Origin of the sequence: Bacillus infantis (assembly GCF_008180445.1) — a bacterium.
GTDB lineage: Bacteria > Bacillota > Bacilli > Bacillales > Cytobacillaceae > Bacillus_AB > Bacillus_AB infantis_B.
The window spans coordinates 343,524-458,866 of record NZ_VTER01000003.1; the positions used below are offsets into that span (position 1 = coordinate 343,524).

The following is a 115,343-nucleotide window of genomic DNA, read 5'->3' on the forward strand; positions in this document are numbered from 1 at the left end:
TCTGCCTCAGCTGTACTTCCCGTGTGATATTGCTGAGGATCACCGTAGTACCGGCCAATTCCCCGCTGCTTTTTTTTATCGGGAAAGAATGAATCTGGATATATGTTTCTGCCTCGCTCTCAAATTTATGGATGCCGGAATAGCTGCCGCCATCAGCCCCGGTTCCTGAATATGCTGCAGCCGGCTGGAGAACCTCCTTCATATTTTCACCGATTAGGGTGGAATCCAGCCCTGGCAGCATTTCCTTTGCGGCCGGGTTATAGTCCACAAGTCCATCATCCTGGGCAAAAACGAGAACACCATCCCTCATGCTTTCAAAGACCCGTTCCTTTGCGATGGGCGCGGCTGTCAGCCTGTCCATAAAAAAGGCACGCAAATATAAAAAGGATGTCAGGCACATCACCATCGGAACAGGATCCATACCGTAAGGGGAATATCCCATTAAATAAAGGAAAGAGGCTGCCATGGGGATTGTCAGTCCCGCGAACATGGTCATCAGCTGCCTTCTGTAGGCGAATCCTGCCCTCTTCCAAAACCATACAACCATGCAAGCCCCTGCAAAAAGGCTGCCGAAGGTAAAGCTGCCATGAATCACATACCAAAAGCCAACATCCATATCTACAAGCAGGTATGACCCCTCCCGGTGAATATGATATCCGGTGTAAAAAAGAGCATGCCAATCATTTGTCAGCACCATTACCATGCTGATGAAAGGAATGGTGTAAAACAGAATAAGATTGAGGGTGGTCAAATATCTGTCCAAACCTGTGAATCTCATGACCATGACTAATGTGATAGGGGAAATGAAGGGGAGGCCCGCATATTGAAAGGCGATCCAGAACTTGATTTCTGCCAGCGAATCAGCTGTCAGTTCAAAAGCATGCCCGAATATGTAGATGGCCGAGGTAACCGCTATCCAGACAAAGGTTTTGCCGGCAGAAAAGGTTTTTCTTTTAGCAAAGGCATACATGCCCAAAATGCTTGTGAGGACTCCGGATACAGAGATCAGAACGATATAGCTGAAAATATCTGAGTTCATTATATTCACCAGGTTAATTTTTTGCTTTAATGGTACCACACCCCTGCAGGAAAAAGAATACAAACCGGAAAATGGCCATTTCTATTTTTATCCATAAAGAAGCCTGCCTGGACTTTTGTCCGGCAGGCCGTTATGTAGCGGCAGCCATCATCCAAGGCTGCCATAGTGCTTATTGAGGCTCAAAAGTTTTACAGTCGGTTTCTTCATTGGTGCTCGCTTTCTTTCCAGTGACCGCCCCGACAAAAATTTCGTCCGCCCCGCATTTCCTGCCGTTGCGGTTAAACTTGCAATTGACTACTTCACATAATACATCCTGTGCCACTCTAACCACCTCCTGTGAGATTTGTAAAGTGAGACTAGTGTTTCTGATTAAGTAGCACTTAATAGTCTATTCCCGTATACAGGCATTTTAAACGCTTTTAAACGGAACCCGCGGGGCTGACGGTCACCTGATTCAGTATACCGCTACTCTATAAGCCCTTCATTTTTCAGGAATTCCCTGGCTGTATCTTCAGCACTCATTCCATCAACATTGACTTTATAGTTCATTTCCCGCATCTGGTCGTCTGTGATTTTTCCTGCCAGTTTGTTCAAAGCATCCGCGATTTCCGGATGATCTTCAAGCGTCTCTTTCTTTAAAAGAGGAGCCCCCTGGTAAGGCGGGAACAGATTTTTATCATCTTCAAGCACCGTCAGGTTATAGGCTTCCAGCTCACTGTCCGTCGAATAGGCATCCACCATATTGATATCGCCTGTTTCAACGGCACTATAGCGGAGCTTAGGTTCCATCGTTTTCACATCGGGAAACTCTATCCCGTAAAGCTTTTGAATACCCCGGTAGCCATCTTCCCTGTCGGAAAACTCCAGCGTAAAGCCCGGGCTGATATTCTGCTGAACCGCTTTTACATCTGAAATCGTTTCAAGTCCATATTGTGCTGCCAGCTCTTCCGGTACAGCCAGTGCATATGTATTGTTATAATCCATCGGCTCCAGCATCTCCAGTTCAAACTCTTCTGACATGCCGTCCCTTGCCTGCTCATACACTTCCTGCCTGTCCGTGCTCACTGCCGTTTCTTTTAAAAATTCCGAAATGGCTGTTCCTGTGAACTCAGGGTATATATCAATATCACCTGAACGGAGCGCATTGAACACAAAAGAAGTCTTGCCAAGCCCTGGCTGCAATTCAACGCTCATATCCGTTTCCTCTTCAATGAGGAGTTTGTACATATTGATCAGGATCTCCGGTTCAGAGCCAAGCTTTCCGGCAATCACGAGATCTTTTTCTCCTTTGCCTGAAACAAACGGCAGAACCATGATGACAATGGCTGCAAGGGCGATCGCCCCCAGCGGGATCAGGGATTTTTTGAATGAAATCTTTTCGAACCTTTTCAGCAGCAGGTCAAATAATATGGCCAGCAGCGCTGCCGGGATCGCTCCCAGTACAATGAGGGATGTATTGTTCCGGTCAATCCCGAGAAGGATGATATCCCCAAGGCCTCCTGCACCTATCAAAGCTGCGAGAGTTGCTGTCCCGACGATCAGGACCATTGCCGTCCTGATCCCTGCCATGATCACTGGCATGGATAGAGGCAATTCTACTTTAACAAGCCGTTTCCAGCTGTTCATCCCCATGGCCCTTGCCGCTTCAATAAGCGAAGGCTCCACTTCTTTTATGCCTGTGTACGTATTCCTCAGGATCGGCAGAAGTGCATAGACGATCAGCGCGATGCTTGCAGGCACTTTCCCGATCCCGAACAGCGGGATAAGGAGCCCAAGCAAGGCGAGGGAAGGAATGGTCTGCAGCACCGCTGTGACGCCGATGACTGCCTCAGCTGCTCTTTTATGCCGCGTCAGATAAATTCCGAGCGGGATTGAAATCAGGACAGCGAAGAAAAGCGCAATAAATGAGATTTGTATATGTTCAATGAGTGCGCTGAAAAGCTCTGATTGCCTCTCTTTAAAAACACCGGCCAAATCATTCATTTAGAGCCCCCCTTTCCCCTAAGCTTCCTGCCACATGCCTGATGGCTTCCCTGCGGCTGATTGAACCGACGATGGTCCCATCTTTTTCAACAGGTATCTCTTCCCTGTCAGTCAGCAGTTCCAGCACTTCCTTTAAACTGGCCGAAGCTGCGACCGCTTCAGCAGAAACACTTTCGGCATATCCGGCTTTCATCATTTTTTCAGCTGTAATCTCGCGGCTAGATCCAGCCTGCGCACCGACAAATTCACGCACAAAGTCATCTGCCGGATTTGCAATGATCTCCTCAGGCGAAGCCAGCTGCACAATCTTCCCTTCCTTCATGACGCAAATTCTGTCTCCCAGTTTAAGAGCTTCCTGCATATCATGCGTCACAAACACGATCGTCTTCTTAATATTGCGCTGCAGATCGAGAAGATCATCCTGCAGCTTTTCCCTGCTTAAAGGGTCAAGTGCACTGAAGGGCTCGTCCATCAGAATGATTTCAGGGTCGGCTGCAAGGGCACGGATAACACCGATCCTCTGCTGCTGCCCGCCGGAAAGCTCGCTCGGCTTCCTCGTCAAATATACCTCCGGCTCGAGCCCGACCATAGTCAGCAGCTCTGCCGCCCGCTTGCGGATCTTCTCCCGCTCCCATTTCTTCAATTCCGGGACGATGGCGATATTTTCCTCAATCGTCATATGCGGAAAGAGCGCGATTGACTGCAGCACATAGCCGATGCTCCATCGTAATTCATGGATATCATACTCACTGATCCTTTTCCCCTCTATCCTGATCGTTCCCTTCGTGAGATCGATCAGCCGGTTGATCATCTTGAGCGTCGTTGTCTTCCCGCATCCGCTCGGCCCGATCAGCACGAAGAATTCCCCTTTCTTTATGGTAAAATCCAGGGACTCTACCGCCTTCGTTCCGCCCGGGTACTCTTTTGTCACACCCTCAAACTCTATCATGGCTTCTCTCCTTTTCATCGGTCCTGCTTACTCTTTATGTATAAACACCCTTTATATTATTGCCTTTTTTGAGCTGTCTGCGGCTCCTGTGTCCAGGAAAATTTAACCACCTCAATCCATTAACTCTATTACCTACCCTGCTGCCCATTTTTCCAAACATAGCATTTTTCACTGCCAGCTTCAATTCTCAGTTCTCTTACAAAAAGTAAAAAAGCCAGGAGCAGTCTCCCGGCCTTTATTTGTTTATTTTCTATAATACTCGCCAAGGTATTCTGATACCTGCTCCGGTGTCTTTGCATTGGCGCTGTGAAGATGCCCAAGCTTTTCATTGTTCTTGAACACCAGCAGGCTCGGAATGCCCATCACATTATATTCAGCAGCCAAATCAGGCAGTTCGTCTTTGTTCAGCTCGTATAAAGGAAACTCCTGAAATTCCTCCAGCACGCTCGGCATGAACATATCCATCCGTTTGCAGTCCGGGCACCAGCCAGCAAAGAACTTCACTGTCACTGTTTCACCGCTGCAGATTATTTCTCTGAATTCTTTTTCTGTTTTGATCATATTTGCCATTCTCATCATCCTCCTGCCCTCATTATATACAAAACGGTTCTGCTTATCCTCAAACTTGCTTTCCTTCAAAAACTGCGTATTTCCGTGTTACACTTAAGCATAAAAGAACACAAGTGAAGGAGCATGTGATGATGAAAACTTTATGCTTGCTGGGAAGCACCCGCAAAAATGGCAATTCAGAATATCTGGCAGGAAAAATCCTTGAAGGAACAGACCATACTGTTGTTCACCTGGCTGATAAGCATATTGAAGCCATCCACGACCAGCGCCATGCTGAAGGCGGGTTTGATCCGATCCACGATGACTATGACCAATTGATCGAGCTGATCTTCAGCCATGATGTCATCCTGTTTGCCACTCCTCTGTACTGGTACGGTATGAGCGGCCCGATGAAGAATTTTTTTGACAGATGGTCGCAGTATCTTCGCGACGAGCGCTTCAATTTAAAAGAAGAGCTCGCCAGGAAAAAAGCCTATGTAGCCGTAACAGGCGGCACAAGCGCAAAAATTAAGGGACTGCCGCTCATCCAGCAATTTGAATACATATTTGAATTTGTCGGCATGGAATTCGCCGACTATATCATCGGCACAGGCGTCAAGCCAGGCGAGGTGAAGGAAGACCGGATTGCGCTGGCTAAGGCAGAGGCTTGGAATAAGGGATTGCGATCATAATAGAAAGGACCTGCCGGGCAGGTCCTTTTCTGCTAAGATTTTTTCATTGACTTTTTAATATTCTCGATCTTGCCTTCAATGAACGAAACAAATCTATCATCCTTCTGCGCTTTAAAAATGCTAATCGTTATATCATAGTGCTCAATCGCCTGATTGTATTTTTTCAAACCTTCATAGCTTATGCTCAGATAATAATAGAGCTCCCCTAAATAGTCCAGCAGATTTGCCTTCACGCACCAGTCGATGCCTTTATAGCAGCAATCTATTGCCTCTTTATATTGTTGAAGGGCCCATAAACTTCTTGCTTGATTATACAGTACTTTAGTTTTCAGATCCTTATTCTGCAGCTGCGGCAGCTCTTTAATAACCTGAGACGCTTTTTTCAGCAAATCATAGCAAGGCTGGAATTCTTTAATATCATAATGGAAAATGCCCATGCTGATATAAATCTCAAGCTCGGATTCCGTCCAGATCGAAGCGTTTTTATGGGTAAGATCAATCGCTTCCTGCAGTATTGAAATACTTCTCTCAAAATCTTTTTCCAAGTAAAAGGTGTAGATTCCTTTATTCCATAACAAGATTTGGTGATATTCAGGATTCTCCAGAATCCTAGGATTCTTTTCCTCAACTTTAACAATATCCCGGACCTGGTCATACTCCAGCTTTTTCCGGGCATTATACAGCTGTGTCATTACTTCTTCAACATACTCATTACTGGCAATGCCGTTCATGCCGAAAAAATAGGAGATATCCACTCCAAGCCTTCGGGCGATAAGATAAAGAGTGGAAGAAAGCGGGATAATATCCCCCCGCTCAATCTTGCTGATCTGCGCCTGTGTGCAGATGCCTTCTGACAGTTCACTCTGCTTGAGACCTCTGGAAACTCTTAAATCTTTTATTTTTTTCCCAAGATTGCTGCCAAAAATATTCAAACTATCACGTCCTGGATTATCTTTTATTGTAGAATAGCAATAAATCCAGCAAAATAGAAATGATTTATCCGCGGGCAGCTCAAATTAAAATGGCTTCATCACCATAAGAACAATCAAAACAACTGCTGCAAAGTGTGTATATAGGGTGAATGGCTGCTGTTCTTTATTTATGCGGTGGTAAGAGTCAGGCAGGGTTTCGTCCTTGCCTTCATGATTAGCAAGAAGCTCCTGCTGTGCTCTGACTTTCTTCGGCAGGACTGCCGCTACAATAGGCTGGACCGAAATAAAGATAATAATAGAAATGATATACCAGACTTCTTTAAATAGTGCTGGATTCAAAGCGCCAAAAATCAAACCGGTAATTAATAGAGTAATGCTTCCATACTTTGCAAGTTTCTCTACCCTCTCATTGATCAAGATGCAAAGCCTGGCCTGTGAGACTGTTTTTGGCGCTTTGGAGATGATGGGCTGTGCAAAAGCAGCGCCCAGGCCGCATACCGCAGCAATGATATGCACTGTAAGCAGGATGGAATATAAAGTCAAAGATAAGTTCCCCTTTCAAACTGTTTTTTTATACCTCTTTTGTATAATAATATATTTTTGTTAAAATATGATTATTTTTTACTAATTCAATGGATAATTTTTCTATATTATTGGGTAATATACATGAATGGCCATTATTTTAAGGGCTTTATAAAAAAATTGGCATGTGTTTTGTTATGAGAAGAAGGTATGGAGGGTTTTTTAAGCAAATAAAAAAGCCTGGATCCTCCATCAGGAAAATCCAGGCTTCGTAATTTAAGATTTAATCCACCAAAGTATGTATGGTGGAGACGGTGGGAGTCGAACCCACGTCCAGAAACATCGCCACTTAAGCTTCTACGAGTGTAGTCAGCATATTTGCGTTTCGCTGCATCTTATGCCTGCTGACAGGCGTCCGTGCAGCTAGTCTGGTTATTCTCTTCCTTCATCCTCAGACGGTGGAATCCGGCGTAGTCCACTTAGAGTGAGTCCCTTACCCTACCACATGGACGATGGAGGGAGGAACCGCTTAGCGCTATTAGGCAGCTAGAGCGAAGTTGTTTTGTTGTTTGCCAGTTATAGGCGTTGACGTTTTAACGAGGCCGATCCCCTCGACTCGCAACCTAAGCTCGAACTATCCCTGTCGAATCCGTAACGTCCCCATATTGGGCAAATGAGCCTAAGCTTCATTTCCGCTGAGAGCCGGTGCGAATCTTATTCTGCCACTCGGTTTGACGCCGGGAGTGCTCGAAATAGAAGAGCGTAAGTCAGTCAGCATCGCTGCTACAATACTTATTATATCATATACAGCATGGATATCAATTGTTAAGTCTTGGCTTTACATTTTCTGCCTTTCACGGAATGCCCGCTCGATATCGCGGCCTGCTTCTTTCTTTTTCAAGGTTTCGCGTTTATCATAATTCTTTTTACCCTTAGCAAGTCCGATCAAAACTTTCGCAAAGCCATTTTTTAAATACATCTTCAGCGGTACGATAGAGTATCCTGCTTCCTTTGTGTCGCCGATCAGCTTGCTGATTTCTTTATTATGAAGCAGCAGCTTCCTGGTTCTGAGCGGATCATGGTTGTACCGGTTTCCCTGCTCATAAGGGCTGACATGCATGTTGATGAGGAATATCTCGCCATTGATGATTCTGGCATAAGAATCCTTCAGCTGCACCCTGCCTGCGCGGATGGCCTTTATTTCTGTCCCCTGCAGGACGATGCCCGCTTCATATGTTTCTTCAATGAAATAGTCGTGATTCGCTTTTTTATTCTGGGCGATAACCTTGCCCGTTCCCTTTGGCATATGAACTTCCCCCTCAATCTCTTACAATGATTTTAACAAAAATCTCTCCCTGCAACAATCGTGACCTTATATCGGAAAGGAGAGCCACTTGGATGGCTCTCCGGTTTCCAGCTTTTTAGCGTTTCTTTTTCTTCCGCTTGGCTTTGGGCGCATTTTCAAAGTGCTTTTTCTCTTTTCGGCCGGGGCCGCCGCCGCTTTTGCCTTTTGAGCTGCCGCCGCGTCCTTTCGGGCCTTCGCCGTCTTTGCCTCTGCGCGGTTTCTTTTCTGTGCTGCCTGTCTTGAACACTCGCGGCGCATCCCGGTCATCGCGCTTCCGTGGGCCTTTCATGCCGACGATTTCAAAATCTATGGAGCGCTCATCTTTGTTGACATTGATGACGCGTACTGTAATTTCGTCGCCAATCCGGAACACATTGCCGGTTTTCTCGCCGATCATCGCGAAATGGCGCTCATCATAGCGGTAATAATCATCCGTCATATAGCTGACATGGATCAGACCTTCTATCGTGTTCGGCAATTCGACGAACATGCCGAAGTTTGTAACCGAACTGATGATTCCATCATATTCTTCACCAATTTTATCAGCCATATATTCTGCTTTTTTAAGCTCATCTGTTTCCCTTTCAGCTTCGACCGCGCGGCGCTCCATATTGGAGGAATGATCGGCAATATCAGGAAGCCTTGAATTCATCCTCTCCCTTGTCGCCTGGCTTAAATCGCCTTCAATCAGATAGGTGCGGATGAGCCTGTGGACAACCAAGTCCGGATAACGGCGGATCGGTGAAGTGAAATGGGTGTAGAACTCAGTCGACAGCCCGAAGTGGCCGAGGCTCTCAGGATTATATTTCGCCTGCTGCATCGAACGCAGCATGACGGTGGAAATCACCATTTCCTCAGGCGTTCCCTGCACCTCTTCAATGATTTCCTGGAGGGCGCGCGGATGCACGGAGTTTGCCGTGCCTTTTACAATGTAACCGAAGTTTGTAATAAACTCGAAGAACCTTCTCAGCTTATCTTCCTTCGGATCTTCGTGGATACGGTAGATGAACGGCACATCCATCCAATGAAAATGCTCGGCGACCGTTTCATTTGCCGCAAGCATGAATTCCTCGATGAGGCGCTCTGCCACAGAGCGCTCGCGGAGGACGACATCGCTCGGCTTTCCTTCTTCATCGACAAGAACCTTCGACTCTTTAAAATCAAAGTCGATGGCACCGCGGCCCATCCGTTTCTTGCGGAGCACTGATGCCAGCTCTTCCATAAGCTGGAACATTGGCACAAGCGGCTCATAGCGCTTCATCAGCTCTTCGTCTTTATCGGTCAAGATCTTATTAACATCATGGTAGGTCATGCGCTCTGTCGTTTTAATGACACTTTGGAAAATTTCATGATTGACAACTTCGCCGGAGCTGTCCATTTCCATTTCACAGGAAAGGGTCAGGCGGTCAACCTGCGGATTAAGAGAACAGATCCCATTGGATAATCTGTGCGGGATCATCGGGATGACCCGGTCCACCAGGTACACACTTGTCGCACGTTCTTCTGCTTCCTGATCAATCGGCGTATTCTCGCGCACATAATACGTCACATCGGCAATATGTACTCCGAGCTTATAGTTCCCGTTTTCAAGCTTCGTAACAGTTACCGCATCATCCAGGTCCTTCGCATCAGCGCCATCAATCGTGACGATTGTCTGATCGCGCAGGTCGCGCCGGTTCTTGATTTCACTTTCATCAATGCTGTCAGGGGTATCATTCGCCTGCTCCAGCACTTCTTTCGGAAATTCCATCGGCAGACCATGTTTGTGGATGACAGACAGGATATCGACGCCAGGATCATTTTTATGGCCCAGGATCTCAAGGACTTCTCCTTCAGCGCTCTTGCGCCCTTCCGGATACGTCGTCAGCTTGACAACGACCTTATGCCCTTCTATCGCCCCTTTAGAGGCTGATTTCGGGATAAAAATATCGCTGGCGAACTTTTTGTCATCAGGGAGCACAAAACCGAAGTTTTTACTTTCAACATATGTGCCGACGATCTGCTGGACGCCTCGTTCGAGAATGCGGACGACCGTCCCTTCACGCCTCTGGCCGGAAGATTCAGAAGAAACCCTTGCAAGGACAATATCGCCATGCATAGCATTATTCGTCTCATTCGGCGGTATAAAGATATCATCAAGGCCAGGCTCTTCAGGAATGACAAAAGCAAAGCCTTTCGCATGGCCGGACAGCTTGCCTTTGATCAGGTTCATCCTGTCCGGCAGGCCGTAGCGGTTGCTCCGTGTCCGGACAACAAGGCCTTTCTGCTCCATGACCACAAGGGCCTTCACAAAGTCTTTAAAATCGGAAGAATCCTCAATTCCGAATGCCTCCTCCATCTCCTGGACGGTCAGAGGCTTGTATGCTTCATCTTTCATAAAGTGGAGAAGTTTATCCACGATTTGCTTAATATTATTTTCCATCTATGCTATCCCTCCTAAATAAAGGATTTAAACAGTCCAATCCAGCGATTCCAGGAACTGATATACATCCTCATGCAGCTGATCCTTTTCCTTGTCCAATGTGATGACATGACCGGACTCTTCATACCATTTCAGCTTTTTATTATCATTCTCCACTTCGCTGAAGATGATGTTCGCGCTGTCGGTATTGATCATGGCATCATGGCGGGCCTGCGCCACAAAGGTTGGGGAATAGATCATATCCACATGATTCCTCACATCGGCGATCAGCTCCTGCAGCGCTTTGAGTGTCTCCATCGGAGTTTTCCTGAATTCAGCCATTTCCTGTTCAATCTGCTCAGGGGATTTGCCTTCAAGCCTCTTATACTCGCTGGCATAGTGAAGGATGCCCTGATACATGACTTCCTCGCTCTTAATATACATTGGTGCACACATTGGAACGATACCCTTTATAGGAACAGTGTAACCTAATTTCAAGGAAAATACCCCGCCCAGCGAAAGCCCGGCAACCGCAATCTCTTCATAGCCCTGTCCCTTCAGCAGCTCATAGCCTTCCATAACGTCCTTCCACCAGTCCTCAGGCCCGGTATGGACCAGCTCTTCAGGCGGCACCCCGTGGCCCTTATACTGTGGCGCATGGCAGGTATACCCCTTGGTCTGCAAGAACCGTCCAAGCATCCTGACATCCGCAGTATTGCCTGTAAAGCCGTGCAAAAGCAGGACAGCCCTTTTTCCGCCTTCAAAGGTAAATGGTTTCGGTGCAACAATCTTCATTTTGAAAACTCCTTTTGCTATGTAAATGATTTCTTTGTTAACTTCGCTTCCTTATTTTTAGCAAAGCCGCGCCCAACAATCCACTAAAACGGCTTATCGGCAGCTGCAGGAAAAATATTCCGTTTAGCGGCAAATAAAAAACCTGACCTTCTGGGCCAGGCAGCAGCTTTATTATTTTACAAAATAAGCGACAGCAATTGTTAAAACAAAAAACAGTACAGATAACACAATCGTCACACGGTGGAGTATAAGATCAAGCCCGCGCGCCTTTTGCTTGCCGAAAAGCTGCTCGGCACCACCTGAAATCGCGCCGGAAAGACCCGCACTTTTTCCTGATTGAAGAAGTACAACAACTATAAGAGCAACTGAAACAATAATCAACAGCGTAATTAATAATGTGTACATGAAGTCCACCTCCTGAAACGTACAATCACATTATTCTTAATTTATCATATTTTGGCGGATTGGACAATAGCAATGTTGGGTGGCGATGGGGGATTTAGTTAGCAGCGAAGAAGGGGGACGGGGCTTAGGGGGCGAAATAAATAGATAAGACATTTTTATAAGGAGGAAGATATGATTGTTAAAGAATTAAGAGTGCCAGAGCGGATATTAGCCCTGGAAGCTCTGCTGCGCCGGCTGGAGGAAGGGAGTCCTGACTGGCACCGTGTTAAGGAAGATCTCGCGAAACGCTGGGCGGGCTACTATGGTGAGTTATCCCTTGATTATTATTTATTGATGCTGCCGGAAAAAGAAGAATATCTGGTACTGCATGATTTGCGGCTCGGCCTGTCAGGCAGCTTTTTTCAGATTGATCTACTTGTGCTGCATGCTCATTTTGCATTAATCCTGGAGGTTAAAAACATACTTGGCACCCTTGTATTCGATAAGCAATTCAGCCAGATGATTCGCACCCAGGATGAAAAAGAAGAAGGCTTCCCCGACCCGATCGCTCAGGCAGAACATCATAAAAAACAGCTGGCCCGCTGGTTTGAGGAACGCAGCATCCCTCTCCCCGTTGAAGCCCTCGTTGTTATCAGCAAACCCTCCACTGTCCTCAAAGCAAACTCTCCGGCCATCAGCCGCATGGTCATCCACAGCCACCGCCTTCTTGGGAAGGTGGAAGAACTGAGCGGGCGATATCAGCAATCGCTCATGGAATCGAGAGACCTGAGAAAAACCTCTAGATTGTTGATTAAACACCATACACCTGAAGAAATTGATATATTGTCCAGGATGAGAGTCAGCCGGGAGAATGTGAAGATGGGTGTCCATTGCGGCGGCTGCGGCCATATTCCTGCTATAAGAGTATATGGGACGTGGCTGTGCCCAAAATGCGGTTATAAAGACAAGTCTGCACATATCGCGGCCTTGAAGGATTACTTCCTTTTGTTTGGGAAGGAGATTACGAATGGGGAGTTTCGGGAGTTTGCGGGTGTGGAATCCGTCCATACAGCTTCAAATATTCTCTCAAAATCAAATTTAGTGGTCTCAGGCAGAGGAAAAGGGCGCAAATATAGTGCACCTGCAGATTGGAAGAATGGGTAAAAAGCATTTATTAGCAACTTTTCAAATTTATTAGCAACTTTTTCATTTTATTAGCAACTTTCAGGATATATTAGCAACTTTTGAGTTTTATTAGCAACTCCACCTGAATGGGACCTCTAAACTCCAACCCGGCCCCATGCATCACCCAGCAAAACCCCAAAACCAAAAAAAACACCAGCCCCCAAGGCTGGTGTCTCCCCCAAAAAGAATTACTTCTTCAGGTTATAAAAAGATTTCAAACCATCGTACACAGCGAGATCGCCAAGCTCATCTTCGATGCGAAGAAGCTGGTTGTATTTCGCGATGCGGTCTGTACGGCTCATAGAACCGGTTTTTATTTGGCCAGCGTTTGTTGCAACAGCGATGTCAGCGATTGTGGCATCTTCTGTTTCACCTGAACGGTGGGATACAACGGCAGTGTAGCCTGCGCGCTTAGCCATTTCGATTGCTTCGAAAGTTTCAGTCAGTGTACCGATCTGGTTCACTTTGATCAGGATGGAGTTGCCTACGCCCTGCTCGATGCCTTGTGCAAGCTTCTTCGTGTTTGTTACGAAAAGGTCATCTCCTACAAGCTGAACTTTTCCGCCGATGCGGTCAGTCAGAAGCTTGTGGCCCTCCCAGTCGTTTTCATCCAGTCCGTCTTCGATTGAAAGGATTGGGAATTCGTTTACCAGCTCTTCGTAGAAGTTAACCATATCTTCTGAAGATAAGCCAGTGCGGCCTTCGCCTGCAAGATCGTATTTGCCTGTTTCTTTGTTGTAGAATTCAGAAGAAGCAACGTCCATGCCAAGAAGGATGTCTTTGCCTGGCTCATAGCCGGCGCTCTTGATTGCTTCGATGATTACTTCAAGTGCTTCGCGGTTGGAACCAAGGTTTGGAGCGAATCCGCCTTCGTCTCCGACAGCTGTGTTAAGGCCTTTTCCTGAAAGTACTTTCTTAAGCGCGTGGAATATTTCAGCACCCATGCGGATCGCTTCCTTGAAAGTAGGAGCTCCTACAGGAAGGATCATGAATTCCTGGAAGTCAACGTTGTTGTCAGCATGTGATCCGCCGTTGATGATGTTCATCATTGGAGTCGGAAGCTGCTTCGCGTTGAATCCGCCAAGGTAGCGGTATAGTGGCAGGCCTACAGATTCAGCTGCAGCGTGCGCACAAGCCATGGATACGCCAAGGATTGCGTTAGCGCCCAATTTGCCTTTGTTTTCAGTACCGTCAAGCTCGATCATCGTGCGGTCGATTCCGACCTGGTCTGTTACATCCATGCCGATGATTGCTTCAGAGATCAGGTTGTTTACGTTGTCCACTGCGTTTTGAACACCTTTTCCAAGGTAGCGGGACTTGTCGCCGTCGCGAAGCTCAACTGCTTCGTGCTCGCCTGTTGATGCTCCTGAAGGAACGATTGCTCTTCCGAAGAATCCTGATTCTGTTAATACTTCTACTTCTACTGTTGGGTTACCGCGGGAATCTAATACTTCGCGGGCATATACGTGCTGGATAAATGGCATAGTAAAATCTCTCCTTAAAATTGAGTTATTTTTTTAAAATCGTTGTACCGGTCATTTCTACCGGCTTGTCAACTCCGAGCAGGTCAAGCATGGTTGGGGCAAGGTCAGCAAGGATTCCGTCCTCGCGCAGCTCATCCCCTTCTTTTGTTACGATGACAGGCACCGGATTAGTGGTGTGTGCTGTCATTGGATTGCCTTCAAGAGTGACAACTTCGTCAGCATTTCCGTGGTCAGCTGTGATGATGGCATGACCGCCTTTTTGAATGATCAGGTCAACAATGCGGCCAAGGCATTCATCCACAGTTTCGATTGCTTTCACTGTCGGCTCGAGCATTCCGGAGTGCCCGACCATATCAGGATTGGCAAAGTTCAGGATGATAGCATCAAAGTTATCGGCTTCTATTTCCTTCAAGAGGGCATCTGTCACTTCATATGCACTCATTTCAGGCTGAAGATCATAAGTTGCCACTTTTGGCGAATTGATCAGGATCCGTTCTTCGCCCGGGAATTTCTCTTCACGCCCGCCGCTCATAAAGAATGTTACGTGCGGGTATTTCTCAGTTTCAGCGATGCGCAGCTGTTTAAGATCGTTCTGGGCCAAAACCTCGCCGATCGTGTTGTCCAGGTTATTAGGCTTGAACGCTACATAGCCGTCAACAGTTTCACTGAAGTGGGTGAAGCAGACAAAGTGCAGATTCTGCGGGTGCCCAGGGCCCCTGTCAAAGGATCTGAAATCTTTGTTTGTGAATGTATTGGAAATCTGGATCGCACGGTCAGGGCGGAAGTTGTAGAAAATGACTGAGTCATTGTCTTCAATCGTTGCCACCGGCTCACCATTTTCCTTTGTGATGACGGACGGAATGACGAACTCGTCAAAAATTCCGTTTTTGTAGTTGTCCTCGACAAGATCAAGCGGATCGGAATAAGATGGTCCATCTCCGTACACCATCGCACGGTAGGATTTCTCCACACGGTCCCAGCGCTTGTCGCGGTCCATGGAATAGTAGCGCCCTGAGATGGTCGCAAATTCGCCTACTCCATATTCCTTCATTTTTTCCTGTGCTTCTTTGATATATTTCTCGGCTGTCTTCGGACCGACGTCTCGGCCGTCAAGGAAACCGTGGATATATACCTTTTTCAATCCCTCATCAGCAGCAAGCTTCAGCAGGGCGTACAGGTGATGGATATGGCTGTGGACACCGCCGTCAGACAATAGGCCAAACAGATGGAGAGCTTTATCGTTCTCCTTCGCATGGTTAATTGCGTCTAAAAAGGTTTGATTCTTTTCAAACTCGCCTTCACGGATGGCCACGTTCACCCTTGTCAGGCTCTGGTAGACGATCCTTCCGGCACCGATATTCAGGTGTCCTACTTCCGAGTTCCCCATCTGCCCTTCAGGAAGGCCGACTGCTTCTCCGCTTGCCTGCAGGGTAGAGTGGGGATATTTGTTCCAATAACGCTCAAAGTTCGGTTTGTTCGCTTGAGCAACTGCGTTTCCCATCCGTTCACCGCGCAGGGCGAATCCGTCCAGGATAATCAGTGCTACTGGGGATTTACTCATTCTTGCCTGCCTCCAGTAATTGAAGGAATGAGTTCGGCTCAAGGCTCGCCCCTCCGACCAGTGCACCATCGATATCAGGCTGGGCCATGTATTCTTTGATGTTTTCCGGCTTAACGCTTCCGCCGTACTGGATGCGGACTGCCTCAGCTGCCGCAGTTGAGAACTCCTCGCCTACCACCTGGCGGATATGGGCGCAAACTTCATTTGCATCCGCAGAAGTGGAAGATTTGCCTGTCCCGATTGCCCAGATAGGCTCATAAGCGATAACAGTCTGCTTTACCTGGTCTTCTGTCAGGCCGGCAAGGGCTTTTTTCACCTGGCTGCCGACGATTTCAGTTGTCTCGCCGTTTTCGCGCTGTTCGAGCGATTCGCCGACACAAACAATCGGTGTCAGGTTGTAGTTGAACGCAGCCAAAGTCTTTTTGTTAACAGCTTCGTCTGTTTCGTTGAACATTTCACGGCGCTCTGAGTGGCCAAGCACTACATAAGATACACCGATGTCCTGAAGGGCTTTCGGGCTGATTTCGCCTGTGAAAGCACCGCTTTCTTCAAAGTGCATATTTTGGGCGCCGATTGCAACGTCATGGCCTTCTGCACTTTCTACAAGTCGCTCTAAGAATAAAGCTGGAGCACAAACGACTGTATCAACATCTTCCTTTGAAGGTACAAGGCCGTTGATTTCCTCTAAGAAGCTTTTCGCTTCAGGCAGGGTTTTATGCATTTTCCAGTTGCCTGCAATAATTGATTTACGCATTCCGGCACATCCTTTCAAATCTTTTGCTTATTTATCATTCAAAGCCGTTACACCAGGAAGCTCTTTTCCTTCGATGAATTCGAGGGAAGCGCCGCCGCCTGTTGAGATATGGCTCATTTTATCAGCAAGATCAAACTTTTCGACTGCAGCTGCAGAATCTCCGCCGCCGATTACCGAATATGTATCCTGGGATTCAGCAAGGGCTTCGGCTACTGCTTTCGTTCCGCCTGCAAATGCATTCAGTTCAAACACACCCATAGGGCCGTTCCAGATGACAAGCTTGCTTGTTTTGATCACATCCTGATAGATGGCACGCGTCTTCGGACCGATATCAAGCGCTTCCCAGTCTGAAGGGATTTCTTCAATGGAAACTTCTTTAATATTGGCATCCTCGGAGAAATCATCCGCTACAAGCACATCAACAGGCATATAGAATTTAACGCCTTTTTCCTCTGCCATTTTCATAAATGATTTAGCAAGGTCGATTTTGTCTTCTTCAAGAAGGGATTTCCCGATTTCATGGCCTTGTGCTTTAACGAACGTATAAGCAAGACCTCCGCCGATGATCAGATTATCTACTTTATCAAGCAGGTTTTCGATGACACCGATTTTGTCCTTTACCTTCGCTCCGCCGACAATTGCCGTAAACGGACGCTCCGGATTGGACATCGCTTTACCAAGAACATCCAGTTCCTTTTCCATCAGCAGGCCGGAAACAGCCGGAAGGTGGTGTGCAATGCCTTCTGTTGAAGCATGGGCACGGTGGGCTGCGCCGAATGCGTCATTTACATACACATCCGCAAGCTCTGCAAACGATTTTGCCAGCTCAGGATCATTCTTTTCTTCACCAGGGTAGAAGCGGACGTTTTCAAGAAGGAGAACATCGCCATCAGCCATTTCGGAAACCATCCCTTGTACAGCTTCACCGTAAGCTTCGTCTGCTTTCTTTACATCCTTGCCCAGAAGCTCTGATAAGCGCTTGGCAACCGGTGTAAGGCGCAGTTCTTCTACTGCCTGGCCTTTTGGACGGCCAAGGTGGCTTGCAAGGATGACTTTAGCTCCCTGTTCAGTCAAGTACTGAATGGTAGGAAGAGCTGCAGTGATGCGAGTTTCGTCCGTAATAGAGCCGTCTTTCATCGGCACATTAAAGTCCACACGGCAAAAAACGCGTTTACCTTTTAAATCAATGTCTTTTACGCTTTTTTTGTTCACGGCAAAGGACCTCCCAGTTTCTGATAGTGTTCAAAAGAAAAGGGAGAGGGAATTGTTTCCCGCTCCCCTTTTCCCCATCATTATAGATGTTCGCTATTTTTTTATCCAATAAAACAAGGTTTTAGAGGAATGCTTCGGTACCCGGAGTTAATACAGGACCAAGCTATAGCATTTTATTGATTTAAACTTTGAATATTAAAGTCCTTGCTTTGCAATGTAGTCTACAAGGTCTACAACGCGGTTAGAGTAGCCTGACTCGTTGTCATACCAAGAGATTACTTTTACCATGCTGCCTTCCATAACCATTGTTGACAATGCATCAATAGTAGAAGAAGCAGGGCTTCCGTTGTAGTCGCTTGATACAAGCGGCTCTTCGCTGTAAGCAAGGATTCCTTTAAGGTCGCCTTCTGAAGCTGCTTTGAATGCTGCGTTGATTTCTTCAGCTGTTACGTCTTTGTCAAGCTCAGCAACAAGGTCAACAAGGGAAACGTTTGGAGTTGGAACACGCATAGCTCCGCCGTTCAGCTTGCCTTTCAGTTCAGGCAATACAAGGGAAACTGCTTTTGCAGCACCAGTTGTAGTAGGGATGATGTTTTCAGCAGCTGCACGCGCACGACGGTAGTCTTTGTGCGGAAGGTCAAGGATCTGCTGATCATTTGTGTATGAGTGGACAGTAGTCATCATACCGCGCTTGATTCCGAACTTGTCGTTCAATACTTTAGCGAATGGCGCTAAGCAGTTTGTTGTACAAGAAGCATTTGAGATTACGTGGTGGCTTCCTGCATCATATTTGTCATGGTTAACACCCATAACGATTGTGATATCTTCATCAGAAGCTGGAGCTGAGATGATAACCTTCTTCGCGCCTGCTTCTAAGTGTTTAGCTGCATCGTCGCGCTTTGTGAAGCGTCCAGTAGATTCTACTACTACTTCAACGCCAAGGTCGCCCCATCCAAGCTGAGCAGGGTCGCGCTCTGCAAGAACCTTCACTCTTTGGCCGCCCACTACCAGGAAATCTCCGTCTACAGAAACTTCTTCGTTAAGTGTGCCGTGAACTGTGTCATATTTTAAAAGGTGTGCAAGCATGTTTGCATCTGTAAGGTCGTTTACCGCTACCACTTCTACTTCTGAGTTCTTAAGTGCTGCGCGGAATACGTTGCGCCCGATTCTTCCAAATCCATTAATACCAACTTTAACTGCCATGTTAATATTTCCTCCTTTAGATAGTAGGGATATTTGTTAGTTTTATATTAAAGGGGATTACCCTTTTAACAACTGTTTTGCTGCGCCTTCATCCGTGATCAGGATGGTTGAGGACGGCGCCTGTTTCATATAGGCCCTTATTGCCTTTGCCTTCGAAGACCCTCCGGCAACTGCAATAACATGTTCGATGTCTGCCAGATCTTTGAGCTGAAGCCCTATGGTCTGCACTTTATGGACCACTTCGCCCGCTTCATCGAAATAATAGCCGAATGCTTCTCCTACTGCTTTCCGCTCCTGAATCTTCAATAAGTCCTCCGGTGTCGTTTTACGGCGCTCCGCCATTGTTATAGCGTCTCCAATTCCATGTAAAACCATTCCAGCGGATTGTATCAGATTCAATACTTCATTAATAACGGGTTCCTTCATGATTGTCTCGTACATCGTCTTGCTTACCTGATCCGGGACATGAAGGAATTTGTGGCGGGAATCTGTGTGCTCCGCCATCATGGCGCAGATGGTATTCGCCTGGTTTTTGACCTCCTCGCCGATGCCGCCCCGTGCAGGGACGAACAGCAATTCGTCGTCAAAAAGATTGGGCGTCAGCATCTCCGCCACGGCCGCCATGGTCGATCCGCCCGTTACAGCAACGGTATTCTTCCCCTTAAGCCGCTGTTTCATACTGGCCGCGCAGGCCCTGCCAAGCTCGCTTTTCACCCATGGTGATTCGTCGCTGTTGCCGGCAACCACAATTACCTGCCGGACGCCAAGCACTTCTTTCAGCCTTGCTTCCAGTATGTCTATACCCGTTATGTCTCTCATTATGCTTTCAAGTCTTTCCAGTAAATCCTTGCCTTCGGCTGTCAGGTTCATACCTGAACTTGCTACAGAGATAAGATTTTGATTCTTTAGGAAATCAACCTCGCTTCTAAGCACTCTTTCCGTCGATCCAAGGCTCACTGCCAGACTTCTTCGGCCCACCGGCTGCATAAAACCTATGTACTGAAGAATTTGGTAGCGTTTTTGCATAACAGTAAGTAAATCAGGCAATAATCTTTTTTGTATATCGATCAATGAGTCCATCGCATGCCCCTTTTTTAGAAGTATTCCACATAGGAACGCTCTAACGTGGTCAGTTTATGTCCCGCATAGACATATTATGTCCCGCTTGAACCAAAAAAAATCACCCCTGTTACAATTACATTCTAGCAGGAGTGATTTGCGAATTCAACTGATTAGAACCGGTTTTTTGCTGTAAGCGCTTCATATAGCGTAAATTGATCAATCCGCCCAAATTGGACCTCTTCTCCACCCAATTCCACGACCGGAATCATAAGCCCGTACCGTTCAGTCAGATCATCGCTGGCGCTGATATCCACTTCCTCAAGTTCAAATTCATGCTCTGCCTGAAGATCCAGGATTAATTTTTTTGCATTATCGCACAAATGGCAGCCTTCTCTTGTATATAATCGCATCTGTCGATCTTTCACTATACTTCCTTCTTTCTTCATTCATATCTTTTGCGTTTCGCTGAAGATGGGATGCCCAGCTGGTCCCTGTATTTGGCGACCGTCCGCCTGGAAATGACGATAGCATCTTCCTTCTCCAGTATGCTCATGATCTCCGAGTCAGAAAGCGGCTTTAGTTTATCCTCAGCTTCTACCATGGCAGCAATCTTCTTCTTTACACTTGCAGACGAAGCACCATCAGCTCCGGTAGTCTTTACCGTGCTTGTAAAAAAGGTCTTCAGCTCAAATGTGCCAAAAGGAGTCTGGACATACTTTTCGCGGACCGTCCGGCTTACTGTCGACTCATGGATCTCCAACTCATCCGCGATTTCTTTCATTGTCATCGGCTTCAGCTTTGCAGGCCCTTCAATGAAAAAACCCTGCTGTTTTTCTACCAGCTTCATTGTAACCTTTTTAATCGTATCTTTCCTTTGTTCCAGACTGCGGACAATCCAATTATAGTCCTGCGACCGGTCCTGGAGGTATTTCCTGACCTCTTTGTCCCCAGAGCTTTTAAAGCTTTCATAATACTGGCTGTTAAAGCTGACTTTCGGGAGCTGCTCATCCTGGACGGTTATCAGGAAAGAGCTGCCGTCCCAGCTGACAGCTACATCAGGGACAATATAGCCTGCACTTTCTTTTGAAAAAGCCGCTGCAGGCCTGGGATTGAGCGATCTGACTAAATCGGAGACACGCTGGATATCCTTCAGCTCCACACCAAGGAGCGAAGCCAGCTGCTTCCACTTTTTATCGGCGAACCATTCAAAATGCTCTTCAATGATTACTTCAGCGAGATCATCCGGGCACAAAAGCCGCTGCACCTGCAAAAGGAGGCATTCCTGCAATGTCCTCGCCCCAATGCCCGCCGGCTCCAGAAGCTGAAGCTCTGCGAGTGCTTCAGCGGCATCGTCTTCACTCACACAGAGCTCACCTGCTATTTCTGTAAGGCTATCACGAAAGTAACCGTTTTCATCTATGCTTTCTATAATCCTTCTGATGACCTTATCCATCAGAGGTGATATATATTTAATTTCAAGCTGTGAGATCAAATAATCCTCAAGCAGATTATCCTTTGCCCTGATCTGCTCGATCCACGATCTGTCATCCTTTTTCAGCTTGCTGCTTGCGCCTCTGACTCTGTCGCGGCGCGGATCCATCGCCCTTACATTTTCTGTCTCTATCTGCATAAGGGGATTTTCAAGCGCCCTGCTCTCCAGAAAGGCCGTAAGCTCAAGCGCAGAATATTGAAGGAGCGCAATCGCCTGGGACAACTCCTGTGTCATCGCCAATTTAAGCGACTGCTGCTGAAATAAACCCGCATTCATGTTCATTGCACATTCCCCCTTCTTCTATTTTACATGATGGGAGGGGAATGGTGAATGGGAATATATATAAGAAAGCAGATGCTTTTCGCATTCGGACTATGGCAGGTGATTCCATGATGTTCATTCTGCGAAGCTGTAAAGCATCTTACAAACGAAAAAAAGCCTCCAGCCCTATAACAGGCAGGAGGCTTTTGGTACGCCCTCGGCAGGAATCGAACCCACATCTCAAGAACCGGAATCTTACGTGCTATCCGTTGCACCACGAGGGCAAATCATACAGGTCTTCTATAAGACACTAGTATATAATACTAAAGCCGGCCGCTTTTTGTCAATGGTTAAACATTCATTCACTAGAGCGGCCGATTTTATTTGAAGTTTTTCTCAATATACTTTTGTTCCTCTTCCTCAGTCAGGAGTCCTTTGGCTTCACCGACAGTCCCGCCCTGGAGCTTCCAGATGCTGTTATGGTCCCTGGCTGCAGACGAGAAGTCGCCTTTACTCCACCTTTCAAGGATATCCAGGTATAAATCTGAATGCTGGTAGTTCATTTCATTGGCTTCCACCACATAGATCAGCCTGCTGATCCTGTCAGGAGTGATCTGCAGTGCGCCCCATTTATTTTCCGCTTTCACCTTTTGATGGCTCATATCATGGATGGCCTGCTGTACAGCTGATTCTTCCATATTGCCGGGGAACAGCTTTTTTAAGTCCTTTTCCCCTTTGGACGAAGCGGACCTTTCTTCCGCAGCCCGTTCTCCCTTTCCTAGTGAAGTATAATTATAGGCAGCATATCCGGCCAGTGCCAGGATGATCAGGCCCAACCCTGCAAGCCGCAGCTTATTATGAAAAAATGATTTCTTCTTTTTAGACAAAATCGCAGCCTCCAGCATTACTGATTTACACGCCCTTATCCCTGCTTCAATTTTCAGCTTCCTTTGTTTAAAAATAGAAGAGGTGGGTATGATGGTTATGGATAAGGAAATTTTTATCAATGCAATTATTATACCGCATTAAGCAGGTATATCCTGCTAAAGAGAGAATAAAATGATTGCAGCATATATTGGATTTCCATAAGCGATTTGTTTGACCTTTATTGACCATCAGTGTATCATAATGATTACATACAGAACCCATAATATTTCTTCTTATGGAAGAACATGCTTTAATCCGTTGTATGTTGGATCTTTATCTTGAAGGAGGAACTGACAAATGAATTTAATCCCTACAGTTATTGAACAGACAAACAGGGGCGAGCGCGCATACGATATTTATTCACGCCTTCTGAAAGACCGCATCATCATGCTTGGAAGTGCGATTGATGATAATGTATCAAACTCCATTGTAGCTCAGCTGCTATTCCTGGAAGCAGAAAACCCTGAAAAGGATATCACTTTGTACATCAACAGCCCAGGCGGCAGCATCACTGCCGGTATGGCGATTTATGATACGATGCAGTACATCCGTCCGAAGGTTTCCACAGTCTGCATCGGGATGGCCGCTTCCATGGGTGCATTTCTTCTTGCAGCAGGCGAGAAAGGCAAGCGTTATGCCCTTCCAAACAGTGAAGTTATGATCCATCAGCCGCTCGGCGGAGCGCAGGGCCAGGCAACAGAAATCGAAATTGCCGCAAAGCGCATCCTTTTCCTTCGCGAAAAGCTGAACCAGATCCTTTCAGAACGCACAGGCCAGCCGCTTGAAGTGATCGCAAAAGATACAGACCGCGACAATTTCATGACAGCTGAGAGAGCATTGGAATACGGGCTGATCGACCAGATCATCACCCGCAATGTCCTGGAAGAAAAGAAAGACAAGTAAAGATAGAGCAAGAGGGCTGACAGGTTCAGCCCTCTTTTTTATGATTAAAGAGATTATGGTGTTAAACAAAGAAAAAGCGCCCTGCACAAATGCTCAGGGTGCCTTTTCAGTTTTTTCAGCTTTCCTGCTGGATATATTGCGAAAGCTCTTCGAGTGCTTCCTCTTCATCACTTCCATCAGCCACCAGGTTTACAACAGATCCAGTGCTGACTGCGAGGCTCATAAGGCCCATGATGCTTTTCGCATTGACCTTCTTTCCGTCCTTCTCCAAAAAGATATCTGAAGAAAAGCGGTTTGCTTCCTGGACAAACAGGGCGGCAGGACGGGCCTGCAGGCCGGTCCGCAGCTTTACTTCCACTTGTTTTTCAACCATTTCTCTCTAACCTCCCATATTATCTTATTTCTAATTTCCTGTTATGGATTCACCTAAACGCAGTTTTTCTGCTATCTCATCTATTTTTCTAAGTCGGTGATTAATGCCTGATTTGCTGATATGGCTGCCTGACACCATCTCCCCAAGCTCCTTAAGGGTCACATCCTGATAGGCTACCCGAAGCTCTGCAATTTCCCTGAGCTTTTCCGGGAGTATATCAAGGCCGACAGTATCCTTGATATAACGGATATTCTCGACCTGCCTGAGAGCCGCGCCGATAGTTTTATTAAGATTGGCGGTCTCGCAGTTTACAAGCCTGTTCACCGAGTTCCTCATATCCCTGACAATCCGGATATCCTCAAAGCGCAGCAGCGCTCCATGGGCACCGATGATGTTCAGGAATTCAGTGATCTTCTCGGCTTCCTTCAAATACGTGATATAGCCCTTTTTTCTTTCAAGCGTCTTGCTGTTCAATCCAAATGTATTCATTAATTCACACAAAGAATCATTATGCTCTTTGTATAGTGAAAAAATTTCCAAGTGATAAGATGATGTTTCAGGGTTGTTCACCGAGCCGCCGGCAAGGAAGGCACCGCGCAGATAGGAGCGCTTGCAGCATTTCTTTTTCACAAGCTCCTCTGAAATATCATGGGTAAAATCAAATCCCTCTTTCAGGATCTTCAGGTCGGCGAGTATTTCCTGCGCCTGCTGCGCCAGTCTAACAATATAGACATTATTCTTTTTCAGGCGCATCTTTTTTCGTACAAGCAGCTCCACTTGAACGGTGTAATTCTTTTTCGTCAGTGTATAAATCCTTCTCGCTATGGCGGCATTCTCTGTCTGGATATCCACAATTAGTTTCCGGCTGGAAAAAGAGAGTGATCCGTTCATCCGAATGAGCGCTGATAATTCAGCCTTGCCGCAGCAGTCTTTAACTTCAAGGTTGGTTAATTCCTTTTTCGTTTCCGAAGCGAAAGACATACCTTCACCCCCCGCCCAGACAAACGCTTGCACATTTATATTTACGCTTTATATCGCTTGCTGGTTTCATTTATTAGTAAAGAAAATAAAATATCTGCTACTTCCTGTGTATCATGGCGGATGACGCCGCCGTCCAGGCTGACGATTTCGCCGTGGACGACTTCAAGGCCTAGCCTCTGCAGATTGGCGACATCATAATGGACAGGCTTGGCCTGCTCCTCACTGTACCGCTCCTGTATTTCTTCCGGAATATCTTCATTATTGACAAGGATCGTATTGATAAAAGAACAGTTCATATGGTCATAGATCGCTTTTACATGGTCGCTCGCCGTAAAGTCGAGCGTTTCCCCTGCCTGCGTCATCAGATTGCAGATATAGACCTTTTTGGCCTTCGCATGGCAGACCTCTTTTCCCAGATTCGGAACGAGGAGGTTCGGCAGTATGCTTGTATAAAGGCTGCCGGGCCCGATGATGATCAGGTCAGCCTGCCTGATGGCCTGGATGGTTTCCGGCAGGGCATTGACATCCTCAGGGCTCAGGAAGACTTTTTTGATTTTTTTCCCTGAGTATGGAATCTTGGATTCTCCTGAAACAATCGTTCCATCCTCCATCTCAGCATGGAGGACGACACTCTGGTCTGCGGCCGGGAGAACCTTTCCCCTAACATTGAGGACCTTGCTCATTTCCTGGATGGCATGAGTGAAATTGCCTGTGATCGAGGTCATGGCAGCAAGGATCAGGTTGCCGAGCGAATGGCCGGAAAGCTCATTCGCGGTGCTGAACCTGTGCTGGAACATTTCCTCGATGAGCGGCTCCACATCAGACAGTGCAGCTAAAACATTTCGAATATCCCCAGGGGGAGGAATCTGCAGTTCATTCCGGAGGCGGCCCGAGCTCCCGCCATCATCAGCCACCGTCACGATGGCTGTGATGTCTGCAGGATGCTTCTTCAAGCCGCGCAGGAGGACCGGGAGCCCTGTGCCTCCCCCTATGATGACGATTCTAGGCTGTTCTGTACCTGTCATGTTGTTTTATCCTTTCTCCTCTCGATATCGCGGTGAGTGATATGTGTATGGTAATCCGCTTCATAAAAGCGGGCAATATACTCAGCTAGGGCTACAGAACGGTGCTGGCCGCCTGTGCAGCCAATCGCGATCACCAGCTGGGCCTTGCCCTCGCGCTTGTAGTGAGGGAGCATGAAGCTCAGCAGATCTGTAACCTTTTCGAGAAATTTATTGGTTTCATTCCATTTCAGTACATATGTCGACACATCTTCGTCCAGGCCGGTTTTCGGCCTCATGCTCTCGATGTAATGGGGATTCGGCAGAAAGCGTACATCAAACACCAGATCTGCGTCTATCGGCAGGCCATGCTTAAAGCCAAATGACATCACATTGACGGTAAACGTTGTCTTCCGGTTGACTGAAAACTGATCAAGGATTTTTTCCCTAAGCTCCCGCGGCTTCATGTTTGATGTTTTATATATCAGCTGGGCCCTCCCCTTCAGCTCCTCCAGAAGCTCCCTTTCAAGCTTGATGCCTTCAAGAGGCAAACCTGACGGAGCAAGGGGGTGGGAACGCCGGGTCTCCTTGTAGCGCCTGACCAATGTAGAGTCGTCAGCATCCAGATACAAAATCTGCGGGGCCACCCATGAAGTTTCGGCCAAATCGTCCAGCGCCTTGAATAAGTGATCAAAGAACTCCCTGCCGCGAAGATCCATGACCAGTGCAACCTTATTCATCTTATTCCCTGATTCCTTCATCAGTTCAAGAAATTTCGGAAGCAGAGTCGGAGGCAGGTTATCCACACAGAAAAAGCCAAGATCCTCAAAACTCTGGATCGCCACTGTTTTCCCTGCTCCCGACATCCCAGTTATTATGACCATTTGTGTATCAGTCGCCGCACCGCTGCTCATTCCTATTCTCCCCCTGTAATCTATATTATTTAACTCGGGTCCAGCCGGTAGCTTAGAAGCTCGAAATTCGGCGTATACGTAAACGTCCCGTAAATAATTCCATTTCCATGAATCATATATTCAAGAATGTGATAATCGCCGGCAGCCATCGGCAGATTCTTGATATCATCAAAATCATGCCAGGCCAGCTTCCCTTCCTCCGACTCATCCAGATTGATGCCATCAGACTCCCGTGCAAGGAAAGTAAACATCATCCATTCAGAAAGCACCTTATCCCCGTCTTTCATAATGAAGGTGAAAATCCCCTTCAAGCCCGGGTTTCTTAAGTATATGCCTGTCTCCTCGCGGAATTCCCTGATGCAGGAATCCCGGACTGATTCACCCGGCTCCATCTTTCCTCCGGGCGCTACCCACCAGCCACGTCTCGGTTTTTGTAAAAGCAATACTTGATTTTCCTTCAACAGCACACAATTCGTGACCCGCTGCAACAGCCTCACCTCAGCATTTCCTTCTCATGACCGCCGCACAGGCAGTCCTGTCGAATATATTCTTTTTATTATACTATTTTTGTTATCCAGCCACAATGAAATGAAAAAATGAAATGCGGAGGCGGCTCGCCCAGAGCCGACAAGCATAAGACGCAAAAGAATAAAAGGCGTTCTTTGCCTTTAATTCTTTTGTGGCTTATGACTCGAGGCTCTAGCCGCCGGAGCTGGACAAAATCGAAATGCGGAGGGCGCTTGCTCAGCCCCGACAAACATAAGACGCTTTGGAATTGAAGGCGTTCTTTGCCTTCGGTTTCAAAGTGGCTTATGACTCTAGGGGCTAGCGCCCGCAGCTGGACAACATAAATAGGGAGGGCGTCTTGCCTTCGCCCAAAAAAAAGAGCACAGGCTATGTATGCCTGTGCTGCACAAAGGATTATATCTTAAAAGGGGGTCAATTTCTATTCCTATATTACCCGATGTTTATTGCACTACTGTTACAGTACGATTAAAACAAAATGACTTTTTATTTCTTTAGTAAAAAGTCGGCCGAAAGCCTTGTACAATGCGGCTTTCGACCTATTGCTGCCGGTGGATGGAAGCGGCATCTTTTTTGAATTTTCTCTTGCGGAAACCGCAGCTGCTGCAGCCAGATTATGAATAAAAAACGCCCATTTCATTAATGAGCGTTTTTTCAAATAATATTAAGCTTTCGCCTTTAAAGATTCCATCAATTCTTCAACATAGTGCTGGGCACTTTGGGCGGCGATGCTGCCGTCGCCTGTTGCTGTCACGATCTGGCGAAGCATTTTCTCACGGATGTCACCGGCAGCAAATATGCCAGGAACCTTTGTTTCCATGCGTTCGTTTGTTTCGATATAGCCGTTCTCATTGGTGATGCCTAGGCTTTGGAAAGGCTTAGACAGCGGAACCATGCCAATGTAGATGAATACGCCATCTGCCTTGAATTCGCGCTCTTCCCCGTTTTCAGTAGAAACAAGCGTGACGCTTCCTACCTTGCCTTCACTCTCGTTGATTTCTTTTACTGTAGAGTTCCAGATGAAATCAACCTTCTCGTTGTCAAACGCGCGCTGCTGAAGGATCGCCTGTGCGCGCAGCTCGTCGCGGCGGTGGACGATGGTCACTTTTTCCGCGAAACGGGTCAGGTAGACGCCCTCCTCGACAGCAGAATCTCCTCCGCCGACAACAACAAGCTCTTTGCCTTTGAAGAACGCGCCATCACAGACGGCACAATAAGATACACCGCGGCCGCCGAGTTCTTTTTCACCCGGAACACCGATTTTTTTATATTCAGCACCCGTTGTAATGATTACAGCACGGGCTTTATATTGTTTTGATCCTGCAACAACGGTTTTGTATTCTTCACCGTCGATGATTTCTTTGATATCGCCATATGCATATTCGGCGCCGAATTTCTTGGCGTGGTCGAACATTTTAGTAGACAGGTCAGGGCCCAGGATATGATCGAAACCAGGATAGTTTTCGACTTCTTCTGTGTTGGCCATTTGCCCTCCCGGCACGCCCCGTTCAATCATCAATGTAGACAGGTTGGCACGGGATGTATACACAGCAGCTGTCATTCCGGCCGGTCCTGCGCCAGCGATGATGACATCATAAATTTTTTCTTCTGCCATCTTGCTCCACTCCTTCACTAGGACTTTGCTGATTCCCCCTGAGAAATGCTTTTTTATACTTAGTTATTGCTCTGCAAAATTGACTTTCCCAGCCTTGACAGGCAGAAGGAGCTGTAAGAGCAAGTGCGTTTATTCCCAAGAAAAACAGCGGTTGTTTCAGTAGTATTTCCTTACTAACCATATCCTATAAAACAATAAGGATACAGTCCAAGAATCTGCTCATTTCAGAATGCTGCTGACTGATTTTACATACTTCTGCAGTGTGGAAGCAGAAAGTCCGTACTGAGCTGCCACGCTTTGCTGCGAGACTTTTTCGCTGCGCTGCTTTCTCCAGACATATTCCACGGCACCGGCCCATGCTTTTGCATTCCTGGCAAGAAGCCCCTGACCATCAGCTTCCTTGAAGACAGTAAACCATGCCAGATATAACCCGGCTTCAACTGTCCCGATCGGTTTATGGTGTCTGTATAAGAGCTCTGCCGTTTCATGGGCGATTCTTGCGCTGGTTTTTTCTCCGGCGCCAGTTTCAATCAATGCTGCGTATTCACGGTCAGCGCCAGTGAATCTTGGATTCTGCTTAACATCCTTGCTTGCAAGAATCTCGTCTTTTCTGCCTGATTTTGAAGCCAGGAAAAGAGCAAATAAGCGTTCCTCACCATATTCACTGTTCATTTTTTTATAGATGGAATCCAGATGGTCCTCGAAACCTGCCGTTTCCGGCTTATCTTCGTTCCAAGGTTCAAGGCCCGCCTTCTCAGGGCTGTATTCCAGCACCCGTTTCCAGAAGTTCCTGGCCTGGTCTTCTTTCCCCGTAAAATAAGAGGAATAAGAAAGCCAGTAATAAAAGGCGCCATCTCCCTCATAGCCTGACTTGTTGAGCTTGCGCAGCCACTTGTAAGCCGGCTCATATTCACCGACAAGCGCAAATGTTGCCCCCAGCTTGAACTGATGATCAATCAGAAGAGGCTGGATTTTTTTCAGCGTTGCGACTAAAGCCTTTACCTCTTCAAGATCATGCTGATAATAGGCAAACACGAGCTTATTGCAGAGTGCATGCAGATTGCCCTGGTTGCGTACAAGCACCTCATCAAGGATATCGTTCGCTTTGTTCACTTCTCCCAGGTAAAAATGGGCAAGCGCCAGATTATTGTACGCTGACCAATATTCCGGGTAATCCTCAATCACCGTGCTCAGAATTTCCACTGCTTTCGGGAAATGCCCTGATTCAAGAAGCTCCCTTGCCTGCTCCTGCTTGGTGATCAGGTCGTCCTGCTCATACAGCTCTTCATCCAGATCTTCTGCTTCCAGTGTCAAAAGTTCCAAAAGATCTTCCGTATCCTCAATGAACTCTCCATCAGGCTCAAGCTCCAAATACGTATTGGCATGCTGATAAGCATCCTTAAAGAATCCCAGGTGGGCATAATTATTGGCAAGGAAGTAATGGCATTCAGCCATTTCCTCATCTAGCTCCTCCAGGACAAGATGCAGCAGCTTATTCGACTTCTGGTATTCATTCAATTCTGTATACACGATCGCCAGCTGGCAGGCGATCATCGGCTCGCCCGGCTCCAGCTGCATCGCACGCTGCAGATATTTGCTTGCTTTATGAAAATCCCGGCGGTGAAAGGATTTGATCCCTTTTGAAAAATAATACTCGCCAGTCGGGATGAATGTAAGTAGTTTCCCCATCGGTTGTCTTGCTTTTGAGTCTTTGCTCATGTAATCCCTCATCTCTAGGCAGCAGGCCAATCACTCGCACACCTGCGCCAGCCTTAACTACAGTAGTATATCACATGTGCAAGCCGCCGGAGAAGAGCAGAATGAGATTAGTATTTTTCGGAGAACAGAATTGTGGCCATGAGTTTAAAAGCGTATCTGCAGGTGGAGTTTTCCTGCCCATCATGGCATTCAGTTGGTTTGCCCAAGGCACTTCCGGCGGTTCTTAAGTAAATTTCCTGGATTTTTTCACAATATCTGCTGAACTTTTGCACTGTTCTGCTTAACCTAAGCATGTACAGCATAATTCTGCCGTCATTCTACCTAGAACAGCAGTTATGCAACCCTGATTCCGCATGATTCACCCTAGTTTTTTGGTTATTCACCCCAATTTCTGCATTATTCACCCTAGTTTTTTGGTTATTCGCCCCAGTTTCCGCATGATTCACCCCTTCTTACATTTTTTACCAAAATCCACCAAAAAAGGCCAGCTCAAGTGAGCTGCCCTCCTCAAAAATCAACCTTTTTCATGCCGCTCTTTCAGCACACCAAGCACTTCCTCGAATGGCAGCTTCTGCTCCCGCAAAAGGACGAGCAGGTGGTAAAGCAGATCGGCAGTTTCCCATTTGAGCTCTTCCTGGTCGCGGTTTTTAGCTGCGATGATGACCTCGGCGGATTCCTCGCCGACCTTTTTGAGAATTTTATCCACGCCTTTTTCAAACAGATAGGTTGTGTAGGCCCCTTCCGGACGCTCTTTTTCCCGCTGCCCGATTACCTGCTCCAGCTCGGCAAGGATGCTGTAGCTTTCCTCTCCGGCATCTGACAGGCCTTCTGCCTTATAAACAGTCTCATTAAAGCAGCTGACGGCGCCTGTATGGCATGCAGGCCCGGCTGGCTCAACCAGCACAACTAGGGCATCCTGGTCGCAGTCATATTTGATTTCTGCAATCTTCTGCGTATTTCCGCTGGTTGCGCCCTTATGCCAGAGCTCCTGGCGTGATCTGCTGTAAAACCAGGTTTCGCCGCTTTCAATGGAAAGAGACAGTGATTCACGGTTCATATAGGCCAGAGTCAATACTTCCTTCGTTTTCCGGTCCTGGACCACCGCCGGAATCAGACCGTTTTCATCAAATTTCAGTTCTTCCAGATTCATCGGACCGTCACCCCTTTTTCTTTTAAAAATTGCTTTACTTCACTGACTGATGTTTCTTTATAATGGAAAATCGACGCAGCAAGGGCCGCATCAGCCTTCCCTTCTGTAAAGGCATCAGCGAAATGGGCGCTGTTGCCGGCGCCTCCGGATGCGATGACCGGAACGCTGACAGCCTCGCTCACTGCTTTCGTTAATGACAGGTCAAACCCGTTTTTCCCGCCGTCGGCATCCATGCTGGTCAGCAGGATTTCCCCGGCGCCAAGCTCAACCGCCTGCCTTGCCCATTCAATCACTTCAAGGTCCGTCTCTTTGCGGCCTCCATGAGTATAGACTCTCCAGGATCCAAGCTCAGGATCATACTTCGCATCAATTGCGACAACGATGCACTGTGACCCGAAGAAGCTTGCTCCTTCCCTGATCAGGTCCGGATTATTTACAGCTGCCGTGTTCAAGGAAACTTTGTCAGCTCCAGCCCTGAGGATTCTTTTCATATCTTCAAGTGCATTGATTCCGCCGCCGACCGTGAATGGGATGGCCAGCTCTGAAGCGACCGCCTTCACCACTTCGGTCATCGTTTTTCTGCCTTCATGTGATGCAGAGATATCAAGGAACACAAGCTCGTCAGCCCCCTGCTGGTCATAAAAGCGGGCCAGTTCGACCGGATCGCCGGCATCTCGGAGCTGTACAAACTGAATTCCTTTTACAACCCGCCCTTCCTTTACATCAAGGCATGGGATGATCCGTTTTGTCAGCATCAGCGGGCCACCTCTTTCAGCGCCTGTTCAACCGTGAACCTGCCTTCATAGATGGCTTTCCCGACAATCGCGCCGGAAACGCCTTCAGCCTCATACGCCTGCAATGCCGTCAAATCTGCAAGGCTGCTTACTCCCCCTGAAGCAATGACGCTTTTTCCGGTTGCTGCCGCTAGCTCCCTGACCGCCTCCGCATTTGGCCCGGACAGCATCCCGTCTGTCGCGATATCGGTAAAAATAAAGGTCTCTGCTCCAGCATCAGCAAACCGCTTCCCAAGCTCAACCGCTTTTACCTCGGAAGTATTGAGCCAGCCATGTGTCGCAACATAGCCATCCTTTGCATCAAGTCCAACCGCAATTTTTCCGCCGTACTTGCGGATCATTTCTATAGCAAACTCAGGATTGGAAACAGCGATGCTGCCGATGATCACACGGGAAACGCCATTATCGAGATAGTGGGCGATATCCTCCTCTGTCCGGATTCCCCCGCCTATCTGGACCTTTGCACCAAGCTCCTGCGCAGCCTTAATGACAAAAGAGTCATTCACACGCTTTCCATCTTTAGCGCCATCAAGGTCCACCATATGAATCCATTCTGCACCTGCATCTGCGAATGATTTGGCCATATCGAACGGAGAATCGCCGTACACCGTTTCTTTTTCATAATCCCCCTGCAGCAGGCGGACACATTTGCCTGCTCTCATATCAATGGCCGGATAGATTGTAAAGCTCATTGGGACTCTCCTCCTTTGCTGGCTATCAGCGTAAAATTCCTCAGCAGCTCCATGCCAAGGGAACTGCTTTTTTCCGGATGGAACTGCATCCCGAATACATTGTCCCTGCCGACCACAGCAGGAACTTCCTTATCATAATAGCTTCTTGCAATGACAACATCATGATCGCCGGGCTCCACATAATAGGAATGGACAAAATAGACATGGCCTTCTTCTACGTCCTTTAAAATGGGTGAAGGGTTTATGAACTCAAGCCTGTTCCAGCCCATATGCGGGACCTTGTACTTTCCACCCTGCTCATCGGTTCCCGGAAAACGGACAACCTTGCCAGGCAAAAGTTTAAGGCCCTCTGAATAGCCATTTTCCTGACTATTTTCAAACAAAAGCTGCATGCCGAGGCAGATGCCTGCCAAAGGCTTGCCGGAAGCTGTATACTCCCGGATAAATCCTGTCAGCCCTGTACTGTTCAGCCGGTCCATCGCATCCTTGAAGCTGCCTACCCCAGGGAGGATCAGCCCATCCGCTTTTTTCAGCTCTTCCTGGTCCTCTGATAGAAAGTAAGGGACTTCAAGCCGCTCAAGCGCTTTGCTGACGCTGAACAGATTACCCATTCCATAATCAATGATGCCGATCATTTTATAACAGCCCTTTCGTTGACGGTACTCCTTTAATTCTTGGATCGATTGTCGTCGCTTCATCAAGCGCCCTTGCAAGCGCCTTGAAAATAGCTTCGATAATATGATGTGTATTTTGGCCATAGTGGACGATCACATGCAGATTCATACGTGCTTCAAGGGCCAGCTTCCACAGGAATTCATGGACAAGCTCTGTATCGAAGGTGCCGACCTTCTGGCTCGGGAAGTCTGCCCTGATTTCCAGGTGCGGACGGTTGCTCAAATCGACAACAACTTGCGCTAATGCCTCATCCATCGGCACAAATGCATTTCCGTAGCGTTTGATGCCTTTTTTATCCCCTAGCGCTTCCTTTAAAACCTGGCCGAGGCAGATGCCGATATCCTCTGTTGTATGGTGGTCATCCACCTCTGTGTCACCCTTCGCATCAACTGTCAGATTGAATTGCCCGTGCTTGGCAAAAAGGTCAAGCATATGCGTCATGAATGGGACAGGCGTTTCCAGCTTGGATTTTCCTTCTCCATCGATATCGAGGGATAGAGCTATTTGTGTTTCATTTGTATTCCGTTCAACAGATGCCGTTCTTGCCATTTACTTTTCCTCCTTGTTGTTCAGGCGCTCCTCGATTGCCCGCGCATGGGCTTCCAGGCCTTCAAGCCTGGCAAAGGAAGCAATTTTTGCTCCATTTTCCTGAAGCGACTTTTCACTATAATAAACGATGCTCGATTTTTTCTGAAAATCCTCCACATTGAGCGGACTGGAGAAACGGGCTGTCCCGTTCGTCGGCAATACATGATTCGGGCCGGCAAAATAGTCGCCGACAGGCTCAGGGCTGTATCTCCCCAGGAAGATGGCCCCCGCATGCCTGATCTGGCCGAGAAGCTCCATCGGGTTTTCCGTCAGCACTTCGAGGTGCTCAGGTGCCAGACGGTTCACCGTTTCAACGGCTTCTTCCATATTTTCCGCCACGTAAATCATACCGAAGTCTTCAATCGATTTCCCGGCAATTTCCCGGCGGGGGAGATCTGCAAGCTGCCGTTCCACCTCTTCTGCTACCTTTTCAGCGAGAATTGAGGAGGTTGTAACCAGAACACTGCAGGCCATCGGATCATGTTCTGCCTGTGACAGCAGATCGGCAGCGACTTCGTTTGCTCTCGCCGTTTCGTCAGCCAGCACCGCGATTTCGCTCGGACCGGCAATCATGTCGATATCAACATCTCCGAAGACTTCCCTTTTGGCAAGCGCTACAAAGATATTGCCCGGGCCAGTGATTTTGTCTACAGGCTTGACGGATTCTGTTCCATAAGCCAATGCAGCAATGGCCTGTGCACCGCCGATTTTATAGATCTCTTCTGCTCCTGCTTCCTTAGCCGCTACAAGTACTGCAGCCGGGAGCTTTCCGTCCCGGCCTGGCGGGGAGGTGATAACAATCCTTCTGACTCCAGCCACTTTTGCCGGAATTACATTCATCAGGACAGAGGATGGATACGCTGCCGTGCCGCCCGGAACATACAAGCCTGCTGAGTCAAGGGGGGTAACCTTCTGTCCGAGCATCGTCCCATTTTCATCTGTCGTCATCCAGGATGGGCGAAGCTGCTTCTCGTGAAAGCTGTGGATATTGGCTGCCGCCTCCTTGATCACCTGCAGGATGGAAGGGTCAACTTTGCTGTAAGCTTCTTCTACTTCAGCAGGAGTGGCCGCAAAGGATGAAAGCTGGATACCGTCAAATTTTTCCGTGAAGCTGCGGACGGCCTTGTCTCCGTTTTTGCGCACCTCGGCAATGATGCTTTTAACAGCATTCCTCTGCTCTTCCGTACCGCTGTCAACCGATCTTTTGATTGAAATTTCTTCTGATACTTTAATGATTTTCATCCTGTTTTCCCTCCCTGAAGCAGCAAGCTATTGAGCTGCCTGTTCATTCACGACCCTGCTCAGCTTGCCGACAATTTCGCTGATGCGCTTGTCCTTGATCCGGTAGCTGACCGGATTGACAATCAGCCTGGATGTGATGCCGACGATCTGCTCGTACTCGACCAGTCCATTTTCTTTCAGTGTCCTGCCTGTTGACACGATATCGACGATCCTGTCGGACAGTCCGATCAGCGGGGCAAGTTCAATGGAGCCGTTCAGCTTGATGATTTCAACCTGCTCCCCCTGCTCGCGGAAATATGCCGCGGCCACATTCGGATATTTAGTTGCCACTTTTGGCGCCACTTCATTCATCTTTGTACCAGGAATTCCTGCTACAGCAAGATAGCAGGCACTGATTTGCAGATCGAGAAGCTCATATACATCACGCTCTTCCTCGAGCATAACGTCTTTCCCTGCTATCCCGAGGTCCGCCACCCCATGCTCCACATAGGTCGGTACATCCATCGGCTTTGCAAGGATAAATTGAAATCTTTCTTCTTCCACATCGATGATCAGCTTGCGCGAATCATCAAATTCGGGCGGCAGATCGAAGCCGGCCTGGCGCAGGAGCTCTGCAGCCTCCTCGAATATCCGCCCTTTCGGCATCGCAATTGTCAGCAGGTCCTTCATTGCTGCTCCTCCTTCCCGGCTTTTCCAACTAAAAAGGTAATATCATCATATTGGCTTGTGCACGCATCCAGATTTTTGACGCCGCTGATGTCCTGAAGCACAGCCTTGATCCCTGATTTCCGCATATCCTTCGCTTTTTCATAAGCCTCGCGCCTTCGCTCCGAGCTGAAGATGATGCAATGGAGCGGCTCTTTTTCCCCTGCTCCGCCAAGCGCTTCAAGCAGGCGGTCAAGCCGGATGGCAAAGCCGGTCGCCCCTGAAGATTTGCCGAATTTTTTCAGCAGGAGATCATAGCGGCCCCCATTGCCGATCGGAAAGCCGACATTCCCGGCGTATACTTCAAATAAAATCCCGGTGTAATAGCTCATATGGCTGACGAGCGTCAGATCGAGCTTGATTTTTTCACCTTCGCCAAAATCGGCCATGGTGTCCCACAGACGTTCAAGCTGGACGATCGCTTCCCTGCCTTTATCATTTTCAATCAGGCTGAACGCCTGCTCAATCGCTTCGCGGCCGCCCCTGAGCTGAAGGAAATCAAGGAGGCGCTGCTTATCTATAGAAGATAGCGGGAGATTCTTCACATGCTCCCGGTACCCGACATAATTTTTTTCATAAAGAAATCTCGTTAATTCATTGGCCCTTTCTTCTGTCCCAAGAACCTGCCGGAAAAATTCCTGTACAAAGCCGATATGTCCGACAGATAGCTGGAAGTCCTCCAGGCCCGCTTTTTTCAGCGAGCTGATTAGAAGTGCCAGGCCTTCGCCATCTGCGCTGATTGAATCGTCGCCGATCAGCTCGACGCCGATCTGCTCAAACTCAGCCGGGCGTCCGCCTTCTCTCTGCTGGGCCCGGTATACATTGGCTGAATAAGCAAGCCTTAATGGAAGGTCTTCCTTCAGGAGCCTTGATGCAGCCACCCGGGCAATCGGGGCTGTCATATCCGGCCGCAGCACAAGTGTATGGCCCTGCTGGTCCAGGAGCTTGAACAGCTGCTGATCAACTGTTGCCGAAGCCGAACCGACGGTTTCATAATATTCAAGCGCCGGTGTTTCCATAAACTGATAGCCCCAGCTCTTCATCTCATCTTCAATGGAAGAGCGGACCCTGCTTTTTGTTTCATATATTTCAGGCAATGTATCACGCATGCCTAATGGCTTTTCAAACATAAATAAACGGCTCATCGTATTCCACCTCTAAATCAAAAGTTCAGAATCCTTTAGTTCGCTAATATGTTATCGAATTGAAGTTAATAGTAGTTTATCGCTGTTTCCAGCAGGCGTCAACCATTAATGCTTATTTTCTGAAAATCGGGGGATGTATTCGCGGAAAAGCTTTTGAGGCAGGCGGTTACTGGGATTCGAACCGGTATACGCAGGGACTCAGCGGTGTTTATTGGCGGGATTTTTGTTTTATTTGCGGGAATCTGTATATATTTGCGGGTTTTGAGTTTTATTTGCGGGTGTCCAATTTTATTTGCGGCTTTCCCGATATATTTGCAAGTTACCATTTTTGCAGCTTTCACGATTTACCTGCCCCCTCCTCCAATTAAAAAAGCTCCATCAACCGAAGTCAATGAAGCTTTCTCTCACTCAGCCTGGCCGTAGATCGGATCATCCTGCCAGCGCTTTTGCAGTTCTTCTTTTGTATAAATGACGCGCATCGGGTTTCCGCCGACGAAACTGCCGGGCGGGACGTCCTTGTGGACAAGGGTCCCGGCGGAGACGATTGCCCCGTCTCCGATCGTGATGCCGGGCAGCAGGGTTGAATTGGCGCCGATCATGACTTCGCTGCCGATCTTCACCTCACCGAGGCGGTATTCACGGATTAAATATTCGTGTGCCAGGATGGTTGTGTTATAGCCGATGACCGTGTTGCGTCCGACGCTTATTTTTTCCGGGAACATTACATCCAGCATGACCATAAGCGCAAAAGATGTCTGATCGCCGACCTTCATTTTCAGGAATGTACGGTACAGCCAGTTTTTCAATCCGAGAAAAGGGGTGTACCGGGCCAGCTGTATGACGATGAAATTTTTTACAACCTTCGCGAACGGGACCGTTTTGTACACATGCCAGAGGGAATTGGCGCCCTCAACCGGATGCCTGACTGTCTTCCTCATCCTTTATAATCCTCCAGGATATCAAGGAGGTCAGCCATATTCTCCAGCATAAAATCAGGCTTGTACTGCATCAGATGCTCCCTGCCCTTAGCAGACCAGGCGACAGCGGCTGACTTGGTGCCTGCATTATGCCCGGCAAGGATGTCATGGTGGTTATCCCCCACCATGATAGCTTCTTCCGGACGGGAGCCGAGGAGTTCAAGCGCCTTGTAAATCGGCTCCGGATCGGGCTTTGGTTTTTCAACATGGTCCAGTGCCACTACAACTTCAAAGAACTGGTCCAGATTCGTCAGCTTCAGCCCTTTTTCCACGACAGGCATCACCTTCGTCGTTACGATGCCAAGCTTGTAGCCTGATTCCTTCAGTGTCCTGACTGTATCAAACACACCCTCAAACTCTTTGACAAGCACATCATGGTTCGCAAGATTGAACTCGCGGTATTTGCCGATCATCTCTTCAACCCGGCTTTCATCAATGCCGGCAAAAGTCTCATGCAGGGTCGGACCCATGAACGGAAGCACATCCTCCCGCTTGTATTTGTTCGGATAATACTCTTCAAGCGTGTGGAGGAATGAGCTGATGATCAGTTCATTTGTATCAATCAATGTTCCGTCCAGATCAAATAAAATCGTGTTTATGTTTTCGTTCACAAAGCAGCTTCCTTTCTATTGCTGGCCACTTGGGAGCGGCGGTTCCAGAAAAAGGCGACCGCCAATGTCAGTACAATGGCTGTGCCAAGGCGTATCAGGAGCAGCGGCAGCACCGGAATGCCGAGCGGGAGGAAAATAAGTGTATCTTCGATTACCGCGTGGCAAGCGACCAGGAAGATGAACGCGATGGTCACATCCTTCCTGCTGACTCCGTCCTCCTTGACAGCCTGTATCATGACTCCCGCCCCGTATGCCAGGCCAAAGATCAGGCCGGCAGCCAAAGTGGTCGAGGTATTCTCTTTCATTCCCAGCGCCCTTGTTGCAGGCGCCATCCATTTTGAAAAAATATCCAGCCATTTCAAGTCTTTCAGCAGCTGTATCCCAATCATCAGCGGAATGACGATGATGGCGAGCTGCAGAATCCCGAGACCCGCCTTGGTTACCGCTTCTAAAAGAATGGCAGCAACACCTGCTGACTGTTCTTCCTTCGCCGGGATCAGGCCGTACTGTGCAAGCTCAGAGCCGCCGCGCCATACCAGATTGATCACCACGGCAGACAGGATGGCCAGGCCGAAACGTACCAGCAGGATAATCCAGAGCTTAACGCCCACCTTGAGCGCCACACCGGATTCAATCAGGATATTATGCGAAAAGGACAGCATGACCGCAATGATGAATACTTCCTTCACCGAAAGATCCAATGTCAGGATGGCCCCGATGGCTGCGTACAGATTCAGGAAGTTCCCCAGCACAAGCGGAATGGCGGCATCGCCGGACAGTCCAAGCAGTCCCATCAGCGGTGTTATCATCTTGATTACCCAGGGAAGCACAGGCGTATATTGAAGCAGCGCAACGATCAGCGTGACAGGGAAAATGATTTTCCCCAGTGACCATGTCGTTTTAAGCCCTGCAGCTAAGCCTCGTTTGAGCGTGCCGAACAGCATGTTTCTCCCTCCCCTTTGTTTTTATGCTATAGAGCTTAAGCACTCTTATCCAAATACCTTTTGTCTGCATAGCCCTTCGTTCTTCTGATAACGATGAGCACTATGGCCCCGATGACCAGGACAATGGAAATAAACTGCGCCATCCTCAGGCTCTCAGTCAGCATCAGGCTGTCCGTCCTCATCCCTTCAACGAAGAAGCGGCCGAGGCTGTACCAGATGACATACGTAAGGAAAAGCTCGCCCCTGCGCAGATTCACTCTTCTTAAAGACAGCAGGATAACAAATCCGGCTATATTCCATAATGATTCATACAGGAAGGTCGGGTGGTAATATGTTCCGTTTATGTACATCTGATCTATGATGAACTGCGGAAGATGAAGATTTTCCAAAAACGCACGTGTCACTTCACGGCCATGTGCTTCCTGATTCATAAAGTTGCCCCAGCGGCCGATGGCCTGGCCAAGGATGATGCTCGGTGCGGTGATGTCAGCCAGCTGCCAGAAAGAAATGCCTTTTTTCTTCGCAAAAACATACGCAGTGATGACAGAGCCGATCAGTGCCCCGTGTATGGCGATGCCGCCATGCCAGATTTTAATGATCTCGGCAGGGTTTTGTGCATAATAATCCCATTCAAAAATGACATAATACAGCCTTGCAGACAAAATCGCGATCGGAATCGCCCACAGCATCAGATCGGCAAACAATTCCTTCTGCAGCCCGCGCTTTTCCCCTTCGCGCATGGCCAGCCATAAAGCAAGCGCAATCCCCGTACCGATGATCAGCCCGTACCAGTGAACCTGGATGGGACCGAGCGAAAAAGCAATCGGATCAAGCGGCTGAATATTTTCTTCCATAATCATTCTCCTTTTTTGCAGAATCCCCTTACAGAAACTCTCTATTTATATAGGTATACTAATCGTTGTCTCCGTCCTCAATCACATCAGAAAGACGGCTTGTGAATTGTTCGGCAGCATTGACGCCCATTCGCTTCAAACGGAAGTTCATTGCGGCCACTTCAATGATGACAGCGAGGTTCCGCCCCGGGCGGACCGGGATGGTCAGCCTTGTGATATCTGTGTCAATGATCTTCATTTTCTCTTCATCCAGGCCAAGGCGGTCATATTGTTTTTTCTGATCCCACAGCTCAAGATTCATAACGAGGGAAATGCGCTTATTGCTCCGGACAGCACCAGCACCGAATAAGGTCATCACATTGATGATGCCAAGCCCCCTGATTTCAAGCAAATGCTCAATCAGTTCCGGCGAGGTACCGACAAGATAATCTTCATCTTCCTGGCGGATTTCCACGCAGTCGTCGGCAACAAGGCGGTGTCCCCTTTTCACGAGCTCAAGGGCTGTTTCACTTTTACCGACGCCGCTCTTGCCCGTAATGAGCACGCCCACTCCGTATATATCAACAAGAACGCCATGCACCGCGGTCGTCGGGGCCAGCTTGCTTTCAAGGAAATTCGTCAAAAGGCCGGAGAACCTCGTCGTTTTCTGCTTGGAACGCATAACAGGCACCGCTTCCCTTTCCGAAGCCTCGATCAGCCCTTCCGGCACTTCCATATCCCTTGTAATGATGATGCCTGGCGTGATATCAGTGCAGAGGGATTCCATCCTGTTCTGCCTGTCTGCATCACTCAGCTTTTCCGCAAAGCTCATCTCAGTCTTCCCTATAAGCTGGATGCGCTCTGCAGGGTAATAGTCGAAAAAGCCAGCCATCTCAAGCCCGGGTCTGGAAATATCACTGGTTGTAATCGGCCGGCTGATCCCTTCCTCCCCGCTGATCAGCTCTAAATTAAATTTCTCGATGATGTCTTTTGTTCGCACTTTTGCCACGCTGTTGTCCTCCTTTTGCGGAATGCGCCTGATAAGGTCTATTATAAGTAATCGTTTCTTTCAATTGGAGAAACTAGACAATAAAGTTTCATCTTATTGTAGCATTTTTCCCCGCAGAACCAAATTGTGCTATCTGATTTTTTCAAAAACCTTTACATAAGGGATGCAAAATTGGTATAGACAACTATATCTGTTTATTTTATCATGGAAATATAAAATATCAGGATTCAGAACGGAGATGTGAGGCATGAGTTCCCTACTTTTAAAAAACAGCAGAGTGCTGACAGAGGATGGAATAATTGATAAAGGATATGTACTGGTTGAAGACGGCAAGATTAAAAGCTTCGGCCCAGCGGATGACCTTGGCGGCCAGTCTGCGGACCAAACGATAGAGCTGAATGCCGGTGCAACCCTGGCGCCGGGCTTTATCGACCTTCATATCCACGGAGCAGGCGGGGCCGATACGATGGACAGCACACCTGAAGCAATACAGACGATTGCCCGGACCCTTCCCGCTGAAGGGACAACAAGCTTCCTTGCGACCACTATTACACAGGAAAAATCCTTGATCGAACAGGCACTGGCCAATGCGGCAGCATACAAGCAGCAGGGAGCGGAGGCCGAAATGCTCGGCATCCATCTGGAAGGCCCATTCATCAACGAAAAACGTAAAGGCGCACAGCCGCTCGAGCATATCCTGAAAAGTGATGTTGAGTTATTTAAAACGTGGCAGGAAAAAGCAGGACAGCTGATCAAGCTCGTCACCCTTGCCCCAGAACTTGAAGGCGGCAAAGAGCTGGTCCGCCATCTTGCCGAAACAGGCGTGGTTGCTTCCATCGGGCATTCTGATGCTGACTATGAAGAAGTCAGGGAGGCTGTCGAAGCAGGTGCAACCCATGTAACCCACCTGTTCAATGGCATGAAGGGACTTCATCACCGTGAACCAGGCACAGCAGGCGCGGCCCTCCTCTTCAAAGAGCTGATCGTGGAAATGATCGCAGATGGAGTCCATGTGCGTCCAGAAATGATCAAACTTGCATTGAAAAGCAAGGGGATGGATGGAATGGTGCTGATCACCGACTCGATGAGGGCAAAATGCCTGAAAAACGGCACCTATGATCTCGGCGGCCAGGACGTCACTGTCAAGGATGGGATGGCCCTGCTTGAGGACGGCACACTGGCGGGAAGCATCCTGAAAATGAAGGACTCTGTTAAAAATATGACCAAGTTCGCGGATATCACATTAGCTGAAGCAGTCAAGCTGGCCAGCGAGAATCCGGCAAAGCAGCTGGATGTATTTGACCGCAAAGGCAGCATTGCAGAAGGAAAAGATGCAGATCTTACTGTACTGAACGAAAACATGGACATCGTACTGACGATCTGCCGCGGAAAAGTCGCATATAACCATTTGGAGGTAGAATGATGAAAATCGTCCAAGCAAAAGACTACCAGGATATGAGCAGGATTGCCTGCCAGATCATCCTGGAAAAAATCAAATCGGCTCCTTCCCTCACCCTGGGCCTTGCAACCGGCAGCACACCGAAAGGTCTTTACGATTGCTTAGCAGCGGATTATAAGGAAAACCGGACTTCTTATAAAAATATCCATACCGCCAATCTTGATGAATACATCGGCCTCCCGAAGGAAGATAAAAACAGCTATCATACCTTCATGATTGAAAATTTGTTCAAGCATATCGACATACCTTTGAGCCAGACTTATATTCCGGATGGCCTGGCTGCTGACCTGGCAGAGGAATGCAGGCGCTATGACAGGCAGATCAAAATGCTTGGGGGAATCGACCTTCAGGTGCTCGGCATCGGGCAGAACGGCCATATCGGCTTCAACGAACCGGGAACCCCCTTTTCAAGCAGGACCCATGTCGTAGACCTTGATAAAAGCACAATTGAAGCAAACAGCCGATTTTTCTCCAGCATAAAAGAGGTTCCGAACCAGGCCATCACAATGGGCATTGCCTCTATTCTGGACAGCAGGGAAATCATGCTGCTTGCATCAGGCAAATCAAAGGCCGAAGCCGTCTATCATCTATTGAACGGAAAGCCGGATGAAAAATTCCCTGCCTCCGCCCTCCAGCTGCATCCGCATGTGACAATCGTGGCTGACGCAGAGGCACTGCAAAAGGTATAAGGAGACATTCATATGATTGATAAAAATTCACCGATCCCTATCTATCACCAGCTGGAAGAACAGCTGAAAAAGCAGATCAGGGAAGGCACCCTGCAGGAAGAAGAAGCCATACCATCCGAACGGGAATATGCGGAGCAATTCCAAATCAGCAGGATGACAGTCAGGCAGGCCATCAGCAATCTTGTCAGGGAAGGCCTCCTTTATCGGGAAAAAGGCCGCGGCACATTCGTCCACAAACAAAAAGTCGAGCAGGAGCTTCAGGGGCTAACAAGCTTTACGGAAGATATGGTGATGCGCGGGATGAAGCCGAGCAGCCGCACCCTTTCCTTCCAGACACTGCCCGCTCCAGGCGGCATAGCATCACGCCTCCAGATTGCAGAGGGCAGCCCAGTCTATGAAATCACCAGGATCCGCCTGGCCGACGGACTCCCCATGGCAATTGAAACCAACTATATTCCTGAGACGCTCATGCCCGGCCTGACAGAAGAGGACCTGAGGAATTCCCTTTACGAATACGCAGAAACCCGCCTATCCCTGTCCATTGCAGAAGCTGAACAGGAGATCGAAGCAGCCGGGGCCAAAAACCGGGAGGCAGGACTTCTCTCCATACAAGAAGGCTCCCCCATCCTCCTCATCCTCCGCACAACCCGGCTCTCCGACGGCACCCCCTTCGAATTCGTCCAATCCGCTTATCGGGCTGACCGGTATAAATTTGTTCATACAATGCGGAGGGTGTGAGGGTTTAGCGGTTTTTGTATCAGTATAGAATGGGAGATGTGCTTCTTCATGGGGACGTGTTAAGTTACTCAACTCGGTTTGCTCTTATATTTAAGGGAGCCTTTCAAAGCAGCTTTAGGTTGCCCAATCAATTATTAGAAGCTCTGTTGATCGGAGTGGAAGGCACGAAGACTCCTGCGGGAAATAGCGGCAGAGCTGAGACCCCGCAAGAGCTTGCTCTGAGGAGGCTCAGCGCCGCCCCGCGGAAAGCGAAGTGCCTGCAGCGCAGATCAACAGCCCCATTCAAAGAGAGCTAAAGTCTCCCTTTTGCTAATGCAAATAAATTCTAAAAACCCTGTTGATCGGAGTGGAAGGCACGCAGACTCCTGCGGGATTGCAGCGGCAAAGCTGAGACCCCGCAAGAGCTCGCTCTAAGGAGGCTCAGCGCCGCCCCGCGGAAAGCGAAGTGCCTGCAGCGCAGATCAACAGCCCCATTCAAAGAGAGCTAAAGTCTCCCTTTTGCTAATGCAAATAAATTCTAAAAACCCTGTTGATCGGAGTGGAAGGCACGAAGACTCCTGCGGGATTGCAGCGGCAAAGCTGAGACCCCGCAAGAGCTCGCTCTGAGGAGGCTCAGCGCCGCCCCGCGGAAAGCGAAGTGCCTGGAGCGCAGATCAACAGCCCCATTCAAAGAGAAACATTGAGGTCTTTCGCTTTTCCTTAAGCCAAACAAATTATAAGAAACTCTGTTGATTGCACCGTCAGACCTGTCCCCACAGAAACCAAAGTGCCTGCAACGGAATCTTCCTGAAATTTTTTCATCCCCACCATGTCCTAAATCCCCATTTCCCCCTATATAGTAAATGAACAATCATTTAGGAGGGAAACAAATGAAAATCTTACTCGACGCAGGACACGGCTACGAAACCCCTGGAAAAAGAAGCCCCGACGGATTCAGAGAATACGAATTCAACCGCCAGGCCGCCCACTACTGCCGCAAAATTCTTGAACTGGCCGGATTCACCGTCATGGACTCTCATTCCGACGAATGGGACATCCCATTATCCGAAAGAACCGGAATGGCTAACCGCTGGAAAGCAGACTGCTATGTCTCCATCCATGCCAATGCTTACGGAGCAGGCTGGAACAGCGCAAACGGAATCGAAACATACGTCCACACCTCCCGCCCTGCAGAAGCACTTAAACTCGCCCAATCTGTCCAGGCACAGCTCGTAAAAGAAACCGGCCTGGCCGACCGCGGAGTCAAAGCCGCAGACTTCCATGTATTAAGAAAAACCACCATGACAGCCATCCTCATCGAATGCGGATTCATGACCAATAAAACAGAATGCGGTCTGCTGCAATCCAAAGAATACCAGCAGCTCTGCGGAGAAACCATCGGCATGGCACTCCTATCATTTTACAAACCAGCCGGCGGCCTCTACAAAGTCCAGGCCGGAGCCTTCTCTCAACTAAAAAACGCCCAATCCCTCGCCGGAAAACTAAGAGAAAACGGCGTACCGGCTTATATTACTTATTCCTAGGAATCAAAATAAAGAGCGGGCCCCGCATTGGGAGACCGCTCTTCTTTGTTGAAAAAGGGTACGTTTTAAGGATCTTCGGTACCCTTCGAACTTTCAATCTATTTAATACACTACCTGCGTAAATAATGATTATACGGCTGCCAGGAGTGAAAAAAAGTTTGAAACCCTGTTGATCGGAGTGGAAGGCACGCAGACTCCTGCGGGAGATAGCGGAAAAGTTGAGACCCCACAGCGCGCAGCGCGAGGAGGCTCAACTCCGCCCCGCGGAAAGCGAAGTGCCTGCAGCGCAGATCAACAGGCCCATTTAAGGAGGGGGTGTAGTCTCTCCTTTTTACTAATGCAAATAATTTCTAAAAACCCTGTTGATCAGAGTGGAAGGCACGCAGACTCCTGCGGGAGATAGCGGAAAAGTTGAGACCCCACAGCGCGCAGCGCGAGGAGGCTCAACTCCGCCCCGCGGAAAGCGAAGTGCCTGCAGCGCAGATCAACAGCCCCATTACCAGCAGTAACCTAACTATTTTCACACAAAAGGGGTCTTTCATTATTAGGCCACTCTCTTTAGCTACTTTTCCTTCCTATCCATAACCGTCCTCTGAATAACCAAATTAACAACCGCCATAATCACAGCCACCAAAAAAGCCATCCCAAACCCATCAATCTCAAAAGAACTCCCCATAATTCCATCAGTCAAAAGCAGTGTAACAGCATTAATAACGAACAGGAACAAGCCAAGCGACAAAAGCGTCACAGGCAAAGTCAAGATAATCAGAATCGGCCGCACCAGCACATTCAGCAGCGACAAAATAAAGCTTGCCCCCAATGCTGCACCAAAGCTTTCTAAATAAAACGAATCACGGAAAAATCCTGCCAGAGCGGCAAATAAAACAGCATTGATCAAGATGCCTATCAGCCATCTCACGGTCCATCACCTCTTTTATGGATAAAAGCCAGAAGCATCGCTTCTGGCCGCAGCTTATTCTTATATTATTTAACAAAATCCCCAGTTTTAACAGCAATTGAACCTGTCTTGGTCTTAGCCCTTAAATCGATGGCAGCTGCAGGATCTTTAACAGACTGGAATCTGAGCATTTTCTGCACCATTTCTGATTTCTCCTCCACTACCTGGATTCCATCCAGCTCAAGCTGGAAGCCTCCTAGATTAGTTCTCAGATCACCATTCACAGGCGTTCCGGATGGAAGATACACGTCGACTGTCCCGGTGACAGCTTCAGCTTCGAGGCGTTCACATCTGTCTCCTTTAACATGAACCTGGATATTGCCGTTAAAAGATTGAAGATCAGCACTTTTATAATCTCCGGCTACTTTTATAGCCCCATTGACAGTCTCTGCTTCAATATGATCCATTGTGCTGTCAGTCACTGTGATCTGGCCATTTCCTGCCTCAGCTTCAAGGTGGCTTCCATTAAGCTTTTCCAGCGTAATTTTTCCGTTCGCTGACTTGACCTTCAGTTTTTTCACAGCCAGGTCGCTGCCTTCTACCGGTCCATTGAACATCCTGATCCGGATGCTGTCATACTGCTCTTTTGGAATATATACGGCTGCCTCGACCTTCATCCACTTTTGCTGCGCCGAAAACAGCAGCCGGCCATTGTCCGCCGTAAAAAGGACATCCCTTAAAAAGTTCTGGCGGGCTTCATCATGGTTTTCACCGCGGTACACCTTAGCACGGCAGTCAATGCGAACATCATTCTGTTCCCAGGGAATCAGCGTCAGTTTCCCATTCGCCACTTCCATTTCAATTTCAGATAATCTGACATCGTTCTGCTGGAACACATGAGATATTTCAAATGCAGGGCCGAAATTGAAATCCAAATCGGCATCCTTAATCTTCTGGAAAGCGGTATCCACAAACTCAATGATTTTTTCCTTCGCATAGTGGAATTTATATTGGGCCGTATCCTGCTGCTGTTTCTTCGCTTCTTCAAAAAAGGTCTGGCTGCCCCATTCACTATGAAGCTTTTCCTCTTTTTTCTCCATCGTTTTCGATGCCTTCTCAAGCTCTTCAAGCAAAAGAAGCGCCTCCTCAGCACGCAGGCTTCCGTCCTCGACCATTTTTAAAATCCTTTTTCTTTCATCTTTCATGTTATTGCCTCCTCGATATAGTATTCACTATTCACTTGCAGCCAATATCTGTACGCCTTTGACAATATTCCAGACTACAACAATCAAGCTAAGAATTACAGAAAGGCCGATTCCAATCAGGAAAAAGACCGGAACTTCGTTTGGATTGGAAAAAATCTCAAAAGGGATGGCCAGAAAAATGACCGGCAAGGCAATCAAAGGGATCAGATGAGACAAAAATGCCTTTTTAGCATGCATTTTTACGAAAGGATTTTCAGATGCAAAGAAAACCACGAGCGGAAAAATAAATCCTGCAAAAAACACACTAAAATAGCTTAATGCCGAAAGCACCTTTTTAGAATCCATCATTTTCAACTCCTTGATAATACTTACGCACGGGCGCTTTAAAAGTTTCACTGAAGCTGAAAATAATGAAGTGAATCATGATTTTTCAAAATAGCAAGAAAGGAAAGATATTCGGACTACATTTATAAAATCAACCCGAAAAGAGGACAAATTAATGTACGTTTGCAGTATCGTAATACCTGGAGTAATATTTATTAGCAGCTTTTTCTTTTTATTAGCAAGTTTCCCGATATATTAGCAACTTTTTCATTTTACTAGCAACTTTCCCAATATATTAGCAACTTTTTCATTTTATTAGCAACTAGCCACATATTGCTTTCCTGCCCCAAACCAACAGCTTCGCCTGCTCCAGAGCTCTACAAAAAAAGAAGCACTGCTTTCCCCAGTGCCTCTTCTTATAAAGCTTTAAACCGTTTTCGCGGCTCCCTTCCTGCATACTTCATCAATTTTATGGACAAACATCTGAAATACCTTGCGCTTTTCTTCCAGGTCCCGGATTGAGCCCTTCAGCTCGTTATATTTTTCCTCAAATGGGCGGTGGTACTGCTCGCGGATGGTTTCAATGATCTCATCATTGACCGTTGATTGTATAACCTGCTTTGTTATCCCGTATTTGTATGTATACACCTGTAATTCTCTTTTGACCTCTTCATAATCCTGGTTGATCTGGTCTAATACCTTGGAAATATCTTCTTTCCATTCATTAAGGGAATCTTCGATATAAGAATGCATGGGCTGCCCCCCTGTAAACTCTTTTTCTCTATTATAAGGGCTGCAGTTTACAGCCCTTTTTCTTTTCGTTTACAGAGTGGTGTCAATCTTCCTGCAGACTGCTATATTCGTGCGCCACCCGGTCTGCAATCAGGTCATATCCGCGGGCATTGGGATGCAGGGAATCATAGAAATAGAGATTTTTCTTCTTGCCCTGAAACAAATCGTCCGTAGGAACCCAGCTTACATGAGGATGGCTGGCAGCTGCTGCTTTTACTTTCTCGTTCCAGCCCTCTATGATGCTGCCGATCTTTTCATTGCCTGGATAGGGATTATAGAGGCCAAGCAAAAGGATGGGACTCTCAGGATTATTCCGCTCTGTCCAGCGGACTATTTCTTCCAGGTTTCCCCTATAAATATCTTCTGCCTTCTGAAGCCTTTCTCTGTGAAGCGGTGCCAGGTCCCCGCCATTTGCATGAAGCAGGTCATTTGTGCCGATAAAAATGATGATGGTGTCTGCCTCCTGCACCTCTTTTAAAACAGCCGGGGTATTCAGCTGCCTTTTGACGTTCAGGGTATCCTGTCCATAGACTCCAAAGTTTTCAACTTCGAAGTTTTCCTCATATATCTTGTCCAATTTTTCCTCAAGCCTGCCGGTATACCCTTTTCCGCTTTTATCTCCATATCCGTAGGTGAGGGAATCCCCGAGTGCCACGATTTCTGTCCCGCCATCATGCGAAACAGTATTTTTTGCCTGGATGGCGACAGCGGATCCAATTAGCAGTATAAAGCTGATAATAATCCAAATATATTTCTTCATCATGAACCTTCCTTTTCTAATTAAGGTTCATTTACCCGATTCATCAGCAGGCAATCTGGCAATTTTCAGCAGGAATTCCATCATACTAAAAAAGCGGGCCCGCAGTAATTGCGGAACTCGCTTTTGGGTTTATGCTTTTGATACGCTTGTTTCTCTTTCTTTGACCAGCTTCTGCATGCGGATGCGGTCCCTGTCCAGGATAGGCTTTAGATATTTGCCGGTATAAGAGCCTTCTGCTTCAGCCACTTTTTCCGGAGTGCCCTGGGCAATGATGGTTCCGCCTTTATCGCCGCCCTCTGGTCCAAGGTCGACTATATAATCGGCAGCCTTGATGACATCGAGATTATGCTCGATGACCAGGACTGTATCCCCGTTTTCAACAAGTCTCTGCAATACAGTGAGCAGCCTGGAGATATCATCGACATGGAGCCCTGTCGTCGGTTCATCCAGTATATAGAAAGAGCGGCCGGTTGACCTGCGGTGGAGCTCTGAAGCCAGCTTCACACGCTGAGCCTCTCCTCCGGACAATGTGGTTGCCGGCTGGCCGAGCGTGATATAGCCAAGGCCCACGTCATAGATTGTCTGGAGCTTTCGGCTGATCTTTGGAATATTTTCAAAGAATTCAAGTGCATCCTCTACTGTCATATCAAGGATATCGGAAATATTTTTCCCTTTATACTTAACTTCAAGAGTTTCGCGGTTATAGCGTTTCCCGTGGCAGACCTCGCATGGGACATACACATCAGGAAGGAAATGCATCTCAATCTTAATGATTCCGTCTCCCCGGCATGCCTCGCATCTTCCGCCTTTAACGTTGAAGCTGAAGCGTCCCTTCTTGTATCCGCGGACCTTTGCTTCATTGGTAGAGGCAAATACGTCGCGGATATCGTCAAAGACGCCGGTATAAGTTGCCGGATTGGAGCGTGGTGTCCGCCCGATCGGCGACTGGTCGATGTCTATGACCTTATCAAGATGCTCGATCCCTTTGACATCCTTATGCTCACCTGGCTTTGTTTTAGCTTTATGAAGCTTTTGCGCCAGGGTTTTATGGAGGATCTCATTGATCAGCGTACTTTTCCCGGATCCGGAAACACCGGTGACAGCAGTAAACGTGCCAAGCGGGAATTTGGCATTTACGTTTTTCAGGTTGTTTTCCTGCGCACCCTTTATTTCAATGAAGCGGCCGTCGCTTTTTCTCCGTTCAAGCGGCAGCGGGATAAATTTCTTCCCTGACAAATACTGGCCGGTCAAGGAATTCGGATCATCCATTACCTCTGCCGGTGTCCCCTGGGAAACAATCTGGCCGCCGTGGACACCAGCTCCCGGGCCGACATCAATAAGGTAGTCGGCCGCGATCATCGTATCCTCATCATGTTCAACGACTATGAGCGTGTTCCCGATATCACGCATATTCTTGAGTGTATCGATCAGCCTGTCATTGTCGCGCTGGTGAAGGCCGATTGACGGCTCGTCCAGGATATACAGGACACCGGTCAGGCGGGAGCCGATCTGAGTCGCAAGACGGATGCGCTGAGCTTCCCCTCCTGACAGCGTGCCCGCTGCCCGGCTTAGTGTCAGATAGTCCAGTCCCACATTGATGAGGAATCCGAGCCTTTCTTTTATCTCCCTAAGAATCAGGTTGGCAATCTGCCTTTCTTTTTCAGAGAGAATTACATGTTCAAAAAAGTCTTCTGCCTCTTCGATGGACAGAGATGTAATCTTCCCAATATGCTCCCCTGCAATCAGCACAGCTAGACTCTCCTGTTTCAGGCGGTTCCCTTTACAGGCCGGGCAAGGGTGCTGGGCCATATACTTTTCCATCTGTTCGCGGATATAGTCGGAGCTTGTTTCCTTGAAGCGCCTTTCCACATTTCGGATCACGCCTTCAAACTCAATAAAGTTTTCCCTTACCTGGCCAAAATCGTTTTCATAGCGGAAATAGATTTTTTCCCCTTTTGCTCCGTAAAGAAGCTTATCAAGCAAATACTTCGGTATATCCTGTACAGGCATGTCCATGTCAATTCCCAAATGGCTGCTGACTGCCTCAAGCAGCTGAGGGTAATATTGGGAGCTTGTCGGCTCCCAAGGGGCGATGGCATGCTGCCTTAAAGATAGTCCTCGATTTGGAATGACAAGATCAACATCCACTTCAAGCTTGCTGCCGAGCCCGTCACAGGATGGGCAGGCGCCGAATGGGCTGTTGAAGGAGAACATTCTCGGTTCAAGCTCGCCGATGGAGAAGCCGCAGTGCGGGCAGGCATGGTTTTCGCTGAAGAGGAGCTCTTCCTCTCCGATCACATCAATGATGACCTTGCCTTCACCGAGCTTAAGCGCCGTTTCAAGGGAGTCAGCCAGCCTTGCTGCCACGCCCTCTTTTACGACTACGCGGTCAATGACCACTTGTATGCTGTGTTTCTTATTTTTTTCCAATGTGATGTCTTCACCAAGGTCATGCATTTCGCCATTGACTCTGACACGGACATAGCCTTGCTTTTTCACATCCTCAAGAACCTTGACGTGGGTCCCCTTCCTGCCCTCAACGACTGGAGCGAGGACCTGCATCTTCGTTCTTTCCGGATATTCCATGATCCTGTCGACCATCTGCTCGATTGTCTGGGAGGATATCTCCACATTATGGATCGGGCATGTCGGACGGCCGACCCTGGCGAACAGCAGCCTCAGATAATCATAGATTTCCGTCACGGTGCCGACAGTCGATCTCGGGTTCCTGCTTGTTGTTTTCTGGTCGATGGAGATTGCCGGCGACAGCCCTTCAATGGCATCGACATCAGGCTTATCCATCTGGCCGAGGAACTGGCGCGCGTATGCGGAAAGAGATTCCACATAGCGGCGCTGCCCCTCTGCATATATCGTATCAAAGGCCAAGGATGACTTCCCGGATCCGGAAAGCCCCGTCAGCACCACGAGCTTATCCCTCGGGATGGTGACATCAATATCCTTCAGGTTATGGGCCCTGGCGCCTTTTACAATCAGTTTTTCCATTGCCATCAGTTCGTCATCCTTCCGCTTTCAGCTCTAATAATAGATCACGAAGCTCGGCAGCCCGCTCGAAATTGAGCGCCTTGGCCGCTTCCTTCATTTCCTTTTCCATATTTGCGATCAGTTTATCGCGTTCTTTCTTCGTCATTTTTGCCGGTTTGGCTGGTGCAGCATAGTCGGCCTGCTCCTCGGCAGCGTGGGTGGCGCGGATTACATCGCGGATTTCCTTCTGGATCGTCTGCGGTGTGATGCCGTGCTCCTCATTATAAGCTTCCTGGATTTCCCGGCGCCTTTTCGTCTCGCTGATCGCCAGCTCCATTGAATTGGTGATCTTGTCTGCGTACATGATGACATGGCCGGATGCATTCCGGGCCGCGCGCCCGATTGTCTGGATGAGGGACCTCTCTGAACGGAGGAAGCCCTCTTTATCTGCATCAAGAATGCTGACAAGGGAAACCTCCGGAATGTCGAGCCCCTCCCTCAGGAGATTGATTCCGATCAGTACATCATATTTTCCAAGGCGGAGCTCACGGATGATCTCAATCCGCTCCAGCGTCTTGACCTCTGAATGGAGATACTGTACCTTTATGCCGATTTCCTTCAGATAGTCGGTCAAGTCCTCTGACATTTTTTTCGTCAGGGTCGTAATGAGGACCCTCTCATTCTTCTTTACCCGATCATTGATTTCGCCAATCAGGTCATCGATCTGGCCTTCAATCGGGCGCACCTCGATCGTCGGATCAAGCAGCCCTGTCGGCCGTATGATCTGCTGGACCATTTCCGGCGTATGCTCTATTTCATATGGACCCGGGGTTGCGGAAACATATACAATCTGATTGATATGCTTTTCGAATTCCTGGAAGGTGAGCGGCCTGTTATCCATCGCGGATGGCAGCCTGAATCCATGGTCCACAAGGACTGATTTCCTGGCCTGGTCCCCGTTGAACATCCCCCTGACCTGAGGAATCGTAACGTGTGATTCATCGACGACCATCAGGAAATCGTCAGGGAAATAATCAATCAGCGTATATGGAGTCGATCCGGCCGGACGGAGAGTCAGATGGCGGGAATAGTTCTCGATCCCTGAGCAGAAGCCCATTTCCCTCATCATCTCCAGGTCATAGCGCGTCCTCTGTTCCAGGCGCTGAGCCTCAAGAAGCTTGCCGTTTTCACGCATTTCCTCCAGGCGCTCTTCCAATTCCTTTTCAATATTGCCGATTGCAATTTTCATCTTTTCCTCGCGTGTTACGAAGTGGGAGGCCGGGAAGATGGCAACATGGTCACGCTCGCCCATGATTTCTCCGGTCAGCGCATCCACCTCACGGATCCGGTCAATCTCATCACCGAAAAATTCGACCCGCATGCAATGCTCATCCCGTGAAGCCGGGAAGATTTCCACCACATCGCCGCGGACTCTGAAGGTCCCCCTCCGGAAATCGATATCGTTCCGCTCATACTGGATATCAACAAGGCGGCGCAGAAGCTGGTTCCGCTCAATTTCCATCCCTGTCCTCAAAGAGAGCACAAGCTCCTTGTATTCCTCAGGTGAACCGAGGCCGTATATGCAGGAAACACTGGCGATGATGATAACGTCCTTCCGTTCAAAAAGCGAAGAAGTTGCCGAGTGGCGCAGCTTGTCAATCTCATCATTGATGCTTGCATCTTTTTCAATGAATGTATCTGTCTGGGGCACGTATGCCTCAGGCTGGTAGTAATCATAATAACTGACAAAATACTCTACAGCATTGTTCGGGAAAAAGTCCTTGAACTCACTGTAAAGCTGGCCAGCCAGTGTTTTATTATGGGCAATGACCAAGGTAGGCTTGTTAACCTCTTTAATCACATTGGAAATGGTAAACGTCTTACCAGTACCGGTCGCACCCAGCAGGGTCTGATGCCGCTTGCCGGAGCGGATGCCCTCGACAATCCTGCTGATGGCCTCTGGCTGATCGCCCTGGGGCGAATATTTTGAGACTAATTCAAATTGGTCCTTCACAAAAAAAGCCTCCTGTTCAAGAAGTTGATTTTAACATTTTATCTATATTTGCAGGCAGGCATACCAGTAAGCAAGCACCTTGCTTCCGAAGCCCCTGTTCTTTGAATGGTTAAGCGATCCTGAATGCACGTGATGATTCCTGCTGAAGTTATATTATAGAAGAAAAAGGTCTGAAGCCTTGTACGAAGCTGAAAAACTCATATCCTCATTCTACCACAAAGCACCTGAAAGAAACCAGGAATATGCGAACGGATATTCGTTTTCCATGAAATAGCATACGATGATTAACAAGGCTCCTGCCCGAAACGGCTCGATTCCTGCCGAATAAAGGTTAATCAAACGTTTGATTAAATGCTGGCCCGGCCCCTTAAAGCAGGAATATTTCCCGCGAAATATGTCGGCGGGAAATATAGATGTAGAAGACAGCTGAAAGCCTTGCTTGCCAAATAAAATAACCTGCCCGATTAAAACCAGGCAGGTTTTTATAAAATCTTAAGCTCGCTTCTTTGCTCTTTGTTTCATGATCTGTGCATACCAGAAACCGGCAGTCAAAGAAAAGGCATCAACAACAATAAGCCCCCAGCTGTCTGTATAGCCCTTGTAGACGGAGGCGGCAATCAGGGCGACTGTCAGAATGAGCCCGATTACATGATTATACGTCACCCTCGTAAAGAACATGACAAGCAGTCCGGGCAGCAGCAGGGCTGAAAGATACTTTAGCGCCACTTTTTCACACCTTCTTTATGATAGATTCACTATGAATTGCGGACAAGTATAACATTAGAATAGCGGTTCATACTTTATGATACAAGCAATTTCAAAATTATGCCGCTGTATTTTTTAACTTAGGGCATTGTTTTCCATTCATCGGATTCTGTTTGCTGCAGATTATATGGCCGGAGCTTCGCTTAGAAAAAGGCTGTTTGCAAAATACTAACCATAATGAACGGAAAGGAGGTTTGCATGATGTCCAGAAGAAGGAGGCGCCCTCTTGTACCAGAATCCCGTGAAGCTCTCGACACATTAAAGGCACGTGTCATGGCCGGCCAAGGCTATAAGGTCAGTGCGGAGGCGCCGGAGGAAGTAAAATATGAGGTGGCCAGGGAAAAGGATGTTCCGCTTCAGCCGGGATATAACGGCAGGCTGACATCCCGCGAGGCAGGTAAAGTCGGCGGCCCGATCGGCGGCAGCATGGTGAAAGAGTTAATCCGTATGGCCCAGGAAAGCCTCAATAAAAATCAATAGTATAATGGAAAAATGGAGCCGCCATATTGGCAGCTCCATCCTTTATTTTTGCGCTTCTTTGTTCCTTGTGAACTCTTCTTTAATGGAAGCAAGGAGTTCAGGTTCAGTGATAAGGCGGAAAGCAGTCTGTGCCAGTGCCTTTGCACCTGTGAGCAGGGCTTCATCGCCTTTTTTCGAGCGTGCAGCTTCACGGAAAGGTACTGTATGGGCAACAAGGTCATCGCTGCCGATTTTGATATAAGGGTGGATCGTAGGTACCTGCTGGCTGATGTTGCCTGCATCTGTCGAACCGATTCCATCCCTGCCTGAGATATCGACCTCTTCGCCCAGTTCCTCGATGACTTCACGGAATGCTTCATCATACGTTCTATTTAATAGAAGATTATCGACTTCATTCTGGAATGCAATCACATTCAATTCAGCACCAGTTGCCAGGGCGGCACCTTCTGCCACCTTCTTCACTTTTTCTGTAACCTCATTTAAATAGGTTCTTGTCGCTGCCCGGATGAAGAAACGCGCTTTTGCATATTCCGGGATAATATTTGGTGCATCGCCTCCGTGAGTGATAATGCCGTGGATCCGGACATCATCCTTCAGCTGCTGGCGCAGGGCATTGATTCCAGTGAAAAGCTGGATGACCGCATCAAGTGCATTGATGCCTTCGTGCGGTGAAGCCGCGGCATGGGCAGGCTTGCCGATATACTCAAAGTCCAATGGATCCACTGCCAGGGAGGAGCTTGTCAGTGCCGTCTTGCTTGAAGGATGGATCATAAGCGCCGCATCAATTCCCTCAGTCAGGCCGTGCTTTACGAAGCTGCCCTTTGCACTGCCGTTCGGACCGCCTTCCTCTGCAGGTGTTCCGAATACGACGACCTCTCCGCCTGTTTCTTCAATCACCTTGCTTAAAGCAATCGCCGCCGCTGTACTTGTTGTGCCGATAATATTATGGCCGCAGGCATGGCCGATTCCCGGCAGTGCGTCATATTCGGCAAGGAAAGCGATGGAAGGTCCCGGCTTGGAAGACTTTTTCCTTGCAGCAAAGGCTGTCTCATGGCCGGCAACTGCGCGTTCGACCTCAAAGCCCTCTTTTTCAAGAATTCCCGAGAGCAATCCGGATGCAAAAAATTCCTCGTTGCCGATTTCCGGCTTGTCATGGATCTGATGACTTGTTGAAAGGTAAAGCTCCCTTCCAGCCTCCACACTTTGATTGATTCTTTCCTTCAATTCAATTACAGATTTAGCAGGTGCTGACATAATGATCTCCTCCTATTTGCGGTGCCAGGCACCGGTTTTTATTCTCCGATTTCACTAAGCGGGACGAATGTCGGGATTGTGCTGCCTTTGTATTCTTTTTCAATGAATTCAGCTACATCGTCTTCCTGATACAGCTCTCCAAGACGCTTCAGTGTTTCATTGTCTTTGTCTTCTGTTCTGGCGGCAATGATGTTGATATATGGTGTTGCTGTTGCACTTTCATGGAAGATGGAGTCTTCAACAGGGTTGAAGCCAGCATCAACAGCGATTCCATTATTGATGATGGAGGCCGCTACATCCGGCAGGACGCGCGGAGTCTGGCCCGCCACTACAGGAACGATTTCCAGGTTTTTTGGGTTTTCGACGATCTTTTCAATGCTGCCATTTCCGTCAAAGTCTTCAGGCAAAGTGATCAGGCCGGCTTCCTGCAGAAGCAGGAATGATCTTCCCATATTGGTTGCTTCGTTCGGCACGGCAATCTTTCCGCCTTCCGGGATATCTTTTACATCTTTATATTTTTCAGAGTAGATTCCCATTGGTGCAATGACTGTTGTCGCGATTGGTGAAAGATCCAGATCATGCTCCTTTTTAAAAGCATTGAAGTAAGAAATGGTCTGGAAGGCATTGGCATCAAGCTCTCCCTCTGCAAGGGCAATGTTTGGCTGGACATAATCAGAGAAGCGGACGATTTCCACTTTGATTCCTTCTTTTTCAGCCTTCTTGGCTACGAAGTCCCAAATGCGGTTGTCTGACCCGCTGACCCCGATTTTCACTTCTTTTTCTTTTTCCTTGCCGCTTGTTGATGATGAGCAGGCTGCACTGAAAACCGCCAGTGCAAGGATGATTGCTGTTAATATTAGTTTTTTCATGGATGATTCCTCCTGTTATCGTCTTCTGATTTTTTTGGATAAAATATTGCCGAAGCTTTGCAGCCCCTGGACCATAATGACCAGGATAGCGACTGTTATGATCATGACCGTTGTATCAAAGCGCTGATAGCCGTAGGTAATGGCCAAATCGCCAAGCCCGCCTCCTCCGACAGCTCCTGCCATGGCGGATGCTCCGACAAGTCCGACGGTTGCAATGGTCAATGCCAGAACAAGCGAGCTGAGCGCTTCCGGTACAAGAAACTTAAAGATGATCTGTGCCGGTGTCGCCCCCATCGCTTCCGCTGCCTCGAGGACACCGGGATCAACCTCCAGGAGCGAGTTCTCGATCAATCTTGCAATATATGGGCCGGCATAGAATACGAGCGGTACCACAGCAGCGGCCGTTCCGATTGAGGTGCCTACTAAAAACCGCGTCACAGGAATGATTGCTACCATCAGGATGATGAATGGAACAGAGCGGAATATGTTGATGATTCCATTCAGCACGTTAAAAACGGGCAGATTCTCCAGCAGATGGCCTTTTCTCGTAATTACCAGCAGGATTCCCAGCGGCAATCCAAGGATGGTGGAAAAAAGAAGCGAGAAGGCCACCATTTGAATGGTTTCGATGAGTGCTTCTATGATTTGCGTGTGATCAACTAGCATGTGTTTTCACTTCCTTGATTGAGACTTTTTCCTGATGAATGTACATAAGGGCGCGCTGCACTTCCTGGTCGGTTCCCTGGAATTCGACCACAAGGTTCCCAAACGGGATGCCCTGCAGCTCGGTTATATTCCCGAACAGCACATTTATATCTATATCGAACTTCTTGGCAAGCCTGGAGAGCAGCGGCTGCCCCGCTGACTGGCCGACGAAATTGATCCGGAAGATCCTTTCCCTGCCATTGTTGTTCTCAACAAGCTGCTTTACAGAATCAGGGATCGAATCATTCATGACAGAGCTGACAAAGTTCTGGGCAGTCTGTGTTTTCGGCGCCGAGAATACATCGAACACTGATCCTTCCTCAATGATCTTCCCAGCCTCGATCACCGCCACCCTGTCGCAGATTTCCCTGATGACCGTCATTTCATGGGTGATGATCAGGATGGTGATATTGTATTCCGCGTTTATTTTTTTCAAGAGCTGCAGGATGCTGCTTGTTGTCTGCGGGTCAAGGGCCGATGTTGCTTCATCGCACAGCAGGATTGAAGGCTGTGTGGCAAGCGCCCTGGCAATCCCGACTCTTTGCTTTTGTCCGCCTGAAAGCTGATCCGGATATTTATCCGCTTTATCAGCAAGGCCGACAAACTCAAGCAGCTCAGCCACCCGTTTGCGAATCTGCTCTTTCGGCAGCTTTGCCAGGGTGAGCGGCATGGCTACATTGGCAAACACCGTCTTTGAGTTCAGCAGATTGAAATGCTGGAATACCATCCCGATATTACGTTTAACTTCTCTCACCTCTTTTGCTGAAAGAGAGGTAAGGTCATGCCCATCGACGATCACCTTGCCTGAGGTCGGCCTTTCGAGCAGATTCACACAGCGGATCAGCGAGCTTTTCCCCGCACCGCTGAAGCCGATGACACCAAATATCTCTCCTCTATCGATTGCTAGATCAATCCCATTGAGAGCGGCAACCTGCTGCCCACCGCTTTCATACACCTTTCTGAGATCCTGAAATTCTATCATTTTGCTTCACCCTCCATATCAAATAAAAAACCCTCTCCTGAGAACAGAAGAGGGCATGCATCATCAGCATTGGCTCTTCTTATCTCCCAGGCTCACACCTGCTGGAATTGGCACAGTACTCATAAGAGTCCGCTGCCGAGGCTTCATAGGGCCAGTCCCTCTGCCTCTCTGGATAAGAAATTATAGTTTTCCTATATAATTAATTGGTTTTAATACAATAGCTATGCAGCACCCCGCACTTTTATTCCGGAAAACAAGAAAGCCCTCTTCAAAAAGAAGAGGGCAGAATAATAGGCGTTCGTCCTCTTCTTATCTTTCAGGCAATCTGCCTGCTGGAATTGGCACGGTTCATCAGTCCGCTGCCGAGGTGTCATAGGGCCAGTCCCTCTACCTCTCTGGATAAGAAGCTATCGTATTAAGTTTGTTTGCTTGATTAATTGTTTTTACTTTACACGCGTTTCAAAGTTCTGTCAAACCCTTTTTAAAATTTTTCGGATAAAAAGTTTTATCCACAATTTTTGAAAACCCTTACTTATTTTTGGGAAGTTTTGAAAAAATAAAACTCCATCTGCTGTGGATAAAGGAGGTTTTCCACATTTTTTCCTTCCTTTATCAACATTCTCCCCAGGCTTCATACAAGAAGAGGGAGTTTACTCCTATATTTCTGCCCGCTTGTCTATTGTATAATAGTGGAAAAGAGCAAATTGAACTGCATTCCGGGAGGGAGAATGGTTTTGATTGCAACAAACAGAGACTATCAATCTGAATTATTTGTGGACAAAGTTGAAGCAAAGAATCTCGAGCTGGCTCTGAAGCATTCGGCAGACCTGATTTCAAGGCATACAAAAGAAGGCATCTTTTTATATGTTTCCCCATCCTGCAGCACCCTTTTGGGCTATTCACAAGAAGAATTGTACAAGGACTGCATCCTGGCCTACTGCCACCCCCAAGATAAAGAAATCCTCAAAAAAGAATTCCGCGGGCTATCCCCGGGCAGCAGCTCACGCATTTCATTCCGCTTCCGCCGCAAGGAAGGCGACTATATCTGGCTGGAGACGAGCATCAGCACACTCGGCGACGGCCAGGAAGCCATGTGCATTTCAAGGGATATGACCGAGCGCGTCAATATGGAAGAAGAAAACATGGAAACCCAGGAAAAGTACCGTTTCCTTGTCGAATACAGCAGGGATACCATTGGCATGACAACCGAGAAAGGCATATGGACCTACATGAATGATGAAGGCAAGAAGGTGTTCGGCTTCACTTCAAGCAAGGAAATCATAGGCGCTTCTTTGTATGACTATGTATCACCTTCTGATCATGGCTATCTGAAGGATTTTTACCAGGCGAACCAGGCGGTCTCTTTTGAATTAAATATCATCAGGAGCGACGGGAACACCCGGAAGGCCGCCATCCAGCTGATACCCACCGTTTTTAAGAACCGGAAGCTTTTCCAGATCATCATCAAAGACGTCACCGGCCAGAAGAAGACCGAAGAAAAGCTTCATAATGCAGAAAAGCTCTCTGTCGTCGGGCAGCTTGCCGCAGGAATCGCCCATGAAATCAGAAATCCCCTTACCGCCATCAAAGGCTTTACCCAGCTTCTCACTGAGCGGAAAACAGAAAAATATGGGGATGTAATCCTTTCCGAGCTCGAACGGATCGAAGAAATCGTCAATGACCTCCTTGTCCTCGCCAAGCCTGTCGTAACAGAGGCTCAGGAAACCAATCTGGTGAATATAGTCAAAAGCGTCGTCACCCTTTTAAACACACAGGCGCTTATCTATAACATCATGATAGATGTAAAATACTCCCTGGCTGAAATCAGCGTCCGCTGTGAAATCGATAAAATCAAGCAGGTGCTTATCAATGTGATCAAGAATTCAATTGAAGCCATGCCCCATGGCGGAAAAATCAGCATTGAAGTCAGGCAGGATAACACCTTTGCGATGATCAGCGTGAAGGATGAAGGGATCGGCATTCCCGAGGAAAGGCTGCCGAAGCTCGGTGAACCGTTCTACAGCACGAAGGAAAAGGGGACAGGCCTTGGGCTCATGATCTGCAACCGGATCATTAAGAGCCACGGCGGGAACATATATATAACAAGCAAAGAAAATGAGGGGACCATCGTTAAATTGCTGATTCCTGTGGTCTGATTGAAGCCTCCGGCGTTCCTGCCGGAGCTTTTTTGCATCCTGCTCCATCTTCCCGCTGCAGGCCTTCTTGAAAACAATTGTACTTCTGTCTAAACAATAGTAAAAACTTCCCCCATATTGCCGATATAAAGCAGGATAATAGATATAGAAAATGGGAGTGTTTCAAGTGCTTTTTACGAAAACAGCAAAACCGAAATCGTTTGACCTTGAAAGCCTGATTCAGCAAGAACTGGAACATGCAGTACAGGAAACTGGACTTGATCAGGATTTAAAGCTTCAAATTGAAGTGATGGGCCTGACAAAAGAAGATTTGGCTATTTTGCGGGCAGTGCGCCCGATTGCCGAAAAGCATATCAGCGCCGTTTACAATAAACTTCTCACTTATGAACAAGAGGATGTCAAAAAAATAACCGATATTTCAAAAATTGGCGTGACTACAGAGATGAGCCAGCAGTATATCCTCAGTCTGTTCAATGGCATAGTTGACGGCGAATTCGTTGAACGCCGCAGAACAGCAGCAAGGGCCTATGTACAGATCGGGGTGCAGATTCACTGGTATATGTCCATTTACCAGCTGCTTATGAAAAATATCCTGGAAATTGTCCTGCAGGAGCTGGAACTGTCATCGAAAGATCAAAGCCGCGTGACTTTTGCGATGGCAAAGATTTTCAATCTTGAAATCCAGCTATGCATTTCCATCATGCAGCAGACAATGGAAACATTCGCAGCCGAAAGGGAGAATCAAGCGAAGGTTGAGCTGAAAAGCTATGTCGGGGAAATCGTCGAAAATCTTGCTGCCATGTCAGAGCAGACTGGCGCATCTGTAGAACAGATTGTGCATCAGTCCCGGCAGATATCCGGCAATGCAAAAGATGGGGCCGCTTCTTCGACTGAAATGGAATCGCGTTCATCCAAAGGCCGCGACCAGCTGAATCGGGTTGTTGATAATATGCATGAGCTGAAAAGCAATGTGAATGAAATCACGAGCACCATCAGCAGCCTGGAAAAAACCTCGAACCAGATCGGCGAGATTGCCGGCGTGATAACAAGCATTGCAGACCAGACCAATCTGCTCGCTCTTAATGCTGCCATTGAGGCTGCCAGGGCAGGCGAGCATGGAAAGGGATTTGCCGTTGTTGCCGATGAAGTCAGAAAGCTGGCAGAACAAACGAAAGACTCATCCTCTAACATTACATCACTGCTGAACAGCACAATCAGGCAGATTTCAGAGGTGATTTCGCAGATTGGCACCATTGATGGAATAGTTGTGAACGGGAATAAAGAGATCGAAAACACAGGAAATGTCTTCAAAGAAATCCTGTCGGCAAGCACAGAAAGCAAGGATAAAAGCCGCCAGATCGAAAAGGACATCGAACTCCTTACCGGCCTTCTTTCTGAAATCAGCAGCGCTGCAGCCAAACTGTCAGATTCCGCTGAGGAACTAAGCTTAACAGTGGCTAATTTTTAAAAATGCAAAAGAGAAGCATAGGCATCACTGCTTCTCTTTTTTTTTGTCACTGCACAAATTTAAATAGAGAACGGATGAGAAACCGGGACAGAAGGTAAATCGGCTCTATCAGATCAATTGCAACATCAATCACTTCAAGCTTGTTATTCTTTTTCTTTTCTTTCTTCTGCTTTATTCTGAATTTCAAAATACCGCCCCCCGCCTTGAGTTGTATATATTTTACAATAAAATGCCAGATTTGTCATTTCACGGCGAGCCAGATGGTCCAGCGATCCTGCTCCGTAATTTCCCCTGATCGTGCATGATAGGTTTTGCTTATTCTTTTTCCAGGACAGTCAGCTGCACGCCGGGTTCAGGCTGCAGCTCCCCTTTTTCTTTAAAACCGAACTCTTTATACAATTGAAGGGCTGGCATATTCCTCTTCCCGGTCAGTACCCTCCATTTTCTGCCGGTAAATTCACTAGTTAAATGAGCAAGCAAACTCTTTGCAATGCCTCTGCGGAAAAACGATGGATGAACGGTCAAACGGCTGATGACCACCCAATTTTCATCCTCTTCATAAGCAAGAACACCGGCCAACTTCCCTTCCATGCTCATTCCGATAAAGCTTTCACGGGAGGCCATCAAGCTTTCAGCTGTATCAAACAGCTGCGGGATAGCATCAAAGCCAATAATTCCAGCTTCTATTTTATAGGCAGGAATCTGGATGCCAAGGACCTCTTCTGCTGTCCTTCTGTCTTTTATATTGAGAATATGGATATCTCCCACTTTCCCTATTGCCCCCTTTCATTGCCACCCAGCTAGAGGAAGCTAGACAATATGGCCTATGATAATAGCATCCTTTTAAAAAGGAATTCCAAACCGCCTCTTTATTAAAAGATAATCGGGTATATTACAATAAATCCCTCTTTTAGAAAGGCGGAATAACCATGAAAGAAACTTCTGGAATCCCTTATGACGGCATGCTGACGACCAATGAGATTAAAGATCTGCTCTCCATGTATATCACGCCTTTTCGGGACATGTGCATCAGAACATCAGAACAATCTGAGGTGAAAATCAGCAAAGGCCGCGCCATCAGCCTTATGCTCGACAAGCTCAGCAAAGTCCAGCTGAATGAACTCATCAACCAGCTTTACCTTATGCGCAAGAAGAGGCAGAATGAACTCTGTTATATTCAATATATTTTAATAGCCATTCTGGGCCGAGAACGCCAAACCGGATAACCTGGCGCCAAGGACTTTTTAAAGGTCTGCCGGGTATACGACGCCCATCTGTTTTCTGGCTTCATCCAGCATTTCCATGACCAGCATGCTGTTCTGGAAAGTGTTAATATCCGATTCTGTTTCCCCTGCCTTCACAAGACGGATAAATTCCTGGAGCTCATAGAAAAGGCTGTTCTTATTCTGTGCCACGGAGATGACTTCAGGCTCCTGATTGCGCAGCTGCAGCTCCACTACGTCCATTGTGGAAATCCGGTCTATTTTTATTGAGCCCTTTTCACCCTGTATTTCGGCAGGCAGAGAAGAATCCGTGATTTTTGAAAAAAGGACAGCCGCATCCATATCATCATAGGTAAAAACAATGCTTCCGGAAGCATCTGATCCGGTTTCCAGCAGAAATCCGCTTGCCTGGAGGCTTTTCGGCTCTCCGAAAAGAACCAGCAACGGATAGACCGCGTACACGCCGACATCCATCAAAGCGCCGTTCGACAGCTTTGGATCAAAGGCATTCGCCTGCCTGCCTTCTTTGTAATCTTCATACCTGGAGTCATACTGGCAATAGTGGGCGAAGTATTGCCTCACCTTTCCGATTCTCGGCAAATGCTCCCTGATCTGCTGGAAATTCGGATAAAATGTCGTTTTCATCGCTTCCATGAACAGCACATGATGATCTTTAGCAGCCTGGATCATCACCTTCAGCTCAGCCATATTTGAAGCTGCCGGCTTTTCGCAAAGCACATGCTTCCCATTTCGCAGAAACAGCTCTGCCTGACCGCTGTGAAGCGAGTTCGGGCTTGCAATATACACCGCATCTATCACTTCGCTTTTTGCCATGGTCTCTAAATCTGTGAATATATGCTCTGCACCAAACTTCTCCGCAAACCTCTCGCCTTTATCCCGTGTTCTTGAATACACTGCTGCCAGCTGAAAATCCTCCAGCTCTTTCCCGGCAAGAACTAATTTTTCCGTGATCCAGTTTGTACCGATGACGCCGAATTTGATCATGAGCAGGACACCCCTTTTCCTTTTTAGTTACCTAATTCCAGTGTATACCAGCAGGGAGAATGGAGTCTATGCAAAAAGCCGGCTGCGTTAAATTGCAGCCGGGCTTTTTATTTGGCCATCAAACAGCCCGCTCATCTTTCTTCCACTCATCCTGCACAAACAGAATGCCGAGCTCATGATGGTCACCTTCATATAATGCTTTCTGGACAAAGCGGATCTGTCCATTTACGTCGAACACTTCCAATTTGCAGTGGGCCCCATTGCGCTGGAGGGCATTGTATAAATCATTTTCATCCTGGACCTTCAGTCCATTCACCTTCGAAACCAGTTCACCGGTTTTAAGGCCCATCGATTCTGCGGGCGTGCCCGGCTTGACGCCGAGAACCACAAGGCCCTCATTCCTTCTTGAAAAAAAGAAAGGCTGGTTGCGGTCATATACCTTTTGGCGGTATGTGATGAATTCTCTTCCGATCACAGCCAGTGCAGCCACCCCGATCGATGCCAGAGGGTACCAATAGCCTGCTGCCGAAAGCAGAAGAAGGATGATGGAGAAGACCAGCAGCCTTCTGCCAGTCCGCTTGGCAGCCGTATCCGGCAGCATGCCCTGGACCTGCTGAGAGAACCCGACTGAAAATGGAACTAAGATGATTGCATAAGAGCTGTCTCCTATGGAAAACAGCGGCCACCAGCCGAACAACCCATAGATTGCATCGCCAGGAACCAGCAAAAATAAGGGCAGCAGCCAAAGCCTTTTCGTTTCATGGACACCGATGGTCTGTCCCCTCTTGCTTTTAATGAGCTTAGGAGACGTTGCCCGGCCGCCGTTCCGCAGAATCAGGACAGCTTCGCCAATCATCAGCAGTGCGAGCAGAGACGCACCCGCCGGGAAGAGCATGTCATCTGTCCAATTGCCGGCAGCTTTAATGAGCGGGATGCTAAAGCCCCTGTCAATGATATAAATGCTGGCGAAAAATGCTGCGCCCACTGTGTAAGCCGGGGCAAGGAGCCGAACTCTTCCTGTCAGGCTCCAGAGAATGGTGAATGCAGCTGTCAGCCACACCAGCTCTATCGGAATCACAATGCCGGTTCCCAAAGTGATCACTGAAAGAACCAGGCCTGCTGCAAGTCCAGCAGGGATCAGCCGGCGAAGCTCAAAGTAGGCATTTTCCACCCTGATATGAAAATTCTTGCGCTCGCGCTTCACTCTGGAAACCCCAAGCAGCGCCGCTAAAAAGAACAGATAATAAAACACGGGATTCATCAAAAGCTTTCCCGCACCCTTTGCCAGCTCCAAAAGCCACTCCTGAATCAAATCCTCCCACCAACCTCTAGTATAAAAGTTTCTATTACTTCTATTCTATCAAAAAAACAGGGCGGCAGGCACCTGTTATATTCGATATGGCGAATATTACAGATGCCTGCTGCCCTTTAACAGATTCGACAAGATTCGGGAGGTGCCTGTCACCGCTCTGCGGTCACCTGCTCAGATAGCGGAAGGCTGCCTGCAGCTGAATATCATTTTCTTCTTTCTTGGTTTCCGCAATGATAGCCTGGACAAGCTCGGCAGCCGTCTTGTTATCAACCTTGCCTGTTGCCTCCAGTCCCTGATGCTGCTGGAAGGCTTTGACCGCTGTTTCGGTCGCTTCACTGAAATAGCCGTCCTTCCGTCCAGGCGACAGCCCGAGCCCATCAAGCATGATCTGTGTATTTTTGACCTGCTCATTATTCATATCCAGTACAAGCGGCTTCTCCAGATTAAGCGGGTGGGTGTGGAAAATCTCCGGCTGGACGACTTCAATTGTCGGCTTGATCCCTTTCCTATGAATCCAGTTTCCATCCGGAGTCAGCCATTTGAACAATGTCAGTTTAATATTGCTTCCATCCCTCATAGGGACGGGCTGCTGGACTGTCCCTTTTCCAAAGGTGGTTTCTCCGATAAGCGGATAGCCTGCCCCTTCCTCCAGTGCTCCGGCAAGAATTTCAGACGCAGATGCACTGCCTTTATCAATCAGAACGGCTACCGGATAGTCTTTTTCTTTCTCAAGCTCTGAGAAATATCTTGTCTTATCTCCGTTCCTTTTCTGAATCTGAACATATGGCTTTTCTTTAGTAACGAGACCTTTCAGAATTTCCTCGACACTGGACAGCAGTCCCCCGGGATTGCCGCGCACATCAATGATCAGTCCATCCAGTCCCTCTTTCTCAAGCTTTTTCAGCTCCCTGGTGAATTCTTTTGCTGTATCCTCTGAAAAAGTCGTAATCTCTATATGGCCGATTTTTTTATCGTTTTCTTTTTTCATTTCCGCATAGACAGTAATCTGCGGAATTTCATCTCTTTTCACCTTTACTGAAAGCGGCTCCTGAAGGCCCTGCCTACGTATTTCCAGCATAACACTGGTCCCTTTTTCACCTCGGATTTTCAAAGTGGCTTCATATAAATCAAGGCCTTCAACGCTATCACCATCAACCTTCAAAATCTGGTCGTTCGGCTTCAGGCCGGCTTTCTCTGCTGGAGAATCCTTAAAAGGAGATACAATGATCACCTTGCCTTCCACCATACTCACTTCCGCTCCGATTCCTTCAAACGATGACTCAAGCGTTTCATTGAATTGCCTGGCAGTATCTTCATTCATATATACGGAATAAGGATCATCCAGTGTCGAAAGCATCCCCTGGATGGCCCCTTCTGCCAGCTGCTCCCCCTCTACCTTCTCTACATAGCTTCCGAGGATCAGCTCATACGCCTGGCCTACCTTCCCAAGCTCCCCGGGTGCTCCGCTATCTGGATCTTCCTTGCCCTCCAGCCCGGATTTGTGCTCAAGGCCGGCCTCTTTTTGCGAATAGTAGAACCACTGCATCCCTGCATACGTCCCTCCCGATCCGGCCAGCAGTGATCCGGCCATAAAAAAAGCGATCACTCTTCGATTCATAGGTATCTTCCTTTCATAAGCCTGTTAAGCTTGATATTTCACTATATGAAAGATATGGACAGGTTATGATGGAATCCACTTTCCCCTTAGATTTATATCGCATTCTTCCCCTTTTTATTGGTATTCACCTCCGCTAAAGGGTAAAATGGTAACGAAGTTTATGAATAACTTGCTGGCTGAAGGAGGAAAGTTTTTTGGAGGATAAGACTAATAATGAGTATAAAATCGGGCAAACGACCATCCAATGGAATGAAAGCAGCGGTTCCCTTGATTTTGAAGGGGATGATGCTATTCTCCTTTGGACCAAAACAGCCCTTAAAACCTTTATGGATACAATTGAAGAAGTGGCAGGAGACGATTCCGCCAGGCTCGTGCTTGAAACAGCAGGCTACAGGACCGGTGAAGATGTAAGCAGATTTTATAAAAGCACAGGCAAAAGTGTAGAAGCGATCATCGAATATCTTCCACCGCTTTATAGAAGTGCCGGGTGGGGCCAGGTAGAAATAATCGAATATTCCATGGATAACAGGACAGCGACATTACGGCTTAATAATGATTGGGAAGAAAGGGTCATCCGCGCCCAGGGAAAAAGCTCGGCAGGAAGTTTTATTCCGGGCCACTGGGCAGGAGTGCTTTCTGGCCTTTTCGCTACAAGCATCTGGTACGAAATCACAGCCAGCATCTTTGAAGGAAGCACCTATACGGAAATCAGCTATTTCCCTTCCCAAATCACACCAAAGGACAATATCCATGACAGCATCCGAAAGAAAGAGCAGCAGGCAATTCTCGAGTTAGAAAGAAAAGTCGATCAGCGCACAAGAGAATTGAGCGAGCTGGTGAATGATCTGTCTTCTCCGCTTATCCCCGTAATAGATGGCATTACAGTCCTTCCTTTAATGGGCAAATTCGAGGAGAACCGTTCATCACAGCTCATCGAAAAAGTTCTTTCCGGCCTTTTGCTTCATAAGCCCTCTACACTGATTGTGGATATCACAGGCATCAATTCAGTTGATGACTATATTCTGGAGCTAATAAATAACCTGACTAAAACAATCACCCTGATGGGGGTCAAGCCTTTCATTGTAGGCATCTCCCCTCAGATCAGCATCCAGCTGACCGAGCGGAATATCACGCTGAATGACCAGCACTGTTTTGCCACACTCAAACATGCCATCAATGAGGCACTGAGCATGGAAGGGCTTGAGATCGCACCTGTAAAAAAAACTGACTGATCGTTTTGTGCATAAAAAAGGGAAGAAGCACTTAAGCTTCTTCCCTTTTTTTATTACATTGGCACGATGCCGATTGGATTAATGGCATTGGATTTAGATGCATTCCAAGGGCCTCTGTGCAATTCGAAGTGCAAATGCTGGCCTTGTGAATCACCGGTGTTGCCCATGATGCCGATTTGCTGGCCTTTTGAGACAGTCGCTCCGGTGCCGATTGAACGGCTGCTTAAATGTGCATAAACAGTTGTGTATACTTGTCCCTCAATAGAATGAGAGATAAATACGACATTTCCATAGCTGCTGGAGTAATATGATCTGATGACAACGCCATTTGCCGCTGCCACGACTGGGACTGTTCCACTTTTTGCGATGTCCACACCAGCGTGGAAAGTTCCCCAGCGCTGTCCAAGTCCGGATGTCACAACACCTGCAGCAGGCTTCGTGAAGTTGCCTCCTGAAATTGAAGGTGCGGATGACACTGGGCCGCCGCCTCCACCGCCGCTGTTGCTGCTGCTATTACTGCTTCCGGATGAGCTGTTTTTCTTGGCAGCCGCTGCTGCAGCCGCACGTCTTTGGCGCTCAAGCTCAGCCTGCCTTGCCAATTCTGCCTGATGCTTTTTCTCAAGCTCTATTGCCTGCTTGATGGCAGCTTCCTGGGCAGCCAGCAGTTCGTTTTCTTCTTCAAGATTCAGCTTTTCAGCATGCTTATGCTCTTCCTGATTCTTTAAGCTGGCCATCAGCTTATTCTTTTCAGCTTTCTGTGCATTCAGCTGCTTTTTCATGCTCTCAAGGTCGGTGCGCATCTTCTCAAGGGAAGAAAGCTCACTTTCCACCTTTGCCTGAGTCTCTTCAAGGAGCTTTTTGTCTGCCTCGTGCTCGCGCAGGATATCCTGGTCTGCTTCCACAATCGTAGCGACTGCTCCTACACGGTCAATGAAATCGCTGAAGTTCTGTGCTCCCATCAGGACATCGAGATAGCTGACCATACCGCCATTTTCCTGGAATGAACGGGCACGGTCCTTCAGCATTTCATTACGTTTGCTGATTCGCTCAGTGATGACCACGATCTCGGCCTTCAGCTTTTCAATCTCTTCTTTCGTTGCAGCAATCTGTGCTGTTTTTTCCTTGATTTTCGTTTCTGTATCGGAAATGGAGAGGCTCAGGCGCTCAAGCTCCTTGCTCACCTTGTCCTGCTCACCCTGAAGTCTATTAATCTCTGAATCCGCGCTGTTAATCTTGCTGTCATTGCCGGAGCGCTGCTCCTGAATTTGATTCTTCTTGCTTTCCAGATCACCGATTTTGCTCGCTGATGCCTGGCTGGCTGGGATGCCTCCAAAGATGCTTCCCAATCCGACTGCCGCGGCAAAAGAAAACGCTGCTATTGATTTTTTCAAGTTCCGATTTCTCCTTTCCAATGGTGCCATATGTACGGGTTAGATCGTCTTCTATATGTTTTTGAAACTTTTCATACTATTCATACGTCTATTTTATGACGCATAAAGGGCCCGGAGTATGGTTCCCCCCTGCAGGGCCCTTCCATGCATCTTTTCTATTATTCTTATACTTTAAGAAACTTGCGGACACTCATCAGGCTGCCCCAGACTCCGATCAATGCTCCCATCAGAATGAGGAGCGCGGACACCTGGTAGACAAATGGATTGAATTCAAGCAGCTGGATGAAATGGCCTTGAAGCCTTGGCGAAATATAATCATAGGCATAGTTATAAGTGGTTGCAACCAGTACGATCGGGAGGATTGCTCCCAGCACTCCCAGCCACAGCCCTTCAAGGAAGAACGGCCAGCGGATGAATGAATTGGTCGCCCCTACAAGCTTCATAATCTCAATTTCTTTTCTTCTTGCAACGATTGTGATTTTAATCGTATTCGAAATCAGGAACATGGCGGTGAACAGCAGGCCCACTACCAGGACCAGTCCGACATTCCGGCTTGTATTGATAAAGCTGAACAGCTTCTCAATCTGCCCCTGTCCGTATTTAACTTTTGTGGCATACTGCAGCTTCTCGATGTTCTCTGCCGTCTTCATTGTATCTTCCGGGTTTTTCGTCTTTACGATAAATACATCGTTCAACGGATTGTCCTGTTCAAAAAGCGTGAAGGCCTGGCCTTCATCCCCAAGACTGTCTATCAGATTGGTCAATTCTTCTTCCTTGGTTGAAAATTCGACGCTTCCCACTTCGGGTATCTGTTCTATTTTATTCCGTAAAACCTGCTGATCCTGCTCATTTGCAGCAACATCGATGTGAACGCGGATTTCCACGTCCTCTTCAATGGTGGTAGCCACTTGATTGAGATTCATCATAATAACGAAAAACACACCGACCAGGATAAGAGTGACGGTTACAGCACTGGCAGATGCGAATGTCATCCATCCGTTCCGGCCGAGGCTTTTGAAACTCTCCCTGATGTGACGGCGAAGGGTCCTAGCTTTCATAACCGTAATCCCCCCTCTGCTCATCACGTATGATTCTTCCGCCTTCAATGGCAATTACGCGATGCTTGATTGTATTTACGATCTCTTTGTTGTGCGTCGCCATCACGACTGTTGTGCCCCTCGTATTGATCTCATCAAAGATATTCATGATTTCCCACGAGGTATCCGGATCAAGGTTCCCGGTAGGCTCATCGGCGATGACTACCTTCGGCGAATTCACGATGGAGCGGGCAATGGATACACGCTGCTGCTCCCCGCCTGACAATTCAGTCGGCAGCATGCGCGCCTTATGCTTCAGATTGACCAGCTCAAGGGTTTCCATAACCTGTTTTTTAATATATTTTGGCTGCTCCTCGATAACTTCAAGGGCGAATGCGACATTTTCGTAGACTGTCAAAGTAGGAAGCAGCTTGAAATCCTGGAATACAACACCGATGTTTCGGCGGAGCAGCGGAACTTTGTTCGGCTTCAGCTTTGCAAGGTTCACGCCATTTATCGTAATTGTGCCGGATGTTGGCCTCTCTTCCCTGTACATCATCTTGATGAAGGTTGATTTGCCGGCTCCGCTCGGACCTACAACATATACAAACTCTCCTTGCTTGATCCGTACGTCTATCCCGTTGGCAGCAGTTACTCCGTTGGAATACTTCTTATATACGTCTTGCATCTCGATCATTTATATCACCTGTAGTTTAGTGTTAAGAATAGAATTAACTTTTCGCCATAAATCGACAGCAATTCGACAACAGTGTTTATGATAACGTGACAAAATTAAACACAAAACTACTAAAAGCAGCTTGTTCGTATTCTCACTTCACCCATTATAACATCATACTTTGTCAAAATAACGGAAAAAAATATTACAGTTTCTTTTCATTTGTATAAAAAATGATTCTTTATTCCTAAAATCGGGTACTGTAATTTGTTAAAATACGACAAAAACATTGGAAAAACCTTCTTGTTTTCCAAAATAAAAAAACCGCTATCCTACTAAAGTAGGACAAAGCGGTTTCTTTCCTCTTACTTTTTAGCTGCCAGCCATTCTGCCACCGCAGCGGCATCCTCGCCTTCAAGAAGCCTTGGCGGCATGGCCCCTTTACCTTCTGCAATCGTCTTTTCAATTTCTTCCTGGGAAAGCTGTGACCCGATTTTCTCTAGATTCGGCCCGACTCCGCCCTGAAGATTGTCGCCATGGCAGCTTGAGCATTTCTGGGTAAACAATTTCTGCGGGTCCCCCGCTCCTGCCGATTCGCTGCCTTCATTCGCTTCTTCCCCGCCGCCGCACGCTGCAAGGACTAAGGAAGCTCCCATAAAAATCATCATCAATTTCTTTTTCATTTTTATACCTCCCTAGATCCGGAATCTATCCGGACATCTGCAAGCCTAGGCGCGCTTAAAGCCTTCGCCGAGCACTTCAGATGCATCCATTACTATAATAAACGCTTGAGGATCTATGGTCTTGACGAGTTGTTTCAATTTAGTGAACTCCGTCTGATCAACAACACACATCAGGATAGGGCGTTCATGGTCGGTATATCCGCCATATGCTGATAGTTTTGTCACACCGCGGTCGATTTTATTCAAAATGCCTTCCCTGACAGCCTCCTGATTGTCCGTAATGATCATGGCCATTTTCGAACGGCTGAAGCCGACCTGGATCAAGTCGATCGTCTTGGTGGTTACATAAAGGGCAATAAGTGCGTACAAACCTCTTTCAATATCAAAGATGACTGCTGCAGACAGGACGATCAAGCCATCAATGATGGCCACACATGTCCCAAGGGTCAGCCCAGTATATTTATTGATGATCTGCGCCGCCAGATCGGTTCCTCCCGTTGAAGCCTTCCCGCGGAAAACAATCCCAAGCCCAAGGCCGACCCCGATCCCGCCGAACAGGGCGCCAAGAAGCGGGTCCTGTGTCCATGGCTCCGCACGGCTCGTCAGAAATACAACAAGCGGCAGGAATATGGTTCCCGCCAAAGTCTTTGCCCCAAACTGCCTGCCTAAAAATATCAGCCCTGCAAGGAACAGCGGAATATTAAATGCCCACTGCACATAAGCCGGCTCCCAGCCAACCAATGCGTCCAATATCGTACTGATCCCGCTCACTCCGCCGGAAGCGATCCGGTTCGGCAGCAAAAACACATTGAACGCCACCGCCACAATCCCGGATCCCACAAGCACAAACAAATACTCCAGCGCCCGCTCCGCCCCAGGGTTATATGTACTGCCTCTCTTTCTCTTGCTCACTTGCATCCTGCTCCTTTATTGGTGACAGGCACCTCCCGTTATTTGTCGAAAGTTTCCTGTTTACTTTTTTTCTTCCATAGGCTTTTCATAGCCGAAGGTGAGTATAGCATGTTGAAAAAAGGCTGTAAATGCCAATAAAGTGACGTATTAAAGGAGTGGAGCAGAAGAGTATGGAACTGCAGAACTCAGATAAACTAAACTAAAGCTATACTTAGTTTTTATCCATTTTACAAAAATATACAAAAAGGATTTCCGCACACAGAAAAGTGGTATAATGTCGAAAAGGAGGTAAAAAAAACATGGAGAAGACACTTGAACAAATCCTGGTCAGCATGCAGGAGCAGATAGCGGATCTTGGATCACAGATGAACAGCCGGTTTGATGTTATGGAGAAAAGGCTCGACGGTGTGGATGAAAGATTTGACGGTGTAGATAAAAGGCTTGATGCTATGGACAAAAGATTTGACGCTGTGGATGAAAGGTTTGACGGTGTAGATAAAAGACTTGATGCTATGGATAAAAGATTTGACGCTGTGGATGAAAGGTTTGACAATCTGACCACCGAAATGAGAAGCCATTTTAAACAAATTGAAACAAAGCTTGATCATCATGAAAAGCTTTACCAGGTAGTTTCCAATGAACTGAACGCAGCGAAGATTGACATTGAGTACTTAAGCGAGAAAACCGGTGTACATGATAAAGAGATCAACCAGTTGAAAAAGACGATTAAAATATAGAAACATTCCCTAAAACCTCATCACCGACCTCATACATTATCCACATAAAAAGCCTTTGCCATTCCGGCAAAGGCTTTTCCTTCAATCTTATAAGCTCAGTCTTGAACGCAGATAAGCATTGATGAATGGATCGAGATCGCCGTCCATCACGCCCTGGACGTTTCCCGATTCCGTGCTTGTGCGATGGTCCTTGACCATGCTGTACGGATGGAATACGTATGAGCGGATCTGGCTTCCCCAACCAATTTCCTTCTGCTCGCCGCGGATTTCCAGCAGCTCCTGCTCCTGCTCTTCAATTTTCTTTTGATAGAGCTTGGCCTGGAGCATTTTCATGGCGCGTTCACGGTTCTTGATCTGGGAGCGCTCGGTCTGGCAGGTTACCACGACATTTGTCGGCAAGTGGGTGATCCGGACAGCAGAATCGGTTGTATTGATATGCTGCCCGCCGGCGCCGCTTGCCCGGTACGTATCGATTTTCAGGTCCTCTGTACGGATATCGATTTCGATTTCATCATTGAACTCCGGCATAACCTCACAGGAAACGAAAGAGGTATGGCGGCGGCCTGAAGAATCGAACGGCGAAATCCGGACAAGGCGGTGGACGCCTTTTTCAGCCTTCAGATAGCCGTAGGCATTATGCCCTTTAATTGCGAGTGTTACACTTTTGATCCCGGCCTCATCACCTGGCAGATAATCAAGTGTCTCAACCTTGAAGCCTTTTTTCTCTGCCCAGCGCGTGTACATGCGCAGCAGCATGGAGCCCCAGTCCTGGGATTCCGTACCGCCCGCTCCCGGGTGGAGTTCAAGGATGGCATTGTTTTTATCATATTCCTCGCTCAGCAAAAGCTGCAGCTCGAATTGCGCAAGGCGCTTTGTCAGCTCAGTCAGCTCTTCGGCAAGCTCATTCTGGAGATCCTCGTCGCTTTCTTCCTTCACAAGCTCATAAGTGAGCTCCAGGTTTTCAAACGTTTCAAACAGGTCATGAAATTCATGGACCTGGTCTTTAAGCGCATTCGACTCACTGATAACAACCTGCGCCGCTTTCTGGTCATCCCAGAAGTTCGGGTGCAGCATTTCTTCATCAAGCTCGGCGATGCGCGCCTCTTTGTTTTCTAAGTCAAAGAGACCCCCTAAAGTCCGCTAATACCTTAGCTGTTCTCTCTAACTCATTGCGAATGTCTGCTAATTCCATTCCAGTCACCTCTAAATAGTTTTTTTACAGTGTATCAGGAAAAAGAGAGCAGGCAAAGCTGATCGAGCTTTACCGGCCCTCTTCATTTCTTATGCTTAAGCTTCTTTGCCGCAGCAGTTTTTGTACTTTTTGCCGCTTCCGCAGATGCAGCTGTCATTGCGGCCGATATCCATTTGCTTAACGGCCGGTTTTTTCTTCACTTTTCCGCCTTCGTTTTCCTTCGGGTTGACCGCCTGTCCCTTGGCCACTTCTTCACGCTGAAGGTTATTGCGGATTTCTGCCTTCATGATGTACTTGGCCGCATCTTCTTCGATGCTGGCAATCATGTTTTCAAACATTGCAAAGCCTTCATGCTGGTATTCGCGCAGCGGATCGATCTGGCCATAGGCGCGGAGATGGATCCCCTGGCGCAGCTGGTCCATCGCATCAATATGGTCGATCCACTTACTGTCGACAGCACGGAGCACTACCACTTTTTCAAACTCGCGCATCTGTTCTTCCAGTATGTCTTCTTTTTCATCATAGCGCTCTTTCACCTTCGCATAGATGGCTTCAAAGATTTCTTCTGTATCCTTGCCGCGCAGGTCGTTGACAGTGAGGTCGCCTTCATTGAGAAGGTTGCCGTTCACATAATCAATCAGGCCTTCCAGATTCCAATTCTCTTCATCCTCTACAGCAGGGGCAAAAGCCTCAACATTGCGCTGCAGGGCAGCACTGATCATCTTCTCGGCAATTTCGCGGAGGTTCTCAGACTCAAGCACTTCATTCCGCTGTGCATAAAGGATTTCACGCTGCTGGCGCAATACATCATCATATGACAGAAGCTGCTTACGCGCATCAAAGTTATTGCCCTCCACGCGTTTCTGCGCAGATTCAACCGCTCTTGATACCATCTTGCTCTGGATCGGCTGAGTGTCATCCATGCCAAGGCGCTCCATCATTGATTTCATATTGTCAGATCCGAAGCGGCGCATCAATTCATCTTCCATGGAAAGATAGAACTGCGTCACACCCGGATCTCCCTGGCGTCCGGAACGTCCGCGGAGCTGGTTGTCGATCCGGCGGCTTTCATGCCTTTCCGTACCGATGACCGCAAGGCCGCCGACTTCCTTCACGCCTTCGCCAAGCTTGATGTCGGTACCGCGCCCCGCCATGTTCGTGGCGATGGTAACAGAGCCTTTTTCACCGGCGTGTGCGATGATTTCCGCTTCGCGCTCATGGTTTTTCGCATTCAGGACATCGTGGCGGATGCCTTTTTTCGTCAAATATTTAGAAATGATTTCAGATGTCTCGATGGCCACCGTACCCACAAGCACCGGCTGGCCCTTCTGGTTGCGCTCGGCGATATCCTCGACCACCGCACGGAACTTGCCGTCCATGCTCGCATAAATGAGATCGGCACGGTCGTCACGGGCAATCGGCCTGTTCGTTGGGATGACCGTAACATACATATTGTAAATATTGCGGAATTCCTCTTCCTCTGTCTTCGCTGTACCCGTCATCCCGGCCAGCTTTTCGTACATACGGAAATAGTTCTGGAAAGTGATCGTCGCAAGCGTCATGCTTTCGTTCTGAATCTCCAGGCCTTCCTTCGCTTCGATCGCCTGGTGGAGGCCGTCGCTGTAGCGGCGTCCCTTCATCAGACGGCCAGTGAACTGGTCAACGATGACGATCTCGCCGTCCTGGACGACATAATCGACATCAAGATGCATGCTCGCATGCGCCTTCAGAGCCTGTGTGATATGGTGGTTGATCGCCACATGGGAAATATCGAAAAGATTATCGATCCCGAAAGCTTTTTCTGCCTTCGTCATCCCTTCTTCTGTCAGCTGGACACCTTTTGTCTTTTCATCATAAGTGTAATCATCTTCTCTTTTCAGGTTGCGGACAAAAGCATTTGCCTGAATATAAAGCTGGGCAGACTTTTGCGCAGACCCGGAAATGATGAGCGGTGTACGCGCCTCATCGATCAGGATGCTGTCGACTTCATCTATTACCGCATAATACAGCGGGCGCTGGACCTTCTGCTCTTTATAAAGGACCATATTGTCGCGCAGATAGTCAAAGCCAAGCTCATTATTCGTACCGTAAGTGATATCAGCCGCATAGGCAGCCTGCTTTTCTTCTTTTGAAAGTCCGTTCAGGTTCAGTCCGACAGTGAGGCCCAAAAATTCATAAAGACGGCCCATCTCAGTCGCGTCACGGCTGGCCAGATATTCGTTGACCGTTACAACGTGCACGCCTTTACCGGCAAGGGCGTTCAGGTATACCGGCATGGTTGCTGTCAGTGTTTTACCTTCACCGGTTTTCATCTCGGAAATATTCCCCTCATGAAGGGACACGCCCCCCATCAGCTGGACCGGATAAGGATAAAGGCCAAGCACACGCTTAGCGGCCTCGCGGACAACAGCAAATGCTTCGACCAGGATGTCATCAAGCGTCTCGCCTTTTTCCAGGCGCATCTTGAATTCAGCCGTCTTGTCGCGCAGCTGGTCATCAGTCAGTTTATCTATAGTGGAAGCCAGGGCATCAATCTGCTCCGCCTTCTTCGACAGTTTCTTCAAATCGCGTTTATTTTGATCGAACACTTTGTTTAAAATCCCAAGCATCAAAAACGCTCCTTTATATTGGATATGGGCTCGTCAATTGGCCTCAGAGCTTTTTATGAAAAATAAACAGCAGCCTCTATGGCAACTGCCGCTCCTGTACCTTTCGCTATCACAGCAGCTATCTCCTCCTGCAAAAAATCGCAGGTTTCCTCCTTAATTCTACCACTTCCTCTATAGAGTGACAACAATTGTGAGAAAGTGCACGAAGTGTGGCAGAGTTCTGCTGCAGCGAGAGCTTGAAGTTTGAGTTTTGTGAAGTAGATTATTGCTAGATTTGCAGGTGGATCTCGAACACTATTTATCTTGGCGGCAATGGAATATTGGGGTCAATGTGCACGCTGAGGGTGGTGGTTCTTAAGGTATGCAGCAATATTTACTGCAATTTTGAACTGAATCTTAAATATATGGGTTCTAGACCATATTCCTGCTTTAAAAATCCAGCCTCCCCGATGCGGATTATTCCTGAATGAGAGTTTTTCTGCCCAAATTTGAATTTTTTCTCCCCAACTCCTCAAGGATTCTACCCAAAATCCCAATGATTCACCCCAAAAAGAGCAATAATTTTTCCTTTTTACATTTTTTTACAATAAACCAACAACCGAAGAACTCAAAATTAAAACCGGCACCCCCACCAAAGGAGCACCGGCCCTATTCAAAACCTCAGCAAAGACGTAACAACCACAATCCCCAGCACCGAAAAAGCGAATGTGCTGTACTCCAGCTTCTTATTCTGGTCGCCAAGGAATTTAGCCGTAATGGTTTCCAGCACCCGCACCAGAACAAATAGCACCACCAGCACCGGAATCAGCAGATAGATATTTTCCCGCACCGGGCCAAAGTCAATCAATCTTACTAAGAGCAGGAGCACCCCCAGAGAGACCAGGTCGCTCAGATTACGGTAATTCTTTTTAAACAGCCATCCAAAAAATGTATTCAAATTGTCGCATCCTTTTTAGTTATTTTGCAGCCATGTCTGAATCCCGGGAATTTCCTGCCATAAGTGAAGATGCCCATCCGCATAGGTGATAGCTTCATTTTTGTCGCCCCAGCTGTAATAGTCCGGAACCTCACGCGGCATTTTCTTTTTTCCTGAAAGATAATCGGTAGCATATGGATTATGTTTCTTCGCCTTCTTCAGCAGCGCGGCCGCTTTGCTTGTGAAGCCTTTTTCCAGCAGTTCCAGCAGGACCTGATTGAAGAGGCCTGCAGCCATTTCTTCCGGATAAACTTCTAATAGCTTCCGTGCTTTCTTGTATTGCCTGCTCTCACAGTAAGCCTGAAACAGCACATACCTGACACCCTGATTGTCATTCGGATTCAGCTCCAGAAGCTCTTCATATTCCCTAATTGCTTCCGGCAGATTGCCAAGCGCATGCAGCGCCTGAGCATAATTGGCTTTAGCCCTCATAAATGGCCGCGTTTCAACCAGGCCCCAGAAGTGGCCTTTGTTTTCCTTGAAAAAGCCGTTGCCGAGATCCTTCTGTCCAGCCTCCATCCCCTTTTTGAACAGCTTAGCCGCTTCAGGGAGATCCTCTTTTTCAGCAAGGATATTATAGGCATCACTATTGAGCGGATTCAGCTCGAGCGCTTTCTCGGCAAGCTTGTATCTTTTTGACCCGGAAGCTTCAAATGCTTCATACATGATATCCTGGGCTTTACCCTTCTTCGTAGCAGATGCCTTCTTTGGCAGCGGTTTATTCATGAGTCCCTGAAGGAATACATCCAATTCCTGTTCGTTCTCGAACTCCTGCTCCCCGACAAGACCCATCAAATCCTGGATCATCTGCTCTGATTCCATCAGGGAAGCCGGCTCCTGGAGTTCAGCTTGAAAAATCTCCTCCAGCACGTCCTCGATCGCATGATAGATTTCACCATAAGCATTCGAGATACTGGCTGCAGAAACACCGTAGAGGGTTCCCAGCTGTTTTTGGGTATAAGCAGGGCCTGACGGATTGGCCAGAGTGTCCACAAGATAGCGGAGCCCCGCCACATAAATCCCGGCCTTCTTCGGCTTCTTGCCGGTCTTCTCGATATATTTCATCCAGAGGGTGACCCCCATATCAATGACCCAGCTTTCCTCGCCCTCTTTCTCCATATCTCTGGCAAATAAATCAGCAACCTCAGCCGCCCCTTCATTCTGCCATTCAAAAGCCATAGCAGCTCCTGGCACTTCTTCCATCATCTCAAGGAAAAACTCCTGCAGAAATTCCTGTGGATCCTCCATCCGGGCTGCTTTATATTCTTTTAAAAGAAAATCCCTGTATTGGTCATTGTGTTCCCCGTCCAGTTCAAACGGCGCCGGGAAAAATACGTGATGATCCAGATAAGGCAGCAGCATGCCGAATGAAAAAAGGCCGGCCTCTATGTCTCTGTAAGATTCAAGGATGGTCACTGTAAAAGTTTGTCCGCTCAGCGCATCCTCAATCAGAAGCTTGTTTTCAGCCCGCTCCTTGATCACGCCGGCAAAGGCAAACGGCTTGTCCCATTTCTGCAGGATATCCTTCAGATAGGAATTCTTCAGAACCGGGAGCATTTCTTCTATAAATAATTCCATGATCCTCTCGCCGGAATCGAGCTCTCCAAAAGCTGTGAACCAGAACATGTGGACAAATTCATAGAACTCTCTTTCTTCCTTATCAAAGTATGGAAGATCCTCCAATTCAAAAGACTCCTGAAGCTGTTCCCCGTATACATGCTTAGCAAATTCAATCGCTTCTCCCTGGAGAGCAATGATTTCCCCTTCCATCCTGTCTGATATCACAATCACATCCTTGCTGCCGCAGCATTTTTTATATTTTTTCCCGCTGCCGCATGGACAAGGATCATTCCGGTTGATTCTTCCGCTCAACATCTCTCTCTCCTTCCGCACATTCATTCTATCTTCTTTTTAGCATAAACCCTGTTAAATTGGAACCACTTATAAAAAACAGCCGCCAAACGGCAGCTGCTATTCTTGTTTCTTCATATATTCCAGTATATCCAAATCTATTTTCCCCTCAGCCTGCTCGCGCTCTTCGAAGTTTTCTGTATGGATATAGGTTTTCAGCGCTTTGTATAACTCACCGCCGGATGCCTTATTATCGAGATAGCCGAGCCTCACAAGCTGGCTGCCCAGTTCTGCCTCGACATCTCCTTCAATATCAGCCACCCTGCCCTCTCTGCTCGGTGCAAAATAAAGCTGCTGAAGATGATAGATTCGGATCAATTCAGTGATCGGGTCAGGATGGTCATCAACACGCAGATCAATATAGCGGTCATTAAAGCCGCCGTAACCTCCCTTTTCTTTCACAACCAGTAAAGCTGCTGACTGCTGGCCGCGGCTGTCCCCGCCTGCTTCCTGGCCGGCGTTAAGGGAGGCAAGCAGACGTTCAGCCAGGGTGCCTTCACTGCTGGTAAAAGTATCAGCCATCGCCTTTACTGTATTTTCATCTACTAAAATATTGCCCTGTGCTGCGAAATGCGTGCCTGCAGTCCCGCCGGCCCAGCTATAGCAGCCGTTTCCTGTAAAAGTAGCCCCGCTGCCCTCGAAATCAACGATTCCGACCTGGCGCAGTTCCTTGTCAGGGTCTTCGGCTGTAATAAGATCAAGCGCTTCCTGCGCAGTCTTTCCCTGCTCCATTAATTGGAGAGCCTGCGGACCGTAAGCTGTGTTCGCATAAGACTGGGTTGCCACCGCCCCGACGCCTGCCTTGGCAAAGGGCACTACCGCACCAACACCCAGAAATTTGGATTGAACCGCAATCCCCCATTCCTTTTCCTTCGGATCATAGCCGACGATTGAAAAAGTCATATTGTATTCCTCCTAATAATCTCTTACTATATTCTTCGCTTCTCTAAACGATTTCTCCTTTTTCTTCCTTCTAAATAAATGTCACATTCTGTCGATATACTTACCGTGAGAATTTTTTAATAGAGGTGAATGGAATTGGTGAAAAAGTTAGGCCTGCTTCTGCTGGCCATTCTTCTCCTGGCAGGATGCTCGATGCCAGGTGATGCAGCGGAGGTTAAGCAGGAAAAAGAGTACAAGATTGGCATTTTGTTATCAACAACAGGGCTGGGGGACGACTCCTTCAATGACTCGGCCTTCCGCGGGCTGGAAAGAGCCCGTGATGAGCTTGGCGTCCTGTTTGATTATAAAGAGGCGCCAGACGGAGATTTAGAAGAAAAGCTGACAGAGCTTGTCGAGGAAAAAAATGACCTCGTCATCGGCCTCGGTTTTACAGCTCAGGAGCCGCTTGAGAAAATTGCTAAGAAATATCCAAAACAGCAATTTCTGCTGATTGATGCCGTATCAGAATTGCCGAATATCGCTTCGATCACATTCAAGGAGCATGAAGGCAGCTTCCTGGTCGGAATGGCAGCAGCCATGGCCAGCAGATCGAACACACTTGGCTTCATCGGCGGTGAGGACGCAGAAGTCATCCACCATTTTGAACAGGGCTTCATCCAGGGTGCCAGGCATGTGAAACCCGATATCAAGATTTTGACCGAATACGCAGGCTCATTCAGTGATGCTGAGCTTGGCGGCAAGATTGCGGAAACACAGATCAGCAAAGGTGCGGATTTCATTTATCCGGCTGCCGGGTTTACTGGCTATGGTGCGCTCCAGAAGGCCCAGGAAAAAAAGGTTCACGCAGCAGGAGTCGATTCTGACCAGTTCTTTGTCGCGGAAAAAGCAATCATCACCAGCATGCTAAAAAATATCGACGTTGCGGTGTATGACATCGCGAAGCTTTTAAAAGAAAAAGGCAAAATTGAACAGCATGCTTTTGTCCTCGGCCTGGCTGAGAACGGCGTCGGCCTTGCAGAACTGCGTGCCTTCCCTTTCTCGGAAGAACAGAAAAAAGCCCTTACTGCCGCCAAGGATGAAATCATTGCCGGCGATATTATTGTAAATTCAACTAAACCATAAAGGAGGCTGCACCATGAGATTGCGCAACCGACTGATGATGATTGCCATCATCCCCCTTATCTTATCAACTGTAATCATCGGTTATATGATCAGCCAGATCCTTGAGCTTCAGAGCTCCTCCAGGGAGGATGTAGAGGTCCTGCTGAAGATAGAAACCCTGAACGGTGAATTTGTCAGTGCCAGACAATCACTGGCGAGCGCTGCGGCGACCGGCACTGGTGCTAATAAGCAGGAAGCTGCCGGAATGCTCGGGAAAATTGAAAAAGACATGAAACAGCTGAAATCCGCCATAAGTGAAGCAGACCAGAAAGCCACCTTCACAAAAGCCGAAAATAAATTCAGCATCCTGACAAAAGAAGCAGGCGATGCCCTTAAAAGCGGGAACCAGCCGGAGATCAAGCGGCAATCCATCCGCATTGCAGGAATCATGAATGATTTCTACCTTCTCGACAAGCAGGCTGAAGGCTGGTACGAAGCCAAAACCTCTCAGATGGAAAAACAGATCAACTTCATTGTCACATCATCCCTGATTGCCAGCATCCTGCTGATTCTCCTGTCCGGAGGATTTTCATGGATGGCAGCCAGAAAGATTACAATGCCGCTCAATGAAATCGTCCAGCAGGCAGGGCGTGTCGCCAGGGGAGATTTGACCGTTGAGATCCAAAAGGCCAAGCCGGCGAGCAAATTTGAAATAGACCTTTTACGCTCAGCTTTTGCCGACATGATCGGGAATGTAAAATCAACCGTCGAATCAATAGATAATGTTGGAAAGCAAGTGTCTACTTTTTCAAAGGAAGTTTCCGGTTATATGGAAAGTGTGACAGAGAGCAGCAGCCAGGTGGCCGTTTCCACCGAGGAGCTCGCCAAAGGAAGCCAGGCGATTTCCGAGGACATTCAGTCAACTGCAGAACTGATGCGCAGCATGGGCGACAACTTTGCGGTGGTTCAGCATGAAAGCCAGAGCTCGCTTCAGGCGAGCATGGAAGCTATGAGCTCCATCGATGCCGGCCGCAAGTCACTCGAAAAACAGGCAGCCTTTGCCGGACAGCTTTCCAGCTCCTCTGAAGGAATCAAAGCGTCCGTCCAGGAATTCGCCGATTATACCGGCAAAATAGAGAATGCGGCCCATACGGTCAGGGAAATCGCCGAGCAGACCAATCTGCTTGCGCTGAATGCAGCCATTGAAGCAGCACGCGCCGGCGAGGCAGGCAAAGGCTTTGCCGTTGTCGCGGAAGAAGTCCGTAAGCTCGCAGACGACAGCTCAAAAGCCACTGTCCTGATCACCAGCATGGTGTCCAGCATCAAGCAGGGCGTGTCCACCATATTGAATGCAACAGAGCTCGGCAGCAAGCTGACCGATGAACAGCTTGGGTCCATAAAAGAAACAGAAGACAGCTTTTTCACCATTGCAGGACATGTGGCAGGAATCTATGACCAGCTCACAACACTTGCGGAAGGAACGGAAAAATCCGCAGGAATGAGCCAGCAGGTCATCGCGGCGATTGAAAATGTGTCTGCTGTTACAGAAGAAACAGCAGCCGGGACAGAAGAGATTTCCGCTTCCACCGATGCCCAGCTCCGCTCCTTCGAGCAGGTCGGCGATAAGGTTTCAGCACTTGAAGCATTGACTGAGGAAATGAAGCGTGAGCTTGGAAAGTTTAAGGTGAGTTAATGAAAAAAGAACCGAATCCAATTGGATTTGGTTCTTTTTTCTCATCACGCTAAAAATATCCCGCCATAAACAAGCGATCCGGCAATCACATACGCAGGGTGCACCTTGAACTTTTCCATAAGCACCAGGCTGACAAGCCCAATGAAGATGGTCTGCCAAAGGCCGGCACCTTCGTAAGAGGAAAACAGGAAGTCGTACGTCATGAGTCCTAGAAGGACGGCGATAACCGGTCTAATGACAACCGTCATCCGTTTGACCCTCGGGGATTCCTTGTATTTCATGAGTAATCCGAGAAGCCCGATCATCAGGATCAGCGACGGGGCAACGGTGGCAAAAACGCCGACAATCGCACCCAGCACGCCGCCCTGGTCATAGCCGATATAGCCGGCCATCTTGGTGGCAATCGGTCCTGGCAAGGTATTCCCCATGGCAAGCATCTCACTGAACTCACTTGTGCTGAGCCAGCCGTACCGGCCGACCACTTCATTCTCAACCAGCGGGATTGAAGCCGGTCCGCCGCCATAGCCAAGGATTCCGGGTATAAAAAATGCTGAAAATATCTGGATATAAATCATGCTGAACTTTTCTCCTTTCCCCCATTTTTGCCGGCCCTGTCTTTTTTAAGGAGCGCCCCGAGCAATAAAGCAAAAATAATGATGGCAGGATGAACGTTCAGGACCTCCAATATAACCAGGCTTCCAGCGACAAATACCAGCGTCCAGACCCAGCCCAGTTTCGATTTGACTGATTTTTTCACAAAATCCCAGGTCAAGGTGGCGAGCATGACGGCAACGACTGGCACGACCGCCGCTGACATCCCCTGCACCCATGGCTGGTCTTTGTAGGAATTCAATACGGTCAGAAGAAGCACCATCAATACAATCGTCGGCACGATCGTCGCGATGATGGCATTCAGCATCCCCCAGACCCCGGCAACCCGGTAGCCGATATAGCCGGCCATCTTCGTGGCAATCGGTCCCGGAAGCGCGTTGCCGAGCGCAAGCACATCGCCGAACTCATCTGAATCCATCCATTTATATTTATCCACCACTTCTTTATGGACGAGCGGAATAGAGGACGGGCCTCCGCCATAGCCTAGGATTCCTACCCTGAAAAAGGCTAAGAATATGTCTGTATGCTTCATGACTGATTCACCTTTTCATCCTTTCCGGCCTGCCCGATGTACAGGCATCCGGCAGCCCTCCCGGCAAAATGTCAGGAGGGCTGCGCTAATTATTATTATTTTCTAATTATAACGCTCTATAACCCCTTTGCCTATCCATTTACTTTAATTCGTTACCATGCAGCAATGGTTCCGTCTGTGCGGGCAAAAATAATAAAAGGACAGCCATCTCCACATACTAAGCTCGATTTCTTATTTTCAGTTGAAAAATCTTTAGCATACCTTGTGAAAATAATTGATTTTCCCTGCGATATTTTGTACAATAAACCTATAAATTCATAGCACGTCTCCCACAAAGGGGAGTAGCTTTTACAGCATAGTCGTCATTACAGAGCATACGCTCTCGGCTTTGCTGGCAGACCTGAATCTGTTAGCCAGACCTTTGCCTGAACGGTAAAGGTCTTTATTTATGCTTTAAAAAGGCCTTTGCCGCGCTGGATGATCCCAGCATCGGCAAAGGCCTTTTCTCATTGCGGGACATGCGCCTTTTTTGGCAGACAAGTGTGGTAATTGGCTGCAGGCGTGCATATGAAAAGAAAAGAGCTTTGTGGCTGGAGTGCCAGAAGGAGCAGAGAATGTAACCAGAGAAATTTCCAAATGAAGTTTAAACAGGACATCCAAAGACTAACAAAATAATAAAACACAAAAAAAACTAATAGGAGAGATTTATGTTGCTTTTACGAAAGTATATGTCATTGATCGGTGTCGGGTCGGCGAGGATCGACCTTATATTGCCAAAGCTGAGCTACCATCCGGGCGAGAGCATTTGCGGTTATTTCAACATTGAGGGAGGCACAATCGACCAGCAGATCAAACGTATTGAGTGCGACCTGGTTGTCACTGATGAAACTGGAGAGAGTGTAGTAGACTCTACCACCATCCTGACTACGAAAAAAATTGAATCGGATGAATGCAACCATATGCCGTTCCACTTCACTCTGCCGGAGACACTGCATCCGTCCGGCAAAAAGCGCTCCTACCGTTTTAAGACGCGTATGATCTTTAATGAGGGCGTTAAAAGTGCAGATTTAGATGAAATCACTATTAATCAAGCTTAATGGAGGAAAAAGTGAATATAAGGCAAATAAAACAGCTCATCATGGCCGCGGCCCTTGTGAGCATAGTCGAAACCGGCTATCAGGCTGCTTACGCATTGGAGATTAAAAACCCGCCGCGGGTATAGCTCGTTCAGTCGAGCTTTCAAAAACCCTCAAAATTCGACATAAAGAACATATTGACTTTTTCTTTATAAAGAATTTTTATCCACTTAATGTAATTTTTTTAGGATAAAAGGAAGGTTTTTTTCCAGTTTTATAGTATAGTAGAGGGTATAACATTCGAAGGAGTGAACGGCCTTGAAGCTAAAGTCCCTCTATTGTTTCTTTTTAAAGAACCACAAATACAGCTATTATAATGATCAATGCATCAGATGCGGGAAAAAGCGAAAGCGCACCGCGGCCTAATCCATCTAACTATAATAAGACCCTGCTCCCGGGAGCAGGGTCTCTTTATCATTATTGAGCTTCAATCAGGCCATAGCGGCCATCTTTACGCTTATAGACTACATTGGTGCGGTTCGTTTCCGCGTTTGTGAATACATAGAAGCTGTGGCCGAGAAGATTCATCTGCAGGATGGCCTCTTCATTGTCCATCGGCTTCAAATCAAAGCTCTTCTGGCGGACAACCTCAAGATCATTATCCTCTTCTTCCAGGACAGGTGCCTCCGGCTCATCAAAAGAAGCGAACATCAGCGTCGGGCTGCCCTTCTCACGGAATTTGCGGTTCACCTTCGTTTTATGCTTGCGGATCTGCCGTTCGAGCTTATCCACAATCAAATCGATCGCCGCATACATATCTTCATGATCCTCCTCAGCGCGGAGCACCAGATTCTGCATCGGAATGGTCACTTCCACTTTGGAGCGGTTATTATTATACGTTTTTAAGTTTACATGTACATTTGCATCAGGAGTTTCAGTAAAATATTTTTCCAGTTTCGCAATCTTCTTCTCTACGTATTCTCTAATCGCTGGAGTTACCTCAATGTTTTCACCACGAATGTTATAATTCATAGATGAACTCCTCCTTTTCATTATACAGTAAAGCTCTCACAGGCGTCCGCGGCCTTAAAGCTGCCGCTCCCTGAAAAAGCCTAGCCTTAAAATTTTATTAAGACTATGTAAATATAATTCTACTGTACCCCAGAAAAGTCCTGCAAAAACGTTCAGATAATTTGAAAACATTTGTCGAAAGCGTGTCGATTGGGCTGTATCAATGCCTTAGCCTTTGAAAAAAAGACCGCCAATAAATGACGGTCAGGATTGTGTATAAGATGCCAGCTCCTGCTGGACCCTTTGGCTCCAGCCTGTATAAGCCGGGTAAAGCTGTTCACGGATAATCTCCTGTTTCTTCTCAAGATCGCCGAAATTCCCTTCCAGCATGGCAGCTTTTTCCGCCACCTCTTGGAATGAAGCAAAAGCTCCTTTAAGAGCGGGAGATTCTTTTTCAAACAGCCTGCTCAGCTGTTCACTGGTACTTGCAATATGAGGCAGCGCCTGGAATACATCCAAAAGCAGACGGTCGCCTTCAGTCTTCTCAAGATTATCAAAGCTCGCCACGATGTATTCAAGTGCCTCTTCGACCGTTATAAGCAAGTCCTGATATTCCTTAATTAAAATATGCTGATTTTCCTCAAATTTAATCATAGAAGCCACCTATTTTCGTTTATCGTAAAACATACCGTCTGTTGCCATTGACTGATATGGATTCATATATTTATTGTTTGATTCCTTTTTCATCGTAAGTCCCTTGATGTCCTTTTGGATCAGTGCTTTTTCCTTCAGAAGCAGCTGCGATAATCGGATATTGAGGTCAAGCAGCTTTTTCCCGAGGATCATTTCCCCTTCTGAATACGGAGGCTGAACCAGCTTCATCAGCTGATCCCTCTCTTCAAGTGCAGTCTCAATCCAATCTATCTTTTCATCGCGGTCGTTTCCCTGCTCCAGCTTCTCAATCAGCCCGGCCGTTAACACATACAGCCGTTCAACAGAGCTCATTAAATCTGCCCCGCCTGGCTGAACTGCTTCTGGCGGTTCACCTGGATAACCTCTTTCCATGTATCACGGAACTCAGTCACAAGGCCTTCCACCTCATCCAGGATGGCTGTATCACTCTTCAAATTCGCCTCAATCAGCTGGCGGTTCATATAATCATAGAGCGACATCATATTCTGTGATACTTCCTGATCCATATTGAGCGTCACCATCAACTCCCTGATGATGTTCTGCGCCTTCTGGATATTCGTATTCTTCGCTTCAATATTCTTACCAGCAATCGCCTTCTTCGCCTGAAGAATGAACTTCAGACAGCCATTATAAAGCATCAGCGTCAGCTCCCCAGGCGAAGCCGTCGTCACTGAATTCTGCTGATATGATTGGTATGGATTCTTTGTGGCCATGTAGGACACTTCCTTTCAAAACTGTATTCCCAGTGGCGGTGATTATCCTCCGAATTGCTGCATCAGGTAAGACATCTGCTCGTTGGAGCGCTGGACGGCTTTTTCCATGGCTGTGAATTGGGACCAGTAGCGGTTTTCTACTTGAGTCAGTCGGTCCTCAAAACGGTCGATCTGTTTATCAAATCCATTTAGCAGTTTGCCAATGGTAAAAGTGTTATTAACACTTGATGCTTTTCCAGCCTTTGCTTCAATATCAGTCATCGTAGACTTGATAGAATCCCTTAATCTCCGGGCAAGTCCCTTTTCCGAAGTCGCAGTGGCATCTTTCTGGAACAGCTCGTAAATTCCATTCGGATTCTCAGAGATTGCTTTCCGCAGGTCATCTTCTTTTATAGTAAGCTTACCGCCATCCAGATAATTGCTGGTCGTGGTAATACCGATCTGAGCAAGCTGGCTGAAACCTGACAAACCACTGACCGGACTGTACAGGTCGCTTCTCATTTTATTGAGGCTGCTTGTCAAAATGGAATCGCCTCTTAATGTACCGCTCTTTGCTTTCTCTTCCCAAAGCTCGATATCCTTCTCTTCCATGTCTTTGCGCTGTTCGCTGGTTAAAGGCTGGAAGTCACGGTATCGCTTCTCGCCAGTTTTATCCTTTATTGATTCGATTACTTCGTTATACTTGTCGACGAATTTGACGATGGTGTCCATGATGGCGTCAACGTTAGGGGATGAGGAAAAAGTAACTGTTTCAGTTGTGACATTTTTAAGGGAGATTTCTACCCCGTTAATTTGAAAGGTGTTAGAAGAACGGGAGGTGGAGAGCCCATTATATATAAACTCTGCATTCGCCCCTTCTTTCCCTGCCTCATTATCCTTAGCAACACTATTGTCAGTATCTAAGTTAAGAGTGTTTAAGAAGCTCCCAGTAAGTACAATCTCTGCACCTTCATTCTCAGGCGTATTGGGATCATCCGGAATGTCACCAGTATTTTTGGCAGTAAGAGATATTTTTCCTGTCACACTATCAAAAAACGCTGTTACCCCTGAATTTGCATTTATTTTGCTAATCACGCTATTAAGGGTTTCTTTTGCAGGATCAAAGGTTAATTCATAGCCTTTCTCTTCAAGGACGCCATCTTTATTGATAGCTCTTATAGAGATTGTTTGCTGGGCAGTTATCCCCTGCTCACTAAGCTTCTTAGTGGGATCTAAATTAACTTTAGCTTTACTGAACATATTGGCCGACTCAGCCAGTTTTGTTACCTTAATTGAGCCAGAAAAGTCTGAAGTTGAGGTAATGTTCTTAATCCCTACTGCATCTGGATTTGTACTGCTAATACTCTTTTTAATGTAATTAGCCTGCTTTCCAATCCCATCAAAAATCAGCTGATCTAACTCAAGCAGTTTTTTATTCATTGAACGGTAATCATCACGCTGCCATTCAGTATATTGTTTTTTCTGATTGACCTTATCAAGAGGCATCCTTTCAGCCTTCATCAAATCACTTACCAGCTGATCGATATCCATCCCGCTTGCCAGGCCGCCGATCCGTACCATATTTTCACCAACCTATATCTTTTTATCTACCATCAGCCCGACAAACTCTGTCATCGCTGCATACATATCTAACATCTTTTTTGAAGGAATCTCTTTTACAACCTCATGAGTAATGTCATCGACAAGTGTTACATAATACTCATTCAGTTTTTCATGGAGCTCAAATTTAAGCGAAGTATTGGAAGGCTGCAGGAACTCGTTCATTCCTTCAATAATATGATCCAGCTTCTCTTTCTTCACTTCAAATGTCCCAAGTGTTTCATCTTGAAAACTATCCCTATTTAGCTTTACTTTAATTGTTTGCGTGTCTATATTATCTTGAGATGAAGTTCTGGCTGAATAGGCGACGCTCTGTCCTGAAAGCCTCTCAATCATGGAGGTTCCCCCTATTCTTTGTTCATGGTAATTATATCGGCAGGAGTAAAATTTTTTTAAGTGATAAGAAGAATTTGTTATAATTTTAACAGAACATATATTCTCTCATTAGGGAGGGATCCCCATGAAAATAGAAGACATGATGAGTAAATATTCTCATAGGCATCTGTCATTGATATCAGGAAAGCTATTAGGAGATGGCGGATTCAGTATTCAGCCCAAACGAAAGCCTCGTACTCGGTTTATGCATTGTAGGAAAGATCAGGACTGGTGCTATTGCTGCTATACTCAGCTTAAAGATCCACTGCGCTTAAACGCTCCTGTGTATAAAAAAGTTATTGATCCCAGATTAGTAAAAGGCTATTCTGAAAGCTATTATGTTCAATCCTTAAGCTCTGAGCTGTCCACTGTGATGCAGCCCCTCTGGTATCAGGGCAAAAAGAAGGTCATTCCTTTTGAGTTTCTTGCTGACACACTCACTCCAGAATGCCTTGCATGGTGGTACCAGGATGACGGTCATTTAAAAGCTGAGAATGGCAAGTTGAAGAAGGTTATTCTTTCTTCCGAGTCCTTTAGTATTGAGGAGAATAATGAACTTATTAAATTGATCAATTCAAAATTCAGCATAATCTTTACTTCTGATAAACAAAATCGTTTACTGATATATGACCTTCCACAGATCTATTACTTCCTCAGATTAGTCCGTCCTTATATTCATCCTTCTATGAACAGAAAGCTGTTTTTTCCTTCACCCAAGATAATAGCTCAGAATAAAAGAACCACCATTTATCTGCCTAGTCACTTTATTAACAATCGGCCTACCAAAGAAATCGATGAGGCACTTTGCAGGAGTCTAAACCATCTAAAGAACTTGCTTGAAAGTGATCTCACATACTTTCCTTTTATGAAGGAACTCTTTACAAGGAAGAATGAAACTATACCACTTAAAGGCTTCCAAATAGGATTGTCTGGCAGCCATATGACAACTATAAATAAGATCCAACTCTGTACAGGCCTTCAAAAGAGCACCATTGTTCAATTATGCTTTCTTTTTAAAAAACTAAAAGGACTCCAGCAAATGCCGGAGTCCTAAGATTAAGATTAACGCAGTAATTGAAGTACGCCCTGCGGCTGCTGATTAGCTTGAGCCAGCATAGCTTGTGCTGCTTGAGAAAGAATAGAATTCTTTGTTTGGTTCATCATTTCTTTCGCCATCGTGCGAACATTTACTTTCATAAATGACTAGACTATATCTTCACCCTCATATTGCTTGTAGGGGTCGGGCACTTCGGATTCACAATGCTGATGTACACTGTTTCACCTACGGATTTCATCATCATAGCTTTAGCCTTAGATGGTCTATCCTAGTCGTTGAACCTTCTCCACTCTTTCGAGACAGGAGCTTGGCTGCTGATTGCCCAATCTCTCTTCTTTTCGACCATTCACGCTTGCCGTTTCCAGCTACGTTGTAGGGAAGTGAGTTTTAGGGGTTTCCAGCAATTCACCCGATAATAATCGCTAGCCGTTTCCAGCTAGGACGACTGTGCTTGTTACTGCTTATGCAGCTAAAGCATAATCTACGTCACGGATACGAGATTCCGCTGCAGTTAGGTTTTCAGAAGATGTGTTCAAGTTGTTGATTGTGTGCTCTAAACGGTTTTGGTATGCTCCAAGTTTAGAACGTTCTCCCGAAACTTCAGCAATTGCTTTATCTAATACTTCAATTGCATTTGTTGCATTAGCGTGAGTTGAGACATCTAATGCCTTTTCTCCTAAGTTAGAAGCAGTACCGTTTGTAACTGAAGGGTCTGTGGTGAATACTGTTGAAGCTCCAGTACCACCAGCAGTAGTTGGCTCTGTTGTTCCTTCTTCAATACCGATATCACTTAAACTTCCAGTTGTTGCAGCACCAATTTCCACATTTTTACCTTCTGCTGCTGTAAAAACTAGCTTATCATCTTCAGCTGTTACTGTTACATCAGTATTTCCATCAGCAGTTAATGCGTCTTGAATAGCTGTTGCAACATCACCAATATTTGTATAGGCATCAGAATCTAAGGAAATTGCTGTTCCATTTACTTCAAAATCTAAATTTGTAACTGTAAAATCTAATGCTGCTGCTGCTGTTGCATCTACTTCTGTCCCTTCAACTTTAGCAGGTGTAGTTGTCCCTGTTGATGCTCCTGAACCGTCGGTTGCTTGAGCAATTCCCAATGCCACTGCACGCATGTCACTAATATCAATTTGAAATGCCTGACCTTTATTAGCACCAATTTGTAAAGTTGCTGAGAAAGATTCAGCAGATGCTCCAGTACCACCAGCAGTAGTTGGCTCTGTTGTTCCTTCTTCAATACCGATATCACTTAAACTTCCAGTTGTTGCAGCACCAATTTCTACATTTTTACCTTCTGCTGCTGTAAAAACTAGCTTATCATCTTCAGCTGTTACTGTTACATCAGTATTTCCATCTGCAGTTAATGCGTCTTGAATAGCTGTTGCAACATCACCAATATTTGTATAGGCATCAGAATCTAAGGAAATTGCTGTTCCATTTACTTCAAAATCTAGATTTGTTACTGTAAAATCTAATGCTGCTGCTGCTGTTGCATCTACTTCTGTCCCTTCAACTTTAGCAGGTGTAGTTGTCCCTGTTGAAGTAGATGTTTGACTAGCACGTTGTACTTCTCCACCATCTAATAGTTTTTGAGTATTGAACTCAGTTGTATTACCAATACGGTTAATTTCAGAAGTTAATTGATTTATTTCTTTTTGAATTTCACCACGGTCATCAGTTGTGTTCGTATCATTAGCTGCTTGAGTAGCAAGCTCTTTCATACGTTGAAGGATATCGTGAGTTTCATTTAGAGCTCCCTCTGCAGTTTGTAACATTGAAATACCATCTTGAGAGTTTTTAGAAGCCATATCTAATCCGCGAATTTGCCCACGCATTTTTTCAGAGATTGCCAAACCAGCTGCGTCATCTCCAGCTTTATTAATACGAAGTCCTGAAGATAATTTCTCCATTGATTTACCTTGTGCAGTTGAAGCACTATTCAACTGACGATAAGTATTCAAAGCAGCAATATTATGATTAATTCTCATTACATTTTTCCTCCTTGAGTGTTGTCCCACATCCATGTGGTTAATTTTTCAGCTGTTCTAAAGTCGGCCGCCTTTAGGCTAGCTGGTTACATAGTTAATATCGGCCGGTTTAGACAATGTTTAACAAAAAATAAAAGTTTTTTAGTTTTTTTGTTTAAAGAAGGAGGTGAGGCTGTCCAGCAGCTCGCTTTCTGTTTTGGTGGCGCTGCTGTTTTCCTGCTGGATGGAGAGATAGATTTCTTTTCTATGTATCTCTACGTTTTTAGGGGCGTTGATGCCGAGTTTGACCTGGTCTCCGTCAATAGAAACAATCGTAATTTCGATGTCGTCATTCAGCATGATTGATTCTTTTGTCTTGCGGGTGAGGACTAGCATTATTTCCCCTCCTTGGCTATAAGCAGATGCTTCGTTGTGTAGGAAGTTCCATTTAGGATAACTTGTTTGCCTTGTTTTTCTTTCTGGTTAATGATGACTGGCGCCTGGAGATTGGCAGTTGTTTTTTCAAAAGGCTCCTGGATGGTTAGGATGACAAATACACCGACGTCCTTATCAGATGAAACGGATAAGGCTTCGGTCACTTCTTCTGGCAAATCAAATTCATAGTCGGTGAAAAAGCTGAAGGGATCTGTCAGGATGAAGGCTGTTTCAGAAGACTTGACCGACTGCAATACGAATAGAGGCGTTTCCTCTATCGGCAGTATGCAGAATGTCTTCTCATCGATAAATCCTGGTATTCCAGTATTAAACTGAATGACTCTTTCCTCGTTTATTTCTACTTCTCCATGAAACTTTGTTTTCATATTTTCACCACATTCCTTATTCATTGCTGACAAAGTCGATTGTCAGGCTGTTTTTTTCGAGTATCTCTGGTGTGACTTTTCCTGGTGTGTAATGGTGGACCGGCTTTTGGGTTTCTGCGCTGATGATTGGCTTTTGCGGTGTGGCGTTTATTTTGACCTGTGCCGGCTCATAGTGCAGCTTTACACTGAAATGGGATGGGACCCAGCCGATATTGAACTGCTTCTCCGGCCCCTCGCTATTTGCCTTGGCCTGTCCTGGGATAGGATTCCCTCCGTTTTCAATCTTCATCAGTTCACTGCCTTCTGCCGCTCTCCGCTCAAGGCCTGACAGCCAGTCCTGATAGCCGTTTTGAGCACCCTCAGCGACTCGTACGCTGAGCGACTTGAGATCCACATCTTCCCTTGCCTTTGTCTGGTCAATGGTCAGCCTTCCAGGAATCGTTTCAATCTCCAGCTTTGCCTGCGGCTGTTCAATCGACTGTATTGCCTGGGGCTGCTGGATTTCTTGTACTGGTTTTTCAATGTTAAGACCGAGCCGTATAAAAGTTGATTCCAGCCTTATTTGCGGCACATTCATCCTCTCTGCTCCTCTCTATGAAAAAAAGCTATCACTGGGATAGCTTTCATTTTTATCGTAAAAAGTCCATTAAGCTCGGCTGTATGATCCGTGAGCCGATGCTTAACGCAGCACGGTGGACGCTTTCCTGGGTGGTCATCTCCATGATTACTTTTTCCATATCAACATCTTCGTTGTCGGAAAGGATGCGGGTGGAGAAAACCTCTTGCTGCTGAAGTCGGTCGTCCATCAGTTCGATCCGGTTCTGCTTGGCTCCTATTTTTGCCCTGCCGGCAAGCATTTGATCAATATACTTATCGACCTTTTCCAGATAGCCGCCGATTTCGGGGCTGTCTGCATCCAATGCATTGATCAGGCCCTGGATGTCTCCACTGTCTGTGAGCATATCGCCAAAGACTTCATTACCGTTCATATTCACCTGGATTTTAATATTGGAGAAAACCTCAAGATTAATGGCCCCTTCGCCAAACTGCCCATTTCCTTCAGGCTTTATATTGGTCTGGGTGCCGTTGAAGATATATTTTCCGCCGACCTGAGTCTCCCCAATATCGATCAGATGCTCCTTCAACTCCTTAATTTCTTCCATAATATTTTTCTTCTGATCGCCCTCAAGCGTTCCATTGCTCGCCTGGACAGTAAGCTCCCTGATCCTCTGAAGTGCCATGATTCCCTTATCCATCGCATCATCCGTGCTGTCAATCCAGTTCTTTGCTTCACCGATATTCCGCTGATACTGCTCAATCCGGTTCAGATCCGTCCGGTAGTTCATTGCCATCATCGCAGAAACCGGATCATCTGAAGGCTTTGTGAATTTTTTCTGGGTGGCGATCTGGTCCTGCAGCTTGCCAAGCTTTGTGTAGCTATTGCTCAGGTTGCGGAGCATATTATTGGATAGCATTGATTGCGTTACGCGCATCTTTTTTCACCTTACCTTCCGACGACGCCCATGCCGTTGATGATTTTGTCGAGCATTTCGTCCACTACGGTTATATTGCGTGCAGCAGCATTATAGGCATGCTGGAATTTAATCATATTGGTCATTTCTTCATCGAGAGAAACGGCACTGACTGATTGCCGGCTCTTATCGACCGAATCCGCCAGAACTAAAGAATTCCTTGCATTCTTTTGGGCACTCTGGGAATCGACGCCAAGGCGGCCGATAATTCCAGAATAGTAGGTATCGAGATTTCCAGACGTCATAGAAGCTGGGAATCCTGCGTCACCCTTTGATAGGAAGCTGCCAAATGCTTTTGTCTTTATTTGGGACAATTCATGGGCATTGTCATTATCTCCCGATCCGCCATTGCTAGTTGCCGCTGCCGCGATCAGGCTGGAATCAGCTAGTATATCTTTGTTTACTCTGATTTGCTGGGCTGGGTTATCCCCTTGAGACGGATCAAATTCAAAGAACGCTTTTCCTGGATTGCCGCTCAGGTCGAATCCTGATTCATGAATCTTGTTGAATTCCATTGCGAACGCAGTGGTAAAATCATTCAGCTTCTGCAGCATATCCGGGTAGAAGCCTGTTTCATTTCCGGCACCATCCTTATAGCCGTAGCTTTTGATTAAACCTGACAGCTCACCTGAAAAGTTCATGCTAGGCAATGCTGCACCGCCGACCCGAACCTCGGTGATCAGTCCGCTGACCAGCTCAAAATCTTCATTTGCAGCATCTGTTGTGTCAATAACCTCAAGAAGGTTGGGATCCTTAAGACCATCCTCCTTGGTCACATCAAGCAGCACAGCAGGGGGAGCAAATGACTTCCCGTCATCTCCGACAATCTCAATCTTATAAAGTCCTTCTGAAATGTCCTTTGCATGTCCGTAGTTATCCGGTTTTACATTGGTCACTTTTATATTAACCAGCTGTGAAAGCTGATCCACATATAGATCGCGCTCATCATAAAGGTCATTCGGCAGGTATCCATTCGGCTCTACACTGGCGATCTGCTTGTTGAGCTCATTGATTTGCGAGACAAGGCCATTGATTTCTTTTACCTTGACGCCGATTTCGCTGCCGATGTCCTGCTGGACTCTTGATAGAGAGTTATAGTAGTAGTTTAAAGTGTCAGCCACCATCTGGCCGCTGGCCGCTGCTACATCACGGGCACCTGTGTTTTCCGTATGGCTGGCGATATCCTGAAGGGAATTCCAGAACTTTTCCATCGTAGCGTGAAGACCGCTCTCTGATGGCTCGTTCATGATTTCCTCCATCTTGGTGAGCGATTCGCTCATGCTGTTATAGTAGCCGACCTTATTGGCTTCGACACGATATTGGAGGTCAAGGAAACCTTCACGGATCCGCTGAACAGAGCCTGCCTCCACCCCTGTTCCCATCTGCCCCGGAATCTGCGGACGATTCATGGATGCTGCCGGGTATGGCGATGTCTGCTCAAAGTTGATGCGCTGGCGTGAAAAGCCTGGCGTGTTGGCGTTGGCGATATTGTGTCCTGTTACATATAAAGCGCTTTGCTGGGTGAACATGCCGCGGCGGGCTGTTTCGAGTCCCATAAAGGTTGAAAGCATGGTGATTCCTCCGTCTCTTAGGCTTTCGAGTTAAACAGCCCTTGAGAAGGAAGCTGTTTGTTCTGCTGGCCGGCTGCTGGTCCGTAATTGATATTCTCCGGCTGCGGCCTCATCAGATTCATGGATACATTGATATACTGCAAGCTCTGGTCAAGCAGCTGCTGATTCAGGTCATTGGCTTCTTTTATATGAAGGATGGCTTCTGCCAGCTCTTCCGTCAAACCGGCCAGCTTTTCCTGGTCCGGAAGGCTGAGAACCTCCAGACAGTCTGAAATCGTCGGATTCGCTTTCCCCGGTACCAGGGCCGCTGCTGTTTTCTGCCTGTCATTTTCAATCCTTCTAATTGCAGCCACATGGGTCTGTTCTTCTTTTAAAATCTGGCTGAGGGCTTCAGTGTCCCCTGCCTTGATGATGCCGGTTTTCCGGGCTGACAGCTCAGAAAGACTTTTATGGAGCCTGATGAGCTTCGTCATACTCTCGAGCAATGCTTCAGCGGACATGAAGTCCCCTCCCTTCTGTTAATTCTTTGTATAATAATCAAGAAGGCTTTCCGCCATTTCTTTCGGGTTTACTTTATATTTGCCGTTCTCGACCTGGATGCGCAGCTCCTCTACTCTTGCCTGGCGCTGCTGGTCGATTTTGGAGGTTTGCTGCATTTCCTTGGCAGCCGAAGAAATCTCTACCTTATCCGCGGCTTTTTTCGCCTGGGCATTGGCAGTGTCCAGCTTGTTCTGCTGGCGTTTGTATGGGTTAATTCCTGAAGGTCCGAAATTATTAATCTTCATTGTTTTCCCTCGCTTTCGACCGAACTAGTCTTTCCTCTATTATCGGCTATGCCGGCAGTTTTTTTAATAAAAAGAGCAAAAAGGAAGAAAATGCATCTATTTGCCTATATTCTTTACTTGTCATTGATTGAAAAATAGGTGCCTTGCTTCTCCTTAAGCGCCATCTGCTTTTTCCGCTCTTCTTCAGCCTGTAAGGTGTTTATATCCTTCCGCAGCTCTTTTGCACATTTTTGGCAGATCTTCCCTTCGCGGATGTATGCTCCGCATTTATCACAAGGATATCCGAGATTCGGGAATTGAGCCAGCTTCAGCTTGCCTGTACGGATGAATTTTAAAATCAGCGCTTCTTCGATCCCTGTCGCATCAACCACCTGCTGCATTGTCGCCGTCCGGTTTTCTCTTTTGCGGATATATTGATAAACCGTTTCGTACTTCAGCTCCTCTTCCTTCCAGCAGTCATTGCATATATCACGGAATTGATTTTTTACAAATACCTTGTCGCATTGTGGGCAATTCGCCAGTTCAGCCATGATAATTCTCTCCTAAATAGCGTATATAGTGGTCACGGTCACCCTCTTGCCAGTGTGAGAGACATGATGTAAGCCGCTCCCGCCTGTTTCAGCGGCAGGGCGGCATGCCGGAGGGTGCTTCCTGTAGTATATATATCGTCAATGAGGAGGATGTTTTTAGCTTCAAATGTGGCGGAGGTGCTTATTTGAAAGATTTCGCTGAGATGGATTCTTTCTGCGCGGGATTTTTTGGACTGCTTTTCGGTGTGAATTCTGTTGAGAAGATGGGATGGTGCATGGCCTGCGGTGATGATGAGGGCTTCGGCCTGGTTGAAGCCGCGCTCGTAGAGGCGCTCGCTGCTGAGCGGGATGGGGATGATAAGGTCTGGTTTGAGGGTTTCTATGTTTCTTTTTATCTTCTGTTTAAACACATTGGCCAATATGTAGTCTCCTCTGTATTTATAGCGGGCAATCAGCTCCTGTAGGAAGCCGTTGTAGGTGTACAGAGAGATATTTCTGTTGAGGACAGCTTTCCATTCGGGGTCTTTTTCCCAGCGGATGCAGTCATAGCATGTGTTGCCTTCGACGAACTGTGGGTCCAGCCCCTGCAGTTTCCGACCACAGATTTTGCATAAAGTCCCCTTTAACTCTTCAAAGCTTTCTTCACACTCCCTGCATATCACCTTCTCTTCCGTCCTTGTGAACAGCTCCTGCCAGCCGATTTCCGCATCAATCTCTTTGTGGCAAATTAGGCAATGGTCAGCTTGAAAAAGATTCATATAAGATCAGCCCCCTTCGTTTCGCTTCCCTGTTCATTCCTCTAATCTGATTTCTTGCTTTGAGCATTTCTTCTGTTTTGCCGAAGTGGAAAAAGGTGATGGTGCCGCTGGGATGATCTGCGCTCCTGCCGACGCGGCCGGAGATTTGGACGAGGGCGCTTTCAGTAAAGACGTGGTGATCGGATCCGATGACGGCTACGTCGATGTTCGGGAAGGTTACGCCTCTTTCCAGGATGGTAGTGGTCAGTAGGATCTGAGTTTCTTTGCTGCGCATTTTTTGGACTTTCTCTTTGCGGCCAGGATCTTCGGCATGGACAGAGTCTGTGTGGGGATGGAGCTTTTGTATTAGCGGCAATGCTGCTTCCATGATGTCTATTCGGGGGAAGAACAGAAGGATTTGTTTTGAGGTTTGGATGCGGAGGCTGATCCAGCTGATGAGCGACGCGGGCAATCTGTCTTTCTTTAAAAGCTTCTCCCAATTTCCACACCAGCGGTATTCCGGGACAGGGAGCGGATGGCGGTGGTAGCGCGCCGGAATGGTGACGTGGTCCCTTTTACCGGATGAGCAGTCTCTCTGCCATTTTTGGTTAGGTGTGGCGGTTAGATAGATCATGGAGGACTCAGGCTTTCTTGCCTGCTGGACGGCGTATTGGAGGGTGGCATCGACTGAGTATGGGAAAGCATCCACTTCATCCAGGATGATAGTGTCGAATGCCTGGTAAAAGCGGAAGAGCTGGTGTGTGGTGGCGATGGTGAGCGGGGCGTAGAGATGGCGGTCTTCGCTGCCACCATAGAGGGAGGCAACCGTTATTTCTGGGAATACTTTTTTCAGGCGAGGTGTGAGTTCGAGGACTACATCGGTCCGCGGTGTGGCGAGGCAGACTCTTTTTCCGGATTGGAGGGCATGGTCGATTCCTTCGAACAGGACCTCAGTTTTTCCGGCGCCGCATACCGCCCAGACCAGGAGATCTTTGTTTTGATGAATTGCTTGTGATGTGCGGTCGGAGGCAGTCTGCTGGCCGTCGGAAAGATTGCCTGCCCATTCCAGGTAGGTGTTTGGCTGTGGGTGGGGTGGTTTCGGGCCTTGCCAGCTGACGAGCGGGGTGCAGGAGCTGACCCGGCCCATCATGATGCAGCTTCGGCAGTAGAGGCAGTCTTCTTCGCATCTGGCGCAGGGGAATTTTGCGAAAAGGTGAGTTTGAGTGTTGCCGCAGCGGGCACATTGAGGCTTTTTTCCGGTGAGGAGGATGCCTGGGCGGTAGATGATGTGTCCGTTTTGGTAGTGCTGGTCGATTTCTTGTGGTGTGAAAGGGAGTTCGTCTGTGAGTAGCTGCTTTCCGGTGAGCATTTCGGCCAGTTTTTCGTCAGGATTGAAGGCTGGATTGAGGGGAATAGCCCGAATTTCAGTGAGTTTGGAGATTGGTGTGCCATTTGGGTCCTGGATGAGGCGCCCTTCTTGGATTTTGAACTTCAAAACTAATCATCCTTTCCTGTTTATTTGCGGGATTTTGGATATATTTGCGAGTTTTGAGTTTTATTTGCGACTTTTTCATTTTATTTGCTAGTCCACCCTATTTATTTGCGACTTTCCCGATATATTTGCGACCTCGCCCTTGGGCAGCCTTCCCCGCGAGATGTTGCATTTCCCTTTTATTAGCAACTTTTCTGATATATTAGCAACTTTTTTCTTTTATTAGCAACTTTCCCCATATATTAGCAACTTTCCATTTTTATTAGCAACTTCCACCATATATTAGCAACTCGCCCCCTTCCCACAATCTGCCCTACCCAAAATCCGCCCACCCAACCCGCCACACCCCAAACTCTCCCCCTAGATTCCCCCCACAATTTCCTCTATAATAAACCATGAAGAATCCACCTAAAAAAGGAGATTTACATATGGAAAAAACCTTAATTTTCGGACATAAAAATCCAGATACAGATACAATCTGCTCAGCCCTGGCATACGCTGATCTGAAAACACAGCTTGGCCAGGAAGTCGAAGCGGTGCGCCTTGGCGAGATCAACGGCGAAACGCAGCATGCGCTGACAAAATTCAACGCTGAACCCCCCCGCCTGATCAGCAATGTGGCTGACGAAGCGCAAACTGTCATTCTTGTAGACCACAATGAACGCCAGCAAAGCGCAGACGGAATCGAGAGTGTGCGTGTGGCTGAGGTTATCGACCACCACCGTATCGCCAATTTTGAAACGAGCGATCCTTTGTACTACCGCTGCGAGCCTGTCGGCTGTACGGCGACGATCCTGAACAAAATGTACAAGGAAAACAACAAGAGCATTCCAAAAGAAATCGCCGGCCTGATGCTGTCAGCGATAATCTCTGATTCCCTGCTTTTCAAATCACCAACCTGCACAGACGAAGATGTGAAAGCTGCACATGAGCTTGCGGAAATCGCGGGTGTGGATGCGGAAGAGTATGGCCTTGAGATGCTGAAGGCTGGTGCCGACCTGAGCGATAAATCAGCTGCACAGCTTGTCAGCCTGGATGCGAAGGAATTCCAGATGGGTTCTGCTAAAGTGGAAGTGGCGCAGGTGAACGCCGTTGACACGAATGATGTGTTTGCGCTTGAAGAGGAATTGCGTGCGGTGATCAACAGCACAATCGAGGAAAAGGGCTTGGATCTGTTCCTGTTTGTTGCAACTAACATCCTGACAAACGATTCTGTAGCACTTGCACTGGGCAAGGAAACAGCTGCTGTCGAGAAAGCATTCAATGTGGTGCTTGCGGATGAAAAGGCTGTCCTGCAGGGTGTTGTTTCACGTAAAAAACAAATCGTTCCTAACCTGACTGACGCACTGACAAAGTAAAAAGTAGCCGCTCCGACAAAATTCCGGAGCGGCATTTTTTATTTCTTATACCAGCCAAGCCCCATTGAGCCTTCGCCAAGATGCGTGCCGATGACCGGGCCGAAGTAGCCAATCATGAATTCGACGTTCGGCAGCTCTTTTTCCAGCTCTGCTTTCCACTCGTCAGCTTCCTTCTCACGATTCGCGTGGATGATGACGGCGCGGTAATCACCGCCGCCGGCAGCAGCATCGCCAAGAAGGTCGGCAATCCGCTTCATCGCTTTTTTGCGTGTGCGGATTTTTTCAAATGGCACGATGACCTTGTCCTGGAAATGGAGAAGCGGCTTGACCTGAAGCAGGCTCCCGATCAATGCCTGGGCGCTTGAAAGACGGCCGCCGCGCTGGAGATGGGAAAGGTCGTCCACCATGAAGTAGGCACGGACCGTCTGTTTCATTTCCTCCAGGCGGGACATGATATCCTGCGGATCCTTGCCGGCAGCTGCCATCTCTGCCGCTTCAATGACATAGAAGCCCTGGACCATGCAGCTGATTTCAGAATCAAACGGATACGCCCTGATTCCTTCAACCATGCTCCCTGCAGTGGCGGCTCCCTGAAAGGTTCCGCTGATGCCGCTCGACAGATGGATGCTGATGACCGCATCATAGTCGGCCGACAATTTTTCAAAAAGCTCCACGAATTGGCCAGTCGATGGCTGTGAGGTCGTCGGCAGCTCCTTATGCTTTACTTCTTCATAAAATGCTTCTGCTGTAATTTCTACCTCTTCCTCGTATGTTTCGTTTCCGAAAATGACGCTGAGAGGAATCATATGTATGTTCAGTCGATCCCGCAATTCCTTCGGGATGTATGCAGTACTGTCTGTTACTACGGCTGTTCTCATATAAAGAGTACCATCCTTTGTTTTTTCTCTACTATATGTCCAATTTATATTTTATATGAAAACAAGGGAAAATCCTAGGGAGAAAAGAAAGCTTAATATTTGAGGATCACAATTGTAATGCGGCGAAAAAGAGAGGGGCATTAATTAGAAGCTACGGGCAGGAGATGCGAGAGCTGCCTCCGGTTGATTTCATCAGCGATCAGCCGAATAAAATCAGTATCCACATCACAAAGCAGGGCATCCTCGAAAACTTTAAACAAATTCTCATCAGATAAAAGCAGCAGGCTGGACATATGTTCAAAACCTCCATCTATTACTTTTATCCTATTTTTAACACAAGATTACATATATTGTAAACTAGTATTTTTCATATATCTATTATGCATAAAAAAAGAGCACGCTCAGGCGTGCCCCTCCATTATCTCACTTCAACCCAGCCGTTCTTGATGGCTACAACAACAGCCTGGGTGCGGTCATTCACATTCATTTTCTGCAGGATGTTACTCACATGGTTCTTAACCGTTTTTTCACTGATGAACAATGCTTCGCCGATTCCGCGGTTGCTTTTTCCGTCAGCAAGGAGCTGAAGGACTTCGCATTCCCGGCGCGTGAGCAGATGCAGCGGGCGGCGGATTTCCACTTGTGTGTATCCTTCGCTGCTGCCATTTTCATCAGATGCCAGGCGGCGGTATTCTTTGACAAGATTATGGGTTACCTTTGGATGCAGGTAAGAGCCTCCATCAGCCACCACTTTGACCGCTTCAACAAGTGCGTCGGCATCCATTTCCTTCAGCAGATAGCCGCTTGCTCCTGTTTTCAGTGCATGTGTTACATAGTTCTCATCATCATGGATGGAAAGGATGATGACTTTTGCATCCGGATATTTTTCGACTAATTGCTTGGTCGCTTCCACACCGTTGATTGTCGGCATGTTGATATCCATGATCACGACATCCGGGTTATATTCTTCAACAAGACCCAGCGCTTCATTTCCGTCATCGCCTTCTGCGACAACTTCAAATGTCTTTTCAAAATCAAGAATACGTTTAACCCCTTCTCTAAACAACTGATGATCATCGATAATGACGATTTTTGTAGTCAATTGCTTCGCCTCCCAAATTTCCGTAAGTTTATCTCTTTTTTTATACTGTTAGTTTTAAATAATAGGGATCTCTATCATTATAGCTTTTTCAAGCCCTATTTGAACCTATCTTTTTTTCACAACTCTCTTAGAATATTGCTTCTTCGCCGCTGGCATTTCTATTAAAGGAGAAAGCGGCTCATTCCATGAAAGGAACCTGAATCAGCACGATAGTCCCGGCATTGATTTTGGAGTCGAAGGATATCTGCCCTTCCAGCAGCTCGACTCTTTCCCTCATGCCGATCATGCCAAAGGATTCGGGCTTCTTCTGGCCCGTGTCAAATCCTTTGCCGTCATCCCTGATGACAACTGAAATAGAGTCATTGCGGATTTCAAGCTTCACTTTGATCTCTTTTGCCTCAGCATGCTTTAGAGCATTCTGTACAGATTCCTGGACAAGCCGGAACAAAGCTACCTCATATTTTGGCGGAAGCCGCTTTTCATCGCCAACATTGCTGAAATAAATTTTCACCGTATTATGGTATTCTTCAATGGTCTGGAGATATTTCCTTAAAGTCGGCACCAGTCCAAGGTCATCGAGAGCCATGGGCCTGAGGTCATAGATAATCCTCCTGACCTCATAAAGCGCATTTCTGACCATTTTTTTGAGGCTTTTTATTTCGGTGATGGCTTCGCCTGCTCCCCGCTCCTTATAGATTCTTTCTATCAGGTCAGAGCGCATCATCACATTGGCCATCATCTGGGCAGGCCCGTCATGAATTTCCCTTGACAGCCTTTTGCGCTCTTCCTCCTGCGCTTCAATGATCTTAAGGCCGAAATCCTGCTTAAGCTTTGCATCCTCCAGGACTTCTCCCATCCTCTTCAGGTCACTCATCAAATAGTTCATGACAACCGAGATCTGGGAAACGAGATGTTCTGCGCGGTCGATTGTTTCCTGGATGCCGAGAAGCCTTCGTTCTATATCATCCCGCCGTTCACGTAGCTGCTTTTCCTGCTGGCGGTTCATCGAAAGCTTCATCTGCAGCTGATGCGCCTTTTCATACGCCTCCCTTACCTGGCTTTCTGTATAGTCCTTGAAATGCATGCTTACTTCAGAAAGCCTTTTTCTGGCAAAGCGCGTTTGTGCTTCCAGCTGGTCTCCCTCATCAATGGTCAGGACAACGGCCTGTTTGACTTCCTTCAGATCACTTGTCAAGCTTTCAAAGTCCTGCCGGCATTGCTCGCTTATGCGGAAGATCTCATCCTTGCTGTTTCCAACAGTGGATACCATCTTTTCTAATATAAGATCGAGTGTCTTCGTATCGAATTTTTTTCTAGTCATAAAGATTCCTCCAAAGAGACTGAAAACCCTTCCGTAGCAGTATCTGACACTATTTTAGCTTGAAAATAGAAATTATGTATGAAAAATATACTAAAAAACGAAAAATTCGGCAAAAAGGCACAAGAATTTATAGTATAATCATGTCTAATATCCTATTTTCTTATAATAAGCTGCAATTTATGCCTTATTTTTAAACATAGGACTTTTATATATTATCTCGCAATAATATGTCGATTGGCTTGAAATTATTTTTTAATTATATCATGCGAGAAAGGTACCTATATTAAAGTTTCATTACAATCCATTGAAGAATTGAAGTTACTCAACAAGTCGCATTATAATGAAATTTGGCAAGCGACGATGACAATCCACGACAAAAATCGATAAATTGCACAGGAAAGGAGCGGGATGCATGCTGCCCTCTTATAAAACAGTCAAGGGCTTTGCCGAGCATGAAATTATTATTCAGAAATCAAGATTTATTGCTCATATATCAAGGGCCGAAACAGAAGAAGAAGCCCTGGCATTTATACAGGAAATCAAAAAAGCACACTGGAATGCTACCCACAATTGCTCAGCCTACCTGATCGGGGAACATGATCATATCCAGAAAGCGAATGATGACGGTGAACCCAGCGGCACTGCCGGGGTCCCGATATTGGAAGTCTTAAAAAAGAAACAGCTGAAAGATACTGTTGCAGTAGTAACAAGATATTTTGGAGGCATCAAGCTTGGAGCCGGGGGTCTCATCCGCGCTTATGGAAAATCAGCCTCTGAGGGAATCAATGCGGCTGGCATTGTGACAAGAAAGCTGATGAAGATCTTATCAGTAAAGGTGGAATATACTTGGCTCGGCAAGCTGGAGAATGAGCTCCGTGAATCTGTTTACTCCATAAAGGATATACACTACCTGGAAAACGTAGAGTTTGAGGTGTTTGTTGAAGAAGCAGCCATTAACCTATTTTCAGAATGGATCACTGAGCTCACCAATGGGCAAGGACTGATTGATGAGGGAGAACTGCTGTATCTGGAAGAAGATACGGCTTGAAAAATCTATATCCGGAAATGCAAAAAAATTGTAAAATGAAGCTTGATCTGAAAATTTTGCCAAACCTACATTAAAGGAGTACAGATATGTCTGCCAATAGACAAATGGTAAAGGTTCAAAAGAAAAGAAAACGCCGCAGGAGAGTCGTGATGTGGATCATCGTGCCTCTTCTCGTACTCGTCCTTGGGGCGACGGCTTATGGCGCTTTTCTGTACAGCAAAGCGCAGACGGTCATTGAAAAATCCTATGAGCCGGTTGAGAGGGAATCAACAAAGCGCGATACAGCAGTTGATCCTGGGATAGATAATGTGTCCATCCTTTTTGTTGGGGTGGATGACAGCAGTACCAGGAATTTCAGCAGCAGCTCCCGATCAGATGCCCTGATGCTCGCAACCCTGAACGAAAAGACCAAATCTGTTAAGCTGCTCAGCATTCCCCGGGATTCTTATGTTTATATCCCTGAATTGGGCTATAATGATAAAATTACGCATGCCCATGCCAATGGCGGGGTTGCCACAACAATTGAAACAGTCGAAGAAATGCTGGATATCCCTGTCGATTATTATGTAAAAATGAACTTTAACGCGTTCATAGATGTTATTAATGCCTTGGAAGGCATTGAAGTAGAAGTCCCCTATGAACTTAGTGAAAAAGATTCAGAGGACCGGAATCATGCGATCAATCTTGAACCGGGCCTGCAGGAGCTTAACGGAGAGGAAGCCCTGGCTTTAGCCCGTACCCGCAAACTTGATAATGACATTGAGCGCGGAAAGCGCCAGCAGGAAATCCTTAAAGCAATTGTAAAAAAAGGCTCCTCTGTCAAGTCTGTCTCCAAGTATGCAGATGTGATGGAAGCTGTCGGAGACAATATGTCTACAGATCTCTCCTTTGATGAAATGAAGTCATTCATCAATTATGCGGCTGCTGGAACATCTCTTGATATTGAAACATTGAATCTGGCCGGGCAGGATGCCTATATTGATGGAATTTATTATTACCAGTTAGATGATGAGGAACTTGATCAAACGATCCTTACCTTAAAAGAACATCTTGAACTCATCCCGCAAGGCAGCTCTGAAACGGATACAGACAGCACTGTCTCCGATGATACAGGCGAAGATTCCAGCTATTAACCATAGAAATGATACCCGCTGCGGCCATGAAAAAACGTTCATCTTTATAGATGGACGTTTTTAACTGCTTAAAAAAAGGACCGCCCGGAAACGGGCGGCCAAAAGTGGAGATATTAAGGTATTGTCCGTATTTCATAGCCAATAGGAAATGGACAAGTGAGTTAACGCTGAACAGGACATCTAAACCGCTGTTCAAGTCCGTTACGGATTCCTTATAAATTGATTAAATCATAAACAGGATAAGTCTGCTTTTTTTGTCTGCTTTCTATATCTTTTGATAATCTATTAAAAACGATGGTTTTTAGTCACATATCCTCCACTATATAACTATAGGAATATTTTTTTGCGAAGGGTGAATGATAGATGGATTTCTCAGCAATCGGACAAAAAATAAAGGATCTCAGGAAGCTGCTGGGATTATCTCAGAAAGAGCTGGCAGAAGGCATATGCACCCAGGCACAGATAAGCAAAATAGAGAAAGGGGATGTATACCCCTATGCGTCTACACTTTACCTGATTTCCCAAAAGCTTGGTGTGGATGTTAACTATTTCTTTCATATTGGCACAACGCCGAGGCTGGATTATATATTGGAGGTCGAACGCCAGCTGGAAATCACCAGGCGCAGCTTTGATTATGAAACCATGCGTTCTATCATTAAAGGGGAAGAGAATAATCCTTTATTTACACAAAATCCTGTGAACAGGCAGCTGATCCGGTGGCATAGAGGCATATATGAATACCACCTTAATAAAAATCCGATTAAAGCGCACCAGGTCCTGAATGAGGCCATCGCTTTAACGCACGGGAAGCTGTGGACAGAGCGTGAAATTGAAATTCTCCTGAGCAAGGGCATCATACTCTTTGAAGAAAATGAGCTTGAAGAGGCCCTGGCCATTTACAGGGATGCCAAGCGCTTCATTGATTCACTGGCCACCCTTCAGGATGTTATGCTGATGACGAAACTGCACTATAACATTGCGCGGGTGCTCACCAGACTTTCAAGATATGAAGAATCCATTGAAAGCTGCACAAAAGGGATAGCGTGGTGCCTTGAGAAAGATCATCTCTTCCTTCTCGGTGAACTCCATTATCATACAGGCTATAATTATGAGCTGAGTCACCAGCTGGCGGAGGCGAAGAAATACATGGAAAAGGCACTTCTCATATTTGAACTGCAGAACGATACGAAATACCATTCTTATATCAATAACAAATTGAAGACCTGGAATTTACCGATCTAGCCATTAAAATCGAACTATTATACCGATAAAATAATCCTCCTTTTTTCATAGGCATTTCCACCGGTTATTACTGCCCTTTTTCCATTATTTGCGATAGAATGATAGTTGAGATATTTTGTCTATATTTAACAGACTATGGAGGAAACTATTCTATGATTTATGAAGTAAAGCTGTTAATGGCCCTGCGTTCTCCCGGGGTAAGCCTTTATCAGCTCGAAAAAGCGGAGGATCTCCGGGGGCTCCGGAAAAGGATTTGGCTCTTGGCAATCCTGAGCAGCATTATTTATGCAATAAGTTCCTACTTTGGAATCGGGACAGAATTCATATCAAAAGAGCTGAGCAATCTGTCTGCAGGTGAATTTGAGGCAAGAAAGGGGCTATTTGTTCTTGGAAAGGCAGTCTGGGGGCTGCTGTATGCTGCTATCTACATCTTCCTGCCGGCTTTATATTTCTGGACCCTGACAGATTTGGAATATAAAAAGCTACTAGTGGTGCAGCTTTTTGCTTTTTCCATTCTGCTGATTGAAAAGGCTTTGCTCATCCCGATCAGCCTGACATGGGGAATCTCTCCTTCATCCTCCCCGTTTTCATTGGGCATCCTGGCTCAGTACGCCACATCCAATGGACTGATTGTGCACTTTCTGGGAGCCATAACACTATTCCAAGTCTGGATCATATATGTTCAAACCTATTGGATCAAGAAGCTGACCGGCAGGAAAGGATGGGTCATATTCCTGATTGTCCTGTCACTCCATATCGTGTTTTGGATCTTAACAGCATTGGGAACACATATCAAAATGGAAAAGATATTTTAAAGGTGTTGAGTGAAATGAAAAGTTGGCAAGCGGGTCTACTGGCAGCAGGTGTTATCGCTTTTACAGGCGCAAATACATACCTGATCACAAAAGAAGACAGTAAAATCGATAAATCAGTTTATATAAGCGAGTGGCAGCGTGCTGCCCAGGGAGATTTAAAAGAGATCCTTTCGAAGCCTGGGGTAGCCATCCCCCAGTCTGAATATCCCGTTTATTTCAGCGAAGAGGACGGAACATTCTCAAAGTTTCTGGTGAAGCCAGGCGATAAAGTAACGCCAGGAACCCCTTTGTACGAATATGAACCGGTCAATCTGGACAGGGACAGGAACAGGATTGAATCCGAAATTGAACAGCTTACAAACCAGATTGACTCGGTCCAGAACCATATTTCCAGCCTGAACAACTATTTATCTACTCTTGAAGCCGAACAGGCATATACTTCCACTGATGCTGAAAAAGAAGAGAAAGATCTTTCCGTAAGCATCCATGATACAGAAAAAGAAATTCTGCTCCAAGAGCTTGAAGCTGACCTGCTTGAAGACGAAAGAGATAAGTACGAAGAGCAGCTCGATTATGTCAATGAACAAACGGGTGTGATGAGCTATCTGAGCGAAACAGACGGACAGATCGTGTCGATAAGCGAAGACCTGGACAATCCAGTGCTCATGATCCGTTCTGAAGCTGCTGCAGTAAAAGGCAAGCTGGATGAGAAGGAGCTGCAGAAGGTTGTTCAGGGCCAGGAAACGGCTGTAGAGTCAGGAACACTTAAAAAGGACTTTACAGGAAGAGTAGCAAGTGTCCAAACGATGCCTGAAACACCTTTATCGACTGAAACACAGGCAAGCTATCCATTCACCGTAGAATTGGATCAAGCCCAGGAGAAGCTCGAAAATCTTCACCCTGGAATGCAGCTCAATGTTGAAATCACAACAGGCGAAGCAAAAGATGCTGTGTTGGCTCCTTCTAAAAGTATTATGAAGCAAAATGAAAAAGAATATGTCATTGTTCTGAACAGCAAGGGGAAAACAGAAAAACGGGAAGTACAGGAAGGATTGAAGGTCGAAGGCAGCAGCGAGGTTGTCTCAGGACTGGAACAGCAGGAACCGCTAATGCTGCATCCAAAACCAGCAGCTGAAATCAGCCGGGAGTTCTTTACACCATTTATTATGGATAAATTCTACCCAGGCGCACTGAAGGATATGACCAACAGGGAAAAGTTAAAGTATTTCCTTCTTGGTATGTTTAACCGCTAGGACATAAGAAAAGCGCATGCGCCTTGTTCACCCCCGACAAGCACAAGACGAACCTCCCGAAAAGGCGTTCTTCGCCTTTTGGGGTTTGGCTTGTGACCTGGAGTGGATAGGCGCAGCTGCTAGACAGTAATCGAAGTTAAAAAATATACTTGCTTATCTGCTAAAATAAAAAAGAACACTCCAGCTGGAGTGTTCTTTTCTTATCTGTCTTTCGCCGTCGAATACCGGATATCGCGCATGACCTTCAGCAATGGCCTGTGATCCTTGCCCATCAGACCGACTTTCTCAGCGAATACTTCGATGAGCAGCAGGAGGACTCCTATCACAACGAATGATCCCCATACCTTAGCCTGTGAAAAGATGACCGCAGTCAGTCCGAAAAATGCAGCCATCGCATATATCAGGATTACTGTCTGGCGATGGGAGTAGCCAAGGCGCAGCAGACAATGGTGAAGATGGGATTTGTCCGGAGCTGATAAAGGCTTTTTCGTGACAATCCTGCGAATAATCGCAAAGAATGTATCAGAAATTGGAACTCCGAGGATAATAACAGGAACGATGAAAGAAATCATGGTTACATTCTTAAATCCAAGCAGTGATAATACAGAAATAATATAGCCAAGGAAAAGGGCTCCTGTATCCCCCATAAATATCTTTGCCGGATGGAAATTGTATATCAGGAATCCGAGTGTGCTTGCAAGTGTGATGCTTCCGATTGCCACTACATAAGGGTCGCCCATAATGATGGCCATCCCTGAAATAGTAATCAGGGCAATTGATGAAACACCTGCTGCCAGGCCATCCAGACCATCAATCAAATTGATGGCATTGGTGATGCCGACAATCCAAAGAATCGTTAGCGGTATGCTCAGCATCCCAAATTCAAGCATGCCTCCGAATGGGAGGTTGACGAATTCAACATGCACGCCTCCCCATATAACAACGATGGCTGCTGCAGCCAGCTGACCGGCAAGCTTAACTTTTGCTGATATTTCGATCATATCATCCAGAACCCCGGTAGCAATGATGATCAGGCTTCCCAGAATGATCGCCATATTGTAAGGTGCTTCAGGCTGGAGAATCAGCAAACCTGCAATAAAGCTTATATAAATGGCAAGGCCGCCCAGCCGGGGCATAATCTTTTGGTGGACCTTCCGCTGGTTGGGCTTGTCTGTAGCGCCAATTTTAAAGGCAAGTTTTTTTACTAAAGGTGTAATAAGAATGGAGGTGATGAAACAAATTAACATGGTCAAGTAAATCATGTAGAGCCTCCTTAATAAATAGCATATCCATTCAGCTTTTATTTTACTATCCAAAAATGATGCATAATTCGTCATTTATTTACATAGACACTATTATTGCCACAATGCATTATAGCACATCAAATTCAATTAATATATTAATTTTTTATTTCTTTTCCGGTACTTATATAGGCATGTATGTAATATTTCCAATCTTTCAATATGTAAAACTTCTGACTGCAGACTTCCCCCTCTCTCCTCATCCTCCAATAATTCATTAGACGGAGAAAAAGCAGATGAAGTTTCAAATTCAGACAGAATTTTATAGAAGATTTTGTCATTCCTGCAAGTATTACTATAATAGGAAAATACATGATATACTAGTAGGGAATTTGCATAAGGAGCGTCCCAATATGCTGACAATGTTAA

115 protein-coding genes, 1 tRNA gene, 1 other RNA gene, 3 pseudogenes and 2 riboswitches (2 of these 122 cut by a window edge) are annotated in these 115,343 nt (G+C 47.1%); of the genes and pseudogenes, 25 read left to right on the forward strand and 95 right to left on the reverse strand.

Annotated elements, in window-relative coordinates; all coding sequences use genetic code 11:
- From FZD51_RS06445 to FZD51_RS06465, 5 genes are all read right to left on the reverse strand, one after another.
- A protein-coding gene (locus FZD51_RS06445; protein WP_148974009.1) for a histidine kinase N-terminal 7TM domain-containing diguanylate cyclase crosses the window boundary here: on the reverse strand, positions 1-1,039 show its 5' portion. 521 nt of this gene lie to the left of the window's left edge; the window shows 1,039 of its 1,560 coding nt (coding positions 1-1,039); its start codon is at positions 1,037-1,039; its stop codon lies beyond the left edge, outside the window.
- A 169-nt stretch (positions 1,040-1,208) separates the two neighbouring features.
- Complete coding sequence (locus FZD51_RS06450) at positions 1,209-1,361, reverse strand: DUF1540 domain-containing protein (protein ID WP_148974010.1); 153 nt, start codon at positions 1,359-1,361, stop codon at positions 1,209-1,211.
- 143 nt (positions 1,362-1,504) lie between these two features.
- Entirely contained in the window at positions 1,505-3,022 is a 1,518-nt protein-coding gene (gene opuFB / locus FZD51_RS06455; protein ID WP_148974011.1) for an osmoprotectant update ABC transporter permease/substrate-binding subunit OpuFB, read from the reverse strand.
- On the reverse strand, positions 3,015-3,971 hold the full coding sequence (gene opuFA, locus FZD51_RS06460) for an osmoprotectant update ABC transporter ATP-binding subunit OpuFA (RefSeq protein ID WP_148974012.1): 957 nt from the start codon (positions 3,969-3,971) through the stop codon (positions 3,015-3,017). Before opuFA ends, opuFB begins: the two co-directional genes overlap by 8 nt.
- Positions 3,972-4,214: 243 nt before the next feature.
- Positions 4,215-4,541 (reverse strand): thioredoxin family protein, encoded by a 327-nt coding sequence (locus FZD51_RS06465; protein ID WP_148974013.1) that lies wholly within the window; start codon positions 4,539-4,541, stop codon positions 4,215-4,217.
- Positions 4,542-4,672: 131 nt separating this feature from the next.
- Between FZD51_RS06465 and FZD51_RS06470 the strand changes: the two genes are divergently transcribed.
- The gene (locus tag FZD51_RS06470) at positions 4,673-5,212 is read left to right on the forward strand and encodes a flavodoxin family protein (protein ID WP_148974256.1); all 540 of its coding nucleotides are present in this window, start codon (positions 4,673-4,675) and stop codon (positions 5,210-5,212) included.
- Positions 5,213-5,244: 32 nt separating this feature from the next.
- On the opposite strand, the gene FZD51_RS06475 is transcribed toward FZD51_RS06470, so the two are convergent.
- From FZD51_RS06475 to secG, 7 genes are all read right to left on the reverse strand, one after another.
- Entirely contained in the window at positions 5,245-6,144 is a 900-nt protein-coding gene (locus tag FZD51_RS06475) for a helix-turn-helix domain-containing protein (protein WP_187445646.1), read from the reverse strand.
- An 84-nt stretch (positions 6,145-6,228) separates the two neighbouring features.
- Entirely contained in the window at positions 6,229-6,687 is a 459-nt protein-coding gene (locus FZD51_RS06480; protein ID WP_148974015.1) for a DUF2269 domain-containing protein, read from the reverse strand.
- A 282-nt stretch (positions 6,688-6,969) separates the two neighbouring features.
- Positions 6,970-7,328, reverse strand: a transfer-messenger RNA (tmRNA) gene (ssrA, locus tag FZD51_RS06485).
- Positions 7,329-7,504: 176 nt separating this feature from the next.
- Positions 7,505-7,972, reverse strand: a complete 468-nt coding sequence (gene smpB, locus FZD51_RS06490; RefSeq protein ID WP_148974016.1) for an SsrA-binding protein SmpB — start codon at positions 7,970-7,972, stop codon at positions 7,505-7,507.
- A 115-nt stretch (positions 7,973-8,087) separates the two neighbouring features.
- Entirely contained in the window at positions 8,088-10,433 is a 2,346-nt protein-coding gene (gene rnr / locus FZD51_RS06495; RefSeq protein ID WP_148974017.1) for a ribonuclease R, read from the reverse strand.
- 27 nt (positions 10,434-10,460) lie between these two features.
- Complete coding sequence (locus FZD51_RS06500; protein WP_009793082.1) at positions 10,461-11,207, reverse strand: alpha/beta hydrolase; 747 nt, start codon at positions 11,205-11,207, stop codon at positions 10,461-10,463.
- Positions 11,208-11,378: 171 nt separating this feature from the next.
- Entirely contained in the window at positions 11,379-11,612 is a 234-nt protein-coding gene (gene secG, locus FZD51_RS06505) for a preprotein translocase subunit SecG (protein WP_009793081.1), read from the reverse strand.
- 171 nt (positions 11,613-11,783) lie between these two features.
- Here secG and FZD51_RS06510 point away from each other — a divergent pair, with 171 nt between their 5' ends.
- Complete coding sequence (locus FZD51_RS06510) at positions 11,784-12,755, forward strand: nuclease-related domain-containing protein (RefSeq protein WP_148974018.1); 972 nt, start codon at positions 11,784-11,786, stop codon at positions 12,753-12,755.
- Between the two features lie 209 nt (positions 12,756-12,964).
- On the opposite strand, the gene eno is transcribed toward FZD51_RS06510, so the two are convergent.
- The 10 genes from eno to FZD51_RS06560 form a co-directional block, all read right to left on the reverse strand.
- A complete protein-coding gene (eno, locus tag FZD51_RS06515; RefSeq protein ID WP_148974019.1) occupies positions 12,965-14,260 on the reverse strand; it encodes a phosphopyruvate hydratase in 1,296 nt (431 codons plus the stop codon).
- 25 nt (positions 14,261-14,285) lie between these two features.
- Positions 14,286-15,821 carry a 2,3-bisphosphoglycerate-independent phosphoglycerate mutase gene (gene gpmI, locus FZD51_RS06520; RefSeq protein WP_148974020.1) on the reverse strand — a complete coding sequence of 512 codons (1,536 nt, stop codon included), beginning with the start codon at positions 15,819-15,821 and terminating at the stop codon, positions 14,286-14,288.
- A complete protein-coding gene (gene tpiA / locus FZD51_RS06525) occupies positions 15,814-16,575 on the reverse strand; it encodes a triose-phosphate isomerase (protein WP_009793077.1) in 762 nt (253 codons plus the stop codon). The genes gpmI and tpiA overlap by 8 nt, the downstream gene beginning before the upstream one ends.
- 27 nt (positions 16,576-16,602) lie before the next feature.
- Positions 16,603-17,787, reverse strand: a complete 1,185-nt coding sequence (locus tag FZD51_RS06530; protein ID WP_148974021.1) for a phosphoglycerate kinase — start codon at positions 17,785-17,787, stop codon at positions 16,603-16,605.
- A 195-nt stretch (positions 17,788-17,982) separates the two neighbouring features.
- Positions 17,983-18,990 carry a type I glyceraldehyde-3-phosphate dehydrogenase gene (gene gap, locus FZD51_RS06535; protein ID WP_094768528.1) on the reverse strand — a complete coding sequence of 336 codons (1,008 nt, stop codon included), beginning with the start codon at positions 18,988-18,990 and terminating at the stop codon, positions 17,983-17,985.
- A 57-nt stretch (positions 18,991-19,047) separates the two neighbouring features.
- Positions 19,048-20,070, reverse strand: coding sequence for a sugar-binding transcriptional regulator (locus FZD51_RS06540; RefSeq protein WP_148974022.1), 1,023 nt, complete (start codon positions 20,068-20,070; stop codon positions 19,048-19,050).
- 152 nt (positions 20,071-20,222) lie between these two features.
- Positions 20,223-20,477: a glutaredoxin family protein gene (locus FZD51_RS06545; protein ID WP_420886220.1), complete on the reverse strand. Its 255-nt coding sequence runs from the start codon at positions 20,475-20,477 to the stop codon at positions 20,223-20,225.
- A 17-nt stretch (positions 20,478-20,494) separates the two neighbouring features.
- Positions 20,495-21,826, reverse strand: a complete 1,332-nt coding sequence (rpoN, locus tag FZD51_RS06550) for an RNA polymerase factor sigma-54 (RefSeq protein WP_148974024.1) — start codon at positions 21,824-21,826, stop codon at positions 20,495-20,497.
- A gap of 191 nt (positions 21,827-22,017) precedes the next feature.
- A tRNA-Arg gene (locus tag FZD51_RS06555) sits at positions 22,018-22,089 on the reverse strand.
- A 96-nt stretch (positions 22,090-22,185) separates the two neighbouring features.
- A complete protein-coding gene (locus tag FZD51_RS06560) occupies positions 22,186-22,692 on the reverse strand; it encodes a DUF6241 domain-containing protein (RefSeq protein WP_262380743.1) in 507 nt (168 codons plus the stop codon).
- A gap of 337 nt (positions 22,693-23,029) precedes the next feature.
- On the opposite strand from FZD51_RS06560, the gene clpP reads away from it, so the two are divergent.
- The gene (clpP, locus tag FZD51_RS06565) at positions 23,030-23,635 is read left to right on the forward strand and encodes an ATP-dependent Clp endopeptidase proteolytic subunit ClpP (RefSeq protein WP_101549461.1); all 606 of its coding nucleotides are present in this window, start codon (positions 23,030-23,032) and stop codon (positions 23,633-23,635) included.
- Positions 23,636-23,750: 115 nt separating this feature from the next.
- Here the strand turns inward: clpP and FZD51_RS06570 are convergent, their stop codons facing one another.
- From FZD51_RS06570 to hprK, 21 genes are all read right to left on the reverse strand, one after another.
- Positions 23,751-24,008 carry an HPr family phosphocarrier protein gene (locus FZD51_RS06570; RefSeq protein WP_009793068.1) on the reverse strand — a complete coding sequence of 86 codons (258 nt, stop codon included), beginning with the start codon at positions 24,006-24,008 and terminating at the stop codon, positions 23,751-23,753.
- Positions 24,009-24,038: 30 nt separating this feature from the next.
- Positions 24,039-24,989, reverse strand: a complete 951-nt coding sequence (gene whiA, locus FZD51_RS06575; RefSeq protein ID WP_009793067.1) for a DNA-binding protein WhiA — start codon at positions 24,987-24,989, stop codon at positions 24,039-24,041.
- A 41-nt stretch (positions 24,990-25,030) separates the two neighbouring features.
- Entirely contained in the window at positions 25,031-26,014 is a 984-nt protein-coding gene (locus FZD51_RS06580; RefSeq protein WP_148974026.1) for a gluconeogenesis factor YvcK family protein, read from the reverse strand.
- The gene (rapZ, locus tag FZD51_RS06585; protein WP_009793065.1) at positions 26,011-26,904 is read right to left on the reverse strand and encodes an RNase adapter RapZ; all 894 of its coding nucleotides are present in this window, start codon (positions 26,902-26,904) and stop codon (positions 26,011-26,013) included. Before rapZ ends, FZD51_RS06580 begins: the two co-directional genes overlap by 4 nt.
- Positions 26,905-26,933: 29 nt before the next feature.
- A complete protein-coding gene (locus FZD51_RS06590) occupies positions 26,934-27,392 on the reverse strand; it encodes an 8-oxo-dGTP diphosphatase (RefSeq protein WP_094768572.1) in 459 nt (152 codons plus the stop codon).
- 701 nt (positions 27,393-28,093) lie between these two features.
- Positions 28,094-29,062: a thioredoxin-disulfide reductase gene (trxB, locus tag FZD51_RS06595; protein WP_262380745.1), complete on the reverse strand. Its 969-nt coding sequence runs from the start codon at positions 29,060-29,062 to the stop codon at positions 28,094-28,096.
- Between the two features lie 201 nt (positions 29,063-29,263).
- Positions 29,264-30,763, reverse strand: coding sequence for a tetratricopeptide repeat protein (locus FZD51_RS06600; protein WP_148974027.1), 1,500 nt, complete (start codon positions 30,761-30,763; stop codon positions 29,264-29,266).
- 514 nt (positions 30,764-31,277) lie between these two features.
- Complete coding sequence (gene hisIE / locus FZD51_RS06605) at positions 31,278-31,913, reverse strand: bifunctional phosphoribosyl-AMP cyclohydrolase/phosphoribosyl-ATP diphosphatase HisIE (RefSeq protein ID WP_148974028.1); 636 nt, start codon at positions 31,911-31,913, stop codon at positions 31,278-31,280.
- Positions 31,910-32,668, reverse strand: a complete 759-nt coding sequence (gene hisF, locus FZD51_RS06610) for an imidazole glycerol phosphate synthase subunit HisF (RefSeq protein WP_148948931.1) — start codon at positions 32,666-32,668, stop codon at positions 31,910-31,912. Before hisF ends, hisIE begins: the two co-directional genes overlap by 4 nt.
- Positions 32,668-33,399, reverse strand: coding sequence for a 1-(5-phosphoribosyl)-5-[(5-phosphoribosylamino)methylideneamino]imidazole-4-carboxamide isomerase (hisA, locus tag FZD51_RS06615; protein ID WP_148974029.1), 732 nt, complete (start codon positions 33,397-33,399; stop codon positions 32,668-32,670). Before hisA ends, hisF begins: the two co-directional genes overlap by 1 nt.
- Positions 33,396-34,034, reverse strand: a complete 639-nt coding sequence (gene hisH / locus FZD51_RS06620; RefSeq protein WP_148974030.1) for an imidazole glycerol phosphate synthase subunit HisH — start codon at positions 34,032-34,034, stop codon at positions 33,396-33,398. The genes hisA and hisH overlap by 4 nt, the downstream gene beginning before the upstream one ends.
- A 1-nt stretch (position 34,035) precedes the next feature.
- Positions 34,036-34,623, reverse strand: a complete 588-nt coding sequence (gene hisB / locus FZD51_RS06625; protein ID WP_148974031.1) for an imidazoleglycerol-phosphate dehydratase HisB — start codon at positions 34,621-34,623, stop codon at positions 34,036-34,038.
- Positions 34,624-35,904, reverse strand: coding sequence for a histidinol dehydrogenase (hisD, locus tag FZD51_RS06630; protein WP_148974032.1), 1,281 nt, complete (start codon positions 35,902-35,904; stop codon positions 34,624-34,626). It abuts the gene before it with no gap.
- 27 nt (positions 35,905-35,931) lie between these two features.
- Positions 35,932-36,573, reverse strand: a complete 642-nt coding sequence (gene hisG / locus FZD51_RS06635) for an ATP phosphoribosyltransferase (RefSeq protein ID WP_148974033.1) — start codon at positions 36,571-36,573, stop codon at positions 35,932-35,934.
- Entirely contained in the window at positions 36,570-37,754 is a 1,185-nt protein-coding gene (locus FZD51_RS06640) for an ATP phosphoribosyltransferase regulatory subunit (RefSeq protein ID WP_148974034.1), read from the reverse strand. Before FZD51_RS06640 ends, hisG begins: the two co-directional genes overlap by 4 nt.
- 98 nt (positions 37,755-37,852) lie before the next feature.
- On the reverse strand, positions 37,853-38,095 hold the full coding sequence (locus FZD51_RS06645) for a hypothetical protein (protein WP_148974035.1): 243 nt from the start codon (positions 38,093-38,095) through the stop codon (positions 37,853-37,855).
- A gap of 63 nt (positions 38,096-38,158) precedes the next feature.
- Positions 38,159-38,692, reverse strand: a complete 534-nt coding sequence (locus FZD51_RS06650) for an acyltransferase (RefSeq protein ID WP_009793051.1) — start codon at positions 38,690-38,692, stop codon at positions 38,159-38,161.
- The gene (ppaX, locus tag FZD51_RS06655) at positions 38,689-39,342 is read right to left on the reverse strand and encodes a pyrophosphatase PpaX (RefSeq protein WP_148974036.1); all 654 of its coding nucleotides are present in this window, start codon (positions 39,340-39,342) and stop codon (positions 38,689-38,691) included. Before ppaX ends, FZD51_RS06650 begins: the two co-directional genes overlap by 4 nt.
- Positions 39,339-40,286, reverse strand: a complete 948-nt coding sequence (locus tag FZD51_RS06660; RefSeq protein WP_148974037.1) for a nucleoside recognition domain-containing protein — start codon at positions 40,284-40,286, stop codon at positions 39,339-39,341. The genes ppaX and FZD51_RS06660 overlap by 4 nt, the downstream gene beginning before the upstream one ends.
- Positions 40,287-40,321: 35 nt before the next feature.
- On the reverse strand, positions 40,322-41,140 hold the full coding sequence (lgt, locus tag FZD51_RS06665) for a prolipoprotein diacylglyceryl transferase (protein ID WP_148974038.1): 819 nt from the start codon (positions 41,138-41,140) through the stop codon (positions 40,322-40,324).
- Between the two features lie 58 nt (positions 41,141-41,198).
- Positions 41,199-42,128 carry an HPr(Ser) kinase/phosphatase gene (gene hprK, locus FZD51_RS06670; RefSeq protein WP_009793047.1) on the reverse strand — a complete coding sequence of 310 codons (930 nt, stop codon included), beginning with the start codon at positions 42,126-42,128 and terminating at the stop codon, positions 41,199-41,201.
- A 247-nt stretch (positions 42,129-42,375) separates the two neighbouring features.
- On the opposite strand from hprK, the gene nagA reads away from it, so the two are divergent.
- From nagA to FZD51_RS06690, 4 genes are all read left to right on the forward strand, one after another.
- Entirely contained in the window at positions 42,376-43,551 is a 1,176-nt protein-coding gene (nagA, locus tag FZD51_RS06675) for an N-acetylglucosamine-6-phosphate deacetylase (RefSeq protein ID WP_148974039.1), read from the forward strand.
- Positions 43,551-44,276 carry a glucosamine-6-phosphate deaminase gene (gene nagB / locus FZD51_RS06680; RefSeq protein ID WP_148974257.1) on the forward strand — a complete coding sequence of 242 codons (726 nt, stop codon included), beginning with the start codon at positions 43,551-43,553 and terminating at the stop codon, positions 44,274-44,276. Before nagA ends, nagB begins: the two co-directional genes overlap by 1 nt.
- A gap of 12 nt (positions 44,277-44,288) precedes the next feature.
- Positions 44,289-45,014 (forward strand): GntR family transcriptional regulator, encoded by a 726-nt coding sequence (locus FZD51_RS06685; RefSeq protein ID WP_148974040.1) that lies wholly within the window; start codon positions 44,289-44,291, stop codon positions 45,012-45,014.
- Positions 45,015-45,883: 869 nt separating this feature from the next.
- Positions 45,884-46,537: an N-acetylmuramoyl-L-alanine amidase gene (locus FZD51_RS06690; RefSeq protein ID WP_148974041.1), complete on the forward strand. Its 654-nt coding sequence runs from the start codon at positions 45,884-45,886 to the stop codon at positions 46,535-46,537.
- A 562-nt stretch (positions 46,538-47,099) separates the two neighbouring features.
- Here the strand turns inward: FZD51_RS06690 and FZD51_RS06695 are convergent.
- The 8 genes from FZD51_RS06695 to FZD51_RS06730 form a co-directional block, all read right to left on the reverse strand.
- The gene (locus FZD51_RS06695) at positions 47,100-47,456 is read right to left on the reverse strand and encodes a phage holin family protein (RefSeq protein WP_148974042.1); all 357 of its coding nucleotides are present in this window, start codon (positions 47,454-47,456) and stop codon (positions 47,100-47,102) included.
- Positions 47,457-47,521: 65 nt separating this feature from the next.
- Complete coding sequence (locus tag FZD51_RS06700) at positions 47,522-48,640, reverse strand: DUF4097 family beta strand repeat-containing protein (protein WP_148974043.1); 1,119 nt, start codon at positions 48,638-48,640, stop codon at positions 47,522-47,524.
- Between the two features lie 27 nt (positions 48,641-48,667).
- Positions 48,668-48,988: a magnetosome magnetite crystal formation protein family gene (locus FZD51_RS06705; RefSeq protein WP_187445647.1), complete on the reverse strand. Its 321-nt coding sequence runs from the start codon at positions 48,986-48,988 to the stop codon at positions 48,668-48,670.
- 402 nt (positions 48,989-49,390) lie between these two features.
- The gene (locus FZD51_RS06710) at positions 49,391-49,717 is read right to left on the reverse strand and encodes a hypothetical protein (RefSeq protein WP_009793035.1); all 327 of its coding nucleotides are present in this window, start codon (positions 49,715-49,717) and stop codon (positions 49,391-49,393) included.
- Between the two features lie 82 nt (positions 49,718-49,799).
- Positions 49,800-50,519 (reverse strand): SGNH/GDSL hydrolase family protein, encoded by a 720-nt coding sequence (locus FZD51_RS06715; protein WP_148974044.1) that lies wholly within the window; start codon positions 50,517-50,519, stop codon positions 49,800-49,802.
- A 126-nt stretch (positions 50,520-50,645) separates the two neighbouring features.
- Positions 50,646-53,525, reverse strand: a complete 2,880-nt coding sequence (gene uvrA / locus FZD51_RS06720; protein WP_148974045.1) for an excinuclease ABC subunit UvrA — start codon at positions 53,523-53,525, stop codon at positions 50,646-50,648.
- A 7-nt stretch (positions 53,526-53,532) separates the two neighbouring features.
- Positions 53,533-55,512: an excinuclease ABC subunit UvrB gene (gene uvrB, locus FZD51_RS06725; protein WP_148974046.1), complete on the reverse strand. Its 1,980-nt coding sequence runs from the start codon at positions 55,510-55,512 to the stop codon at positions 53,533-53,535.
- Positions 55,513-56,004: 492 nt separating this feature from the next.
- On the reverse strand, positions 56,005-56,238 hold the full coding sequence (locus tag FZD51_RS06730) for a CsbA family protein (protein ID WP_009793031.1): 234 nt from the start codon (positions 56,236-56,238) through the stop codon (positions 56,005-56,007).
- A gap of 240 nt (positions 56,239-56,478) precedes the next feature.
- Here FZD51_RS06730 and FZD51_RS06735 point away from each other — a divergent pair, with 240 nt between their 5' ends.
- The gene (locus tag FZD51_RS06735) at positions 56,479-56,757 is read left to right on the forward strand and encodes an alpha/beta-type small acid-soluble spore protein (protein ID WP_148974259.1); all 279 of its coding nucleotides are present in this window, start codon (positions 56,479-56,481) and stop codon (positions 56,755-56,757) included.
- A 42-nt stretch (positions 56,758-56,799) separates the two neighbouring features.
- On the opposite strand, the gene FZD51_RS06740 is transcribed toward FZD51_RS06735, so the two are convergent.
- The 4 genes from FZD51_RS06740 to FZD51_RS06755 are packed head-to-tail and all read right to left on the reverse strand — an operon-like array spanning position 56,800 to position 60,567.
- Positions 56,800-58,011, reverse strand: coding sequence for a M20 family metallopeptidase (locus FZD51_RS06740; protein WP_148974047.1), 1,212 nt, complete (start codon positions 58,009-58,011; stop codon positions 56,800-56,802).
- Between the two features lie 38 nt (positions 58,012-58,049).
- Positions 58,050-58,880 (reverse strand): MetQ/NlpA family ABC transporter substrate-binding protein, encoded by an 831-nt coding sequence (locus tag FZD51_RS06745; RefSeq protein ID WP_148974048.1) that lies wholly within the window; start codon positions 58,878-58,880, stop codon positions 58,050-58,052.
- A gap of 15 nt (positions 58,881-58,895) precedes the next feature.
- Positions 58,896-59,546, reverse strand: a complete 651-nt coding sequence (locus FZD51_RS06750; protein ID WP_148974049.1) for a methionine ABC transporter permease — start codon at positions 59,544-59,546, stop codon at positions 58,896-58,898.
- Entirely contained in the window at positions 59,536-60,567 is a 1,032-nt protein-coding gene (locus tag FZD51_RS06755; protein WP_148974050.1) for a methionine ABC transporter ATP-binding protein, read from the reverse strand. The genes FZD51_RS06750 and FZD51_RS06755 overlap by 11 nt, the downstream gene beginning before the upstream one ends.
- A 76-nt stretch (positions 60,568-60,643) precedes the next feature.
- A riboswitch (SAM riboswitch) is annotated at positions 60,644-60,746 on the reverse strand.
- Between the two features lie 127 nt (positions 60,747-60,873).
- Positions 60,874-60,973, reverse strand: a riboswitch (SAM riboswitch).
- A 322-nt stretch (positions 60,974-61,295) separates the two neighbouring features.
- Here FZD51_RS06755 and FZD51_RS06760 point away from each other — a divergent pair.
- The 3 genes and pseudogenes from FZD51_RS06760 to FZD51_RS26840 form a co-directional block, all read left to right on the forward strand.
- Positions 61,296-62,723, forward strand: a complete 1,428-nt coding sequence (locus tag FZD51_RS06760) for a PAS domain-containing sensor histidine kinase (protein WP_262380750.1) — start codon at positions 61,296-61,298, stop codon at positions 62,721-62,723.
- A gap of 151 nt (positions 62,724-62,874) precedes the next feature.
- Positions 62,875-63,429, forward strand: a pseudogene (locus FZD51_RS26835) (protoglobin family protein); the annotation flags it as partial.
- A gap of 303 nt (positions 63,430-63,732) precedes the next feature.
- Positions 63,733-64,191 (forward strand): annotated as a pseudogene (locus FZD51_RS26840) (methyl-accepting chemotaxis protein); the annotation flags it as partial.
- 46 nt (positions 64,192-64,237) lie between these two features.
- Here FZD51_RS26840 and FZD51_RS26060 read toward each other — a convergent pair.
- Positions 64,238-64,378: a hypothetical protein gene (locus FZD51_RS26060; RefSeq protein ID WP_187445649.1), complete on the reverse strand. Its 141-nt coding sequence runs from the start codon at positions 64,376-64,378 to the stop codon at positions 64,238-64,240.
- A 128-nt stretch (positions 64,379-64,506) separates the two neighbouring features.
- Entirely contained in the window at positions 64,507-64,959 is a 453-nt protein-coding gene (locus FZD51_RS06770) for a GNAT family N-acetyltransferase (protein WP_262380751.1), read from the reverse strand.
- A gap of 161 nt (positions 64,960-65,120) precedes the next feature.
- Between FZD51_RS06770 and FZD51_RS06775 the strand changes: the two genes are divergently transcribed.
- Complete coding sequence (locus FZD51_RS06775) at positions 65,121-65,417, forward strand: hypothetical protein (RefSeq protein ID WP_148974053.1); 297 nt, start codon at positions 65,121-65,123, stop codon at positions 65,415-65,417.
- Between the two features lie 18 nt (positions 65,418-65,435).
- Here the strand turns inward: FZD51_RS06775 and FZD51_RS06780 are convergent, their stop codons facing one another.
- The 3 genes from FZD51_RS06780 to FZD51_RS06790 all read right to left on the reverse strand — a co-directional run bounded on the left by FZD51_RS06780 (position 65,436) and on the right by FZD51_RS06790 (position 69,349).
- Complete coding sequence (locus tag FZD51_RS06780) at positions 65,436-66,419, reverse strand: Gfo/Idh/MocA family protein (RefSeq protein WP_148974054.1); 984 nt, start codon at positions 66,417-66,419, stop codon at positions 65,436-65,438.
- Positions 66,420-66,537: 118 nt separating this feature from the next.
- Complete coding sequence (locus tag FZD51_RS06785) at positions 66,538-67,731, reverse strand: PDZ domain-containing protein (protein ID WP_148974055.1); 1,194 nt, start codon at positions 67,729-67,731, stop codon at positions 66,538-66,540.
- A 163-nt stretch (positions 67,732-67,894) separates the two neighbouring features.
- The gene (locus FZD51_RS06790; RefSeq protein WP_148974056.1) at positions 67,895-69,349 is read right to left on the reverse strand and encodes a S41 family peptidase; all 1,455 of its coding nucleotides are present in this window, start codon (positions 69,347-69,349) and stop codon (positions 67,895-67,897) included.
- A 194-nt stretch (positions 69,350-69,543) separates the two neighbouring features.
- Here FZD51_RS06790 and FZD51_RS06795 point away from each other — a divergent pair, with 194 nt between their 5' ends.
- Complete coding sequence (locus FZD51_RS06795; protein WP_148974057.1) at positions 69,544-70,581, forward strand: STAS domain-containing protein; 1,038 nt, start codon at positions 69,544-69,546, stop codon at positions 70,579-70,581.
- A 53-nt stretch (positions 70,582-70,634) separates the two neighbouring features.
- On the opposite strand, the gene FZD51_RS06800 is transcribed toward FZD51_RS06795, so the two are convergent.
- From FZD51_RS06800 to FZD51_RS06820, 5 genes are all read right to left on the reverse strand, one after another.
- Positions 70,635-71,972 (reverse strand): murein hydrolase activator EnvC family protein, encoded by a 1,338-nt coding sequence (locus FZD51_RS06800; protein ID WP_262380752.1) that lies wholly within the window; start codon positions 71,970-71,972, stop codon positions 70,635-70,637.
- Between the two features lie 164 nt (positions 71,973-72,136).
- Positions 72,137-73,030, reverse strand: coding sequence for a permease-like cell division protein FtsX (ftsX, locus tag FZD51_RS06805; RefSeq protein WP_148974059.1), 894 nt, complete (start codon positions 73,028-73,030; stop codon positions 72,137-72,139).
- Positions 73,020-73,706: a cell division ATP-binding protein FtsE gene (gene ftsE / locus FZD51_RS06810; protein ID WP_148974060.1), complete on the reverse strand. Its 687-nt coding sequence runs from the start codon at positions 73,704-73,706 to the stop codon at positions 73,020-73,022. The genes ftsX and ftsE overlap by 11 nt, the downstream gene beginning before the upstream one ends.
- Positions 73,707-74,050: 344 nt before the next feature.
- A complete protein-coding gene (cccB, locus tag FZD51_RS06815) occupies positions 74,051-74,368 on the reverse strand; it encodes a cytochrome c551 (protein WP_148974061.1) in 318 nt (105 codons plus the stop codon).
- Between the two features lie 45 nt (positions 74,369-74,413).
- Entirely contained in the window at positions 74,414-75,286 is an 873-nt protein-coding gene (locus FZD51_RS06820; RefSeq protein WP_187445650.1) for a YitT family protein, read from the reverse strand.
- Between the two features lie 293 nt (positions 75,287-75,579).
- On the opposite strand from FZD51_RS06820, the gene FZD51_RS06825 reads away from it, so the two are divergent.
- Entirely contained in the window at positions 75,580-76,017 is a 438-nt protein-coding gene (locus FZD51_RS06825; RefSeq protein WP_148974063.1) for a hypothetical protein, read from the forward strand.
- A gap of 87 nt (positions 76,018-76,104) precedes the next feature.
- Here the strand turns inward: FZD51_RS06825 and prfB are convergent.
- The 5 genes from prfB to FZD51_RS06850 all read right to left on the reverse strand — a co-directional run bounded on the left by prfB (position 76,105) and on the right by FZD51_RS06850 (position 83,608).
- Positions 76,105-77,209 (reverse strand): peptide chain release factor 2 gene (gene prfB / locus FZD51_RS06830; RefSeq protein ID WP_148974064.1). Its coding sequence is split into 2 segments (ribosomal slippage): positions 76,105-77,136 and positions 77,138-77,209, totalling 1,104 coding nucleotides; the frame shifts between segments, so codons are not numbered across the junction.
- A gap of 95 nt (positions 77,210-77,304) precedes the next feature.
- Positions 77,305-79,818, reverse strand: coding sequence for a preprotein translocase subunit SecA (gene secA / locus FZD51_RS06835; RefSeq protein ID WP_148974065.1), 2,514 nt, complete (start codon positions 79,816-79,818; stop codon positions 77,305-77,307).
- A 652-nt stretch (positions 79,819-80,470) separates the two neighbouring features.
- Complete coding sequence (locus FZD51_RS06840) at positions 80,471-80,755, reverse strand: hypothetical protein (protein WP_148949662.1); 285 nt, start codon at positions 80,753-80,755, stop codon at positions 80,471-80,473.
- Between the two features lie 15 nt (positions 80,756-80,770).
- Positions 80,771-82,669: a tetratricopeptide repeat protein gene (locus tag FZD51_RS06845; RefSeq protein WP_187445651.1), complete on the reverse strand. Its 1,899-nt coding sequence runs from the start codon at positions 82,667-82,669 to the stop codon at positions 80,771-80,773.
- Between the two features lie 96 nt (positions 82,670-82,765).
- Positions 82,766-83,608 (reverse strand): DUF1028 domain-containing protein, encoded by an 843-nt coding sequence (locus tag FZD51_RS06850; protein WP_148974067.1) that lies wholly within the window; start codon positions 83,606-83,608, stop codon positions 82,766-82,768.
- Between the two features lie 129 nt (positions 83,609-83,737).
- Here FZD51_RS06850 and FZD51_RS06855 point away from each other — a divergent pair, with 129 nt between their 5' ends.
- Positions 83,738-84,730, forward strand: coding sequence for a BMP family lipoprotein (locus tag FZD51_RS06855; RefSeq protein ID WP_187445652.1), 993 nt, complete (start codon positions 83,738-83,740; stop codon positions 84,728-84,730).
- A 13-nt stretch (positions 84,731-84,743) separates the two neighbouring features.
- The gene (locus FZD51_RS06860; RefSeq protein WP_148974069.1) at positions 84,744-86,402 is read left to right on the forward strand and encodes a methyl-accepting chemotaxis protein; all 1,659 of its coding nucleotides are present in this window, start codon (positions 84,744-84,746) and stop codon (positions 86,400-86,402) included.
- Positions 86,403-86,446: 44 nt separating this feature from the next.
- Here FZD51_RS06860 and FZD51_RS06865 read toward each other — a convergent pair whose 3' ends face one another.
- Together FZD51_RS06865 and FZD51_RS06870 are read right to left on the reverse strand one after the other, a co-directional pair.
- Positions 86,447-86,977, reverse strand: coding sequence for a chromate transporter (locus FZD51_RS06865; protein ID WP_148974070.1), 531 nt, complete (start codon positions 86,975-86,977; stop codon positions 86,447-86,449).
- Positions 86,974-87,546, reverse strand: a complete 573-nt coding sequence (locus FZD51_RS06870; protein ID WP_148974071.1) for a chromate transporter — start codon at positions 87,544-87,546, stop codon at positions 86,974-86,976. The genes FZD51_RS06865 and FZD51_RS06870 overlap by 4 nt, the downstream gene beginning before the upstream one ends.
- A gap of 707 nt (positions 87,547-88,253) precedes the next feature.
- On the opposite strand from FZD51_RS06870, the gene FZD51_RS06875 reads away from it, so the two are divergent.
- Complete coding sequence (locus FZD51_RS06875) at positions 88,254-88,643, forward strand: sporulation protein (protein WP_262380757.1); 390 nt, start codon at positions 88,254-88,256, stop codon at positions 88,641-88,643.
- A 456-nt stretch (positions 88,644-89,099) separates the two neighbouring features.
- Here FZD51_RS06875 and hpf read toward each other — a convergent pair whose 3' ends face one another.
- The 6 genes from hpf to flaG all read right to left on the reverse strand — a co-directional run bounded on the left by hpf (position 89,100) and on the right by flaG (position 92,974).
- Positions 89,100-89,654 carry a ribosome hibernation-promoting factor, HPF/YfiA family gene (hpf, locus tag FZD51_RS06880; RefSeq protein WP_009792993.1) on the reverse strand — a complete coding sequence of 185 codons (555 nt, stop codon included), beginning with the start codon at positions 89,652-89,654 and terminating at the stop codon, positions 89,100-89,102.
- 243 nt (positions 89,655-89,897) lie between these two features.
- Complete coding sequence (locus FZD51_RS06885; protein ID WP_148974072.1) at positions 89,898-90,287, reverse strand: DUF8042 domain-containing protein; 390 nt, start codon at positions 90,285-90,287, stop codon at positions 89,898-89,900.
- Between the two features lie 9 nt (positions 90,288-90,296).
- Positions 90,297-90,638, reverse strand: a complete 342-nt coding sequence (fliT, locus tag FZD51_RS06890; protein WP_148974073.1) for a flagellar protein FliT — start codon at positions 90,636-90,638, stop codon at positions 90,297-90,299.
- On the reverse strand, positions 90,638-91,039 hold the full coding sequence (gene fliS / locus FZD51_RS06895; protein ID WP_148974074.1) for a flagellar export chaperone FliS: 402 nt from the start codon (positions 91,037-91,039) through the stop codon (positions 90,638-90,640). The genes fliT and fliS overlap by 1 nt, the downstream gene beginning before the upstream one ends.
- A gap of 42 nt (positions 91,040-91,081) precedes the next feature.
- Complete coding sequence (locus FZD51_RS06900) at positions 91,082-92,599, reverse strand: flagellar hook-associated protein 2 (RefSeq protein ID WP_148974075.1); 1,518 nt, start codon at positions 92,597-92,599, stop codon at positions 91,082-91,084.
- A 12-nt stretch (positions 92,600-92,611) separates the two neighbouring features.
- The gene (gene flaG, locus FZD51_RS06905) at positions 92,612-92,974 is read right to left on the reverse strand and encodes a flagellar protein FlaG (protein ID WP_148974076.1); all 363 of its coding nucleotides are present in this window, start codon (positions 92,972-92,974) and stop codon (positions 92,612-92,614) included.
- Between the two features lie 124 nt (positions 92,975-93,098).
- Between flaG and FZD51_RS06910 the strand changes: the two genes are divergently transcribed.
- Positions 93,099-94,067 (forward strand): endonuclease, encoded by a 969-nt coding sequence (locus tag FZD51_RS06910; protein ID WP_148974077.1) that lies wholly within the window; start codon positions 93,099-93,101, stop codon positions 94,065-94,067.
- A gap of 8 nt (positions 94,068-94,075) precedes the next feature.
- Here the strand turns inward: FZD51_RS06910 and FZD51_RS06915 are convergent.
- From FZD51_RS06915 to FZD51_RS06970, 12 genes and pseudogenes are all read right to left on the reverse strand, one after another.
- Positions 94,076-94,189: pseudogene (locus FZD51_RS06915) on the reverse strand (flagellin); the annotation flags it as partial.
- Positions 94,190-94,531: 342 nt separating this feature from the next.
- The gene (locus FZD51_RS26845) at positions 94,532-96,076 is read right to left on the reverse strand and encodes a flagellin N-terminal helical domain-containing protein (protein WP_148974078.1); all 1,545 of its coding nucleotides are present in this window, start codon (positions 96,074-96,076) and stop codon (positions 94,532-94,534) included.
- A 141-nt stretch (positions 96,077-96,217) separates the two neighbouring features.
- The gene (gene csrA, locus FZD51_RS06925) at positions 96,218-96,451 is read right to left on the reverse strand and encodes a carbon storage regulator CsrA (protein WP_148974079.1); all 234 of its coding nucleotides are present in this window, start codon (positions 96,449-96,451) and stop codon (positions 96,218-96,220) included.
- Complete coding sequence (gene fliW / locus FZD51_RS06930) at positions 96,451-96,876, reverse strand: flagellar assembly protein FliW (protein WP_262380758.1); 426 nt, start codon at positions 96,874-96,876, stop codon at positions 96,451-96,453. Before fliW ends, csrA begins: the two co-directional genes overlap by 1 nt.
- 16 nt (positions 96,877-96,892) lie before the next feature.
- On the reverse strand, positions 96,893-97,453 hold the full coding sequence (locus FZD51_RS06935; RefSeq protein WP_148974081.1) for a DUF6470 family protein: 561 nt from the start codon (positions 97,451-97,453) through the stop codon (positions 96,893-96,895).
- A 52-nt stretch (positions 97,454-97,505) separates the two neighbouring features.
- Positions 97,506-98,369, reverse strand: coding sequence for a flagellar hook-associated protein FlgL (gene flgL, locus FZD51_RS06940; RefSeq protein ID WP_148974082.1), 864 nt, complete (start codon positions 98,367-98,369; stop codon positions 97,506-97,508).
- Between the two features lie 11 nt (positions 98,370-98,380).
- Positions 98,381-99,979 carry a flagellar hook-associated protein FlgK gene (gene flgK, locus FZD51_RS06945; RefSeq protein ID WP_187445653.1) on the reverse strand — a complete coding sequence of 533 codons (1,599 nt, stop codon included), beginning with the start codon at positions 99,977-99,979 and terminating at the stop codon, positions 98,381-98,383.
- A 17-nt stretch (positions 99,980-99,996) separates the two neighbouring features.
- On the reverse strand, positions 99,997-100,479 hold the full coding sequence (locus tag FZD51_RS06950) for a flagellar protein FlgN (protein ID WP_148974083.1): 483 nt from the start codon (positions 100,477-100,479) through the stop codon (positions 99,997-99,999).
- 18 nt (positions 100,480-100,497) lie between these two features.
- A complete protein-coding gene (gene flgM / locus FZD51_RS06955; RefSeq protein ID WP_148974084.1) occupies positions 100,498-100,764 on the reverse strand; it encodes a flagellar biosynthesis anti-sigma factor FlgM in 267 nt (88 codons plus the stop codon).
- A 113-nt stretch (positions 100,765-100,877) separates the two neighbouring features.
- Positions 100,878-101,294, reverse strand: a complete 417-nt coding sequence (locus FZD51_RS06960; protein ID WP_009792977.1) for a TIGR03826 family flagellar region protein — start codon at positions 101,292-101,294, stop codon at positions 100,878-100,880.
- Between the two features lie 38 nt (positions 101,295-101,332).
- Positions 101,333-102,052, reverse strand: coding sequence for a ComF family protein (locus tag FZD51_RS06965; protein ID WP_148974085.1), 720 nt, complete (start codon positions 102,050-102,052; stop codon positions 101,333-101,335).
- Entirely contained in the window at positions 102,033-103,526 is a 1,494-nt protein-coding gene (locus tag FZD51_RS06970; RefSeq protein WP_262380759.1) for an ATP-dependent helicase ComFA, read from the reverse strand. Before FZD51_RS06970 ends, FZD51_RS06965 begins: the two co-directional genes overlap by 20 nt.
- Positions 103,527-103,951: 425 nt before the next feature.
- Between FZD51_RS06970 and FZD51_RS06975 the strand changes: the two genes are divergently transcribed.
- Positions 103,952-104,881, forward strand: a complete 930-nt coding sequence (locus FZD51_RS06975) for a manganese-dependent inorganic pyrophosphatase (RefSeq protein WP_148974086.1) — start codon at positions 103,952-103,954, stop codon at positions 104,879-104,881.
- A gap of 38 nt (positions 104,882-104,919) precedes the next feature.
- Here the strand turns inward: FZD51_RS06975 and FZD51_RS06980 are convergent, their stop codons facing one another.
- The 4 genes from FZD51_RS06980 to FZD51_RS06995 all read right to left on the reverse strand — a co-directional run bounded on the left by FZD51_RS06980 (position 104,920) and on the right by FZD51_RS06995 (position 108,182).
- Positions 104,920-105,759: a DegV family protein gene (locus FZD51_RS06980; RefSeq protein WP_148974087.1), complete on the reverse strand. Its 840-nt coding sequence runs from the start codon at positions 105,757-105,759 to the stop codon at positions 104,920-104,922.
- Positions 105,760-105,899: 140 nt separating this feature from the next.
- Entirely contained in the window at positions 105,900-106,052 is a 153-nt protein-coding gene (locus FZD51_RS06985) for a sporulation histidine kinase inhibitor Sda (protein ID WP_009792970.1), read from the reverse strand.
- A gap of 125 nt (positions 106,053-106,177) precedes the next feature.
- Positions 106,178-106,861: a response regulator gene (locus FZD51_RS06990; protein ID WP_129613304.1), complete on the reverse strand. Its 684-nt coding sequence runs from the start codon at positions 106,859-106,861 to the stop codon at positions 106,178-106,180.
- A gap of 178 nt (positions 106,862-107,039) precedes the next feature.
- Positions 107,040-108,182 carry a sensor histidine kinase gene (locus FZD51_RS06995; RefSeq protein WP_148974088.1) on the reverse strand — a complete coding sequence of 381 codons (1,143 nt, stop codon included), beginning with the start codon at positions 108,180-108,182 and terminating at the stop codon, positions 107,040-107,042.
- 412 nt (positions 108,183-108,594) lie between these two features.
- Between FZD51_RS06995 and FZD51_RS07000 the strand changes: the two genes are divergently transcribed.
- The 5 genes from FZD51_RS07000 to FZD51_RS07015 all read left to right on the forward strand — a co-directional run bounded on the left by FZD51_RS07000 (position 108,595) and on the right by FZD51_RS07015 (position 113,673).
- Positions 108,595-109,230 carry a YigZ family protein gene (locus FZD51_RS07000; protein WP_148974089.1) on the forward strand — a complete coding sequence of 212 codons (636 nt, stop codon included), beginning with the start codon at positions 108,595-108,597 and terminating at the stop codon, positions 109,228-109,230.
- A gap of 86 nt (positions 109,231-109,316) precedes the next feature.
- Complete coding sequence (locus FZD51_RS07005; protein ID WP_262380760.1) at positions 109,317-110,363, forward strand: LCP family protein; 1,047 nt, start codon at positions 109,317-109,319, stop codon at positions 110,361-110,363.
- Positions 110,364-110,726: 363 nt separating this feature from the next.
- A complete protein-coding gene (locus FZD51_RS07010; protein WP_148974090.1) occupies positions 110,727-111,605 on the forward strand; it encodes a helix-turn-helix domain-containing protein in 879 nt (292 codons plus the stop codon).
- A gap of 152 nt (positions 111,606-111,757) precedes the next feature.
- The gene (locus tag FZD51_RS26065; RefSeq protein WP_187445654.1) at positions 111,758-112,420 is read left to right on the forward strand and encodes a hypothetical protein; all 663 of its coding nucleotides are present in this window, start codon (positions 111,758-111,760) and stop codon (positions 112,418-112,420) included.
- A gap of 14 nt (positions 112,421-112,434) precedes the next feature.
- Positions 112,435-113,673 (forward strand): efflux RND transporter periplasmic adaptor subunit, encoded by a 1,239-nt coding sequence (locus FZD51_RS07015; protein WP_187445655.1) that lies wholly within the window; start codon positions 112,435-112,437, stop codon positions 113,671-113,673.
- A 200-nt stretch (positions 113,674-113,873) separates the two neighbouring features.
- Here the strand turns inward: FZD51_RS07015 and FZD51_RS07020 are convergent, their stop codons facing one another.
- Positions 113,874-114,935, reverse strand: a complete 1,062-nt coding sequence (locus tag FZD51_RS07020; RefSeq protein ID WP_022544412.1) for a glycosyltransferase family 4 protein — start codon at positions 114,933-114,935, stop codon at positions 113,874-113,876.
- Positions 114,936-115,327: 392 nt separating this feature from the next.
- On the opposite strand from FZD51_RS07020, the gene secA2 reads away from it, so the two are divergent.
- Positions 115,328-115,343, forward strand: partial view of an accessory Sec system translocase SecA2 gene (secA2, locus tag FZD51_RS07025; RefSeq protein WP_148974092.1) — the start only. It continues 2,339 nt past the right edge of the window; the window shows 16 of its 2,355 coding nt (coding positions 1-16); its start codon is at positions 115,328-115,330; the stop codon falls past the right edge of the window.

Coding starts and splice junctions, on each gene's coding strand:
- opuFB (WP_148974011.1), bottom strand. CDS start 3,022: ATGAATGATTTGGCCGGTGTTTTTAAAGAGAGGCAATCAGAGCTTTTC.
- opuFA (WP_148974012.1), bottom strand. CDS start 3,971: ATGATAGAGTTTGAGGGTGTGACAAAAGAGTACCCGGGCGGAACGAAG.
- FZD51_RS06465 (WP_148974013.1), bottom strand. CDS start 4,541: ATGGCAAATATGATCAAAACAGAAAAAGAATTCAGAGAAATAATCTGC.
- FZD51_RS06470 (WP_148974256.1), top strand. CDS start 4,673: ATGAAAACTTTATGCTTGCTGGGAAGCACCCGCAAAAATGGCAATTCA.
- smpB (WP_148974016.1), bottom strand. CDS start 7,972: ATGCCAAAGGGAACGGGCAAGGTTATCGCCCAGAATAAAAAAGCGAAT.
- rnr (WP_148974017.1), bottom strand. CDS start 10,433: ATGGAAAATAATATTAAGCAAATCGTGGATAAACTTCTCCACTTTATG.
- FZD51_RS06500 (WP_009793082.1), bottom strand. CDS start 11,207: ATGAAGATTGTTGCACCGAAACCATTTACCTTTGAAGGCGGAAAAAGG.
- secG (WP_009793081.1), bottom strand. CDS start 11,612: ATGTACACATTATTAATTACGCTGTTGATTATTGTTTCAGTTGCTCTT.
- FZD51_RS06510 (WP_148974018.1), top strand. CDS start 11,784: ATGATTGTTAAAGAATTAAGAGTGCCAGAGCGGATATTAGCCCTGGAA.
- eno (WP_148974019.1), bottom strand. CDS start 14,260: ATGCCATTTATCCAGCACGTATATGCCCGCGAAGTATTAGATTCCCGC.
- gpmI (WP_148974020.1), bottom strand. CDS start 15,821: ATGAGTAAATCCCCAGTAGCACTGATTATCCTGGACGGATTCGCCCTG.
- tpiA (WP_009793077.1), bottom strand. CDS start 16,575: ATGCGTAAATCAATTATTGCAGGCAACTGGAAAATGCATAAAACCCTG.
- gap (WP_094768528.1), bottom strand. CDS start 18,990: ATGGCAGTTAAAGTTGGTATTAATGGATTTGGAAGAATCGGGCGCAAC.
- FZD51_RS06540 (WP_148974022.1), bottom strand. CDS start 20,070: ATGGACTCATTGATCGATATACAAAAAAGATTATTGCCTGATTTACTT.
- rpoN (WP_148974024.1), bottom strand. CDS start 21,826: ATGAACATGAATGCGGGTTTATTTCAGCAGCAGTCGCTTAAATTGGCG.
- clpP (WP_101549461.1), top strand. CDS start 23,030: ATGAATTTAATCCCTACAGTTATTGAACAGACAAACAGGGGCGAGCGC.
- FZD51_RS06570 (WP_009793068.1), bottom strand. CDS start 24,008: ATGGTTGAAAAACAAGTGGAAGTAAAGCTGCGGACCGGCCTGCAGGCC.
- whiA (WP_009793067.1), bottom strand. CDS start 24,989: ATGTCTTTCGCTTCGGAAACGAAAAAGGAATTAACCAACCTTGAAGTT.
- FZD51_RS06580 (WP_148974026.1), bottom strand. CDS start 26,014: ATGACAGGTACAGAACAGCCTAGAATCGTCATCATAGGGGGAGGCACA.
- rapZ (WP_009793065.1), bottom strand. CDS start 26,904: ATGAGCAGCGGTGCGGCGACTGATACACAAATGGTCATAATAACTGGG.
- FZD51_RS06600 (WP_148974027.1), bottom strand. CDS start 30,763: ATGAGCAAAGACTCAAAAGCAAGACAACCGATGGGGAAACTACTTACA.
- hisIE (WP_148974028.1), bottom strand. CDS start 31,913: ATGAATCTGGAAGAACTGAAATTTGATGAAAACGGTCTGATTCCGGCG.
- hisF (WP_148948931.1), bottom strand. CDS start 32,668: ATGCTGACAAAACGGATCATCCCATGCCTTGATGTAAAGGAAGGGCGG.
- hisA (WP_148974029.1), bottom strand. CDS start 33,399: ATGAGCTTTACAATCTATCCGGCCATTGATATGAGAGCAGGCAAATGT.
- hisH (WP_148974030.1), bottom strand. CDS start 34,034: ATGATCGGCATCATTGATTATGGAATGGGTAATCTGTTCAGCGTCAGC.
- hisB (WP_148974031.1), bottom strand. CDS start 34,623: ATGGCAAGAACGGCATCTGTTGAACGGAATACAAATGAAACACAAATA.
- hisD (WP_148974032.1), bottom strand. CDS start 35,904: ATGAAAATCATTAAAGTATCAGAAGAAATTTCAATCAAAAGATCGGTT.
- hisG (WP_148974033.1), bottom strand. CDS start 36,573: ATGAAGGACCTGCTGACAATTGCGATGCCGAAAGGGCGGATATTCGAG.
- FZD51_RS06640 (WP_148974034.1), bottom strand. CDS start 37,754: ATGAGCCGTTTATTTATGTTTGAAAAGCCATTAGGCATGCGTGATACA.
- FZD51_RS06650 (WP_009793051.1), bottom strand. CDS start 38,692: ATGAGGAAGACAGTCAGGCATCCGGTTGAGGGCGCCAATTCCCTCTGG.
- FZD51_RS06660 (WP_148974037.1), bottom strand. CDS start 40,286: ATGCTGTTCGGCACGCTCAAACGAGGCTTAGCTGCAGGGCTTAAAACG.
- lgt (WP_148974038.1), bottom strand. CDS start 41,140: ATGGAAGAAAATATTCAGCCGCTTGATCCGATTGCTTTTTCGCTCGGT.
- nagA (WP_148974039.1), top strand. CDS start 42,376: ATGAGTTCCCTACTTTTAAAAAACAGCAGAGTGCTGACAGAGGATGGA.
- nagB (WP_148974257.1), top strand. CDS start 43,551: ATGAAAATCGTCCAAGCAAAAGACTACCAGGATATGAGCAGGATTGCC.
- FZD51_RS06685 (WP_148974040.1), top strand. CDS start 44,289: ATGATTGATAAAAATTCACCGATCCCTATCTATCACCAGCTGGAAGAA.
- FZD51_RS06690 (WP_148974041.1), top strand. CDS start 45,884: ATGAAAATCTTACTCGACGCAGGACACGGCTACGAAACCCCTGGAAAA.
- FZD51_RS06700 (WP_148974043.1), bottom strand. CDS start 48,640: ATGAAAGATGAAAGAAAAAGGATTTTAAAAATGGTCGAGGACGGAAGC.
- FZD51_RS06705 (WP_187445647.1), bottom strand. CDS start 48,988: ATGATGGATTCTAAAAAGGTGCTTTCGGCATTAAGCTATTTTAGTGTG.
- FZD51_RS06710 (WP_009793035.1), bottom strand. CDS start 49,717: ATGCATTCTTATATCGAAGATTCCCTTAATGAATGGAAAGAAGATATT.
- FZD51_RS06715 (WP_148974044.1), bottom strand. CDS start 50,519: ATGATGAAGAAATATATTTGGATTATTATCAGCTTTATACTGCTAATT.
- uvrA (WP_148974045.1), bottom strand. CDS start 53,525: ATGGCAATGGAAAAACTGATTGTAAAAGGCGCCAGGGCCCATAACCTG.
- FZD51_RS06735 (WP_148974259.1), top strand. CDS start 56,479: ATGTCCAGAAGAAGGAGGCGCCCTCTTGTACCAGAATCCCGTGAAGCT.
- FZD51_RS06740 (WP_148974047.1), bottom strand. CDS start 58,011: ATGTCAGCACCTGCTAAATCTGTAATTGAATTGAAGGAAAGAATCAAT.
- FZD51_RS06745 (WP_148974048.1), bottom strand. CDS start 58,880: ATGAAAAAACTAATATTAACAGCAATCATCCTTGCACTGGCGGTTTTC.
- FZD51_RS06750 (WP_148974049.1), bottom strand. CDS start 59,546: ATGCTAGTTGATCACACGCAAATCATAGAAGCACTCATCGAAACCATT.
- FZD51_RS06755 (WP_148974050.1), bottom strand. CDS start 60,567: ATGATAGAATTTCAGGATCTCAGAAAGGTGTATGAAAGCGGTGGGCAG.
- FZD51_RS06760 (WP_262380750.1), top strand. CDS start 61,296: ATGGTTTTGATTGCAACAAACAGAGACTATCAATCTGAATTATTTGTG.
- FZD51_RS06775 (WP_148974053.1), top strand. CDS start 65,121: ATGAAAGAAACTTCTGGAATCCCTTATGACGGCATGCTGACGACCAAT.
- FZD51_RS06780 (WP_148974054.1), bottom strand. CDS start 66,419: ATGATCAAATTCGGCGTCATCGGTACAAACTGGATCACGGAAAAATTA.
- FZD51_RS06790 (WP_148974056.1), bottom strand. CDS start 69,349: ATGAATCGAAGAGTGATCGCTTTTTTTATGGCCGGATCACTGCTGGCC.
- ftsX (WP_148974059.1), bottom strand. CDS start 73,030: ATGAAAGCTAGGACCCTTCGCCGTCACATCAGGGAGAGTTTCAAAAGC.
- ftsE (WP_148974060.1), bottom strand. CDS start 73,706: ATGATCGAGATGCAAGACGTATATAAGAAGTATTCCAACGGAGTAACT.
- cccB (WP_148974061.1), bottom strand. CDS start 74,368: ATGAAAAAGAAATTGATGATGATTTTTATGGGAGCTTCCTTAGTCCTT.
- FZD51_RS06820 (WP_187445650.1), bottom strand. CDS start 75,286: ATGCAAGTGAGCAAGAGAAAGAGAGGCAGTACATATAACCCTGGGGCG.
- FZD51_RS06825 (WP_148974063.1), top strand. CDS start 75,580: ATGGAGAAGACACTTGAACAAATCCTGGTCAGCATGCAGGAGCAGATA.
- secA (WP_148974065.1), bottom strand. CDS start 79,818: ATGCTTGGGATTTTAAACAAAGTGTTCGATCAAAATAAACGCGATTTG.
- FZD51_RS06845 (WP_187445651.1), bottom strand. CDS start 82,669: ATGTTGAGCGGAAGAATCAACCGGAATGATCCTTGTCCATGCGGCAGC.
- FZD51_RS06850 (WP_148974067.1), bottom strand. CDS start 83,608: ATGACTTTTTCAATCGTCGGCTATGATCCGAAGGAAAAGGAATGGGGG.
- FZD51_RS06855 (WP_187445652.1), top strand. CDS start 83,738: ATGGAATTGGTGAAAAAGTTAGGCCTGCTTCTGCTGGCCATTCTTCTC.
- FZD51_RS06860 (WP_148974069.1), top strand. CDS start 84,744: ATGAGATTGCGCAACCGACTGATGATGATTGCCATCATCCCCCTTATC.
- FZD51_RS06865 (WP_148974070.1), bottom strand. CDS start 86,977: ATGATTTATATCCAGATATTTTCAGCATTTTTTATACCCGGAATCCTT.
- FZD51_RS06870 (WP_148974071.1), bottom strand. CDS start 87,546: ATGAAGCATACAGACATATTCTTAGCCTTTTTCAGGGTAGGAATCCTA.
- FZD51_RS06875 (WP_262380757.1), top strand. CDS start 88,254: ATGTTGCTTTTACGAAAGTATATGTCATTGATCGGTGTCGGGTCGGCG.
- hpf (WP_009792993.1), bottom strand. CDS start 89,654: ATGAATTATAACATTCGTGGTGAAAACATTGAGGTAACTCCAGCGATT.
- FZD51_RS06885 (WP_148974072.1), bottom strand. CDS start 90,287: ATGATTAAATTTGAGGAAAATCAGCATATTTTAATTAAGGAATATCAG.
- fliT (WP_148974073.1), bottom strand. CDS start 90,638: ATGAGCTCTGTTGAACGGCTGTATGTGTTAACGGCCGGGCTGATTGAG.
- fliS (WP_148974074.1), bottom strand. CDS start 91,039: ATGGCCACAAAGAATCCATACCAATCATATCAGCAGAATTCAGTGACG.
- FZD51_RS06900 (WP_148974075.1), bottom strand. CDS start 92,599: ATGGTACGGATCGGCGGCCTGGCAAGCGGGATGGATATCGATCAGCTG.
- flaG (WP_148974076.1), bottom strand. CDS start 92,974: ATGATTGAGAGGCTTTCAGGACAGAGCGTCGCCTATTCAGCCAGAACT.
- FZD51_RS06910 (WP_148974077.1), top strand. CDS start 93,099: ATGAAAATAGAAGACATGATGAGTAAATATTCTCATAGGCATCTGTCA.
- FZD51_RS26845 (WP_148974078.1), bottom strand. CDS start 96,076: ATGAGAATTAATCATAATATTGCTGCTTTGAATACTTATCGTCAGTTG.
- csrA (WP_148974079.1), bottom strand. CDS start 96,451: ATGCTAGTCCTCACCCGCAAGACAAAAGAATCAATCATGCTGAATGAC.
- fliW (WP_262380758.1), bottom strand. CDS start 96,876: ATGAAAACAAAGTTTCATGGAGAAGTAGAAATAAACGAGGAAAGAGTC.
- FZD51_RS06935 (WP_148974081.1), bottom strand. CDS start 97,453: ATGAATGTGCCGCAAATAAGGCTGGAATCAACTTTTATACGGCTCGGT.
- flgL (WP_148974082.1), bottom strand. CDS start 98,369: ATGCGCGTAACGCAATCAATGCTATCCAATAATATGCTCCGCAACCTG.
- flgK (WP_187445653.1), bottom strand. CDS start 99,979: ATGCTTTCAACCTTTATGGGACTCGAAACAGCCCGCCGCGGCATGTTC.
- FZD51_RS06950 (WP_148974083.1), bottom strand. CDS start 100,479: ATGTCCGCTGAAGCATTGCTCGAGAGTATGACGAAGCTCATCAGGCTC.
- flgM (WP_148974084.1), bottom strand. CDS start 100,764: ATGAAGATTAATAATTTCGGACCTTCAGGAATTAACCCATACAAACGC.
- FZD51_RS06960 (WP_009792977.1), bottom strand. CDS start 101,294: ATGGCTGAACTGGCGAATTGCCCACAATGCGACAAGGTATTTGTAAAA.
- FZD51_RS06965 (WP_148974085.1), bottom strand. CDS start 102,052: ATGAATCTTTTTCAAGCTGACCATTGCCTAATTTGCCACAAAGAGATT.
- FZD51_RS06975 (WP_148974086.1), top strand. CDS start 103,952: ATGGAAAAAACCTTAATTTTCGGACATAAAAATCCAGATACAGATACA.
- FZD51_RS06980 (WP_148974087.1), bottom strand. CDS start 105,759: ATGAGAACAGCCGTAGTAACAGACAGTACTGCATACATCCCGAAGGAA.
- FZD51_RS06985 (WP_009792970.1), bottom strand. CDS start 106,052: ATGTCCAGCCTGCTGCTTTTATCTGATGAGAATTTGTTTAAAGTTTTC.
- FZD51_RS06995 (WP_148974088.1), bottom strand. CDS start 108,182: ATGACTAGAAAAAAATTCGATACGAAGACACTCGATCTTATATTAGAA.
- FZD51_RS07000 (WP_148974089.1), top strand. CDS start 108,595: ATGCTGCCCTCTTATAAAACAGTCAAGGGCTTTGCCGAGCATGAAATT.
- FZD51_RS07005 (WP_262380760.1), top strand. CDS start 109,317: ATGTCTGCCAATAGACAAATGGTAAAGGTTCAAAAGAAAAGAAAACGC.
- FZD51_RS07010 (WP_148974090.1), top strand. CDS start 110,727: ATGGATTTCTCAGCAATCGGACAAAAAATAAAGGATCTCAGGAAGCTG.
- FZD51_RS26065 (WP_187445654.1), top strand. CDS start 111,758: ATGATTTATGAAGTAAAGCTGTTAATGGCCCTGCGTTCTCCCGGGGTA.
- FZD51_RS07015 (WP_187445655.1), top strand. CDS start 112,435: ATGAAAAGTTGGCAAGCGGGTCTACTGGCAGCAGGTGTTATCGCTTTT.
- FZD51_RS07020 (WP_022544412.1), bottom strand. CDS start 114,935: ATGATTTACTTGACCATGTTAATTTGTTTCATCACCTCCATTCTTATT.